Below are 113,407 nucleotides of genomic sequence, written 5' to 3'. Positions count from 1 at the left end.
TCGCGCATAGCCAATCATTTTCATCAAGAGCTGTCGGCCCAGACCCAGGCCTTTCAGATCGGAACGTACCAGTACGGCGAATTCGGCGTCGGTGTTGTCCGGATCTGACAGGGCGCGCGTCACGCCGATGATCTCTTCGCCATGGCGTACCGCTACGAAAGCCATTTCTCGATCGTAGTCGATTTGGGTCATGTTAGCCAAATCGTCGTGGCTAAACTCGTTGATCTCACTAAAGTAGCGGTAATAGAGATCTTCTTTGGTGACGCGGTCGATAAAGTGCTTCAGCGCCGGTTCATCCTCCGGCAGGATCGGGCGGAACAGGCATTGAGAACCGTCTTTTAATTCAATGGTTTCTTCCAGCTCATGGGGATAAGGGCGGATCGCCAGGCGCGCCTGTGGATCGCCACTGAAAGGCGTTAACTGCATGGAAACGTCCAGCAGGGTAAATTCGCTACCGGAGGCTAATACCGGATGAATATCGAGGCGTGAGATCTCTGGGCAGTCAAGGATCAGGTTGGAAACCTGCACCAACAGGCGGCTTAAGCCGGGGATATCAAGCGGCCGCAGCGCACTGCGCCCACGGATTTTGCCTCCTTTCACCGCCTGCAACACCAGATAACGCGCCAGCGCCATATTCAGCGGCGGCAGGGCAACGGCGACCTGGTTTTCCTTACGCCATTCGATGCCGCCTTCGCCGAGCATTATCAGCGGGCCGAAGGTGGCATCCTGTTCAACGGCAATCCGCAGCTCTTGTGCCCCGGCACGGTTGGCCATGCTTTGCACTAACAGACCGTGGATGCGCGCCTGCGGGTAAGTACGCTTCACCCGATCGAGGATCGCTTCCGCCGCACGCTGCACCTCGGTGGCAGTACGTAAATAAAGCATGACCCCCTGAACTTCGGATTTATGCGAGATATCCGGAGAGCGCAGCTTGAGCGCTACCGGGTAGCCAATCTGTTCGGCAATGTGCACCGCTTCGGCGCTGTCACTGGCAATCCAGGTTGGCAGGGTGCTGAGGCCGTAAGCCTGCAAAATCGGTTGGACTTCATGGGTATCCAACTGGCTAGCCCCTTCGCCCAACGCTTGATGAATTAACTGGTGCGCGGCAGCGGTATTGGCCGTAAGCCCAATCGGTAGCGCCGGGGTTTCCTTCAGTTGCTTCTGGTTACGGCGGTATTCCACCATATGCATAAACGCGGTGACCGCGCCTTCTGGCGTACGATAGGTTGGGATCCCGGCCTCGGTAAACAGGCGGCGGGCCTCCTGAGAGGAGTATTCGCCACACCAGTTGGTTAACAGCGTAATGCGTTTCCCACGTGGGTGCTGGCGGATGGCCTCGATCAGCCGTTCGGCGGTCTCAGTGCCCGGAGAGGCGGCGCTAGGGGCATGGATCAGCAGCAGGGCGTCATAGTCGTGGCTGTCGAGCAGCGGTTGCAGAGCGGCCAGATAGCGCTTGGGGGTTGCATCATCACGCAGATCGATAGGATTTCCTGGCCGGATAAACTCCGGTAGGGCAGTGCTCAGCTTCTCCTGAGTCTCATCCGTCAACGTTGCCAGCTTACCGTTGCGGGAGAGTAATTGGTCCAGCGCCATGGCTGCGGGGGCCGCGCCGTTGCTGATAATCATTAGCCGCTCACCGCGTAGCGGGTGCATATGGCTCAAGGTTTCCACGGCGGAAAACAGCTCGTGAGTATCCTGTACACGTAGCAAACCGGCGCGTTGGATGGCCGCATCGTAGGCGGCGTCCAATCCCTGCTGGCTGTTGAGCAGTAGCTGCGCCTGTTGGCTACGGCCACTTTTGATCACCAGGATCGGCTTATTGCGTGAGGCACTGCGGGAGGCGGAAAGGAAACGCCGCGCGTCGTTGATGTTTTCCAGATACAGCAGAATGGCGCTGGTTTTGCTGTCGCGGGCCAGGAAGTCGAGCAGATCGTCGACGTCGATATCCAGGCTATCCCCTAACGCGATGAAGTAGGAGAAGCCAACCTCCCGTTGTTGCGCCCAGTCCAGAATGGTGTTCGCCACGGCGGCAGACTGGGAGATAAACGCCAGCTTGCCTTTCTGAATGGGGACCGGCGAAAAGCTGGCGTTGATACCTTGCCAAGGCGCCAGCAAGCCCAGGCTGTTTGGCCCCAGCAGGCGCATTGAGTAACGTTGTGCGGTGGCCTTCAGCTCGGCGAATTGTTCCACGGGGCAGGAAAGTACGATAGCGGTTTTGCAGCCGCGCTCACCCAGGGCTTCGATCAGTGCCAGGTTACGCTGGGCATTGGTACACAGCACGGCCAGATCGGGGGTCAGCGGCAGGCTGGCTACGTCGGGATAGGCCATCACGCCGCAGACAGCCTTGTAGCGAGGCGTGACCGGCAGTATCGGGCCGGTAAAACCGCCAGCCAGCAGATTGCGCATCATCAGGTAGCCAGCCCGGCCGGGCTGTTGCGAAGCGCCGAGCACGGCAATTGATTTGGGACGTAATAGCGCTTCTAACCCTCTCTGGCTCATGTGCGGCTCCTGCTCCTGATCGGTTTGCCTGAAAGAGGCAAATTATCGTCTGATTCTAGGCGCTTTGTGGCAGATTTGCTGTGACCGGTGCCTCTGGGCGGTGAGGTTTCCCGGCCAGATACTGTTCACGGAAGTAATTGAAATGTTGGCTCAGCCCGGTCGCGGCCTGTTCATCGCCTGCCTGTTGGAGCAGGGCGGCAGCGACTTCTGCCGTACAGTGCTGTTCGGGGCGGCTGGCAACACGTAGCAAATAGTCCGATGAGGCCAACACGTTCAGTGAAAAGACCGGGAACTGATTCAGATAGGGGCTTTTACGGAACATCTTGCGCGCTTCCGACCAGGTACCGTCGAGCATGATAAATAAAGGCGGCTTGCCACCGGTGGGCACGCTGCTAACCACCGGGCGGTCCGCATCGGCATAAGAGGCCGGGAATACCACGTAGGGTTGACGAGTAGGATCGTTGATGGCTGCTAACAGGCCCGGATCGACTTCGGTACGCGACCAGGTAAACGCCAGGGTATCAGGCAGGATATCGGCGATCAGGCGTCCGGTGTTGCTGGGTTTCAACGGTTCTGCGCCGAACATGATCAGGCAAAAGCGGCTGTTGGCCTGCTGCGGTTTGATGGTGGCACACAGGCAGTTTTGCTGCGGTAGCAAACAACCCTGACAGCGCACGGCGCGGCTACCTCTGGCCAGAAATGGGCGGGTGGCGCGGTCTAAACGGTCTTGGCGCAGACGAAGTACGGCGTTGTCAGTCATAACGATCCTGAAAAACCGCCATTGTAGCGCAGAAAAAAGCCCGGCGGGAGAGGCGCACGGGCTATCTAGGCGATGTTATGCCGACACAACTGGCGGCATAGTAAGCGCTTTTGCGTTAAACTAGCTCGTTAAGCCAGTTATCGAACGGCGCTTTCGGCAACGCGCCGTTGAGCATATCGACCATCTTGCCTTCACGGAACACCATGATGGTAGGGATGCTGCGAATGCGGAAGCGGGCGCTCAACTCGGGTTCGGCTTCGGTGTTGACCTTCACGAAACGCACCTTGCCAGCACGCTCTTGTGCCACGTCTTCAAAGATCGGCGCGAAGCTGCGGCACGGGCCACACCACGGGGCCCAGAAATCGACCACGATCGGCAAGTCGTCTTGCAGGAGCTGGTCCAACGTGGCGGCGGTGGCGTTAATCACTTCACCGTCGAACAATTCATGGCCGCAGCGGCCACATTTAGCGCCGTCCGCCAGACGTTCTTCCGGCACGCGGTTGGTGGCATTACAAGCTGCACAAACTGTATTCATGGTTACCTCTGGGGCTGACGCAGCATGTTAGCCGCGTATATGTATCCTTAATGTTGCTTATTATCGGTAAAAGCGTGGCATTCGACCAAGTGATTTGTTCGATGAATTTGATAGATGCTAGCTTTTAGCGCAAGTTGGTGGCTTAGCGCACCAACATCAGGTAATCTTCGCGCCCTGCGCGTTGGTGGAGAAGACAATGAACGATTCATTTAGTGGCAAGAACGGTAAGGTTAAAGTGATGTTCGTCCGTAGTGACGACGATAGCGGCGACAACCGTAACAAGAATAAACGACCTGACGGCAAAGGCCGCCCGGCTGACAATGCACGCTCTGGCCGTGCCGGTCAGGATAAGGCGCGCGGTGGTGACCGTCGGGGTACCGATCCCCGTCGCAGCAGCAGTGAAAGCGATCGTCCTCGCCGTCCGGCGCGCACCGAAGACAGCGGTGGTTATGAATCACCGTGGAAAACCGTGTCCCGTGCTCCGCAAGAAGAACCGGCGTTCGATCATGGTGGCATCAGTGGCAAAAGCTTTATCGATCCTGAGCAGCTGCGCCGCCAACGTGCGGAAGAAACCCGTGTTTACGGTGAAAACGCCTGTAAAGCCCTGTTCGCCAGCCGTCCAGATGCCATCGTCCGTGCCTGGTTTGTGCAATCCGTCACCCCACGTTTCCGTGAGGCACTGCGTTGGATGGCGGCTAACCGCAAGGCTTACCATGTGGTGGATGAAGAGGAACTGGCCAAAGCGTCCGGTACCGAACATCACGGCGGCGTGTGCTTCCTGATTAAAAAGCGTCAAGGTCTGGATGCGCAGGCTTACCTGCAGAATGCACCGGCCAAAGATTGCGTGCTGGCACTGGAAGAAGTGGGCAACCCACACAACCTGGGTGCGATCGTTCGTTCTTGTGCACACTTTGGCGTGAACGGCGTATTGCTACAGGATCCAGCGGTGCTGGAATCTGGCGCAGCAGTGCGTACGGCTGAAGGCGGGGCGGAACACATCAAGGCAATCAATGCCGATGACTTCCTGTCCGTGCTGGATACGTTTCGCAAAGCGGGTTACACCATCGTCACCACCTCCAGCCATAAAGGCACGCCGTTGGCGCAGGCTAAACTGCCAACCAAGATGGTGCTGGTGTTGGGCCAGGAACGTGATGGCCTGAGTGACAGCGCTTGGCAACAGGGTGATATGAGCGTGTCTATCGGCGGGACTGGCAAAGTAGAAAGCCTGAACGTCTCGGTAGCGACCGGTATTCTGTTGGCCGATTGGTGGCGTCAGAACCAGGCGTAATTAGTTACGCGGCATAAAAGCCCATTCGATTGCAGACAAAGCCCTGGCCGTAAGGTCAGGGCTTTGATCTATTTGAATCGGAACAAACAACGGGCTGATTACTCTTCTGTTCAAAAAAATCTCTCCTCATTCGCATTCATCTATACATATGCTAGCCATATCCTTATACTGTACAACATACGTACAGAAAATCGCCGTGCTATCGGCTTCTCTGTATAGGGTCTACATGTACAAGTAACTTCAGAAAGGGTCACTATGAGAATTGTATCGGTGTTTAAAAACGGCAATAACCGTGCTATCCGTTTGCCCCGTGATATGGACTTTGACGGCGTCAGTGAGCTGGAAATTATCCGTGAAGGCGACAGCATCATTTTACGCCCTATTCGCCCCACTTGGGGGTCGTTCCTGCAAGAGGAAAAAGCCGACGCGGACTTTATGATGGAACGCGAGGGGATTGTCAGCGACGAGGGACGTTTTGAACTATGAATAAAACCTACATGCTGGACACCAATATCTGCTCTTTTATCATGCGCGAACAGCCAGAGGCCGTGATCAGACGGTTAGAGCAGACGGTGCTGCGTAATCACCGCATCGTGGTGTCGGCTATTACTTATGCCGAGATGCGTTTCGGGGCGATTGGCAAAAAGGCCTCACCGCGCCATGTCCGATTGGTTGATGCCTTTTGCAGCCGCCTTGATGCGGTGCTGGCTTGGGATCGGGCTGCGGTTGACGCGACAACAAACATTAAGGCTGCGCTTGCTGCGGCTGGCACGCCTATCGGTCCCAATGACACAGCCATCGCTGGCCATGCCATTGCAGCTGGTGCGATTCTGGTGACCAATAACACGCGAGAGTTTGAGCGGGTAACAGGTCTGATACTGGAAGATTGGGCAAAATAACAACGAGAGGGATCGGAATAAAATGAGTGCATTTAAGCTCGAAACCTTGTGATAGTCAGCTTTGTGCCATAAGCTGACGTACCTCAAATCACAATAAGCTAATTAACGCGGAGCAGGTCAAAATGAGCCTGCATGTCTACAATCTGGACAAATGACAAAAAAAGTGATGTCATAGGGTAAGAGTAAATCTTTAAATTATATATTTTTTTGAGTGCGAGCTAATAATAACAAAGGAAGATAGTTTGAATATTTACATTGACGAGTCAGTACATGAGAAATTCGGATTCATGATCATGGGTTATGTGATTTGCAAAAATAACCCCCAAACTGACGTTGGCAACATACTTTCAAAATACTCGATAGATGAGCATCATTCATGTGCAAGGATGGACGAGTCTCCTGTCCGAAGGGAATTGCGAAGTGATTTTATTTCATATTTAAATACATATTGTCAATGGGGGTGTTTTATTATGCCAAGTGAACTTCGTCATAAGTCACATGACGACATCTCTTTTTTATTAAGTATATTGGTAGCTAACCTCCACACAAATAGCTGTAGCTTTTACTTCGATGAAGGAATCATAAATTCCACTGAGGCTCGCAATTTTTGCTCAGAAAAAGTAAGTATCTCAATATGCTCATCCCAAAAAAATCATGGAATACAACTTGCTGATTTAGTTGCATCTTTTTGCGGCATTCGATTTAGGGAAGCAATTAGTGGAAAAGCTAAAATTTTAACATACGGTTCCGATTGTGGATATGAACCCCCAATAGAAGCCCCTTTAGGGTTTGAACTTTTTACAACTCTACGTCTGTCTATGCTAAGAGAACATGAACCTCAAGGGGATGAAATGCCTGAGTTTGCGACTTTTAGAACTATTAATAAAGGCCTGATTTTGTCGAGGAATTTATCATCTAACTTAAATGAGCTGGCCATGGAAACATTTGGTGAGGTATATTTAGGTTGTGTACATTAACTCAGTAATAAAAAACTAAAAAATAGCAAGAGCTACGAAGGTATACTTTCAGCTACAGCGGGTTCATCAATAACTTCAACGGGGGCATTTCGCAATTAGAACAACTTTGTTGGATAAATCAGATTCTGTAGCAACGTTCCTGCGATGAGATCTGCTCTCATACAACACGCACGCTGTAATTTCCGCTTCGGACAATGGCCTCAGTTACCAGACCACATAGTTTCGCAGAGTCAGTGACCACCTCAGAGCCTTGACTTTGTAGCATCGCCGTGACCTGCTTCCGTCTCTCACTCTTAGCCGACAGTCAGATTTAGCCGTTAAACCGTCAGGTCAAGTTGCGGCTAATACAGCCTATGTTTTTACGGTAGTTGGGACTCTGGCAACGCTGCTATGGCTTTTATAAACCGAGTAACATTTATCCAATTTTATGGGGCAGTCCATCGTTGAACCGCCCCATATTACAGAAGATCCGCAAGAGACTTAGCCATCCCCACTGGAGTCCATGGGAATAACTAGGTCAGTGGGCTCCGCCCCCGCCACCCCCGGAACTGAACGGTGGTTTGGCGAACCAGACCAGCGCCAGCAAGATCAGGAACACCCCCGCCGAAAGCCAGAATATCTCGTTGGCCGAGATGATCAGCCCCTGCGCGGTGATCTCGTTGGCGATATACGCCGAAGCCTGCTGCTTGCTCATGCCGAGCTGCTCCAGCTTGCTGTACATCTCCTGCGACTGCGGGTTAAACGGATTCACAAACTCGCTCAGTTGCGAGTGATGCATCGCCTCCCGGCTGGTCCACAGCGTAGTGGTGATCGAGGTGCCGATAGAGCCCGCCAAGGTACGGGTAAAGTTCGACAGGCTCGATGCTGCCGCTATGCGATCCGGCGGCAACCCAGACAGGGTAATGGTCGTCAGCGGCATAAAGAAGCAGGCAATCGCAAAGCCCTGGAAGAACTGCGGCCAGGCGGAGGCGCCAAAATCCATCCCCGGCTCAAACGTGTAGGCGCGCCAGTAGAAGCACACGGCATACATGATGAAGCTGAAGGTGACCAAACGGCGCATATCCAGCCGATGACCGAAGCGGCCGATAATCGGTGACAAGATCACCGGCAGCAGCCCGATCGGCGCAGACGCCAAGCCGGCCCAGGTGGCGGTGTAGCCATATACCTCCTGTAGCAACTGTGGCAACAGCACGATCGCCCCGAAATACAGCATGTAGGCCAGGCTGATACACAGACAGCCGATGGTAAAGTTGCGCGATTTGAACAGCGACAAATCCACCACCGGGTGATCGTCTGTGAGCTCCCATACCACCAGGAACACCAACGCCACCACGGCCACGACGGTCAGGACAATGATCTCGGTCGAGTTGAACCAGTCCAGCTCCTTGCCCTGATCGAGCATGATCTGCAGCGCACCGATGCCAACCACCAGCAGTACCAGCCCGACGGTATCGATCGGTTTGATCTCGGTTTTGGTTTCCCTGCCTTTCAACGTCGACATCGCGACCAGGATCACAAACAGCCCAATCGGAATGTTGATGAAGAAGATCCAGCCCCAGTGATAGTTATCGCTGATATAGCCGCCCAGGATCGGCCCGAAAATCGGCGCGACGATCACGGTCATTGACCATAGCGCCAGGGCCATCGAACGCTTGGCGGGGGGATAGTTATTCAGCAACAAGCTCTGCGACAACGGGATCAGCGGCCCGGCGACGATGCCCTGGATCACGCGGAAGAAGATCAGCATGCCCAGACTGTTAGAGATACCGCACAGCCAGGAGGCCAGGGCGAACAGCGCCGTGGACCACAGGAACAGGCGAACTTCACCCACGCGTTTCGCCAACCAGCCGGTGATCGGAATGGAGATGGCGTTGGCCACCCCAAACGAGGTGATCACCCAGGTGCCCTGCGAGTTGGAAGACCCGAGGTTACCCGAGATGGTCGGTATCGCCACGTTGGCAATGGTGGAGTCCAGCACCTGCATAAAGGTCGCCATGGCGAGCGCGACCGTCATCCAGGCGAGCTGGGCACCTTCAAGCGGTTTCTGTGCCAAGGTAGCCTCCCGCTCGCTTAACCGGCGTTTGCATGGATCACATCGGCGATCATCTGATTTACCGGCGCCAGATCCAGCGTCAGCGCGTTGGTTTCAAACAGCGGTTTTTGGCGTACCGTATCGGAGAGCACCAGGCCGTCCAGATTGGCGGTGTCGACTTTGACCAGCGTAGAAAGACCGATACGCAGAGGATGCTCAGCAACCTGTTGCGCATCCAGTTCGATACGCACGGGTAAACGCTGTACCACTTTGATCCAGTTGCCGGTCGCGTTCTGTGCAGGCAACAGTGAGAACGCGCTGCCGGTACCCATATCGATACCCACGACCTTGCCTTTGAACACCACGTCGCTGCCGTACAGGTCACTTACCACGGTAGCCTCTTGGCCGATACGCATATTGGCGATCTGCGTTTCTTTAAAGTTGGCGTCCACCCAGACATGGTCCGGTGCCACTATGGCCATCAGAGGCGTTCCAGGGGAGATCTGTGCCCCCACCTGAACGCTACGGCGTGAAACGAAGCCGGTGATTGGGCTGACGATGCGGGTACGCTGCAGCGCCATCCAGGCGTCGCGCATCTGTGCGGCGGCTTGCAGCACGGCGGGCTGTTTATCCAGCGGGGTATTCAGCACCATCGCCTGATTGGCATTATATTGCTGCACTGCGACTTCCAGTGCCGCTTTGGCATTGTCTACCGCGTCACGCGCATGTTGCAGCTCTTCGCGGCCAATGGCATCGGCGTTGCCCAGCACGATACGACGCTTGAGATCGTTTTCTACCTTGCTCAGCTCGGATTTGCGCAGCGCAATGTTAGCCTGATACTGCTTACCGTTGATCACCAACTGATGCGTTTGGCGCACGCTGTTGGCCAGCGCGGTTTTGGCCCGTTCAAACGCCTGTTCGGCGTCGGTAGGATCCAGCGTTAACAGCACATCGCCTTTGCGGACAAAGTCGGTGTTATCAAAGGTCACGCTGTTCACGCTACCGGAGACCTGTGCCATGATCTGCACCTGATTACCGGCCACGTAGGCATCGTCGGTTTCTTGGTGATGACGCAGCACCAGGAACCAATAAACTAAATAGGCCACCCCAATAATCACAAAAATAAACGTCAACAGCAGCAGCCAGAATTTACGCTGCCGTTTTTTGCCAGCCGGTTGCTGCGGGGTTTGAGTTTCCGCACTTGCACTCATGGTATTCTCCACGCTCTAAAATTATGCTTTAGGTTCCGCTGCCGCCGGGGCCTGGTAGCCACCCCCCAACGCGCGTACCAATGCTATCTTCGCCTGCATCAAGTTGCTGCTGGCATTCAGTTGTGCCTGTTGCTGCTGTAATAGCTGCGTCTGGCTGGTCAACAGTTCATCACGCCCAATAATTCCTGCCTGGTATTTGGCGCTGGCGACCCGGTACACATCCTGCATGGATTGGGAGGCAGAGGTTGCCTGCAGCAGCTGCTTGCTACTGCTCTGTTGAATGGTGATGGCGTCGGCCGTTTCCTGTAACGCATTGACGAGCGTTTGGTTATAGGAACCCACAGCCTGATCGTAGAGTGCAGACTCTTCACCCAGCTTGCTGCGTAGCGCACCGGCATGGAAGATTGGCAGGGAAATGGCTGGAACCACGCCCCACGCCTGGCTGGCGGCCTCAAACAGATTCGGGCTGGTGCCGCCGACGTTGGTGGTGGTCAAGCCAGCAAAGGCCGAGATCGACAGGCTAGGGTAAAACTCTTTGCGTGCCGCACTGACCCGTTGGTTATAGGACTCTACCAGTTGGCGCTGTGCCACGATGTCCGGGCGTTTACCCAGTAACTCTGCGGTGAGTTCGCCTTTGGGGGCTAACTGTTCTTCGCTTGGCATGGCCACCGGATGCAGAGACTGCATCGCATTCGGGCCAAGACCGGCCAGGGCGGCCAACTGGTGTTTGAGTTGTTCAATCTGTGACTGCAGCTGGATGATCTGCTGCTTGGCACTGTCTGCTTGTGCCTGGGTCTGTTGCGGGATTTCCACGCCGTAGATCCCGGCTTTATATTGCTTTTGGCGCAGGTCTGCCAGGCGTTGATTGTTATCCACCTCTTGTTGCAGCACATTCTCCAGCGCGTAATTCGCCTGTAACTGGTAATAGGCTGAAGCTACCGAACTGGTCAGCGTCAGAGCGGCCTGCGCTTGCTCGGCACGAGCGGCATCGATCTGCGCTTTTGCCGCATTGACCTGATTGCGATATTTGCCCCACCAGTCAAACTCATAGGCCAGATTCAGGCCCAGGGAGTTAGAGGACTCATACACCGGGTTGGGCGGATAGCCAAAGCCCAGGTTGGTGTTTTGCGCCACACGCTGACGGTTGATGCTGGCATTCAGATCCAGGTTGGGGCCGTTGGCGGCACTGGCTTCACCTGCCACGCTTTGGGCTTCACGCACGCGAGCGCCCGCCTGTTGCAGCGAAGGCGAGTTTTGCAGCGTCTGGGTCATCAGGCTATCAAGCTGGGGATCGTTAAGCGTGCGCCACCATTGCGGGCTGATGGCAAGCGAGCTGACTTTCGGCTGGGCAAGCTGCAGCTGTTGCGGATCCATCATCTTGGATTGCGGGGCAATATTATCGGTAGATGCGCACCCCGCCAGCAACAGAACGGCGAACAGCGGGGTGAATCTCCAGTTTAACGGGGATCGCATAAAATGATTACCTGAACAGGAATTATTGGGATAACTGTTCTGAAACTTCCATCTGATCCAAACGGGTCAACAATTTGCGCGTCAGCGTTTCAAGCTGCTGCTGCTCCTCGTCGTTCAGCGTAGACCACAGAAAGTGCAGACATTTATGCTGCGGTGGCAGCAATTGTTCGAGAAACGCTTCCCCAGCCTGGGTCATATGCAGATGCAGGCAGCGGCGATCGTGATCGCTTTCCCGGCGCTCAATCCAACCGCGTTTCTCTAGTTCATCGGCAATGCGGGTGGCATTGGTGCGTGACGAACCCAGGGCCGAGCTTAGCTCAGAAGGCTGAATACTGTGGTTTTCCTGCGCATCCAGCGTAATGAGAGCCATAAACAAGGTTTCGTTGATTCCCTGTGCTTTCAGCATTTTATTGCGATTTTCCAACAGCTTGCCTTGCATATGCATGCACAGGCGGGTCAGCAGGATTTCCTGGTATGGGAAGTCTTTCTGACGTTTGGCGCGGAAATTCAGCATTTGCTCTATGGGGGTAAACGAGCTTTCCATAATTTAGTGCCTCATTAATTTCGTTCGGTATAGTAACGATAGTGATTAATAATGTAAATCTTCAGCCAGGGGAATAATTTAGCAATTCGTGTCATTTGTAAGTTGTTTGTAAATGCTTAACGCCACAGACTCTAAGGTCTTGTGATTGAAGGCACAAATTCTGCCGTTCCGCAGGCTGAGATAGGTAAGGTTTGTTTAAGTCACTGGGCGGGGCACTACGGCATCCTGCGGAGGGGATAGAAAGAAAACTTACCTGAGTAAGGTCGTTCATGGTGGTCCGGGGCGCAGGGTGCATAGGTCGCCAATAATTTACCGCGACAATATTACCAGAGTGTAAGTAATTTTCACACCCTGCGGCCTAATAAATTTCCTGGGTTATTATTTTCTTGCTAACTAGATAGTGGCCGGACCCTGCGGGTCATAGCGCTTGCCACGCCACCAGGTCAGCAGATTCAGCACGCACAATACGCCACCAATCGCCGCTACGCCGTTCCAACCAGCATGTTGATAAGCGGCGGCGGAAAGTACTGAACCCACGGCACCCCCGATAAAATAGCTGGTCATGTAACCGGCGGTCAGGCGATTACGCGCCTCCGGCATGATGCGATAAATCACGCTTTGGTTGGTGACATGCACCCCCTGTACCGCCAGATCCAGCACCAGAATGCCGATAATCAGCGCCCAGAGAGAGTACGGGGCCAACGCAATCGGGATCCAGGACAGCAGCAACAGCACCAATCCGACGCTGGTGGTTAGCCCTGCTTTGCCCTTATCGGCCAGATGACCGGCACGTGAGGCTGCCAAGGCGCCAGCAGCACCCACTAGACCAAATAGCCCAATTACGCCTTCGGAATAGTTGAACGGTGGGGAAGCCAGCAGGAAAGCCATTGAGGTCCATAGCACGCTGAAGTTGGCGAACGACAAAGCGCCAATGATCGCGCGGGTACGCAGCAACGGGGTGAAGCAGAACAGGGAAAAAATGGATTTCAGCAACTGCGGGTAGTTCAGGCCGGAATGCAGCTTATAGCGTGGCAAGGCGCGCCACAGCAGCACGGCCATCAGGATCATCAACACGCTGGCCACCCAGTAGATGGTACGCCAGCCGCCGAGGGCCGCTAAAGCACCGGCGACGGTACGTGCCAGCAGAATGCCGAGCAGCAGGCCGCTCATGATCACACCGACGGTTTTACCGCGTTTTGCCGGGTGCGCCAAGGTGGCGGCGAGTGGCACTAAAAGCTGGGCCACGACGGAGAACAAGCCGGTAAGGGCCGTTCCGAGGATCATCATCGATAGGGTGCTGGAGGATGCGGTGATCAGCATGCCCCCGGCGGCTAACAGCGTCATAAAGACGATCAGCCCGCGGCGCTCAAACATATCGCCCAACGGCACCAGAAACAGCAGGCCAACCGCATAGCCTAGCTGGGCAGCGGTGACGATAAATCCGGCCTGGTTAACCGAGAGATTAAAGTTTTGTGCGATGGTTTCCAGCAGCGGCTGGGCGTAGTAGTTGCTGGCAACCGCCAGGCCGGTGGCCATCGCGATTAACAGCGTCAGTGCAGGGCTAAGCCCCGGGTGTTCGGTTGGTTGGTTCATAGGTCTTCAATAATGGAAATCTGTGATCGAAGTATCAGGCAGAATAGAATGTTAAACCAATGTATAATTTTCATCTGATCCATCTCATTTCGCGATAGATAGCATGAATCTAAAACAGATCCGTTATGCCCTGGCGGTGGCCGAGGAGCAGAGCTTTACCCGTGCTGCACAGCGCTGCCATACGGTGCAGTCTGCCCTGAGTCATCAGGTCGCCAAGCTGGAAGAAGAACTCGGTTGTACGCTGTTTGAGCGCACTTCGCGTCGCGTTGAGCTGACCACCGCTGGCCGGGCTTTCATTCAACCGGCGCAGCGGTTGTTGGCCGCCAAGCAGACGTTGGTAGAGGAAGTGGTGGCGGCCGCTGGTACGGTATCCGGTACGCTGACGATTGGCACTATTTCAACCATCAACGCGATTGACCTCACCGAAAGGCTGGGGGAATTCCACCGTCATCATCCGGCGGTGAATATCCGGCTGTACGTTGGCATTAGCGAGGTGTTGCTGGAAGATATTCGCCAGCAGAAGACCGATGTGGCATTTGTTGGCATCTGGCCGGGCGATAAAGACATGCTGCCAGAGTCGCATCGCCAGTTGACCGATGAGCCGCTGGTGGCGTTGGTGGCCGCAGAACATGCTCTGGCGGGGTATCAACGTATCAATCTGCAAACGCTATCAGAAGTGCCGCTGGTGGATTTCTATAGCGGAACCGGGGCACGGCGGCAGACCGACCGGGCCTTCCAGGCGGCAGGGATCAAACGCCATGTGAGCTTTGAGATCGACCATATCGAATGGTTGGAGAATCTGGTACGGCGAGGTTTGGCGGCGGGAATAGTGCCAATTTCCACCGCCCAGCGTTTGAGTTCGCTGGTGGCTATTCCGATCGTCGATGGTCCACGTCGTCAGGTGTATTGCGTGTGGAACTCACCTCTGTCGAAGACGGCCGAACGATTTTTACAGTTTACCGAGATGATGTTGCCGGAATGAGGGCGCAGCGTCTATGCCGCGCCCATGGGGCTATTATGACTTGGCGGCTTCAGCGGCGGTTTTCACCCAGCCGTCAAACGTGGCTTGGTGAGCCTTGATCCAGCCATTGACATGGTTTTGGATATCAGCCTCGGAGGACTGGCCTGCATGCATCCGCAGGTTCTGCGCGTTGACGTCGGCAATCGGCAGTTTCATGATGGCAAACAGCTTGGCGGCGGCAGGGTTGGCCTGCGCCCACTGCTTATTGGCGGCAATATGCATGTTGTTGACCGGGAAGCCATAGTTGGCCCCGTTCGGCAGCTTGGTATCGACATCTTTCAGCTCGCCCGGCAGGGAAGAGAACGGCACCTGTAGCCAGACAACGTCACGCCCTGGCACCATCACATCGCTGACCCAGTACGGCGTCCAGGTGTAATACAGCACCGGCTTGCCTTCTTTGAAGCGGGTGATGGTATCGGAGATCATGGCGGCGTAGTTGCCCTGATTATGCTCCACGGTTTTGCCCAAGCCATAGGCATCGATATGGTGATTAATCACCGTTTCACAGCCCCAGCCCGGGGTACAGCCGGTCAAGTCGGCCTTGCCGTCACCGTTGGTATCAAACAGCTTGGCAATTTTCGGATCTTTTAGTTGCTCAACGTTGGTAATGTGATACTTCTCGGCGGTTTTTTTGTCGATCAGGTAGCCCTGAGCGGCACCGCTGACGTAAGCCCCTTCACGATAGAATTTTTTATCGCCCCCGGCGGCCTGATACTGATCGGCGTGTAACTGATCCCAGTTCACCGCCAGAAAAGTGGCATCCCCAGCGGCGATGGAAGTGTAGGCCACGTTGTAGTCCACCTCACGCGGCTCTTTCACGTCATAACCGAGTTTTTCCAATGCCTTGCTGACCAGCAGCGTTTGGAAGGTCTCCTCGGAGATGGTGCTCTGTATCGGTTGTACCGAAATACCTTTTCCTGGCAAATCAGCAGCGGAAGCAACCTGTGAACCAAGCAGTGTGGTAAGGGCTATTGCCCAGATCCCTGTAGTGCGCATAGTTTTTCCTCTGTTATTGATGTTGTTTGGAGATAGCCCGCCAGGGCAGTAAGCCGCTGGCGGGTAGAACGATCAGGCTTTTTTGATAAACGGGCGAGCGATCAACCCGATTGGGCCGTGGGTATACCAGCGGCCTAGCCCTTTACTGCGGCGATCGCGCCCCAGCGACTGGGTGAGACGATCGAGAATAATGGCAAGAATAACGATACCGACGCCACCTACGGCGGCCAGCCCCATATCCAGGCGGCCGATGCCACGCAGCACCATCTGGCCCAGACCGCCTACGGCGATCATCGAGGCGATAACCACCATCGACAGCGCCAGCATCAGCGTTTGGTTAACCCCGGCCATGATGGTTGGCATGGCCAGCGGCAGCTGCACTTTAAACAGCAGCTGGCGCGGGCTGGATCCGAAGGATTCGGCGGCTTCGATCAGATCTTCCGGCACCTGTTTGATGCCCAGGATCGTCAGACGTACGATGGGCGGCAGGGCGAAGATGATCGTGACGACCACCCCCGGCACGTTACCGATACCGAACAGCATGACGATCGGCACCAGATAGACGAAGGCTGGTGTGGTCTGCATGGCATCAAGCAGTGGCCGGATCACCTTGGCGGCATGTTTGCTGCGGGCCAGCCATATGCCCAACGGCAGGCCGATCAGGATGCAGAAGAACAGGGCAGTGAGCACCAGCGCCAGCGTGACCATTGCCTGTGACCAGGCCCCGATAGCGCCGATGGCGACCAATGAAAGCAGCGTGGCGGCCCCCATGCCGAGGCTGGATATCTGCCAGGCGATCAGCGAGAACAGCAAAATGGCGACTGGAGCAGGCATACCCAGCAAAAACTGCTGGAAACCGCTGAGGATGAAATCTACCGGCACGCGAATGCCCTGGAACAGCGGACGGAAGTGCAACACCAGCCAATCAATGGCGTGGGTGACCCAGCTGTCAAACGGCACCCAAGCCTTGTGGAACGGATCCAGCAGGCTAAAGTGCTCGGGCTCCACTGGGGCGCTGTTAAGCCAGTCAGCGCCCGATGCGGCCTGATTAGCGGCATCGTGGGGTACGCTGTCTGCCGGTGCGCCGGTTGACCAGGGATCGCTGCTGGTAGCAGCCTGAGTTGCCGGGGCGTCGTTAGGGGATGTGGCAGCTGTTGCCCATGGATCCTGATAATCACTCATTCGTAGGGCCCTCTTTATCTAAAGCCTGCAGCAGCATGCCTTTGGAAATGATACCGATATAGTTGTTGTCTTCCCCGACCACCGGCACGGCGCAAGGAGCCTGTGCGACCAGTGAGATCAGTTCGCTCAGCGGCATATCCGCCGGAACGGGCAGTGGGGCATCCAGCAAGGCGTCGTCCAGCGTTTGATTGGCCGCCAGCGCCTGCTTGAGAGAGTCTATCGATACCACGCCGATAAATTTCTGGCCGCGTTCAAGCACGTAGCCATAGTCACGGTCTTCATCACGCAGGATCTGCAACGCAGAGCGCGGACCAAAACCGGGGGTCTTACGGATCAGGGTCACCGGGCGACGTTTGGCGATATCTTTGGCACTGAAAACGTGGCTGATATCGACGCCGCGGAAGAAGGTGCGCACATAATCGTTGGCCGGATTATTTAATATTTCATCCGGGGTCCCCACCTGGATCACTTCGCCGCCTTGCATAATGGCAATGCGATCGCCAATACGCATCGCTTCATCCAGATCGTGGGAAATAAAGACGATGGTGCGCTGATGTTTCGCCTGTAATTTGACGAGCTCATCCTGCATCTCGGCACGAATTAATGGGTCCAGCGCAGAGAAGGCTTCATCCATTAACAATATATCCGGATCGTTAGCCATGGCGCGGGCTAAGCCGACACGCTGGCGCATACCACCGGACAGTTCATCGGGATAGGCATTGGCATAATTTTCCAGCCCAACCTGACGCAAAGCGTCCAGCGCTTTTTCCTGGCGTTCCTGTAAAGGAATACCCGCTAATTCCATGCCGAAGGCGGTATTATTTAATACGTTCATATGCGGCATTAAAGCGAATGACTGGAACACCATGCTGATCTTATTACGCCGCACGGTGCGTAGCGCAGCATCGGATATTTTGGATATATCCTCGCCGTCAATCAGCACCTCACCGCGGGTGGGTTCTATCAGACGATTGAGAAGGCGTACCAGGGTGGATTTACCGGAACCGGAAAGCCCCATGATGACAAATATCTCGCCTTCTTCAATGGCCAGAGAGGCGTTCTTGACGCCCAGTGATAACCCCGTTTTTTCCAGCAGCTGGTCTTTCGTCAAACCTTTGTCTATCAGCTTAAATGCGCGTTCCGGGTGCTCACCAAATATCTTATATAAATTTTTAACTTCTAGTTTAATTGCCATGCAATTCGCTGTTTCCTTTGGTTTATTATCAAACGCTAAAATTGTCCTAATAGAAAATAAGAGTGCCCTATACCCTAACACACTGACATTCTGAGACAACCCTCAATGTTCATATCGCAGGATTTTTCTGGTGATACCCGGTTTGATGATTGGGTATAATTACCCGGTTTTTACGCGGTTATTTAACCGTAATGAGCAATGGGTAATGGCAGGATATATTGGTGACTATGGCAACTATTGGCAGGGAATATTGGCAGTGTCAAACGGGTAATTAATGCACGCATGGTAAAGTTCTGCGTGCATTGAGGAACGGCAGGAAAATCAGCAGATTTACCACCGTGGATCAGAGCGTGGGTTCTTCGCTGCTGGTGGGAATAACGACCAGTTCCACTTGCTGCTGCTGTAACACCGATCCCATTGCTGAGGGGGGAGGTAGGTCGGTAAATAACGCGGTCGCCTGTCGGGTATTGCCGATTTCTACTGCCGCCGAAGCATGGAACTTGGTGTGGTCCGCAGCCAGCAGAATATGACGTGAGTGTGCCATCATCGCTTTCACCACGCTGGACTCATTCACGTCAAATTCCAACAGATCGCCGTTGGCTTCGATTGCCCCTACGCTGGTGATCAGATAGTCGGCGCGAAAGCCTTCCACAAAGCTTACGGCGCTGGGACCGATGATACCGCCGTTATTGGGGCGCAGCGTACCGCCCGGCACCATCACTTCGAACTCGGTGTTTTTATACAGGATATGTGCCACCCGCAGGCTGTTGGTAATGATGCGTAGGTGGCTGTGGTTCATCAGCGCCCGGGCAACATGCTCAACGGTGGTGCCGATGGTGATAAAAATGGTGGAACGATCGGGAATATAATCGGCAATGGCCTCCGCAATGGCTATCTTCTCTTGCGTGTAAGAGAGTTCCCGTTGCTCAAAGGCCGTGTTGACCACACTAGAGGCACGGCCTGCCCCGCCATGATGGCGGCTAATCAGCCCCTGCTCGCTCAGTTTGCGGATATCGCGCCTGACCGTCTGCGTAGACACTTCCAGCAATTGCGCCAGCTCGTCGATGTTCATATAGCCGCGCTTGGCGATCAACTGGATCAGCTGATCGTGGCGTGGGTTGCCGGTAAGTTCAGTCAGACTCATGCTCCACTCCCTTAATATTGTCATCGGCCAACCATATTATACAAAACTGGCCAGGAAAGAGTCAGTTTGATCACAATTGGGGATGCCCGCGCGCCCGCCAGGACGGGTACACTTCAATGCGGCAACTGCATTGGCGTAACGCACCGCCTGAGCTATATCGGGTTGTGAACCCAGGGCTACCGCCAGCGCACCGTGGAAAACGTCTCCAGCTCCCGTGGTATCCACCACCTCAACCGGAAAGCCTGGCTGATGTTTCAGTTGAGCGTTTTCCAACCAGAAACAGCCATGTTTACCCTGAGTGACATAAACTTGTCCGTTTTTGTCATTTTTTGCTGCACGCAATCCCTGCTCGATATCCGTTTTTCCTGCCATCCGCAGCAAACCCGGCTCGGAGAAGGCGGCATGGTCGGCCAAAGCAACCAGCGGGCGGATATCCTGCGGTGTGACATCGGCGTCCAACAGGGTAGTGACACCTGCGCGCCGGGCCAAGGTGAAGGCAGTCAGCGCGCCCTGATGCCAACGCACGTCCGCCAACACCACATCGTAATGGCTAAAGTCGATGTTATGCAGCCATTCGGCATCCTCGGGTAAGTCTGGGCTGGGATGGTTGATGATCATGCGTTCTCCCTGGGCATCCACCAGCACAGCCGATTGTGATGAGCGCGCCTGTGGGCAACGGCGGGCATGTCTGACATTGACGCCATAGCTGCCTAACTCGGCCAACAGGGTTTGCCCGGTGGCATCGTCCCCGACCCGGCCAATGAAATCTACCTCTGCGCCCAATCTGGCTGCGGCTACCGCAGCCGTTGCCGCTGGGCCTCCGCCAATTTCGCGGTAGTCGTTGGCAACATATTTCCCCCCGCCTTCAGGCAGTTTCTCTACGTAATACAGGCGGTCTTGCACTGCAATGCCTACGCATGCGATTCGAGTCATGGTCTGGATCCCTGGATGTTGAACTGTGTAAGCGAACGGTTTTCAGCAAAAAGTGGCTACCGATCACGCTGCCACCATTTTAATTCACTCAAATGTTAAAAGAGTGACGGCTGTCAATTTTTTGACCATAAATTACAAATACGATCAAAAACAGACAAAAACGGTCTGGTTTGTGGCCGATGAGATGACACAGACATGACACAGGTAACCAACAGGAGAGAACCATGGCACAGATCGCATTTATCGGGCTAGGGCAAATGGGCGCGCCGATGGCCAGCAACCTGATTAAGCAGGGGCACCGGCTGAACGTTTTTGATATCAGCCCGGCGGCGGTCAGCACCTTGGTTGCTCAGGGGGCCAAGGCGGCAACCAGCCCGGCGCAGGCGGTACAGGACGCGGAGTTCGTCATCACCATGTTGCCTAACGGCGAACTGGTACGTGAGGTGCTATTTGGTGCCGAGGGGGTGTGCTGCACCTTATCGCCTGCGGCATTGGTGATGGATATGTCCACCATCCACCCAATGCAAACGGATCGGCTGATTGCCCAGATGCAGGCTCGGGGTTTTAGCCTGATGGATGCCCCGGTCGGGCGGACTTCAGACCATGCTCAGGCTGGCACGTTGCTGATCCTGGCCGGTGGGACTGCCGAGCAGGTGGAGCGTGCGACGCCAGTGCTGATGGCGATGGGCTCGGAGCTGATCAACGCCGGTGGGCCGGGCATGGGGATCCGCGTGAAGCTGATCAACAACTACATGAGCATCGCGCTCAACGCGCTGTCTGCCGAAGCTGCGGTGCTGTGCGAGGCGCTGGGGCTGTCGTTTGACGTTGCGCTGCAAGTGATGAGCGGCACTCCGGCAGGCAAGGGGCATTTCACCACCACCTGGCCAAACAAGGTGCTGAAGGGCGATCTCAGCCCGGCGTTCATGATCGATCTGGCGCACAAGGATCTGGGCATAGCGCTGGATGTGGCCAATCAGTTGCACGTCGCCATGCCGATGGGGGCAGCCTCACGCGAGGTTTACAGCCAGGCGCGGGCCAGCGGGCGTGGGCGTCAGGATTGGAGTGCCATTTTGGAACAGGTTCGGGCTGCTTCGGGCAGAGCGGATCACGCGTAACACTTAACGTAATTGCGGTTGCTATGCAGCGCGCAGAGGGGAGAAGAAATGCCTTATTTATCTGGTAACACCATGATCCAACATGCATGGGAAAACGGCTATGCCATCGGCGCGTTCAGCGCACACAACGCCGAAACCATTCGCGCCATTTTGCTGGCAGCCGAACAGGAGCAGGCCCCGATCATGATCCAGGTGGGGCAGAAAGTGATTAGCGTGATGGGTCTGGAGCCCATGAAGGCGATGATCGATGCGTTTATGCACGATATCACGGTGCCGGTGTGCATCCACCTGGATCACAGCCGCAGCTTCGAACAGACCATGCAGGCGGTGCAGGCCGGGTTCCAGTCGGTGATGTTTGACGGCTCTCACCTGTCATTTGACGAAAACGTGCGGATCACGCGTGCCGTGGCGGATGTGGCCCACGCGCTGAACATTGGGGTCGAAGGTGAGATCGGCAAGATCGGCGGCACCGAGGATGATATTTCGGTCGACGAAAAAGACGCCCTGATCACCAGCAGTGACGAAGCGCTGCAGTTTGCTCAATCGACCACGGTGGATTATCTGGCAGTGTCCATCGGCACCGCTCACGGCCTGTACAAACAGGAGCCCAAGCTGGCGTTCGAACGCCTGCAAGAGATCCGCGAGATCGTCAAAAAACCGATTGTGCTGCACGGTGGCTCTGGCGTACCAGACGATCAGATCAGCAAGGCGGTTTCACTGGGCGTTGCCAAGGTGAACGTGGACACCGAACTGCGGCAGGCCTTCACCCAGGGCATGGCTGAAGTGCTCGACAAGGATCCGCACGAGTTTGTCTTGGCGGTGTCGCTCGGGCATGGCCGTGATGTGATGCAGGCCAAGGTCGCTGAAAAAATCAGGCTGTTTGGCAGCCAGGGTAAAGCCGCTCAGTTTTAAGCATCCGTTGCGCGGCAAACTGCCGCGCTCACCATAGGGCACAGATTATGACAACCATTCAACGCCAGCATTTTGGCGAACATCAAGGGCAGGCCGTTTCCCTTTTCACGCTGACCAATGCCAACGGGATGCGGCTGTGTGTGACCGATTACGGCTGCATCATTACTCAGCTTTGGGTGCCGGATCGCCATGGGCAAGCGGAAGATGTCGTGATGGGGTTCGACAATTTGGCGGCTTATCAGGCCGGGCATCCGTTCTTCGGCGCGATTGCCGGGCGCTGTGCCAACCGTATTGCTGGTGGCCGTTTCAGCATCGACGGTCAGGAATCTATTCTGGCCACCAACGAGCTTCCTACCGGACAACACCTGCACGGCGGACGTCGGGGTTTTGACAAATATGTCTGGCAGGCACAGGAAGACGGCGACGGCATTATTTTCAGCCGTACCTCTATCGATGGTGAGGAAGGCTATCCGGGCAATCTGCAGGTTAGCCACCGCATCGGCCTGACGAAAGACAACGTGATGACGCTGAGCTTTGAGGCACAGACCGATAAGCCGACGCTGGTCAACCTGGTTAATCACAGCCACTACAACCTGCGCGGGCATCAGCACCTGATCCACGATCAGCAGCTCAAGATCGACGCCGACTTTATGACGCCGGTAGATGAAACCACCATGCTGCCCACCGGTGAAATCCGCCGTGTTGCCGGGACGGCATTTGATTTCCGCAACGCCCGTCGTCTTGGGGACGCCATGCTGCACCGCCCGGCGCAGGATTTTGATATGAACTACGTGCTTAAACCTGGCGATGGTGCTTTGCATCCCGCCGCCAGCCTGATTTGTCCGCAGACCGGGCGAGTGATGGAAGTACACACCTCGCTGCCGGGCGTGCAGTTTTATAACGCCTTCAAGCTTTCCAACAAGATCTGGAATGGCAAGGCTGGCCATCGCTATCAGGCGTTTTCCGGCATCTGCCTTGAAACCCAGGCGTTCCCAGACAGCATTCACCACGCCCATTTTGGCAACGTGGTGCTGCGCCCAGGGGAAAACTATTACAGCCAGACTGAACACCGCTTCAGCACCGTGGCATAGATTTATTCGTTTACTGGAAGCAATGTGATGAAAAATAAAGCAAAAGTGGGCGTGTTGGCGCTTGGCCGCGCGACCTTCGATGTGCCCTACGCGCAAGAGATGCTGGCGCAAGCCTGGCAGACGCTGAGCGGGATGGATATCGAGCTGGTGGGGGAACCGGTATTACAGTTTGATGCCGAATCGGCTCTGCAAATACTGCCCGCACTCAAACAGGCCGATCTCGATCTGCTACTGATCCTGCAAGTGACCTTTACCGATGCCTCCCTCACCACCGAAGTGGTGCGTGATTTCCCGGTGCCCACGGCGATGTGGTCATTCCCGGAAGCCCGTACCGGTGGCCGTTTGCGTCTGAACTCTTTCTGCGGGGTGAATCTGGCTTGCCATGCCCTGAGCCGTGAAGCCATCAACGTGCAAACGCTGCACGGCCTGCCGGACGACAGCCGGGTGATTAACGAATTACAGCAGTTGGCGCAGGCCGCGGCGATCGTTAAGCGCTTCAAACAGGCCAAGGTGATGGTGATTGGTGAACACCCGCTGGGTTTTGACGCCTGCAACTACAACCAACAACAACTGACGCAGCACTTTGGCGTTGAGGTGACTCGCCAGCCGGTGCTGGAATTTATTGAAGAGGTGAAGGCGCTGCCGGACAGCGTGGCCGATGCGCCTTATGCGCGCCGTGCCAAGGATTTCCCTAACCTGGCAGAGATGGATCAAACGGCCACCCGCAAAACGCTCAAGGTTTACTCTGCCCTGCGTGAAAAAGCGCAGCGTGCAGGTTACACCGGCATTGCCGTGCGCTGTTGGCCGGATTTCTTTACCGATTACGGCTGCGCTGCCTGCGGGGCGTTGGCGTTGATGAACGAAGATAAAGTGCCGTGTGGCTGTGAAGCCGACATGTTTGGCGTGCTCTCTTCGCTGATGGCGCAGTGGGCCTCTGGCAATGCGGCGTTCAATACCGACCTGGTGGATATTGATCCGCAGGATAACAGCGTGGTGTTCTGGCACTGCGGGCAGGCACCGATCGAAATGGCCGATCGCGATGGCCCGGTGCAGGCCACCATCCACTCCAACCGCAAGCTTCCTCTGCTGTCTGAGTTTGCTCTCAAACCGGGGCGCATCACGCTATGCCGCATCACTCAGGGTGAGGGCAAGCTGCGCCTGATGCTGGCCGGTGGCGAAATGATCAAGGCTCCGCTGGCGTTTTCCGGCACAGCCGGGACGGCGCGCCTGGATGTGGATGCAGACACTTACCGCCAGCGCCTGATTGCGGCGGGTATGGAGCACCACACCTCGCTGGTTTACGGCGAGCACCGCCCGCTGCTGCGCAAAGTGGCCGGTCTGCTTGGTTTGGACGTGATTGAACTGACCTGAGCGGGCGACCAACGCTTGGAACAATACGGCATTTAACCTTTTGGAGAATGGATCATGGTTTCTCAGCAAGGCTTGGAACTTACGCAACACGCAGGTGGATTTACGTTGACCTTTCAGCAGCGTGTGCTGATACAACACACGGCTGCGGCTCCGTGCCTGTGGATTGGGCGCGGCAAGGCGGATATCGAGATGTTCCGCGGCAACTTCAGCATCAAAGACCAGCTCAGTGAAAAACTGGCGCTGACCGAAACCCAGATTGTCCCGCAGGGCAAAGGCTGGCTGATCCGCTTTAGCCGGGGCGATGTGGCCCAGTGCACGCTGGCAATCACTACCGATGCGCAAGGGCGGTTGGAAATGCAGCTGCGCAACAGCGACGAGCAGAACAACCGAATGTGGTTGCGCCTGGCTGCCCAGCAGCAAGATCACGTTTATGGCTGCGGCGAACAGTTTTCCTATTTCGACCTGCGCGGCAAACCTTTCCCGTTATGGACCAGCGAGCAGGGGGTTGGGCGTAACAAGCAGACCTACGTTACCTGGCAGGCAGACTGCCAGGAAAACGCCGGTGGTGATTACTACTGGACCTTCTTCCCGCAGCCGACGTTTGTCAGCAGCCAGAAATATTACTGCCACGTAGAAAACAGCTGCTACATGAACTTCGATTTTTCTGCCCCAGAGTTCCATGAACTGGCGATCTGGCAGGATCAGGCGGTGTTGCGCTTTGACTGCGCCGACAGCTACATCAGCCTGTTGGAAAAGCTGACCGCGTTGCTTGGCCGCCAGCCGGAACTGCCGGACTGGGTGTATGACGGCGTCATCCTGGGCATTCAGGGCGGCACCGAGGTCTGCCAACAGAAGCTGGACGTGATGCGCGAGCACGGTGTCAAGGTTAGCGGGATCTGGGCGCAGGACTGGGAAGGACGGCGGATCACCTCTTTTGGCAAACGCCTGATGTGGAACTGGCGCTGGGACAGCGAGCTGTACCCGGAACTGGATAAGCGCATCCCGCAGTGGAAGAAGGAGGGGGTACATTTTCTGGGGTACATCAACCCTTACGTGGCCATCGAGAAAGAGCTGTATGCCGAGGCGGCAGAAAAAGGCTATCTGACCAAGGATTACGACGGCAAAGACTACCAGGTCGAATTTGGCGAGTTCTATGCTGGCGTAGTCGATCTCACCAAGCCTGAAGCTTATGACTGGTACAAGAACGTCATCAAAAAGAACCTGATCGAGTTTGGCCTCGACGGCTGGATGGCGGACTTTGGCGAATATCTGCCGACCGATACCGTTTTGCATAACGGCATCGATGCGGAAATCATGCATAACGCCTGGCCGGCGCTGTGGGCCAAGTGCAACTACGACGCGCTGGAAGAATGCGGCAAGCTGGGCGAGATCCTGTTCTTTATGCGCGCGGGCTACACCGGCAGCCAGAAGTATTCGGTGATGATGTGGGCGGGCGATCAGAACGTGGACTGGAGCCTGGACGACGGCCTGGCTTCGGTGATCCCGGCGGCACTGTCGCTGGCGATGACCGGCCACGGTCTGCACCACAGCGATATCGGCGGTTACACCACGCTGTTTGAGATGAAACGCAGTAAAGAACTGCTGATGCGCTGGTGCGAGTTCTGCGCTTTCACGCCGATGATGCGTACCCATGAAGGTAACCGCCCAGATGATAACTGGCAGTTCGATCATGATGTGGAAACCATCCGCCAGTTTGCCCGCATGAGCCAGGTCTTCACCTCCCTCAAGCCGTACATCAAGCAGGCGGTGGCGCTCAATGCGCAGTCCGGCTTACCGGTGATGCGCCCGCTGTTCCTGCATTATGAAGACGATGCTCACACCTACAGCCTGAAATACCAATACCTGTTTGGCCGCGATCTGCTGGTGGCCCCGGTGCATGAAGAAGGGCGCACCGACTGGACGCTCTACTTGCCGCAGGATAGCTGGATCAACCTGTGGACCGGTGAGCGGCATAGCGGAGGGGCAGAGGTGACGATAGCAGCCCCAATGGGCCAACCGCCGGTATTCTATCGGGCGGATAGCGAGTGGGCGGAGTTGTTTGCCTCGTTACGCACGCTGTAATCACCAACTGTCAGCCGCCCGTTGCCCAACCGGCAAGGGCGGCTATCTCTGGGAATAGGTGTTTTCCAAGGAGAATCACCATGAGTGAAGCTAACCAGGATCCGGTGAAGCTGATATTGCCCCTGCGCGAGAAATTCGCCTATGGCATGGGCGATGTCGGTTCCAACCTGCTGTTGTGTGTCGGCACGCTGTATCTGCTGAAATTCTATACCGACGTGTTGGGGATCCCCGCCGCGTGGGGCGGGCTGATCTTTCTCATCTCGCGTTTTTTTACCGCCTTTACCGACATGGGCACCGGGCTGATGCTCGATTCCCGGCGCAATATTGGCCCCAAAGGCAAGTTCCGGCCATTTATTCTTTATGCCTCAATGCCGGTGGCGTTACTGGTGGTGGCCAACTTTATCGGCGTGGGCGCCTCGTTTGATGTCACGATTAAAACGGTGATCGCCACACTGATCTTTATGGCGTTCGGGCTGTTCTTCAGCATGATGAACTGTTCCTACGGCGCGATGGTGCCAGCGATGACTAAAAACCCGCAGGAACGTGCGCAACTGGCCGCCTGGCGGCAGGGTGGGGCGACGGTGGGTCTGTTGCTGTGTACCGTGGCGTTTGTGCCGATCCTGTCGCTGTTTGATGGGCGCCCACAGGTGGGTTATCTGGTAGGGGCGGCGATCTTCGCCTTTGTCGGTATGCTGTGCATGTGGTGGTGCTATTCCGGTGTCAAAGAGCGTTATGTCGAGATCCCGAAACCGGGCGCACCCAAGCCGGGTCTGTTGCAGTCCTTCAAGGCCATCGCCGGTAACAAACCGCTGTTTGTGCTGTGCGTGGCCAACCTATGCACGCTGGCGGGCTTCAACATCAAGCTGGCGATCCAGATCTACTACACCCAATACGTCCTCAACGATATCACCCTGCTGTCCTATATGGGTTTCTTCAGCATGGGCTGCATCCTGCTTGGGGTACTGCTGGTTCCGACGGTGGTGAAACGCTTTGGCAAGAAAAACGTCTATCTGGGTGGCCTGTCGCTGTGGATCCTGGGCGATGCCATGAACTATATGTGGGGCAATACCTCCACGCTGTTTGTGTTGTTCTCCTGCCTGGCGTTCTTCGGTACGGCCTTCGTCAACAGCCTCAACTGGGCGCTGGTGTCGGACACCGTGGAATACGGTGAGTGGAAAACCGGCGTGCGTTCGGAAGGCACGGTTTATACCGGCTTTACCTTCTTTCGCAAGGTTTCCCAAGGGCTGGCAGGCTTCTTCCCTGGCGTGATGCTGGCCTATATCGGCTATGTTCCCAACGTGGCGCAGGGGCCTGGCACGCTGGAAGGCTTACGGCAGCTGATCTTCCTCTATCCCTGTGGCCTGGCCGTGCTGACCGCATTGACCATGGGGCTGTTCTATCACCTGACGGAGAAGAACTACCTCAAGATCGTCGGTGAGCTGGAAGAGCGCAAGCGGGTACCAAGCCCGGCGCTATAAGCAGCCAGGTGTTAATCGGGGCGAATGTATTCGCCCTTGTAACAAGAAAGACGCAGGGTGTAAGACAATAATAAGGATCTGCCAGATGGCCAACTCTTTATCCTACCAAGATCCCGTTACGCTGCGGTTGCCGCTGCGCGAAAAGTTCGCCTACGGCATGGGGGACTTCGGTTCCAACCTGATGCTGTGTATCGGTACCCTGTATTTGCTGAAGTTCTATACCGATATTCTGGGATTACCCGCCATCTACGGCGGCGTGATCTTCTTGATCGCCAAATTCTTCACCGCCTTCACCGATATGCTGACCGGCGTGCTGCTGGATTCCCGGCGTAATATCGGTGCCAAGGGCAAGTTCAGGCCGTTTATCTTCTATGCCTCGCTGCCAGTAGCCTTGCTGGCCGTGGCCAACTTCCTCAATAGCGGGTTCAGCCTGAATACCAAAACCGTCCTGGCCACCGTACTGTTTATGCTGTTCGGCTTGTTCTACAGCCTGATGAACTGCTCCTATGGGGCGATGGTGCCAGCCATCACCAAAAACCCGCAGGAGCGTGCGCACCTTGCCGCTTGGCGGCAGGGAGGTGCAACGCTGGGGCTGCTGTTATGCACCGTGGGCTTTGTCCCGATCCAGATGTTGTTCACTTCACGCCCGGAGATAGGCTATCTGGTTGCCGCAGTGGTGTTTGCGACCTGTGGTGTGTTTTGCATGTGGTGGTGCCATGCCGGGGTCAAAGAGCGCTATGTTGATGTGGTACCGGCGCATCATAAACCTGGCATCTTCAAATCCTTCCGCGCCATTTTCCAGAACCCGCCGTTGCTGGTGCTGTGCATCGCCAACCTGTGTACGCTGGCAGCGTTTAATATCAAGTTGGCGATCCAGGTCTATTACACCCAATACGTATTGCACGATATCCATTTGCTGTCCTATATGGGCTTTTTCAGCATGGGCTGCATTTTGATTGGCGTGCTGATGGTGCCAGCGGCAGTGAAGCGTTTTGGTAAAAAGCGGGTCTACCTGGGTGGCCTGTTGCTGTGGTGCCTGGGAGATCTGTGTAACTACGCCTGGGGCGACAGCTCGCTCTCTTTCGTAGCGTTCTCCTGCATGGCCTTCTTCGGCACGGCCTTCGTCAACAGCCTGAACTGGGCGCTGGTGCCCGATACCGTTGATTACGGCGAATGGAAAACCGGCATCCGCGCGGAAGGCTCGGTGTATACCGGCTATACCTTTTCACGCAAGATCTCCGCCGCGCTAGCCGGATTGTTACCGGGCATTATGCTGACGCAGATCGGCTACATACCGAATGTTGAGCAGTCTGCCTCGGTGCTGAAAGGCCTGCGCGAGTTAATCTTTATTTATCCCTGCGTATTGGCGATGGTTGCCGCCGTCATGATGGGGTTTTTCTATAAGTTGAATGAGCAGCTATTTATGCAAATCATCACCGAGATTAATCACAAAAAAGGAAACCGCGACCAACAGGCCGAGCCTCATCCGGCAATCAATACGGCAATAATCAAAGAAGTCTAAGCCACAGCATTACCAATAATAACGCACAGCTGTCATGCCTAACGGCATGACGGCGGGATTTCTGCATGCTTTTATCAGGAACAATGTCACAAGGAAATTTAACCATGTCTACTTTCTGGGGTTCTAGCAGCAATAAAACCAAGACGATACTGCTGGTGGCGGCGTTGTTTGCCTCAGCCAGCGCTCAGGCCGGACGCGCCTATCTGGAAACTCGTGAGGCTTATAATACCGCCTCGGAATTAAACGAAATCATCCTGCGCGGCGGCTATAATTTTGATGGTGGAGCCGGTGTGATGGCCACCAACGCCTATAACATTGGCAAGTTTGATCAGCTTAAGCACAGCTATAACGAGCTGGAGGGTTGGTATCCATTGTTCCGGCCAACGGATAAATGGACGGTGTCTCCCGGCGGGCTGGTCAACTCGAGTAGTGCGGGTTCTGGCGGTGCTATCTATCTGGACAACAACTATAAATTCCTGCCGTTTTTCAACCTGACCGTGCGTTATCGCTATAACCATAATAATTATGATTCCATCGACTTTAACGGCAACCCGGCGCGTAATGATACCCATGAAATTGCAAACTACTGGAACTTCAAGCTCAGCGATGAGTTAAATTATACCTTCGAGCCACATTACTTTATCCGGGTTAACGATTTCCACAGTAAGAATGGCAAGAGTCACCATTGGGAGATCACCAATAAGTTCAGCTATAAAATCGATACCCATTGGATGCCCTATCTGGAGCTGCAATGGTTGGACCGCTGGAACGATTATAATAAGGAGCAGTATCGTATCCGCGTAGGGTTGCGGTATACCTTTTAAGCCACACCAATAAAAAACCCGGCCAAGTCTTGGCCGGGTAAAAAGAGCTGAATGTAACATTGATGCCGATATCGAAGGGGATATCTGTGAATCAGCATAACCCCGCAATATGACAGGCAGATGTCAGCCTAAGCCTTGCGGTATAGACGACGAGGATGACCGATATTGCCGTAGAGCATTTCAACGTGCACAAACTGGGTTGCTACGCAGTATTCCAGATAGCGGCGTGCGGTGGTTTTGCTAATGCCGGCGTGTGCCACCACGTCTTCCACCGCGTGGGCTACCTCTGGCTGCTCGATGAACAACGCCTGCACCAACTCCAGGGTGATGGTTTCAATCCCTTTGGCGCTGGGTTCGTTGGAAAACTGCTTGGACTGCAGGTTATATAGCGCATCAACGTTGCTCTGGTCGATGACCTTGAAGGTGCGTTGGGTCTGCACAAACTGCATAAAGCGTTCCAGCGAATTGCGCAGCCGCTTATAGGATACCGGTTTGATGATGTAGTCGAAGGCCCCGTTGCGGATCGCCTGGCTACAGGTATTCATATCGCTGGCGGCGGTGATAAAAATCACCGAGCAGCCGGGCTTTTTCACCGCGGCTTCTTCCATTAGCGCAATCCCCTGGCCGTCCGGCAGAAAGTTGTCCAGCAGGATCAACCGGGGCTGGTGAGCATTCACTTTTGCTCTGGCTTCCGCCAGGGTCGCGGCATAGGCCACCACCCGCAGGTTGAAATGTTTCTCAAGAAATTCGGCGTGTAGCGTAGCCAGTTGCGGCTCGTCTTCCACGATCAGAACGTCCAGTGTCTCAGGTTGCATAGGTCGGATCCGGGTGCTTAAGCTTTGGGGATAAACAGCGAGAAAATGGCGCCGTGCGGATCGTTGTCCGACACTTCGATGCTGCCATGTGCCTGAGCGACGTGGCTGGCCACCAGGTGCAGGCCGATACCGTGGTCGCCCTTATCTTTGGTTGTTACGCCTTGTTCAAACAGCGTATCACGAACCTGCGGTGCAATCCCGGTGCCGCGATCGGCCACTTCGATCACCAGCTCGTTGCTGCTGTCATTGATATAGAGTTCTACCGCTTCGTGCGGCGCTGCGCAACGCAGCGTAGCATCGAACGCATTATCCAGCAGGTTGCCAATAATCGACATCAGCTCGGTTTCATTCAGCACGGCGGGGATTTGGCGCAGCTGGCAGGCGGGGTCGAAGCGGAGTTCAATGCCTTTTTCCCGTGCGCTGGAGTATTTGCCCAACAGCAGGCCACACAACGCGGCGGAGCTAAAGCGCTGGGAAATGAAATCGAGGATCTCCTGCGCACCTTCCGACTGGGCCTCCACATAGCGGACGGCTTCGTCATAACGTTGCATATGCAGCAAGCCAGCGAGCGTGGCCGTCCAGTTCAGCTGTTCGTGGCGCATGATGCGCAGGTTGTCAGCATAGCGTTTTACCTGGCTAAGCTGGCTGCTGAGGGTGTTGATGTCGTTCTTGTCGCGAAAGCTGATCACCCAACCCTGTAGCTCATCTTCCTGCATGATCCGCACCCGGCTGGCAATGACTCGCACATGGTTGAAACGGCACACCTCGTCATGGGTGTCGTGCCCCAGCTGCGTAGCGGCAAAGAAATCGGGCTGCGACTGGATGATCTCACCGATATGCTGGCCCAACAGATTATTGGCCGGTTGGCGCAGGTCCAGCAGTTCACGCGCGGCGTGGTTAATGGTGATGATGCGCAGTTGCGGATCTATGGCGATCACCCCTTCATAGATAGCTTCCAGCAGGGCTTTTTGCTGGCGCACCAGCAGCGCGATCTCTTTCGGCTCTAATGAAAACATCTGGCGTTTCAGGTTTTTCGATAATAGCCAGGAAAAGATAAACAGTGCCATCAATAGCAAAACGATCGAGGCCACGATCTGGGTCAGCGTATGGGCATTTAAACTGTCGATATGGGATTTAAGATACCCGACGGAAACAATACCGATCACCCGGTTATTGTCATCCACAATCGGTGCCTTGCTGCGTAATGAAATACCGATCCCCCCATTGCGGATCGAGATAATGCTTTTGCCTTCCAGCACTTCTTTATTATCGCCCCCCACCATGGGGGTGCCCAAACGGTCGGCGTGTTCGGAATGGTAAAGGTGAATGGTATGGCTATCGCCGATCACAATATAGCTGGCATCGCTGCTGGCGCGGATTTTTTTCATCAGTGTAGCGATATATTGCGTGTCGTTATTTTCAACTGCGGTGACCAGGGAGGGGATCAGCGCAATCTCACGTGCCTGCACTTGGGCACGGGCACCCAGATCCCGGTGCAACTGCGCATCCAGTTTGTAGTAAGTGTAAACACCGATCAGCGTCAGCAACACGCAGGAAAAGGCGACCAGGCACAGGAACAGCTTGATATGAAAAGAGAGTTTGATGTGCATGGTTTGCCGCGAGTCCTGGTGTCCGTTTGGGTGACTACCCTATCATGAGTCGCCCTTGAAGTAATATTGCCCAAGATCAAGTTGTGAGCATCGGCACGGCTTTATTGTAAGGAGGAATGAAAACAAACCTATTATTAAACCCATTAACTCCACAGGTTATTTTACATAAATCGTATTAACACCATAGAAACCATAATCCCCATTAAAAACCCTTGTTTATTTTGAACAAAATCACAGCGGTGACTCCAAGCGTTTCTCTATGATGGCCGAACAAACAATAAGAGGCCAGATTATGAGCACAACCGATGATTCCTACCTCGTTACCAAAGATAAAACTGCCGATATTCCGCTGCGCGAAAAGTGGTGGCATATTCTGGATAATTACAAAATAGGAATTATACCGCTGCCCTTCTTCGTGCTTGCAGGAGTGCTGATCCTGCTCGATTGCCTGGCAGGGAAATTACCCAGCGATATCGTGGTGATGGTGGCGACGCTGGCGTTCTTCGGCTTTGCCTGCGGTGAGTTTGGCAAGCGTCTGCCGCTGGTGGGGAAAATGGGGGCTGCCGCCATCTGCGCCACCTTTATACCTTCCGCACTGGTGCACTATGGTTTGCTGCCGGACGTGGTGGTTGAATCCACCACCAAATTCTACAAGTCGACCAATATTCTTTATCTCTACATCTGCTGCATCATCGTCGGCAGCATTATGAGCATGAACCGCCAGGTGCTGATCCAGGGCTTCCTGCGTATCTTTGTGCCGATGTTGTGCGGTGAGGTTGCCGGTATGCTGGTCGGGATGGCGGTGGGTATGGCGTTGGGCCTGGATCCGTTCCAGATCTTCTTCTTCCTGATCCTGCCGATCATGGCCGGTGGCGTGGGGGAAGGGGCGATCCCATTGTCGATGGGCTATGCCGCCATTTTGCATATGGAGCAGGGCGTAGCCTTGGGGCGTATCCTGCCGATCGTGATGTTGGGCAGCCTGACGGCGATCGTGATTGCTGGCCTGCTGAACCAAGTGGGGAAACGCTATCCGCACCTTACCGGCGAAGGCAGCCTGATGCCGAGCAAGCAGGGTGATAGCGAGGTCGCGGCAACCGAGAAACTGAGCGGTAACGTGGATGTTGCCACTATCGCCTGTGGCGCGCTGCTGGCTATCCTGCTGTATATGGTGGGCATGTTGTTACACCGGCTGATCGGCTTGCCGGCCCCGGTAGGAATGCTGTTTGCCGCGGTGGCGGTGAAGCTGGCACACGGCGTTTCGCCACGTATTCAGCAAGGATCGCAGGTGGTGTATAAATTCTTCCGCACCGCCGTGACCTATCCGATCCTGTTTGCCGTAGGGGTTGCTATTACGCCGTGGCAAGAGCTGGTCGATGCCTTCACCGTACAGAACCTGATTGTGATCGTGGCCACGGTAAGCACGCTGGTGGCCACCGGTTTCCTGGTTGGCAAGAAGATTGGTATGCATCCGATCGACGTGGCCATTGTTTCCTGCTGCCAGAGTGGACAAGGCGGAACCGGTGACGTTGCGATACTGACGGCGGGCAACCGGATGTCACTGATGCCCTTCGCCCAAATCGCAACGCGCATCGGCGGAGCGATTAACGTCTCGCTGGCGCTGCTGGTGCTGTCGCATTTCTATTGATGACCCCTCACCCCAACCCTCTCCCACAGGGAGAGGGAGCTGAAAGCCCCTGCTCTGTTGGGAGATAGGCGAAAATCTCAGCGAAGGTGAGTCAACTAAAGTCCATGATCGATCACCGTACCTCACCCCAACCCTTTCCCACAGGGAGATAGGCGAATATCTCAGCGAAGGTGGGTCGACTAATGTACATGATAGGTCCTGGTACTTTCATACCGATCTTGAGGAGTTAATCTGTAATTTGTTGATGTATAAGTAGAACATAGTAGTTGAAATGTGGCTCGTTCAGTCCCCTCTCCCTGTGGGCTGAGGTATCCCCAGAAAAAAATGAAAGGCACGATGAAGTGTGATCTACTGGTTGCGCTAACAAAACAGAAGAGACCTCATCGTGCCTTTACAAACAGTTTGCCAGAAATTTTTCTCCGCGTCTTTACGTGGTATCCATTCCTTTCGTATTAAGGGACTTACAGATATGGCCGCTGCACTCTGCAACGGCGCTGACCTGACGCTAACCAGCATCGGCCGCATGCTTCCAGGTAAGGCCCACGTCAAAAATAAAATCAAGCGAGCCGATCGAACCCTCGGTAATACCGCTCTTCATCGCGACCTGCCTCGCATCCAGCAACTGCTTACCGGTGCTATCACATCATTGATGCCGTTCTGCGTTATTGCTGTCGACTGGACTGGATGGCACGACAAAAACTGGCACTTGTTGCGAGCCAGCTTGATCTGTAATGGCCGTTCACTGCCGCTGATGAGCGAAGTCGTGCCTGCCAAACTGGCACAAAACAGTCAGGTACAGTGCGCCTTCCTTGACCGCCTGCACGCGGCCATTCCCGCTGGAAAGTCCGTCACGATAATCACGGATGCAGGCTTCAGAACTGACTGGTTCAGGCATATAAGCCAACTGGGTTGGTTTTTTACGGGCAGGGTCAAAGGTGTTATCTGCTTCCGTCCTGAAGGAAGCAAACACTGGATGAAAGTCAGTGAACTTCAGGCAGAAGCCAGCCCCCGGAAAGTCGGCAATGGTGTGCTTGCGCGTAAACCCAAACTCCCTTGCGGTGGCAGCCTTTATCTGCAAAAGCGTCCATCGGCAGGGCGGCATGGAAAAGGGACTGAGTCAAAAACAGAAAAAGAACATAGAAAAAGCGCGCAGGAACCGTGGCTACTGTTCAGCAACGTGGAAGGTCTGGAGCCCGCTCAGATAATGACACTCTATAGCCGTCGGATGCAGATAGAGCAAAACTTCCGCGATGAAAAGAGTCACCGCTTCGGGTATGGGATGAGGTATGGGCGGAGTCAGGGTAAAGGACGCCTGGAGGTGCTGAGTGTAGTGGCGGCCATGGCGAGCCTGGTGATGTGGCTGACGGGGTATATGGCAGAAAAGAAACAACTCCATCGCCATTATCAGGCCAATACGGTGAAAGACAGGAGAGTCCTGTCATATCTGAGGCTTGCCTGGGAGATATTACGAGACCGCCCCATAATAGTGAGAAGGATAAAAATAGTTAATGCGCTGAAAATATTAGGAAAGGAGTACAGTAATATGGTCATGGGATGTTGACCATATTACTGGGGATCACTCAGCCCTGTGGGAGAGATACCGTCTTGTCGGCTATCCGGCAAGCGGTATTTCCGCATTAAATGTCTTTCCTGATTTCACCACACCATAGGCCAGTTGCAGCAACTTTCGCATCGCCGCACACACTCTTTCTTTGCCCGACTTCCCACGCAACTTTAGCCTTTCTGTTAAGTCTTTAACCACAACATTGTATTGGCCTGCCACTACCGCGGGCATGTATAACGCACTTCGCAGCTCACCGTGCCCCACTTTCGATAACCGGCTTTTCCCTTTAAACATCCCCGACTCACATCGCTGTGGATTCAGTCCTGCGTACGCTACCAGGGCCTTGCTGCTGGTGAACCGACGCAGGTTTCCTGCGAAGGCCAGCAGGCTGGAGCTCAGCATCTCTCCCACTCCAGGGATACTTTTTAGCAACTCGCTGTCCCGTTTCAGGTCAGGGTTATCATCGATGTGCTGACTGATTTTCTTTTTCGTTTCTCGTATCAGTTCATCCAACGTGGCGATGTGCTCATTGAGTGAAGGGACGATGACTGCTTCGGCCACCTCCAGGCGATTTTCTTCCATCTGACGCATCTCTTCCAGGTTCTTAAGATGCCTGACCAACGCGGTCAACTGGCGCTCGCTCAACGGGGCTGGGAACCACGGGGCAGGCTGATGCAGTGCGCAGTAGCGGGCTATCATCGCTGCATCGCTTTTGTCCGTTTTGTTCCGGGCCAGTTCTGTATTGCCGAAGGAATGGATACACGCCGGGTTCATCAGACTGACGTGGTAGTTGTTGTCTGCCAGATAAGTGGCCAGTTCCGTGCTGTAGCTCCCGGTGGCTTCCATACAGACATGACAGTCGCCAAAGCGGCTCAACCAGGCTGCGAACTCGCGGCATCCAGAAGGGGTATTGGCAAACTTTTTGGTTTTATACTTCTGATTGTCCAGCAGTACGGCGACATCAAATTTGTGTTTAGCGATATCAACGCCGACAGGGGTTCTACGCATTATGGCACTCCATAACCATGTCTGAAATTTATCGCCGGACCATCCTTATATGTAGGTGCTCATAGGCACAGGATACCGTTCGGTCTACAAGGCGACAGGGAAATAGACAGCCGGGGCACAATCTCTCCCACGGGCTCATAGGCACTAGGGTTAGGGGGAGCTCACCGGCTATCTCCCGATGATCAGTCGGGGATCTTCTCCGCTAAGGCGGAGAAGATCAAGACATAAGGGTTAGGGTTAGGGTGAGGGGGCTAGCGGTGAGGTTAAGTGACTCTTGCTGATGAAAAAACAACCATAGCTATTGAGTATTCAAGAGTGGTGTAGCACAATTGAGCTACATTTTTTGTCATCGCCGAGGTTTGACCATGTCAACCACCACCATCCGCCTGCCTGAAGAACTTAAAGCTCGCGTCGCGGCCGCAGCAGACAAGGTTGGCGTGAGTTCTCACAGTTTTATTCTGCAGGCTATTACGGAAAAAACTCAGCGGGAAGAGTTACGTCGCGATTTCGAGGAACAGGCGGAACAGCGTTATGCCAACATTATCGCCACGGGTGAGACCATTTCCTGGGACGATATGCGCGGTTATCTGGAAAGCTATGTAGCCGGAAATAGCACGGCCACCCAGCCTGTAGCGAAAAAACTGGGGGGGCGATGACCAAAATCGAGTTGGCGCCAGAGGTCAGGGATGATATCGAGCGTATTCTCGACCATTTGGCGCATTATGAGGTAGCCGATACCGGGCAGCGAATTCAGGAGATTATCCAGGCGATTACGGTACTGGAACATAATCCGTTGATTGGCAGGCCACTTGGCTCAGGAACGCGTGAGTTGATTATTGGCCAGCAAACGCGAGGATATTTGGCGCTTTATAAGTACGTGCCCGATATTGATACGGTATTTGTTCTGGCCATCCGTAGCCAGAAGGAACTGGGTTATTAATTGTTGAGGTTTTAGCTAGAGGCGCAGCATCCTGTTCCCTATCAGGCTCAGAATTCCCAGTCCTCATCTTCGGTATTCACCGCTTTGCCCATCACATAGGAAGAGCCGGAGCCGGAGAAGAAATCGTGGTTCTCATCGGCGTTGGGTGACAGCGCCGACAGGATTGCCGGGTCTACTTGTGCCATTGCCGGTGGGAACAACGCCTCGTAGCCCAGATTCATCAGCGCCTTGTTGGCGTTATAGTGCAGGAAGGTTTTGACTTCTTCCGTCCAGCCCACCCCGTCGTAGAGCTCTTCGGTATAACGCACCTCGTTGTCGTAGAGATCCTGCAGCAAATCGAAGGCAAAGTTCTTCACCTGCTGGCGGCGGGCCGGGCTGGCCTGCTCCAGGCCTTTCTGAAACTTGTAGCCAATATAGTAGCCATGCACCGCTTCATCGCGAATGATCAGGCGGATCAGATCGGCGGTGTTGGTCAACTTGGCCCGGCTCGACCAGTACATGGGTAGGTAAAAGCCGGAATAGAACAGGAACGACTCCAGAAACACGCTGGCGACCTTTTTCAACAGCGGATCGTCGCTGCGATAGTGCGTCAGAATGATGCTGGCCTTTTTCTGTAGCGTGGCGTTTTCCTCGCTCCAACGGTAAGCCTCGTCAACATCCCGGGTTTGGCACAGGGTGGAGAATATCGAACTGTAGGAACGGGCGTGTACCGCCTCCATAAAGCTGATGTTGGAATACACCGCCTCCTCGTGCGGGGTAATAGAATCGGCGATCAGCGCCGGTGCGCCAACGGTATTCTGGATGGTATCCAGCAGCGTCAGCCCGGTAAATACGCGGATGGTGAGCTGTTGTTCCTTGGCGGTCAGCGTAGCCCAGGATGGAATATCGTTCGACAACGGCACCTTTTCCGGTAGCCAGAAGTTGCTGGTCAGCCGGTTCCACACCTCCAGATCCTTGTCGTCATGAATCTTGTTCCAGTTGATGGCCTGCACTCGTTGCATTGTCATAATCTTCCTCACAGCGCGCAGGACACGCAGCCCTGCACCTCGGTGCCTTCCAACGCCATCTGGCGCAGACGGATGTAATAAATGGTCTTGATGCCTTTACGCCAGGCGTAGATTTGCGCGCGGTTAATGTCGCGGGTAGTGGCGGTATCGCGGAAGAACAGCGTCAGCGACAGCCCCTGATCCACATGCTGCGTGGCGGCGGCGTAGGTATCGATAATCTTTTCCGGGCCAATTTCGTAGGCGTCCTGGTAATACTCCAGGTTGTCGTTGGTCATGTAGGGGGCTGGGTAATAGACCCGGCCAATCTTGCCCTCCTTGCGGATCTCGATGCGTGAGACGATCGGATGGATGCTGGAGGTTGAGTTATTGATGTAGGAGATGGAGCCGGTAGGCGGCACCGCCTGCAGGTTCTGGTTATACAGCCCGTGCATCATCACCGCAGCGCGCAGTGCCAACCATTCCTCACGCCCAGGTATGGCGATATTGGCGTTGGCAAACAGTTCGCGTACCCGCGCGGTTTTTGGCTGCCACTCCTGCTCGATGTATTTGCTGAAATACTCCCCGCTGGCGTAGGTGGAGTTCTCGAAACCGGCAAAACTGCTGCCGCGTCCTATTGCCAGCCGGTTGGAGGCGAGCAGGGCGTGGTAGGTCACGGTGTAGAAGTAGATATTGGTGAAGTCGATGCCTTCGTCCGAACCGTAGAAGATGCGTTCGCGCGCCAGATAGCCGTGCAGGTTCATCTGGCCCAGGCCGATGGCATGTGTTGCCTGATTCCCGGCGGCGATAGACGGCACCGAGCCGATATCGCTCATATCCGCTACCGCCGTCAGCCCGTAGATCGCGGTTTCCACCGCCTTACCGAAGTCTGGCGCATCCATGACTTTGGCAATGTTCAGCGAACCCAGGTTGCAGGAGATATCTTTGCCGATCTCGGCATAGCTCAGGTCCTGATGGTACCGGCTGGCGCTGTTAACCTGCAGGATCTCCGAGCACAGGTTGCTCATATTGATGCGCCCGGCGATCGGATTGCTGCGGTTGACCGTATCTTCAAACATCATGTACGGATAGCCGGATTCGAACTGGATCTCCGCCAGCAGTTGGAAAAATTCACGGGCGTTGATGCGGGATTTGCGGATGCGTTTGTCATCCACCATCTCACGGTATTTTTCGCTGACGCTGATCTCAGACAGCGGTACGCCGTACACCTGTTGCACATCATAGGGAGAGAACAGGTACATCTCTTCGTTATTTTTTGCCAGCTCGAAGGTGATATCCGGGATCACCACCCCCAGCGACAGGGTTTTGATGCGGATTTTTTCGTCGGCATTTTCCCGCTTGGTATCCAGGAAACGCAGAATGTCTGGGTGATGGGCGTGCAGATACACAGCCCCAGCGCCTTGACGTGCTCCCAGTTGATTGGCGTAAGAGAAGGCATCCTCCAGCATTTTCATTATCGGGATCACCCCGGAGGACTGGTTCTCAATGCGCTTGATTGGCGCACCAACCTCGCGGATATTGCTCAGCAGAAAGGCCACACCGCCGCCGCGTTTGGAGAGTTGCAGCGCCGAATTCACCGCGCGGCCAATCGACTCCATATTGTCTTCAATACGCAGCAGGAAGCAGGAAACCAGCTCGCCGCGCTGCTGTTTGCCGCAGTTGAGGAAAGTGGGGGTTGCGGGTTGGAAGCGCCCGGAGATGATCTCTTCCACCAGATCCTGCGCCAGAGCGGTATCACCCGCCGCCAGCCGTAACGCAACCATGCACACCCGGTCTTCATAGCGTTCCAGATAGCGCTGGCCATCGAAGGTTTTCAGCGTATAGCTGGTGTAATATTTGAAGGCGCCGAGGAAGGTCTCGAAGCGGAATTTCCTGGCATAGGCCTGTTGGAACAGCTGCTTGATAAAGGCGAACTCATACTGCTCCAGCACCGCTGCTTCGTAATATCCCTCATCCACCAGATAGCGCAATTTCTCCGCCAGATTGTGGAAGAACACGGTGTTTTGGTTCACGTGCTGCAAAAAGTATTGCCTGGCGGCCAGCCGATCCTTATCGAACTGGATGCGCCCTTCGGCGTCATAAAGGTTGAGCATCGCGTTGAGCGAATGGTAATCCAGCGTGGCGCTGGCGGACCTGGTCAGTTCTGTCGTTGCCAAAATGCGGTGACTCCCTGTTGAACGATTGCGACGTCTTGTGTGGTGCCGAGTAGCTCAAATCGATAAAGCACCGGTACCTGGCATTTTTTGGCGATGATGTCACCGGCGATGCCATACGCGGCGCCGAAATTGGTGTTACCTGCGGCAATCACACCGCGCAGGTAACCGCGATTCTGCGGATCATTGAGAAAACGGATCACCTGGATCGGTACGGCACCGACGCTGCTGCCGCCGCCGTAACTGGGCACGATCAGGATATAAGGGTGCTCCATCAGTACTTTTTTACTGCCCGCGATCGGGATGCGTATCGCGGGCAGTGCCAGCTTCTCAACGAATCTGTGGGTGTTCTCCGAACTGCTGGAGAAGTAGACCAGCGGATCCATGGCACACCTCAGGAGGTTAGGGCGTTGGCTAACGCGCCGATCTTGTCCGGGCGGAAACCAGACCAGTGATCGTCACCGGCGATAATCACCGGAACCTGTTGATAGCCCAGTGATTTAACGTGGTTCATCGCCTGCTGATCCTGAGTCAGATCGACCACGCGATAGTCGATCCCTTGTCTATCCAGGGCACGGTAGGTGGCATTGCACTGGACACAATCTGGTTTGGTGTAAATAATAATACTCATGATTCGCATTTACCTTTTGTATTGAAGGAAAGGCGGATAAGTCAGAAAGTTGAGCATGATAGGGCGTTTCTGACGGCGTCACCAACCCAAGCGTTTCCCCCTGCGTTGATGAATGAATACTATATGTGGATATTTATATTATCAACATCACCATATGTGGTGTTTTTCGGTTTTTGGTGCGCAGGCCGCGCCGAGGCTGGAAAAGCGGTGGGGAAATATTTTTTGCGATGAGGATCGAGCAGGCCGGGTTGCCCCGGCCAGCAAAATTACTGCCGCATGCTGACTGCCAGGCGGTTAAAGGCGTTCATAATGCTGATGGCAAAGGTCAGATCGCTGATTTCGGCATCGCTGAAATGGGCTTTCAGGGCGTCAAAGGCACTGTCCGGTGCGCCGGTTGCCGCAATCAGGGTGACCGCTTCGGCCCATTCCAACGCGGCACGTTCTGCCTCGCTGAATTCATGGCTGACGCGCCAGCCCGCCAACGTATCCAGCTTGGCGTGGCTCGCTCCCCCTGCACGCAGCGCTTTGCCGTGCATATCCAGGCAAAAAGCGCAGCCGTTGATCTGCGAAACGCGCATAAACATCAGCTCAATGATCGCTTTATCCAGCGGGCCTTTCTCTAGCCCGCCCAATGCGCTCACCATGGCTTTATAAGGGGCCGGTGACAGTTCGGCGTACTGCAAACGTTGCTTGATCATGTTCAAACCTCGGATTAATGACGTAACCAATGTATGGCGCTACTTTAGCCGCGATATGGTCTATGCTATAGAGCCATAAAATGATTATTTAACCAGGCCATGACACGCCCTATTTTTGCTGCCCTACGGCTGGATCCCCAACTGGCCGAGCCCCTATACCGACAGATCTATCTGCGGATCAAAGACGCGATCGTGCAGGGAACCCTGGTGGCTAACAGCCGTTTACCTTCGGTACGCGGCTTGGCAAGCGATTTGGGGATAGCACGTGCGACGGTTGAGAATGCCTATGCTGCGCTGGTGGCTGAAGGTTTTCTGCAAAGCCGGGGCCAGGCGGGAACCTATGTTTCCTCCCAGTTGCTGAAAATGCCTGAGCGCCCCAAGCTGTCAGCGGTACCCCCCTTGGCGACTCCGGCGCCCTCCGCATTTCAGTCTCATCCCGCCGGGCCGACTCAACCCTTCCAGCTTGGCCTGCCCGCGCTGGATGCCTTCCCACGGGCGGTATGGCAGCGCATCGTTGCCCGGCAACTGCGTGGCACCACGATAGCCTCACTGGCACACCCACCACCTAATGGCCTGCCGGAACTGCGCGAGGCAATCGTGCATTACCTGCACCTTTCCCGTGGCATCGTCTGTCGGCCGGAACAGGTATTTATCTGTGCGGGTTATCAGGCTTTGCTAGAGCTGGTGATCAACGCGTTGTTGAAACCGGGAGAGGCGGTCTGGCTGGAGGACCCTGGTTATCCGGTTACCCAGCCGCTGTTTAGCGCCGCCGGCATGCAAATTGTCCCAGTGCCGGTTGATGAGAAAGGGATGGATATTGACGCCGGTATTGCCACCCGGCCAGACGCCCGCATGGCGGTGCTGACGCCGACTCACCAAAGCCCACTGGGCGTTACCCTCAGCCTGGCCAGGCGTATGGCGCTGCTGGATTGGGCAACCCGTCACTCGGCATGGATCATCGAAGACGATTACGACAGCGAATGCCGCTACTACGGCAAACCTTTGCCGCCGTTAAAAAGCCTCGATCGTCAGGGGCGGGTGCTGTACGCCGGGACCTTCAGCAAAACCCTGTTTCCGGCGTTACGCATGGCCTATCTGGTGGTGCCCGCAGAGCAGACGGCGGCTTTTGAGCGCTGTAGCCAGCTGCGAGGCTGCGGTTGCCCACCGTTACTGCAAGCCGGAGTGGCCGATTTTATCAACGGCGGGCATTTTTACCGCCATCTGAAGCGCATGCGGTTGCTGTATCGCCAGCGGCGCGCATGGTTGGCGCAGGCCCTGACACAGCGGCTTGCAGACTATTTGACGGTGGCACCGCAGGCCGGGGGCATCCAGATGTTGGCGCATTTGCAAGCTGGGCTCAATGACAGTGAGCTGGCAAAGAGAGCCTGGCAACAGGGATTGTCGATACAGGCATTGTCGGATTGGCAGATGTCTTCGCCTGCCGATAATGGTCTATTGATGGGCTTTGGCAACTTCACCAGCTATAGCGAAGCGGAGCGCGCGGTGGACCGGCTGGCGGCGATTATCGAGGGCGGAAAATAAAGCGGCCCACGGAAAACCGTGGGCCAGACGCACATCTGTTTTTATGGTTAAAACCAGCTACATGGGTTAACGCCGTGCAAGCAAGACGCCGAGGACGATACCAACAGCGGCACCGATGCCTACGCCCTGCCAAGGTTTTTCTCGTACATAGCTATCGGCATTGCCGGCTACGTCGCGAGCATGTTGTGTCAGGCTGCTGGAACCGCTGAAGCGTGCACGGGCATCGCGTAATATCCCTTTTGCCTTACTGTGCAGTTCATGCAGTTCTTCTTTGGTCTTGCTGCTGGAGTCACGTAATACTTCATCCAGCGTATCGGCCAGCAGGTTCACGTCCTGATCGATGTCTCGTTCTACTTTCTCTGTCTTGTTAAACATTCGACTCTCCGTTACGACACATGTCCTTTAAGTGTAGACCATTTTGAGAAGTGTGCTGGCGATCACGAAAATTAATGGCTATCCCCGCGAAAAACGAAGCTTTTTTCGGGGCTTATCCCCGCCTAAGGGCCTGGCGACAAGCTCTGTACATTTGGTTACTCAGCGAAACCAATCACTCACGGAAACGGCGAATTGATTCCTCTATTATCTCCTCAACGGCCCAACCGGGCTTACCGAAAAACACAATCTGAGGATTTAAAGATGAAAAAAGTATTAGCGCTGATCGTTGCTGCCACCATGGGCCTGTCTTCTGTTGCTTTCGCTGCTGATACTGCGGCTGCACCGGCACCTACTGCGGCTCCTACTACTGCGGCTCCTGCGGCTGAGAAAGCTCCAGCTAAAGCGACTCACCACAAGAAAGAACACAAGAAAGCCACCAAAAAAGCACCAGAGCAGAAAGCTCAGGCCGCTAAAAAGCACAGCAAAAAAGCGCCAGTAGCTCAGAAGGCTCAGGCTGCCAAAAAGCATCACAAAGCCGCCACCAAACCCGCTCAAAAAGCTCAGGCCGCTAAAAAACACCACAAAGCTGCCGCGACCAAAGCTCCAGTAGCTCAGAAAGCTCAGGCTGCTAAAAAGCACCAAAAAGCCGCAGCCAAACCCGCTCAGAAAGCCCAGGCTGCTAAAAAACACCACAAATCAAGCAAGAAAGCCGCAGCTCCTGCAGCTAAATAAGTGAAGATAGCGGAGCCGTCAAAGGTTCCGCCTCCTCTGCTGAATACTCTGACACCCGGTTTTCCGGGTGTCTTCTTTTGAGGTGAGGTCATCATGATGAACCGCTACCTGTTTGAAGTGATCTTCAGTGCCGTCACGCTATGTGGTCTGGTGGTTGCCTGGCAATTGTTCCTGGCCAGCAGCTTCCTGTAATTATTGCCCGATAGGCGTTTCGTGCAGGTGCAGCCAGCGTAGCCCGTCTGCGCTTTGGGTAAAGACCACGGTAGAATAACGCAAGGTCGCAGGTTGGCCTGGCAGCGTTTGCTTCTCGCGATAGTTGACTACGGCCCCCGTTGGCCATTCTGCGACCATCTTCATTTCTTCGATCGCAATCTCCAGCCCCGGCTTTGCAGCCCGATGCGCCTGGAAAAATCCCTCCAGTTCGTTGGACCCCAGCTTGCTGCCGTTTAGGGCAATCATGCAAAAATCTGCCTGAAACCGCGCCAAGAGCGGTTGCCGTTCTCCAGCCCCTTTTCCCAGCCAGTCGGCGATAGCCACATGGGCGTCAATCACTTCGGTAAAATAACGATTCATCAGGATCCCTGTTCAGCGTTGAGATGGCGCACGATGGCGCGGTTGGTAATACGCAGGCACAGCAGCATCGGGAACAGCGTACTGGCTGCGGCGAGATAAAAACAGTAACGATAGGCCATGAGCGCCTCCATATGGCCGAGCAACAGATTGAGCAACAGGCTGAGCAGGGTAACGCCAAAGCAAAAGCTCAACTGGCGGTTGATATTCCATAGGGCGCTGGCATCGGCCAACTGGGTGTCGGCAATGGTGAGAAAGGCGCAGCTTTGTGCCGTGCTGCTACATAGGCTGCCACCCAGCCCCATCAAGGCAAACGCGAAGATTTGCCAGCCATGCTGCCCGGCATCTCCGATCTGCGATAAGGCCAGCATCCCCAGGCCTTGCAAAGCGCAACCGGCAATAAACAGCGGGCGCGGGCCGCAACGGTTGAAAACCTTGCCGGTCAGGGTGATAGCAGCGAAAGAGGCCAGTGACCAGGGAACCATCAGCCCGCCCACCTGAGTGGCCGACATACCCAGCTGGTTTTGCAGGTACAGCATCGCCACCAGGCTGACGCCGATGAACAGACCAGGGATGCACTGGTAGACGATCATGGCGATACGCAATTGTGGGTCCCGCACCAACCGCAGGTTCAGCAGCGGGTGTGGATGGCGCAGGCTGTGCCGCAGGTAGTAAGCAAACACCAAGAGCCCAGCGAACAGCAAGCTAGCGCCTTGCAACAGCAAATGGGGGTCGCTCAGACGGGTCAGGCCAAGCAGGATCAAGGTAAGTGCCAGGCAGGCGCTAATCAGCCCGGTGACGTCCAGCCGCTTAACCTCGCTGGCCGCAGGCTCGTTACGCAGCCACAGAACGGCCAACAGCAAAGCCAGTGCCGCCAGCGGCAGGTTGCTGTAAAACACCCAACGCCAGTCAAGATGATCGACAATCAGGCCACCCAATGCCGGGGAGAGCGCCGGAGCCAGCAGCCCCACCAGCATGATGGCGGCAGAAAGCCCGGCACGTTCATGGCTGCGAAACAGCTGATAGGTGAGCGTTTGGCCAATCGGGATCAGCAACCCTCCGCCCATACCTTGTATCACCCGCCAGCCGATCAGTGCTTCGATCGAGCCAGCGCGGCCTGCCGCCGTGGTTGCCAGCATAAACAGCACCAACGACAGCAGAAAGACCTGCCGCCCGCCAATGCGTTGCGCTAGCCAGGCGCTGAGCGGGATCACCAGCGTCAGGCCAAGCAGGTAACCGTTGCTGATCCAGGCCAGTTGGCTGATGTTGGCCTGCAAAGCGTGTCCGATCGCCGGGTAGGCGACGTTGGCGATAAACATGTTGATCAGATCGACAAAGAATCCGAGCAGATAGACGATTGCCACTTTAGTGCGATAAGCCATGAAGCCTCCGGTTGAAGGCGTGCAGTGTAGCGGGCGGGAAAGGGCTGATAAATCGGCGCTGGGCGATTACACTGTCAAAAATATTTTGACAGTGGGTGGGTGAAAGATGCTCAATTTAGCCAGATTAGCGATGTTTGCGGCGGTGGTCGACACCGGCAGTTTTACCGCTGCGGCGGAGGCACTGGGGCAAACCAAGGCGGTGGTCAGCTTTAACATCAAGCAGTTGGAAAGCGAGCTAGGCGTTTCATTGCTGGTGCGCAGTACGCGGCGGCTGTCACTGACCGATGCTGGCGAGCGTTTTTATCCACGTTGCCAACGGCTATTACAAGATGCGGAGTACCTGCTCGACGATGTGCGTCGCGATCATCACGGCTTGAGTGGCATTCTGCGCATCACAAGCACGCCGGAATATGGTGCGCAGGTTGTGGTTCCGGCCTTGGCCGCCTTCGCGCAGTTGCATCCGCGCTTACGCATTCAGCACGTTTCTTCTTCCTATCACGCGGATCTGATTTCCGAGCGGTTTGACGTGGCTATCCGTCTGGGTCAGTTGGCGGACTCCAACCATCATGCGGCGCTGATCGATAACTTCGCTATCTTGCCGGCAGCGTCTCCGGCTTATCTTGCACGGTGGCCGATCGCATCATTGCCTCAACTGGCTCAGGCTGCCTGGCTGGCCCACAGCCGCCTCCCTTCGCCGCTGAGTTGGCAAGTGCTCACCCCTGAACGTCAGGCGGTGTTGTTCAGGGTGGAAGATGACGCCAGGCTGATGGCCGATAGCGCCACCGCGTTGCTGACTTTCGCGTTACAAGGTGCGGGGGTGGCCCTGCTGCCAGAATGGTTGGTACGGCCCGTTATTGCCAACGGGCAGTTATGCCACCTGCTGCCAGATCATCAGTTCCCGGTACAGAGCATTTATGCACTCTATCCCAACACGCGCCATGTGCCTGAGAAGGTCCGAGCGTTTATCGATTTCCTGCGGGCGCGGATAGCCACGGCTGAATAAAAGCCAGCACGGCAGCGATGGTTTGCTGGTGGGCGCGTTCACGCTCGGTGGGGGACGATCCACAGATAAAGGCTTCCCCTTCCTCCGCTAATATCTCTGGGGCGGCTGGGGTACAAAGCTGTAAGAAATCGAAGTGATTGCTGCCCGGCAAGACGACGGCCTTGATTGGCTGCTGCCCGCTGTGCGTTGCCAGTGACTCAGCTCCCAGACTTTCCGGATCGCTGCCCGGCATAAAGCGTTGTGCGGCGATGACCAGCAGCGGCGCGCTGATTTTGCGCAGGCTGGCCGGTTGCAGATAGGGCACCATGCCTGGGTCCAGGGCGATGGCGAAGCGGATGCGGGCATCGGTGTAATTAGCGTCAAACTGGGTGGTAGAGATGCTGTTTTTGTTAACACCGGCATAAAACAGGCAGTTAGGCGAGCGAGGTTGGCGCTGGCAACCGGCGATAAAATCCTTTAACGCGACTTGGCCGCCAATTGCAGATATCGCGCTGTAACCCCCTTTGGAATGCCCTGCCACACCAATGGCCTGTGCGTTGATCCGCGGCTGCCATGTGCCATCCTTGAGCATGGCGTCGATCAGCGCCGAGATATCGCGCGTTTGTTGCCACAGTTCGAGCGATTTTGCCGGGATGGAATCACCGCTGGTACTGCCCGGATGATTGGCTGCAACCACGATCATTCCTTGTTCCACCAACGCCTTCGCCAGCCAGGCTTGGCTGCTATTGTTGCCACCGCTGCCGTGGCTGATGATCACCAAGGGAAAATGCCCGGTTGCCGGTGGGGCGTCTGGCAGAGCAGGGATGCCTGCAAATACCGGCCTGCCGCCAACCTGTTGCGGCTGGCCTTGGGCATGAGTGGGATAATAGATACGGCTAACCAATGGGCGATCGCCGTTATAAAACGTTTGCAGGCGGCTGGCAACCTGCCAGGGCGCGGCGGTGGCGACACTGCTAAACAGCAGGCACAAGATCCATAACTTTTTCATGATGACTCCTTCAAGGGGAAAACCAGACCATCGCATTCGCGTTATCCTGGCGCGACCTCGATCGCGATCCAGGTCGTTAAGCGATTGTTTTAGCTGATTATGGTCTCTACACTGGGGCGTTCCCGAATAACCACAGAGGTAACATGCCGCTTATCCCGCTGTCTTTTCTCTTCAGCCTGTTGTGCCTGGCGTTGATCGTGCGCCTTGGTTGGCCACGGCCACACCGTTGGCTGCTACAGCTGTTGCTGTTGATCTGCGCCTGGCAAAGCCTGCTGGTGGGGATCCGTTTTGGCTATCAGCAACCTTGGGTCGCTATTTTACAACCGCTGGGGGCCGCTCTGATCCCGCCTTTGTGTTATCTGGTGCTGATGCTACAAGCCCGTGGGCCGATGGGCTGGCGCATTTTTGGGCATCTGACGTTCCCGCTATTGGTGCTATTGGCGCAGTGGCGCGTCTTGGCGGCGCTGGATGGGCTGATCGTTATTGGCTATCTCGGTTATGGCGCGGCTATTTTGCTGTACCTGCGGCGCGGTGAGAATGCCTTGCAGCAGGTGGCGCTGGCGGACAGTTGGCTGAGCTATCGCTTATGGTGCGGATTGGGCGGCCTGCTGATCGTCTGCGGCCTGACCGAGTTGGCGATCACCCTGGATTATTCGCTATTAGCCGGGAGGCATGCTGGCGCACTGGCGGCTTTTGGCAATGTGATGATGGTCTTGGGAGTCGGACTGGTGCTTGGCCGTGAGCGCCAACAGCAGGAACCCGAAGAACAGCCCTTGCCACCAGTGAAAACCGAGGCGCTAACAGAGGATGATGAGCACTGCTTTGAACTGATCAACCAGCGGCTCCGCCAGGACGATCTCTATCTGGAACCGGCACTGAACCTAGCCCGGCTAGCACGCAAGGTGGGCATACCGGCACGTAAGGTCTCCCAGGCGATTAACCAGCAAGCGGGGATGAACGTATCCCAATACGTGAATCAATTACGCATTCAGCAAGCGGCGCAGTGGTTGAGCAGCAGCGATCGCCCGGTGACCGAGATTATGCTGGAGGCCGGTTTCAGCACCAAATCCAACTTTAACCGTGAGTTTCTGCGGGTTCAGGGGATGAGCCCCAGCGAATGGCGTAGACAGCAGGCGGGGGGCCAATAGCTGCAGATTATTCCTAAACCAGAATGAGTACGGATAAATTAATTGTTTCATCTCCTGATTACGGTAAGGTCGCAAAGCTACCCAGAACTGAGAGGAGAAATAGATGTATTTACGGCCGGATGAAGTGGCTAAGGTGTTAGAGAGTACCGGTTTTGAGCGTGATTATGTCACCGATCAGACCTACGGTTTTCGCAAGGGCGAGCACTACGTGTATGTGAATCGGGAAGCGCGAATGGGCAGAATGGCGTTGGTGATCCACCCGGCATTGAAAGAGAAGAGCCTCCATTTTGCCACGCCCACCTCGTTGATGCGTAACAGCGAGCAGTATCTTGAGTTTCCCCTGGATTTAAGCGGTGATACGCCCAACACGCGTTACGGCATTCCTCACGGTTTCAGCTCCCGCGATGCGCTCTCGCGCTATCTCTACAGCATGTTCCTTTAAACTCTCCCCCGTAAGCGGGGGAAAGCTTCACCAGTTGCCCAGTGCTTCCCGGTTATAGCGTTCGTTGTAGGCTCGGCGGAACTGCGCCAGTTCAAACGCATCCAGATCCAGTTCGGCAAAGTAAAACAGCGCCGCCTCGGTGTGTTCGGCATGCAGTTCCGGCGACAGCTCGGCACGCAGCAGCGTTTCCCGCCACAGGCCAATCTGCTCATCGTCCGCCTGCTTGATAAACGTCAGGTAGATAAACAGCATATAGGCGGCCTGATGAATCTCTTCGGTATAACCGTTGTTCAACATGCGGATAAAGCTTTGGCTGTGGCGGCTGCCCATTTCCTGCAGCATGGACTCCACCAGCATCGGTTTTACTTTCAGCAAATGCGCCAGTGAATCTATCGCCTTGCGGGTGTCGGAGGTCAGGACACGATAGCCAATAATGAAAACTACGATCAGGGCGGCGATGATGATCCACGTCATGTATGATTTTTACCGTCTTGGTGCGCAGCATCCGCGCCCGAAATTGTCAGTGTTGCTCGCCGCTGAAATTGTCTGCGGCCCGTTGTTTATTATGGACATGGCGATTAAAGGTGGCGGCATCTTGTGCCAGCGCATCCAAATGGGCACCCAGCATCTTGATCTGCTTGACCAGGGCATGCTGTTCCGGCACCGAACTGGCGGTGCTTAGTTTGTTGACCAACTGTTCATTCTGCATGCGCAGCGCGATTTCACGCCGTTGCGCTTCGGCCAGCTGTTGTTGCAAAGCCTGGTAGCTTTGTTGCCATTCACGGTGCTGCTGTTCGAAGCTGGCTTGTAACTCATTCATTGCATTCTGAAACTGGATTTCCAGCTCGCGCATATTCATGGGTTGGATCCTTTGCGGCACTCAATAATGGCCTGCAGTATAACGAAAACCGCTCACAACCTCACCCGTTGCCGTCAATTCCTTGCTTGCAACCCTGGCAAGGCGTCTTACAATCAAGCCATTCCCACTAAAAGCAATAGTCCGCCGGTGGGTGAAATCTCCCGAGAGTGATGTGAAATGAGCAACGAAGAGAACGATTTTTTTGCCCAGGCGATGGCCGATGTGAGGCCGTTATCCGCGGGGCAATCCACGCTGTACCTCAAGGCGCAGGATCCCGTCGATAAACGTGCTCGTCGGGAAGCTCAGGCGTTACAGTTGGAGAACTTCCTCAGCACCGGCTTTCTGGACATTATTCCCTGCGATACCCCGCTGGAATATAAGGGCGAAGGTATTCAGCAAGGGGTGCTAGACAAGCTGCGTCACGGCCACTATCCAACACAGGTCAGCCTCAACCTGTTGCGTCAGCCGGTCGAGAACTGCCGCCAGGCGCTGTTCCGCTTTATCATCCAGGCGGAGAAAGACAGCCTGCGTTCGTTGCTGATTGTGCATGGCCGTGGGCGCACAGATCAAAGCCATCCGAATATCATCCGCAGCTACCTGGCCAAATGGCTGGGGCAGTTTGAGCAAGTGCAGGCGTTTTGCCGGGCACTGCCACGTGACGGTGGGGAGGGGGCGTGCTACGTCACCTTGCGTAAGTCTGCTGCTGCCAAGGCGGATAACTTCGAACGCCATGCCAAACATAGCCGCTAAGGTGTGAGCATGGCGGCGCAGGAGAGCGCCGCCATAGGGGAGAGCTAGCGTTTAAACCACTTATAATCCAGAGAGTAACGGCCAGCACCGGTGACGGCAAGCAGCAGCAGACCGGCGATAATACTGATGTTTTTAAAGAAGTTGATTTCGTTGCCGATCATTTCTGCCCCGCTAAAACGCCAGAACGGGTGGCCGATAAAGGCGGTACCCAGCACATAAAGCGCATAAATGATGGCTATCGGCCGGGTGAAGGCCCCCAGCACGATGAAGATACCGAAAATGAACTCCACCACCACGGCGACAACCGCGGCCAGGTAAGGCATTGGCGTACCGTAGCCCTCCATTGCCGTGACCGTGGCACCAAAGTTGGTCAGCTTCATCCAACCGAAAATCAGAAACAGGATCATCAGCAAAATTCTGGCCAACAGAATGGTGCCGTCTTTTACACTTTCGCTCATTGTGAACCCCTTAACCACTACCCAAAATAGGTTGCTGTACCTGGTAAATACTAGATCAACTTCACATTTTATCTAGGGAGATGGCGTGAGAGAGTTCACGGAATATCAGCAGACGCCGAAGTCGTCGTCTTCGTGATAGGGGTTCACTTCGTTGGCCTGCACCTCGGTGCGTTGCTCTACCCCCAGTTCGACCCAACTGCATATCAGCGCCTCTCCATCCTCTTCGATAACGGTCATTTTTGGCCCACCGGTTTTACGCTGCACAAAATCACCCACGCTAAATGACATATCGTTTCTCCAGATCTGTTAGGGGGAAAACTGAGTATAGGAGACCGGAGGGATCCCTCTATAAACATTCCTCAACTGCCACCTTACGCAGGGGGGGGCCTGCGTAGATGCCCGATGAATTGCCGTTTGTGCCTGAATTGGTTAAGTATTATGCTGGCAGCAGGAAAATCACGCTATTTAGGGTACATCATGACAATTGAAATTCGCCCGGCGGTGAAAGCCGATGCCAAGCTAATTCTGGATATGATCATCGAGCTGGCCGTGTACGAAAAGGCTCGTGATGAGGTGCGAACCAACCAGGCAGAGATCGAGGAAAGCCTGTTTGGCCCCAACGCCTGCGCAGAGGCGCTGATTTGCAGTGTCAACGGCGAGCCAGCAGGCTATGCGGTGTTCTTTATGAGCTATTCGACCTGGCTGGGTAAGAACGGCATCTATCTGGAAGATTTGTATATCACGCCCAAGTTCCGTGGGGCGGGAACGGGCAAAGCCTTGCTGCGCCATATCGCTCAGCTTGCCTGCGAACGCCGTTGCGGACGCCTGGAATGGAGCGTACTGGACTGGAATCAGCCAGCGATTGATTTCTATCTCGGCATTGGTGCGGCTCCGCAAGATGAATGGGTGCGCTATCGCATGGAAGGCAAGGTACTCGAGCAGTTTGCCATGTCTTGATCTGCGCCCGTTTCGGGGGAGGCATCTCCTCCGAAGGTTGAGATTGAATGCTTTTTTCCACCGCTGGCGCTATCCTCCCGTCATAGTGCTGCACCAATACCTTCGTTTTCTGCTCGGTTTTCCCCCTGCTTTGTCCTGTGAGGTTTCCTACAACACCCATCGATGGGCGGCTTTACCTCGTCTGGTTACACTAGAGCCAATAAAAATAAGGAGGTCTTATGCGGGACATTCAACAGGTTTTGGGGCGCTGGGGCGTGTGGGCACGGGAAAGTTCTTCTCTGGGATATTCGCATATCGCCGCCGGTTTTAAAGGGTTGCTGCCGGGCAGTAGCAAACAGCAGGCCTCTTGCTGTGACGAGGACGGCTTGGTGGTCGATCGCGCCGTTGCTCACCTCCAGGCCCTACGTCAGCCGGAGGAGTTGGAACTGATCTTGCGTTACTACGTTTACGGGCAATCGAAGTCCGCCATTGCTCGCGGCTGGAAATGTTCGGAAGGCCGGGTAAGGCAACAGATGCAGGTGGCAGAAAGTTTTATCGAGGGTTGTCTGGTCAGCCAGAATATTCGTTTGGAAATGGATAGATAAACGATGACCGATAATAAAAAATAAAGACTTTTTAAATTGAAGTAATTACTACCCCGCAATGCGGGGTGGTTTTGTTATTTTAAATTAATGGCGAAAAATAATTTAATAAAAATCTATTCGCTACGAGTTTTATCTAGTAAGTTGATAGCGTGGTTATTGCGTTTCGCAGTTGGTAAAAATATTTTTTAAAATAAACTTCTCGCTACGAATTATATCAGCTAGAGTGCTATTACTGGTTTAACCCAAGGTGATGCACTCTTATCAATAGGGTTCAATCAGGAGGCGCCATGAGCACCTTGCGTATCAATGATTTATTTGAGTCCAGGTTAACGGCCTGGGCTGAAGAGAAAAATATTAAATACACCTTGGCAAACGTGACGTTTACGGCGGATGACGATCTTCATCTGGAACCGTTTATTGCTCCGGAGCCTGCGGTGGCGTTAGGTATTTCCCAGGAGGTGCAGACCTACAGCGGGAATTATCAGGTTAATATTGTGATGAAGAAAGGGACGGGCGCGAAAACTGGCTATCAACTGGCGGAAGAGATAATTTCATTATTCCCCAGGGGATTGGTGCTGGCGGACGATGCTTTTAACTGTTATGTCAACGCTGGTGGCAATATCCTGCCAGCGATTGCCAAAGATGAATTATATACCCTGCCGGTGGCTATCGGTTATTGGGCCGGGTATTAATGCCACAATAGTGTAGTCAACATCGCTGGGGGGAAACTCTCCAGCAAGTAAACCAAGCATACCGCCATCCGGCGGTTTTTTTATATCTGAAATTGGAGAATTACCATGGGTTTTGCATTACCAAATGGCGCCACCGTATTTGCTGGCGCGCCAACAGCACCAGGCGTAGTCACTACCGCAGTCAGCAATGCTAACGGCGCCGTATTTACCGTGGCCACCGGCCACACTCTGAAAGTGGGTGACATCGTAATGGTACGCTCCGGTTGGGGCCTGATCGACAGCCTGGTGGCCAAAATCACTGCCCAAGTGGATACCAGTATCACCATCGGTGCCATCAATACTACCGACGTGAGTTTCTTCCCGGCCGGTGGCGGCAAAGGCTCCTTGCAGAAGATCGCCAACTGGACGCAAATTCCTCAGATCACCGAGGTAGCGCAGTCTGGCGGCGATCAGCAATACGTGCAGGTGCAGTTCCTGGAAGACGATCGTCAGCGTAACCTGGCCACCTTTAAAGCGGCCAAAACGCAGACCTTTACCTTTGCGCACGATGCTTCTCAGCCGATCTACAGCCTGCTGCAGGATGCCGATCGCAATGGCGTCACGCTGGCGTTCTACATGCACGTGCCAAAAGCCAAGGAGTTGCGCTACTGGTCTGCGGTACCGGCTTTTGATCCGCAACCGACCACCGCGGTTAACCAGGTTGAAACCGTACAGGTGGCGCTGGCGGTGCAGTCTTGCGATATGACGTTCTACAAAGTGACTGCTTAAACAGTCCATCAGCGAGCCCGATATTTTTCGGGCTCGATTTTTTTGCCGAATTATTCAACGATAGAGAGATAATCATGACCGAATTTAACCTGACACCGAATCCAACCTTTAAAGTCGACGTCAGCATTCCTCGCGCAGGTGACAGTGATGGGGTATTGACGTTTACTTTCAAACACAAAAAGCGCAGTGAATTGGAAAAACTGGAGAAAGCGCTTCGTGAGGCCAGCGAAGAACAGTTGAGCTCTGGCAACTATAGCAATCTACCGATGGCCGACTTCTTACGTGAGATCTGCGCCAATTGGACTTTACCCGATGAGTTGAATCAGGAAAGTCTAATCACTTTGCTGGACAACTATCCACGTGCTTTTGATGCTATCGCTACGGCTTATACCAAAGAGCTGATGGCGGTACGAGAAAAAAACTAATCGCGCTTGCTGAAGCCTTCTATTCGCCGGAAACGCCCCGTGAAGAATTGGCCGCATTTGGTCTATCTCCCGATGACTATGAAACAACCGTTCTCGATGTTTGGCCGGATATGCAGCCTGCATTCCAACTTTTTCAGGCGATGGCAACCCAATGGCGTACCGGTATGGGAGGTATTACGGGGTTAGATTACAATTGCCTTCCCTGGTTAATGCGGGTTTATGCCGTGGAGGATGAAGCAAGCGTGTTAAATGACATCCGAATTATGGAAACCGCAGCGCTTAAGGTGATCCACCAAAAATAATCGTCTGCGATGATGCCAGCCTTGAGCTGGCTTTATTGTTATAGCCAGGAGTAAGGCATGGCAGATATTACAACTATGACGCTGCGTGTTAATGCCAGTGATTTGCAGCGGGCTAATAGAGATCTAGTTGATTTGCAGAGCAACATTTCTGTGGCAACGGGACGATTCGAAATATTGAATCGTACTTTACGCAGCGGAATGCAGGAGATCAGCCGTTATAGCAATATTGGTAGACAACTGTCTCAGCTAGGAGAGAGTACCAATGCTTTTATAATTGACCTGAGAAGAAGCACTGCAGCAATAGAAGAATACCGGCAAGCGCTGGAAGGGATGCAGGGACAAGCTTCGAATACAGCTTCCATTTCTGGCTCTACCTCTGGAGATTTTGGTTGGAAAGAGGCTTTGGACCAAGGTTCACAGCTAGTAGATACCTATGATCAGGTGCAGAAAATACTTGCTCCATTAGGAAGGATGGGACCTCTGATTGCTGTAGCTGTGGGCACTACAGCATTACTGGGTACTGCATATTACCAAGGTGCCAAAGAGGCCGAAGAATTTAACAGGCAGTTAATCCTAACCGGTAATTATGCAGGGAAGAGCTCGGAGCAATTACAGGATTTGGCGCGTAAATATGCTGATTTGGGTGGCGGTATGGATACCGCCTCTGAAACCATAGCAAAAATAGTTGGAACCGGTGCATTCTCCGGTGAGCAAATTGACGGGGTAACAAAAGGAGTCTTGGCGCTACAACAAGCTACCGGTCAGACCGCAGAGCAGGCTATCAATGCGTATAAGAAAATATTTACCGATCCAATAACCAGTGCTTATGAATTAAATAAAGCCTATAATTATTTGTCTGTCGCTGAATTTGAACATATTCTTCAGTTGGAAGAACAAGGGAAGGTTGCAGAAGCTAGCGACTTAATTGCACAAAAGACAGCAATTACTTTCGAAGAGCGAGCAAATAAATTAGTAGAAAATTTAGGGTATATAGATAAAGCTGTTCTTATAGCTAAGTCTAGCTGGAGCTCATTATGGAATATGATGAAGGGAATTGGTCGGGATGACACCCTTTCAGAACAACTTGAAGCCGCTAATAAGAATGTTATTAATGTAAAAAATAATTTAGAAAAGTATCGGGATATTGATGCGAAATCGAGTCCAGACTATGGTACTGATTCTCGACCAATCGTAGATAAAAAGAAGATAATTTCAGATGCTGAAGGTAAAGTTTGGCTTCTGGAACAAGTTGTTAATTTAATTAACGATTCTTCTGCATCTACTTCGGCAGGGAATGTTGAACAGAAGTCAGCCATAGAGAAGTTAAAAAAAGAGCATGATGCCAGGGCTGCGCTTCGAAATAAACCGTCAGTAACAGTATATCCAAACACTCATAAAAATATAGCCCAGAATAAAGTAGTGCAGACTCCTACAGTTGGAGTTGTAGCTCCAACTGTTCCAGATACACAAGAACTACTTAAGCAATCTTCATCTGACTATATAAAAAACATGAGTAAGCGACAGAGGGGTTTAGTTTATAGCGCAGGTAAAAGTAATCGAATTGCCCAGCGTGAGGCAAGTGTTACTCAGTTTAATGATGAATGGATTCAAAAAGGAGGAAAGACGTCAGGTGAGGATTATGAGGGCCAATTAAAAGCTCTCACAGACTACCATGCGGCTGAGGACAAAATTCGTGGTAGTTGGCTTGATGGAGCACAAAAAGGTTGGAACGAATATCTGGACTCTGCGACCAATGTATATGATTCAATGGCCAATATCGGCCAAGCGACCTTTAGCGGTTTATCAGACATGCTTACCAGCATGGTGACCACTGGCAAAGCCAACTTCCAAGAGTTTACCGCCTCAATCCTGAAAATGATTATCCAGGTGATTAACCAACTGCTAGTAGCTTTTGTCATCCAAAAAGCAATGGGTTGGATTAATCCATCGGCTGCAGCAACAGGACATTCCAGTGGTGGTTATACCGGCGACGGCGGTAAATACGATCAGGCGGGCGTGGTACACCGTGGCGAGTTCGTGATGACCAAAGAAGCCACCCAGCGGATCGGCGTGGGCAATCTCTACGCCATGATGCGCGGCTATGCGGAGGGTGGCCTGGTGGGCGGCAACAAAGCCCCGATGTACGGCCTGGCGGCAGAGCAGGGTGGTGGCATAACGGTCAACAGCACCGTAGTAATGAACAATGACGGCTCCGCGAATGCGGCCAATAGCTCCTCTGCCGGTGACGGCATGGGCAAGCTGGTGCAGGGCATCGTTAATCAGGCGATCACCGAACGTTTGGGCAAAGAGCTTAAGCCGGGCGGCCTGATCTGGAATGCCTCAGCGGCCCGCTGAATCTTCTTATCAATCATCAATAGTAACAACCGCAGTCTGGCATCAGGCCTGACTAATTGCTCCTCATCTCCCCCTCACCCCAACCCTCTCCCACAGGGAGAGGGAGCTGCTCCGGAGCTGTATTCAGGTGCAGCAATTAATCTGCAACAGAGTGATAGGGAGGATGAGTGCTGTAGCCAATTGGTGGCACATACAGTTCCCTCTCCCTTGTTCAGGCTGTAACGGGAGTATGAACGCATTAGCCAAGATGTGGCACATACAGTTCCCTCTACCTTGTTCAGGCTGTAACGGGAGGATGAACGCATTAGTCAAGATGTGGCACGTACAGTTCCCTCTCCCTTGTTCAGGCTGTAACGGGAGGATGAACGCATTAGTCAAGATGTGGCACGTACTGTCCCCTCTCCCTGTGGGAGAGGGTTAGGGTGAGGGGTAATTCTAGCCCTGTGACTGACGGTTATTACTGCTCGGAGTCTTTATGCTTATCGATACCTTTCAATGGCAAACCCAGGCCTCGCCTAGCGGTAACTTTGTCCATAACGTCAGAAGTGCGCAGTTCGGCGACGGCTATAAACAGGTTAGCAGCAATGGGCTGAACCAGGCGGTGCAGCAGTGGCAGTTGGCCTATACTGGCCATCCGGCCGTGACCCAGTCGATGCTGGCCTTTTTAAATCAACACGTGCTCGTCGCCTTTTTCTGGACGCCGCCCAACGGCAAGAAAGCGCTATTTCGCGTCAAATCGGATTCAATTTCCGTCACACCGCTTGCGCGCAATGTGGAGGCGTTGAGTTTTGCCTTTGAACAAGCCTTCGGCGTATAGGTGCAATCATGTCATTTAACAGTCAAGTGCAAAAGCTGGCGCCTGGGGAACTGATCCAACTGATTGAAATTGATGGCACCGCCTTTGGCGCGGCCATCATGCGCTTTCATGCGCACAATATTCCCCACACTCAAGCCGAGATCGCGGCGGCGGGCAACGATGCCCAGCGGCTGAAACCAAAATCGATCTGGTGGCAGGGAAACGAGTATGAAGCCTATCCCTACGAGATCACCGGCTTGGCAGCAACCAGTGATGGTTCACAACCAACGCCCAGGCTTAGCGTCGCCAACCTCAGCAATCTGGTGTCTTCGCTGTGTCTAACCTTCAACGACATGGTGCAGGCGAAAGTGCGGGTACACGACACCTTTGCCAAATACCTGGATGCGGTCAACTTCCCCGAGGGTAACGCGCTTGCCGATGCTTCGCAGGAGCGAGTGCAGGTTTTCTACATTGACAGCAAAAGCACCGAAACCAACAGCGTGGTGGAGTTCCAGCTCTGCACACCGTTCGATCTGCAAGGCCAGCAACTGCCCTCGCGGCAAATTCACGGGCTTTGCACCTGGTGCATCCGGGGTTGGTACCGCAGCGGCAGAGGTTGCGATTACAGCGGCGGCGCCTGTTTTGATAAGGACGATGAACCGATCGACGATCCGGCGTTAGACGTTTGTGGTGGCCGGGTGTCCTCCTGCAAAAAACGCTTTGGTGATGCGCAACCCCTGGCCTTTGGCGGGTTCCCAGGTTCCAACCTGTTGGGGAGGTAATGATGCAGGCTGAAATCATGCAGGCCATCTGTGAGCATGCCGCAGCGGAGTATCCCAATGAGTCCTGCGGTTTTGTGGTGCAGAACGGGCGTAAGGCGCGTTATCTGCCGTGCCGCAATGTGGCGGAAAACGCGTTGGATAACTTTGTCATCTCCCCTCAGGAATACGCGCAGGCGGAGGATCAAGGCGAGATCATTCGCATCATCCACAGCCACCCAGATGTGCCCGTGTTGATCCCTTCGGAGATGGATCGCCTGCAGTGCGATCACTCGGGCATTGTCTGGGGCATCGTCTCGTGGCCGGAAGGGGATTACACCGAGGTTGTGCCACGCGGTGAGCGTCCGTTGGTTGGGCGCAGTTGGCTGTTGGGGCATGCCGACTGCTGGTCATTGATCCGGGATTACTATCGCCAGGAACACGGCATCGCGCTGAATGATTACTCGGTGGAGCATGAATGGTGGGTCGACGGCAAAACCCGCCTGTATGACGATCACTGGTACGCCGAAGGGTTCCGAGAATTTCAGGGGCCGATGCGCGCGGGCGACATGATCATGATGCAGGTTTCAGCCCCGGTGACCAACCACGCGGGTATCTATCTGGGGGACGGCATGATGCTGCATCACCTGTTCGGTCAGCTTAGCCAGCGCTATCCCTACAGCGGATATTTTCAGGAGCGGACGGTACGCGTAGTCCGCCGAAAGGAGCTTCTATGATGCAAACAACAAGACTGATCCGGTTGGGGGGCCAACTGGGCAAAAAGTTCGGTAAAACCCATCGGCTGGTGGTGGCGGATACGCGCGAAGCGCTGCGGGCGCTGTGTATCACCTTGCCCGGATTTGAGAGCTTTATGATGAATGCCCATAAGGACGGCGTGCAGTTTGCCTTCTTCAATGGCTCGCAGAATATCGGCCTGGCCGAGTTTGCTACCTCCAAAGGCAACGCCGATATCCGCATTATGCCGGTGATTGCGGGGAGTAAAAGCGCCGGAGGGTTTCAGATTATCTTGGGAGTGGCGGCGCTGGTAGGGGCATTCTTTACCGCAGGCGGAACGATAGGCTTATATAGTGCAGCGTTGGCTGCCTCTGGCGCCGCTGCTACATTCACCACTATGGCCGTTACCGCCTTAACAATGATGGGGACTTCAATGGTGTTGGGAGGTGTCATGCAACTGATGACGCCACAGCCGAACTTCGGCATGTCCTCTTCCCAATCGGTAGAAAACAAACCTTCCTATGCCTTCGGTTCACCGGTCAACACCACGGCGCAGGGCTACCCAGTGCCGGTGCTGTACGGCGAGCGGGAAATCGGTGGCGCGGTGATTTCCGCCGGTATTTACGCCGAAAATCAGCAATAACGCCCCTTTAGGGCATTTTTCTTTAGGTCGCACTCGCGGCCTTTTTTTATGGGCGTGATATGACAAAGACACTTATTCATGGGCGCAAGGGCGGTGGTGGATCGGCGCATACGCCGGTTGAAGCTCCCGATGATTTGCAGTCCAACGCTAAAATCAAAATCCTGCTGGCGCTGTCTGAAGGGGAAATTGCCGGTGAGTTAGACGGCACCCGCATCCTGCTCGACGGCACCCCGGTGCATAACCCCGATGGCAGCGAAAACTTTACCGGCCTGAAGTGGGAGGTGCGTAACGGCACCCAGACTCAGGATTATATCCAGGGAATGCCGGACGTAGAGTCTGAAACGCCGGTCAACGTCAAGCTGACCACTACTAACGTCTGGACCAAAACCTTCACCCGAACCGATATCGACGCGCTGCGCATACGCATGGGCTTCCCGGCGCTGTTCCAGCAGGAAGATAACGGCGATATGAACGGTTCGCAGGTGGAATATCTGATTGAGCTTTCCACCGACGGCGGAGCCTATCAAACCGTGGTCACCGGCACGCTAAAGGGCAAAACCACCAGCCTGTACGAGCGCGATCACCGGATTAATCTACCTAAGGCAACCACCAGCTGGACGCTGCGCATCAAGCGCATCACACCGGACTCCACTAGCAGCAAGTTGGTAAACACTACCCAGATCCAGACCTACACCGAGATCGTGGACGCCAAGTTCCGCTATCCCAACACCGCCTTGCTGTTTATCGAATTCGATGCCCAGCAGTTCAGCTCAGTGCCGAAAATTACGCTCAAGCCAAAGGGCAAAATCATTCGCGTGCCGGCCAACTATGATCCGCTGGCGCGGACCTACAGCGGCAATTGGGATGGCAGCTTTAAATGGGCCTGGAGCAACAACCCGGCTTGGGTGTTTTACGATATCGCGCTGGACAAGAATTACGGCTTAGGCAACCGGGTGACCGCCGCCGAGATCGACAAATGGGGGCTGTACAGCATCGCGCAGTATTGCGATGAGCTGATTGATGATGGTCTGGGGGGCGGGGGCAAAGAACCGCGTTTCCTGTGCGACGTGTATATCCAGTCGCAGCAGGATGCCTACACCGTATTGCGTGATATCGCCGCCATCTTCCGCGGCATTACCTACTGGGGCAACGACCAGCTGTTTGCCTATGCGGATATGCCGCGCGATGTGGATTTCGTCTATTCACGGGCCAACGTCATTGGCGGTGAATTTGCCTATGCGTCGGGTTCTTACAAGAATCGCTATACTTCGGCGCTGGTGAAATGGGGCGATCCGGCCAACCATTATGCCGACGCGGTGGAAGCGGCTTACGATAACGAACTGGTGAAGCGCTACGGCGTTAACCAGACTGAAATCACCGCCATTGGCTGCACGCGGCGCACCGAGGCTCACCGCCGTGGGCGCTGGGCGATCCTGAGTAACGCCAAAGATCGTACCGTCAGCTTTACCGTCGGGTTGGACGGCAATATCCCGCTGCCAGCTCGGATCATCGGCATTGCGGATGCCATGCTGGCAGGCAAGACCAACGGCGGGCGCATCCATTCCGCGCAGGATCGCGTGGTGGTGCTGGACCGTGAAGTGGAGTTTGGCAAAGGCGATCGCCTGATCGTCAATCTGCCGGACGGCACGGCACAAACTCGCACTATCGCCAGTATCGCGGCAGACAAGCTTACGGTGACGCTGACCGCTCCGTTCCGCCAGCAACCAGAGCCTGAAGCGGTCTGGAGTATCGATTCCGACAACCTGGCGATCCAGCAGTTCCGCGTGGTGTCGGTCCAGTCCAACGATGATGGCACCTTCGCCATTAACGCCGTTGAGCACGATCCGGATAAATACGCCTTTATCGATAACGGCATCCGCCTGGATGCGCCGCCAATCACCGTGACGCCACCAGGAGCAATGCCTGCTCCGGCGAATATCGCCATCTCGCGCTACGACTACGTCAGCCAGGGGATTAACGTTGCCTCAATGCGGGTGCACTGGCGGGCTGTCGCAGGCGCGGTGACCTATGAAGCGCAGTGGCGCAAAGATAATGGCAACTGGGTAAATGTGGGGGCGACGCCTTCACTCGGGTTTGATGTTAACGGTATTTATGCCGGTAACTATGACGTACGGGTGCGTGCGGTGAATGCGGTGGGCGTTTCCTCGCAGTGGGGTCATGCCGAGCCGAGCTATCTGGCAGGAAAAGCGGGTGCGCCGCCCAAGATTGTTTCGCTGACGGCAACCCAGGATGTGGTGTTTGGCATCCAGCTTGCCTGGGGCTTTGGCCACAACTCTGCAGATGGCCTGAAAACCACCCTGATGGTAGCCAGCCGGGCGGATTTCGCCGACGAACGCTTATTGGCCGATGTGCCTTATCCGCAGCATCGCTATGACATGCAGGGTTTGCGTGCCGGGCAGGTGCTGTATTTCCGTGCGGCCTTTACCGACAAAACCGGCAACCAGTCCGACTGGAGCGAGTTTGTGCGCGGGATGGCTTCGGACAGTGCGGACGTGGTGCTGGCGCAAATTGCGCAAAGCATTACCGAGACCGAACTGGGCAAAGATCTGTTGGAGAAGATCAACAGCCTGCCTTCGGATCAGAACGTCCAGGATCTGGCCGAGAAGATCGCCCAGGCGCAGGCCGATATCGAGGAGAACAGGGATGCTCTGCAAGGGGATGTCGATACCCTGCAAGCGGCGCTGAACAAGGTTAACGCCGAGCTGGCGGGCCGGAATGCCGATCTGAGCAATGCTGTCGACGTGCTGCAACAGGATTTGACGCAGTTGGGCAAAGCCGCCATCGAAAACAGCCTGACCATCGAGCATAACCGCCAAAAACTCTCCCAGGCCCAGGAGGTTCTGAATAGCGATATCAAGGACGCACGCGGGGAAATTGACAGCACCCGCGCCAGCTTGGCGCGAGCAGATGCCGAACTGCAAGCCAAGGTCGATGCCCTTACCGGTGGCACCAACGCGGCAATGGCTCAGGTTGCTTCGCAGATCACTCAATTGCAGGATGATGATCAGCAACTGGCCAGTAAACTTGACGTGGTGATTGCCAAGGCCGAAGGGAACGCCGCACAAATCGCGCAGGAGCAAGCGGCGCGTGTGGATGCCGATGGGGCGTTAGCCAAGGATATCAGCTCGGTGAAAGCCACGGCGGATAATCAGCAGGGTTTGATTATCAAGCTGGAGCAGGCGCAGGCCGATGCCGATTCTGCTTTGGCTAAGGTGGAATCCAATGTTTCTGCCAACGCCAAGGCAATCGGCAGCAACAAGACGGAGCAGGACAAGGTTAACTCGCAGGTTACGCAGAAAACCGAAGCGCTGGCCGATCAGCAGAAAACGCAGGGCCAGCAGCTCAGCGGGCTGACTTCCGAGTTTAGCGAAAACCGTGCTGACGTAACCCAACAGCTAAAAACGCTGGCGGCGACAGACTCGGCTCAGGCCCAGCAGATTTCCGGCCTGGAAGCCAGCACGGGCAGTAACACTGCGGCTATCCAGGCAGAGGCGAAATCCCGTGCCGATGCCGACGGTGCGCTGAGCCAACGGGTTGACGTGATCCAGGCTACCGGCCAGGAAAACACGGCGGCCATCACCCGCCTTGGCATCGCGCAAACCGAAGCCGAAAGCAGCACGGCCAGCCTGCAACAGGCATTGGAGGCCACGGCCAAGGCGAATATCGAACAGGCGCTTAAGCAGGATAACGATGTTCAACGTCTGGACGAGAGCAGCGCCCGGTTAACCACGGCGCAAACCGTTTTCGCCGATCGGCAGCAGGCGCAGGCCCAGCAGATCACGCAGCTGGACGCGAACTTTGGCGACGTGTCTGCGCAGTTACAGCAGGAGATCACCACCAGGGCCAGCGAGACCGGCGCGTTGTCGCAACGCTTTGACCATCTGAGCGCAGATGTCGGCAGTAATCAGGCCGAGGTGGATCAGCGTTTGCAGGCGCTGGTGGATAGCGGCAGTGCTCAAGCGTCGTTAATTACCGGCCTTGAGGCGGCCAGTGGCGAAAATAAAGCGGCGATCGCCGCTGAATCGCAAGCGCGAACCACGGCGGATGAAGCGTTATCTCGACAATTGAGTTCGCTGGATTCCACCGTTGGGCAAAACACGGCGGCCATCAACGCTCGGCTGCAGACGTTGGCCAATCAAGACTCGGCCATGGCGGAGCAGATTGGTTCATTAACGGCGACCTCCGGCGAAAACAGCGCGGCGATCGGTGAGCTGAAGCAGGCACAAAGCGACTCGGCTGGTTCGCAGGCTTCACTTAGCAGCTCGCTTGAAGCCATTGCCAAGGCGGATATCGAGCAGTCGTTAAAGCAGGCGGAAGACGTTATCAGTAATGACGTGGTCACCGCATCGATCAAGACCCAGCAGAACGTAATGGCGGACGATCAGCACGCCCAGGCGCAGCAGATCACCGAATTACGGGCAAGCTTTGGTGATGTTGATGCGCGCTTGATGACGGAGCAGACGGTACGTGCGGAAGCAGACAAGGCGTTATCCCAGCAGGTGACAGCGCTGGCAGGCACCGTGGGGGACAACAATGCCCAACTCAATCAGCAGCTGCAGGTGCTGGTGGATACGGACAGCGCCCAGGCCAAGCTGATTAACGACCTGACCAGCCGAACAGGGGCGAATGAGGCTTCGGTGACCGCCCTGAGCCAAACGCTAACCGATAGCAATAGCGCGACGGCTCAGCAAATTGGCGCTTTGCAATCCGCTACTGGTGACAATACTTCGGCGATTACTTCGCTGTCGAAAACCGTGACCGATAACCAATCGGCAACGGCTAGAGAGTTTGGATCGTTGAATTCTGCTGTGGGTAGCAATACCTCTGCAATCAGTTCGCTGTCAGAGACTGTTACCGATAACCAGTTGGCGACGGCTAAGCAGCTTGGGTCGCTGAATGCTGCGGTAGGTGAGAATAAATCTGCGCTGATAGCGGAGTCTGAGGCTCGGGCAGATGCGAACGGTGCGCTTAGTTCCCGTATCGATAACGTGAAAGCGAGTGCAGATCAAAGTACGGCGGCGATCCAACAGGTGAGCCAAGCTCAGGCCACGTTGGATGGCAAGGTATCAGCAACTTGGTCAGTAAAAGTTGAAACCAGCAAGAAGGGTGAAAGTACCGTTGCCGGTTTGGCATTGGGGGTTGATGATGCCGGTAACCGGCAATTCCTGGTGCGGGCCGATCGATTTGCCTTGGTAACCAAAGATGAAGGCAATGTGTCTGTTCCCTTCGCCGTGCAAAATGGCCAGACGTTTATTAACTCGGCGTTTATTGCTGATGGGACGATTACTAATGCCAAGATAGGAAATTATATCCAGTCAAATAACTACGACTGGAATAAAAGAACTGGTTGGGCTATTGATAAAAGTGGTAATGCTGTTTTTAATAACGTTACTGCTAGAGGCCATATTGAGGCGACTTCAGGAACGCTTGAAAATGTCACTATAAAAGGCACTGCGATAATTGAACGGGTAGTAGCAAGTTCCATTGAGGGAGATATAGCAAAAATAATCCCGGTTAGCGCTGGTGGCTCTGTAGTGATAATGCCTCAGCCATTTTCCCGAACAGTTTTTATACCCATGATTACGGTATCAGCTTATACGACGGAGTATGAGACGGGCGGTAGTAACAATAACCATACTGTTTATAGTTACGGTTCCGCTACAGCATCCGTTTTGGTCAATGGTTCTATTGGGAAAACGATATCGGTAAAGGCAAGCTATAATATGCGGTTAGCAACGGACAGTGACTCTTATTCTTTCTCTTTGCTGGCAAATAATAGTGTAACCATTCAATATGTTGCATCTGCTGATAATGGCAATTATTTAAAAGCTATCGCTGTGTTTGCAGTGAAATCATAAATAAACCCTGGATGTTACTAAGGTAACTTAATTTAAAGTCATGATCCGCCATGTGCGGTTATTTTATTTGGAGTAATAATATATGTGGTACAAAACAGGCACGATCAATTTAATTTCTAATAACGCCACCGTAACGGGTACAGGCACTGCGTGGGCCGATGCCAAGTTTGGCGTAATGCCAGGCATGATTTTATTGGCCCCGGACAATAAGCTGTATGAAGTTAAACAGGTTAATAGCAATACCTCGCTGACTCTTAACAGCAATTATGCAGGCTCAACGGCGAGCGGGCAGAGCTATGCGATTATCACCACTTATGAAGGTGATATCAGCCAGTTCTCCGCTCGCTTTGCCGCGATGCTCACCTTTTTCCAGGGCAGCCGCAATGATACGGTGAGCTGGTTTACTGGCTCCGGTGATATGACTTTCACTAAGGATGATGGTACAAAATTGACTGTGCCGACGTTGGCTAAGATCCAGGCAGATTCAGTATCCAGAACATTGACCGAAGATCAGAAAGTTGCCAGTACGATCTTACTTTCAAAACCAACCAGATTGTCATCTATCGCGACAACCGGGTTTACCCCATCAACGCAGGGAGCATGGGTTAGTTGGGGTCGTGTTGGTGCGGGTGATACAGAAGGTTATAATGGTGCAACCGATTTTATTAACAACAGGGGGAACGGGGTTGGTGGGTGGAACTTCTGGAATAGTAATGGAACAACTACAAATTTGTCAGCAAAAATAAGCCCTAATGGATATATAACTGCTGTTGGTGGTTTCATATCAACAGGTGATCAAGTTATGCAAGCCGGCGTGACGACACCTAATTTGTTGATAAGATTAAAAGATGTCTCAGGTGTAGAGAAAGGAGCTATTTATGCTCAGACAGATACTGGAGCCATGAATATCCGCTGGAATGGTACTACAAATACAGCGTCTTTCCGTCCTGATGGTTTCGTATCTTTGTCTAATGGACTGGTCTTAGGTAATGCATTTACAACTATAGATAAAGTTCCAGATCTAGGAGCACTTCCATTTGTGTTTCGTGGAGGCGATCGTGCTGATTTGGTTCACCCTAATAATGCCAATATCGCAACGTCAAATGGTTTCTCTGTTGTATCTACTGCGACAACAGGCTTGGTTTCAAACGTGACTTATGGTACCCCTGTATTTTCGGTAAACGCTCGAACTGGGACGGCTCAAGTACTCAATGACTTCACAATCGCAGGTAAAACAGCATTAAAGGTCGGGGATTATGGTATTGGTAAAGATTTTTTGCCTCTTGTCCCTGATGTTACATTGGCCTCTGATTATAGGGTTAATGGAGCATGGTACGTTACAAATACATATACAAGAGATGCGTTTGGGAATGTGCCTAATCATATGTTTAATATTTCAGGTCATGTAAACAAATCATATTGTGCTCAACTATCAATTCAGAGGGATAATGATAAAATAGCATTTCGTGGAATTAAAAATAATGCTGTAGGGTCATGGAATGAACTTGTTGTCAACAATACAGAGGCTCAAATAGTCCCTCCATTATTATCATCTGGCACTAACGGAAACAGATATTGCAAAATTGCAGAGCAATCAATAACGACAGTTTCAGCTAGAGGTATGCATTTTATGATTACCGGAGGGCGGAGCTATGCAGCTGCCAATCCTGGTCTTGATATAATGCATATCTATTTCAGTGCGAGGAACTCAACAACATCAGCATTGGCATCTACAGGTCTTCAAGTATTGAGAACTGGTCTCACATCAGGTGGTAACATTAGTGCTGGAGCTGTATATAATCCTACGACAGCGATGTGGGAATTATGGATTTCTGGAGCGGGTTATAATTCGCCGAGTATTTCATTAATTGGCAACGTTGTTTCAGGAACCCAAGGCTTAATACCTATTGAGACCAGTACCTGGACTGCGACTATGCCTAGCGGTTTCATGGCTGTAACAGAAAAGCGTGTTTGGACCGATTTCAACAGTACTGTTGATGCCAACGGGTTCTTAAAAGTGGCATCCCCGATTGTTAGACTACAGGGTAACGGTTTCTGCACCCTTAACGATGAATCACAAGGTGTAACCACAGAGCGCATAGATTTAGGTGTATACGAGGTCAAAGGCTCATTAGGTTTTGCTGAGGAAGGCTGGAACATCGAAGTCCCACAAGACGTCAACGGTAACCGCCTATGCTTCGTCGCCACCGAAGCGGCCGAAGACGGCACGATCACGGTCAAGGTCAGCAAACGTCGCTTTGATATTGATACCGCAGCAATCGTTGCCGGGGAGCCGATGGATATTCCTGAAGGGCGCTGGATCGATCTGCGCTTGGAAATGCCGCCGGTTGAGGAAGTTCAGAGCGAGCCAGAACCTGAAAGCCACGAAGGCGAAATGGTAAGTGAGTAAGTTGTATCGACAGTGAAACGGTGTTGTCCTGAAGTTGCCCAGAACCGTTCGCTGTGAATAAGCCTGGAAAGTATTGGGGGGAGGCAGCCTCCCCAATATTGGATGTTTTAACGATATTTAATAAAGCGAATAGCCATTACGCAGCAGGTTTTTGTACCGCCAGGATAAAGATCATCGGGCGTTCTTTTTCTTCATCCAGTGCCGGGTTGTCGGCGATTTGCTGAGCCGAAGGACCCCACTCGTTCAAGTAACGAACGGTAAACCCTTGCTGAACCAGCAAATTGATATAGGTGCCCAGCATACGGTGCTGTTTGATCACTCCTTCCGCCAGCCAGTTGGAAATACGCTGTCCTTCTTGCTGATAGCCATTGATTGGCCAGGATTTTTGCCCTGCCTCATCCACTAACCAGCCCTGATGCTTTGGCGCAGTATAAATCGGGTGCTCGGCGGTAAAAATAAACTCCCCACCATTCACCAATGCCTGATAAACGGTAGCGAACAGCTTGCCGAGGTCTTCAATATAGTGCAGCGTTAGCGAGCTATAGACCAAATCAAAGCTGGCTGCTGGGAGCTGTAACGCCTCCAGATCCTGCTGACGGTATTCAATCGCCGGATCTTTGGTCATCTCTTTTGCCTTGCCCAACATCTTCTCTGAAAGATCCATTCCCAGTACCTGGGCTGCGCCTTGCTCACGAGCGCTGCGGCAGAACCAACCGTAACCACAGCCAAGATCGACCACCTTTTTGCCCTGCAAATCGGGCAGAATGCTGCGGATGGTTGACCATTCCGGCGCGCCATCTAAACCCTGTACCGAACGGCTGAGCTGTGCATAGCCGTCGAAGAAGGTTTGATTGTCATAGATATTTTGCGACATAACGTCTCCTGTATTAAATAAACCGCATAACAGCGCGGCGCATTAATGGTATTCGTTCAGCAACTGACTGCCAACAAAAATAGGGCATAATGTAGCGACCACAGAATAAATCAGGAGCTTGGGTGAATATTATTTCGGTGCGTCAGGAGCCAGCCTATCGCGATGTGGCTATCGATTATTTCCAGCGTCAGTGGGCATCGCCAGAGACCATGATGCTGTATCAAGACTCGATAACCCGTTGTATCGATGCGGTAAACCCGCTGCCGCAGTGGTATTTGTTGCTGGATGGGGAAACCGTTGTGGGTTGCGCGGGTTTGATTACCAATGACTTTATCAGCCGTATGGAGCTGTATCCGTGGCTATGTGCATTGTACGTCGATGAGCAGTATCGCGGGCAGGGATGCGGCGCATTGTTGGTCAACCACGTAGCCAAGGCCGCAGGCGAACTGGGATTTCCCCGTTTGCATCTGTGTACCGACCATGTGGGTTATTACGAGAAATTGGGGTTCAGCTTTGATGGGCTTGGTTATCACCCGTGGGGTGAGTCGTCACGGGTCTATTCGTTGGATCTTGCTTAACCTTGATGTTGGGGGCGCAGCGGCGCCCCTAAGGTTGGGCATCTCGCTATTTGGGTTGGTTCCAAGGCATTTTGGCCAACAGCGTCGCCATCCCGCAAAATCCGCTGATACCGGCAAATAGCAATCCAGCACCGACAAAGCCGGACAACAGGAAGAACAGGGGAGAGATTACATACCCCAAGATTGTCCCAGCCAGAATAAGGGAGCCAGCAGCAATCTGCACCTGTCGCATGAGGGGAAGTGGCTGGTTGTTACCCTTGATGACAGCCAATCCCTGTTGCTTCCAGCCGTTGATACCGCCTTCAAGCAGATAAACCTTGGCAGGCGTTGCGGCCCCTGCCAATAGCGCTGCGTTTTCTGCCGTACGGCGGCCAGACTGACAGTGAAAAATCACCACATCCTGTTCACTAACGGCCTGCGGTTTGCCACCTTTCTCAATATCAGTCAGCGACAGCAAGCTGGCTTGGGCAATATGCTCGTGGGCATACTCATCCTTTCCGCGAATATCCAGCAACCGTGCTCCCTGCATGATTAATTTTTGCGCTTGCTGGGCAGTTATCGTTTCTATGTTCATGGTGTCCTCAGGGGCAATAGATGGCTTTTAGCGTGCTGATGACCTGCTGCACGGCGTTATTTTTAATTGAGTAGTTGATGCGCTGCCGATCGCGGGTGCTTTCAATCAGCCCTTCCTCGCGCATCTTGGCCAGATGCTGTGAGGTCGCTGATGGACTAAGCCCGGTAGCTAGCGCCAGCTCACCGGCACTGGTGCCTGGCGTGTCCACCAACATACAAAGGATCAACAGGCGGCGGGGGTTGCTCATGGCTTTGAGCAACGTCGCGGCGGCATTGGCGCTGGCAAGCAGCGAGGCGTTTTCGTCAGTCATTAGTTGTTTTAGTATTTGCTAAATTTAGTAAATGCTAAAGTAATTGACGGGAAAATGCACGTGTTTTTTCAAGCGTCAGACAAAGGCCAAACTTGGGTTCATTCACAACGATATATACCGGCTATAGGGAGCGGCGCGTGAGGCCTTCGTAAATCAGCTTAATGGCGAAAGCCCCAATCACCACACCGATCGCTCGGCTGGCTACCCGTTGCATGCTGACATAGGTGCGCCGTACTGCTGGCAAGGAAAATGCCTGGCTGAGAAAAACGCGCCAGATAACCGAACTGAGCACTATTCCCAGCCAGGCACTCAGTTTGGCCCAGGTGGGCGTATTGGCGCTCAGGGTTACGGAGAAGATGCTGATGAAAAACAGCACCGTCTGCGGATTAGAGAGGTCGGTGATCAGGCCACGGTGGAAGAAGACATACCAAGGCGCACTGAGCGGTTGTTGCAGCGCAGGGGAGTGTGGCGGTGCCTGCTTATTGATACTCTTATAGGCAAACCATAGAAGATATAACCCACCGATGACCTTGATGAACGAGAAGACCCCCTCGCATTGGGTGATCAACGTTGCCATGCCAAACAGGCCCAGCCCGGAATAAAGGGCGTCACCCAGCGCTACGCCAAGCCCGGTGAGCATGCCTGCTCGGCTGCCGGAAGCCAGGCTGGTTTGCACCACGACGAACAGGTTGGCGCCAGGATTGAAAAACGTTAACACAAACAGGCCGATCGTCAGGGTGATTGCATTTAGTGGATCCATCTCGGCTATCATCGGAAACTAGATATATCATTTTTATATCCTGCTGAATGATTTTTGGCGGCACTTGTCCACCAGGGTTGATAGACTGGGTAAGAAGTTTGATTATTTACTTTGCGTCTTAAACTATTGTCTATTCCATTGCGGAATAAAATCGATTACAAAGCCGCTTGCTGCTCAACGTCAAAGGTAATACTGTTAAAGCGCGCCATATTGGTTGCCGTATACAGCACGGTATGCTGGATATTACGGTGCCCCAGGTAATCCTGGATCAGTCGCGTATCTTTCCCCTTATCTGCCAGGGAGTAGCCACAGGCATGGCGCAACATATGTGGGTGGGCCTTAACGTTTAGCTTGGCGGCAATGCCGTACTTCTTAATCAATTCATAGAATTGCTGGCGGGAGAGTGGGTTGCCATGTTGGGACAAAAATAACCAAGGCGTGTCGTTATTGAGCCAGCCTTGACGCTTTTCCAACCATAAGGCCAGGGCTTCCAGTTCACATTTCTGTAAAGGGTGTGTGGTGGATAACCCACTTTTCAGGCGGGAGATATAAATATACTCATCCTGAATATCAGACAGCTTAAGGTGACATAATTCACTGGCCCTTAAACCATGAAAATAACACATCATAATCAAGCAGCGATCGCGATGATAATTCAGCCCCTGAGGCACGGCATTAATCATGGCTTCTACTTCACTTGCCAGCAGGTATTTTCTCTGTGTCATTTGTTTATTCCCAGTAAGGTATTCTGAATGCCTCGTTAAGGCGTGAGACAGAATCTACAGAGAAATCTTAGATGAGGATACGCACGATTCATAAAATCCACTTTTACGAATCAATAAAGTTCATTTAAAACAATGAGCTATAAGTCAGATGATGATTATTCTGGTAGAACCAGGATTTTACTGCTGTTGGTTAGGGGATAACGTTGGCGATTGGGGGAGGGGAGGAACAGCCTGGGTCGAACGTAAGGTCGCCCCAGGTTGATCTATGCGTGTCACAGCGGAGCCAGGCCCTGGAAGATCTTGCCGAAGATCAGCACCGAGCGTGCATTCAGGTGGTTCAGCCCCAGCTTTTTCAACGCACTCAGCTTGTGCGAGAAGATCGTCTTCACCGAGAGGTTCAGCTCCCGTGAAATCCGGTGCGGTGTCTTCCCACCGGCCAGCGACCCCATGATGCTGATTTCCCGTGCCGTCAGGAACGACAGGTCTTTGAGGTGGGCGCAGCCCGCCCCGACACACAACGGCAGGTTGGCCAGCGGCATCTTCTTCGACAGCACCCCCTGCGACCATTGAGTGATGTTGTTCAGCGTCCGGGCGGAGGCGTTATCCATTATCAGCAGCGCCCGGGCTCCCTGACGGCGTGCCCAGACCAGCAGCAGGGTCAGCATTTCCGTCTGTTCCACTGCCAGCAGCAGCGTATCGTCGCTGGTCAACGTAGGGAGAACCCCGGTGTCGTCTGCCTCATCGAGGGGGATAAGGGTGATAGGTCGGTTCAGGCCATGGAAAATGGCTTCGACGCCCAGGGAAAAATAGTAATCATCGGTAGCCAGATAAATCATGGACACATCCTGTGTGAGATTAGTGTGTAGTCACTGTCAACCCCGTGACGGTGGGGATAAATCCAGTCCTGACGGCGGGGGGCTACGGCACGCAGGGCGGGGACTGTCTGACAAACTGCTGTCCGTTATCCAGGCCGCAGGTCTGTTCATCGAGGTTTTTCACCCGGGCAAACAGAGCGATTTCATTGTCGACCTGCAGCTTGTACATCAGGTGCCGTTTATGGGTGCTGATCGTTTTCACACTGCGGTGCAGATGCGCGGCAATCTGCGTCACGCTGTATCCGGCATGCAGCAGCGCGAACACCTGCAGCTCCCCCCCGGTCAGCCGGGCCAGTGCGGGTACTGGCGGCGACTGCGGCAGCAGCCGCGGGCTGATGAGCGGTGTGCCCGCCAGTATCTGGCGCAACTGCGGGCCCAGTTCGGCCTGCGGCGTTTGCAAGGCCAGCGCAGAGAGCGCGGGTTGCCGGGATAGTGCGAGCCACTGCGGGTGTGACAGTTCCTCGGTGATGACCACCAACGGACTGTTGCCGAGAATACTCTGCAGCCACACCAGCCAGTCGGCGCCGTAGGCCACGCTATGTTCATCATCGCTCAGGTCGCTCACCACCAGGTCGGCGGTCGTCAGGCCGGGCTGACGGCCCAGGTCACTGAAGGAGTCAACGCTCTGAAAGCGAAAGTCCGGCAACTGCTCGCTGAGCAGGCACAGCAGTCCCTGACGAACCAGCGGGCAGGCGTGCATCAGGATCCCCTGTTTGCTGGTGGTTGGTGCGCGGGTATCCGGGGTCATAACCGGACCTCGTCGGCCATCAACTGGCCGCCCAGTACCTGCAGTTCGCCACGGCTGACCATGTTGAGCTTGCCGAGCAACGCCTGCTTGTGGGCGCTGATGGTGCGGATGTCCTTGCGCATCAACTGGGCCACCCGGGTGACGCTCTTGCCGGTCAACAGGGCCTGGGCAACCCGGCACTCCTGATGGGTCAGCCGAACGGGGTGAAAGACCGGGCGATGGGGCAGCAGGTAATGGGCCAGATCTGCTGCGTCCAGCGGCCCGCGGAACAGCGTGTTGACGCCGAAGGCCTGCAGCAAATCCTCCAGGTGGGGCAGGTCCTTGCGCAGGTAGGCGGCGATGTGTGCTTGCTTCGAGCTGCGCAGGATGAGGGACAGTTGCTGCAACAGGGGCAGCACCTCGGAACGGTGGCCGACGGCGCTGAGCAGTATTGCGTCCACCTGATGGCGTTGGGCGGTTTCAGCCAGCCGGTCGGTGTCGTGCAGACGTATCAGCGAGACGCGGTGGCCCAGCTGGGTGCGCAGCATTTGCTGGATCCCCAACCAGGGAATGTCGTAGGGCTCCAGCACCAGCAGGGTGCGCACAGGTACGCCGGTATTCTCCATTAGAAAAGACATGCTTCCCTCTCTTTGTGGTGTAGGTTGCCCACCGAGGCAGGCCCCCTGATGATTACTGGTAGGTGAAGTTCACCAGGACGCTGCTGGACACCTGTCCGGCCTGGGCACCGCCGGTGGGCGTATACAGGCGGGCCGCCAGTGGGAAGGTGGCGGTGCCGGTCAGCGTGTCGACGGTGACGTCCATGGTGCTGCCGGTGGAGAGCACGGCCGTGTGGTCGCTATCCTTAGCCATCTGCACCGCCATGTTGGGGGCCGCAGTGGCCACCGGTTCGGTGTTGGCAAACAGTGTGGCATCGGTGCCGTTCGGGGTGCCGGTATAGGTGGCCTTGACCGTGGTGGTACCGGCCGGGCAGTTGGTCAGGTTGAGGGTAAAACTCTTCCAGGTTCCGGCATCATTGGCGAACTGGAAGCGGGTTCTGCCCAGGGTGCCGAGGTCGATCGTCTGTCCTGCCGCCAGCACCGGGCTGACGGTACAGGAAGAGGCGATGACTTTGCCGGTGATGTTGACATCAGTGGCCTGCGCCTTCGTGCCCGGCAGGACAGCGAGGGCGGACAGCAACATGTTGAGCATAAAGACACGTTTAAACATGAGTGGCTCTCCTGCCAGGGGTTAACGCAATCAGTTGTAGGTGAAGTTCATCAGCACCACGGTAGTGATGTTGCCGACGGTGCCGCCGCCTGGGGTGCTGTACGGACGGGCCTGAAGGTCGAAGGTGGCGTTGCGGCTGGCGTCGACGTTGACGGTCATGGTGCTGTTCTTGCCCTTGTCGGCGACGGTGCCGGAGCGGTTCTGCACCTGGACGGCGACGTTGGTGGCATAACCGGTGCCGGTGGTGTTGGCGTACTTGTTGGCATCGGCACCGTCGGCGGTACCGTCAAAGGTGGCCTTGACGGAGGTGGTGCCCGCCGGGCAGTTGCTCAGGGTGACGTCAAAGGTCTTCCAGGTGCCGTAGGAGTTGGCCGGGTTCAGGGTGGCGGCGGTCACATCGGGCATGGTAACTGTGTAAGCACCGCTGTTGTCGACGGTACAGGCAGCAGCAATAACTTTGCCGGTAATGGTTACGGTAACCGGTGCTGCACTTGCCATCATGCTGACGAATAAAGTGGCGCTAGCAATAGCGATTGAAATTCCATTTTTTTTGATAAACATAGTTATCTCCTGATACGTTTTAGGGGGAATTAAATCAGTTGTAATACGCTGTTATTGTTACCGCCGTACTAAATGTTCCCAAGGCTGGGGTACTATTTTGCCAAACCATTTCGGCAAGGTAAGGAACAGAGGCACTATTGACGATGGTTAAATCTGCAAGATCTTCAACGTCCGAATATTGGATATAATTGCCGGTGGTCAGGTTTTTTATTTTTACGCCAACGCCGGCAAGCACATTGAGCGTATTGGCATCCAGTCGGTTGGTTGGCGAACCGTATGATGCGGTTAGCTTAAATGGATCGTTACAACTCTTGGTAATGTTAACGGTAAAGTTACTACTTGCGGCTACCGTATTGGCTGAAGCCGACGTTGCGGCTACCGTGCCAAAATCTATCGAACTCGGCGAAACAGAAATAGCGGCCTCACAGGCGGTAAAACGGATCCCTTGCATATTCGTGGTCGAATAGCGATAGTTTGAGTTGGGGGTGATGTTTAATCCGCCAACGCCGTCCAGTTGAAAGACTGCCAAGGTGTTTGGCCCAGAATAATTACTGCCACTGGGTGTTCCATATTTATTAATATAGATATAGTAGCTAATGGTAAAGGTCGTTGACGTGATTGGTTTACACACCGCCTCGGTGTTGAAGCATTCAGGGACTCTGACGCCTGGTACAGCCAATTTTGAGGCGCTGAAAATATTGGGTACGTCAGTGCCATTAAAATTCATGCCAACGCGAATGCCTGCGCCTAAAGAGGCTGATGCAGGGTTAAAATAAGCATACGGAGATTCCGTTGTACCACCGAAATCCTTCCAGCACGTTATAGTCATCGTTCTGTTTTCTGAACGCCATATCAGTGTGCCATTCGGTGCGGTAATGGGTACAGCTACGCTCCCTATGTTCTCAACGAATGAAAATGACTGGTCGCTCGCATTCACGCACTTGAGTGCATAGGCATTCTCCATCGTTAATACCGATAGACAAAGCAAGAGTAACATCCGCAGCATTATTGACCAGCTTCGCTTTTTGTTAATTGAAAATAAAACATTCATTTTCATACCTTTAAATAATGTACTGTTGTCAAAAGGGCTAACTATTTAGCGGCTACCGGCATTGTCCGTTTATAGCAGCTATACCCTGGACACCGTTTGGTAGACTGTAATCCACGCGGCACTGTTCATCCGCGCCGTTGCCCCATTGCACCTTCAGTTGCCCACTCTGCGCCAGCCCGGTCAGGTATACCTGACCCGCGTCCCCGACGATAAAGCCTTCGGCGTCCTTGCTGTTCCCCGCCGACACGATGGCCCCGAACGGGACCGGCTTGCCGCCCTGATAGATCAGCGTCATCAACACCCGGTTGCCCACGCTGGTCTGGTAACGGGCTCTGACGACGGCACCGCGCGTTGGAATAACCGTCTGGGTGGTAATCGCCACGTCGGTGTTGTCGGCGAAGGTCTCGGTGTTCAGCGTTACGTCATTTTTACGGTATGGGCTGGCATACGGCACCACCGCATAGCCGCGGAAGTCGGTTTTCACCCCGGTCTGCCCCTGAACGCTGACGCTCTTCGCGTCCGGTGCGGCCACCAGTACCAAGGTTTCACCCAACGGTTGACCCAGGGTCACACCGTTCTCGTGGGCCAGAATGCCCCCCTGCACGCCGTAGTTCACGCGCTGGCTGTTCTTGTCATACGAATACCCCCCGTTGAGCTCCCCGTAGGTTGCCCGCCAGTCGGCATTGGCACTGCCACTGTTGCCCTGGCCTTTCGTGCCGTAACCTTGCTGTACGCTCCAGCTCAGGTTGTTGTCGTCCAGTACCGTGCCACCTACGCTCACGCTGTTGGTGGTGTTGCCGTTCTTGCTGCTGTTGGCCATGTAGTTGACGTAGGTCGGGTGCTTACCCCCGAACAGCCGGTTCAACGGTATGCTCAGGCTGAGGGCAAACTGCTGGTCCTTGTCGTAGATACGCCCGCGGTTGCCGCCGCCAATGCTGCTATCGCCCATGCTGTTTCCGTAGGCCGCCTGCGAGTTGCGGTTGTAGGTGTAGCTCAGTCCGTAGCTGATGCCGTTCCACGAGTTGTTGTAACTGGCACTGTACGATTCCATGCGCCGCTCGGTATCCCAGTAATCCTCCCGTGCCGCCGTCAGCCCCAGGTTGCCGCCGCCCTGCCACAGGTCCTGTGACAAGGTCAGCTCCGCCCGGTTGCGTCGGCGCTCCTGCATCGGCGTATTGTTGCCGCTGGTGTAGGTGTCCAGCACCTCCTGCATGCCCCAGTAGCCACTGGTCGCATAGCGGTAACCCGCCACTGAGAAGTTGGTGCCGGTCTGCACGAAGTTCTTGCTGTAGCGCACGCGCCATGACTGGCCGCTCTCTTTCTCCTGGTCTTTCTGCTTCGACCAGGCCTGGGTCACGTCGACGGACATCGCCCCGAAGTCCCCCAGGTTCTTGCCGACCCCGGCCACCAGCGACTGGTACTTGCTGCTGAACTGGCCGCCGCCGTAAATCGTGAAGCCCGCTGGCAGGCCGTAAATCACCGTACCTTCGCTCAGCGGAGTCTTGTCCACGCTGTTGTCGTAGGAGCGGTAGACCCCGGTAGTGGCCGAGTATTTCAGCCGTCCTTCACGCTGCAACACCGGCAGGGAGGCAAACGGAATGACCAGTTGCTGTTCGCTGCCGTCGGATTCCTTGATGGTGACGTTCAGGTCACCGGAGCCACCGGACGGGTACATGTCGGTGATTTCAAAGCTGCCCGGCGACACGTAGGTCTGGTAAATCACGTAGCCGTTCTGGCGGATAGTCACCTGCGCGTTGCTGCGGGCGATCCCGCGCACCACTGGCGCATAGCCGCGCAGGCTTTCCGGCACCATCTCGTCGTCGGAGGCCAGCTGGGCCCCGCGGAACGGAATGCTGTCAAACACGTCGGCCGCGGTGGTGGTATCCCCGGCGGTAAACTGACTCTTCAGTGCGATGATGTCGCGCTGGGCGTAGGTATAGACCGTGTCCCACTTGTCGATGGTCTGCCCATCCTGGCCGCTGCTGCTGGAGCGGTTCCAGGTGGTGTAGTTGCGCAGCCGCCAGGGCCCGATATTCACGCCGGGACGCAGGTTGACGTACTGGCTGTTGCTGTCATCGCCACGCCCGTTTTTGGCGTAGTTGTTGGCCCCGGTGACGCTGTAGTTGAGCAGCACCGCCGGAATCCCCTCATCCCACAGCTTCGGGTCGACCCAGCCGCGGGCGGCGTTGTTCACGGACGACTGCGGGAAACTCAGTAACAACTGCTGGCGGGCAAAGCGAAAATCGCTGCTGGCCTGGGGAATGGCCGCCAGGTTGGCGCAGGCGCTGCCCGGTGCACCGAGTTCCGGGAACTTTTTGGTCAGCAGGCCCCAACTGGTGAGGTCGTCGACCGGGATGCAGGGCTGCAGGGTCTCGTTGCCCTTGGCGTCCTTGCCCTGGCGGAACTCGACGTTGCGGGTTTCCATTTTTTCATTGTTGAGGAACACGTCCACCCGGTAGGTGCCGGGCATCTGGCCGCCCTTGTCCTCAAAGGAGGTCAGGTCGACGGCCTTTTGACCGGGGTTGCCGAGTTCAAGCAGGGCGGGGTTGAAGTAGTCCCGCGCTTGGGCTGTCATCATTGTCCCGGTCATCAGCGCCATCTGGGCTGCTACAAAGCAGGCCACCTGGCTCAGGCGCACTCGGGGTTTATTATTATTCATTCTTCACTACTCCTTGCGTGCGGGAGAATTGCGCCCTCCCGCTCCTGAATGTCCATGCTCCGCATCAACATGCTGTTAGTGCCCCGGGGTGTGCTCTGCGCCGGTACCGCCGTAGTCACTGATGAGTTTCCAACTGACCGGGCCACTGACGCCGGCCGGGAGAGTAAAGGTGGCCTGGCCCATCGGCAGTACGTAGGTGATGTCCTTGAGTTCACGGCCACCCACCTTGATTTGCTGGAAGTTCATGACGAACGGCGTCGGGTTGGTGACGGTCAGCTGGGCTCCGCTCTGTGACCAGGTCAGCTTGCTGGTCACCTCTTCCGGCGTGCCCTTGATGCCCTGCGGGCGGTAAAGCAGCTTGATGCGGGTCTTGACGGCAATCTGCAGGGTGTTGGCCCCTTCCTTCTTGCTACCTGCCGGGATGGACTTGATATTCAGCCAGTAGAGCGACTCGCGGTCTTCAGGCAGGCTGCCGCCGGTGCGCACGATACGCAGCAGGTTCTGCTGGTTACCGTCGAGGCGAAACAACGGAGGCGTGATAATAAAGGGGGCTTTCTCAGCGCCACCGTTTTGGGTCTCCGCCCAGGACTGGATGAGATAGGGGTTGATGTCAGTGTTGGTGACGCTCAGTGAAGCCTCCTTCTTGCCGCCGTTGTAAATCAGGCGGGTGCCGCCGACGGTAACGCCGCCGATTTCGGCCGCCTGCGCCAGCGCGCCGGTCAGCAAGAGAGGCAGGCAAAGGGTTTTTAACCAGGTGTTCATAACAATTCAAAGCTCCGAAAAAAGATGGGCCGACCGAAGCCGGCCCGTGGGGATGCCTTCCCAACCAGGACGTGGTGGGAGGGACAGCCGATTAGTTGTAAATGATGGTGAAGTTGCTGGTTGAGTTAGCCGGGCCAGCGGTCACGCTTGCTGCTGTGGAGTAGTAACGTGCCACGAAGTCCAGGTTGTTGGCACCCGGGACCAGCGCATAGGATGAAGACGCGGTGTACAATGGCACAACAACGTTGGCTTTATCCGTCAACTGGATCCCCACGTTGGTGGCCACGCCAGCTTCCTGCGTCAGAGCCAGGATGCTGCCTTCGTTGGCGTCTGCGGTGCCATCAAACTTCACTTTTGCCGAGGTCATGGTGGCCGGGCAGTTGGTCAGCGCGATGGTGAACTTGGTCGGTGCTGCAGTAGACCCGATGGTGGTGAACGCTTTGCTGGATACGGTGCCCAGCGTTACGGTCAGCGGGTTACTCATGTCGTTTACCACGGTGCAGGCGTCGTCAGTGATGGCGCCAACAAAGTTGATTTTGCCGTCAGCCGCGAAAGCAGAAGCAGACAGAACACCGGCGGTCATCAGAGCAGCAACAAGCAGATTCTTTTTCATGTAAAACTTCCTTTTGGGTCGAGATGCGCGCATCTCATTAATAATTATGCGTTTCTACGCATGTTTTCCTTGGTTGTTCGGGTTACGAAGTGAGCAGATAACTGTTCATTTTGTTCCAATTTGACCAGTTTGGTGGTTACCACTGGTTTTCCATCGGATGAGGGGTTTTCCTGGAGTTTTTACGGTGTTTTTGCGTTTCTGAGTGGTTTTTTATTCCGATAATTTGTTTAACAAACTCGACATGCGATTTTTTTTATTGTTAAAAGATTTGCTAAGTTCTGTTGGAATAAAAAGAAGGATTTTTAGGAGTTAAAAATAATCTATTGAATTTGTTGAGTTAAATGAATGGAAACAGCGAAGAATGTAGGGTTATTGACAAGAAAATTATTACTCTTTAGTATCGTGGTCAGTTTGGAACAATATGTCCATAGAATCACAAATTATTACATTCCTTCCGAGTGGTTTTCCTACTAGTTATTGATTACCAGGCACGCAGAAAGCGTTGGGCGTTGGTCGCGGTATAAAGCACGGTGTGTTGAATATTACGGTGCCCCAGATAATCCTGGATCAACCGCGTATCCATACCTCTATCTGCCAGAGCGAAACCACAGGCGTGGCGTAACATGTGGGGGTGTGCATCCACTTCTAATCCTGCACGGCGGCTGCAATCACGCAATATGTCATAAATTCGCTGGCGTGAAAGCCGGTTGCCTTTTTGCGATAAAAACAACCACTCACTGGCGGCATATTTATGCCGAGAGCGTACGTTCATCCAGCCGATAAGCGCCTTAAGTTCAACTTCATACAGAGGATGGATAGTAGAAAGGCCGTTCTTTAAACGGTGGACATATATGCGGTTATTGGGGAGGTCGATATCCGACAGGCGCCAGCTGTTGATCTCGCTGACCCGACACCCGTGGATAAAGCACATCCAGATTAAACAGTAATCTCTCTCCGGGTCAGAGCCTTGTTTGGTGGCCTCCAGCAGGCGTTCCACTTCAGATAGGGTAAGATATTTGCGATTTGTCATTGTGACCTCTCAATTAGTCATAGTATGCATATAGCCATATCCTTATTAATGAAAAACATACATTGTTATCGGCAGGTTCCATTCCGTAGTTTTTGAGTATAAACAATAAACTGGAAGTAATACAGTCAATATCAAATATAGAACGTTGAGACACTCGATATAACCCCTTGGAGCTCGGGGTTATACCACTAGTGTTCTTCGATCTAATGATGTTGATGAAATTATCCTAGCTCAGATAAAAAGTTGATTATTTTTTGTAGCAAAGGATTGTTCTTTTCTGAACGATGAATGTGCGTATAGTAACCAACGGTATGTTTAATGGGGAAATCATGCTCCACCACGCGTAAACCGAACCTTTCACACACCCAAGGTGCCAATGCGGAGGGTATCATTGTAACCAGCTCTCTTTTTGCCGTTTGCAGCAGGATAGTAATAATGGATGATGAGCGGAAGTTGCGGAATAATAGATCTTCATCATTATGCTGAATACCGGGTATTTCCTTACCCAGTTTTTCTTCCGAATAGATAAAGCCTAATAGTGACTCTTGACGAAATTGTTCTAACGTCACCGATTGTTTGATGCGGGGATGATCTTTCGCGCAAACCATCGTCATCCCCCCATAGAAAATGGGATAACAGAGCAACGATCGGTCGTTCGACAATGCCGTGCCGATATCGAGATCGATCTGCTTTCTGCGCAGGCGTTCTATTCGCACTGTGGGATCCTGAGAAACTGCAAGGACATCCCAACCCGCCCCATTACAAAATTCCGGGGCGTCCAAAAATTTGTCCACCAGAAACAAGTCCAACAGCGGGACAGTGGCAATACGTAGTTTTTGCACACGGCTTGGCAACAAGGCATCAGCCTGGAGTTTCTCTGCTTCGTCAAACAGATTGAGCGCTGGCTGATAAAATTTGTATAGCTCCAGTGCTAAAGCTGTCGGCATCATGCCATTGCCTTGCCTGAAAAACAGCGTGTTATTATGGTGCTTGCGTAGTTTATTTAGCGCGATACTGACCGCGGAGATGCTGGTTTTAAGGTTCATTGCGGCGGCAGAAACTGAACCTGCGTCGATCACCTCGCAAAGAATACGGGCAAGGTTGAGGTCTAGTTTTGTCTGCACGGTGACTTTCCCAAAGGTAAATATTATCATTACAGTATAGCTGATTGTTTTGAAAGTGCTTTTTACTCTTTTAGTTAATTTTTTTAGAACGGGTGAGATATTAATTGTTAGCATAACACTTACCGATAATTAAGTTTACTTAAGGTGGCTAGATATCCAGATGGTAAATAAAAATATTCCTCCACTGGTTTTCAAACATGTTTCTACCTGATAAAAAAGAAGACCTGTTTCCAGTGAAGGGATTCGACGATGACGTTTCAAGAGAAGAAAGAACGGGCATTAGCGTTGATGGCAGAGAAAAAAATGTGGCGTAGCAATTATGCGCCACCGCTCCTGCGCCTGTTGTGGAAGTTAGGCGTCCAGATCCCTCCGCCGCCGTTTATGCCGTTCTGGCAGAATGTGCTGTGCTTCGGTGGCTTTTTTGGTTCTGCATGGGGTCTGTTCATGTGGTTTACGATTTGGAAAAGCCAATGCTACAGCGTATTGGTGGCGCTGCAGACAAGCTTGCTGGCTGGGGTATTGTTTGGCTTCTTAATGGCGTTATTTCACTATTGGCGAAAACGGGTAAACAAGCTGCCGGACTGGGGCAGTCTTTAATTGGTGAGTGGGGGCAAAAGTCATTCACCTGGGCCCCCAGCAAGCTGTGCTGTCAGCCTTTCGGCAATAAAGCACCAATCAGTGAGGTAAACACGCCCCCAGTGGTAAAGGCATGCGCTGTTTTGTATTCCTCACCCTTAATGTCTTTAAATCTGGCAAGGGCCGCTTGCGGGGAGGTGGCTTGCAACTCTTCAAATTGCTTGGCATAGCCTTTATCTAACAGGTGCTTTTGATTATCTGCGAAATCAGGTACAGAGTTATCCAGTACCACAATCTGCTCGCCCTTCACGAAAAAACTGTAAATCACCATAGTATCTTCCTTAAGTTAGTGTCACGACGATCCCAGGATCGGATGAGTGTTGTGTGGTCTATTTTCGCATAGGGCGACAAATCACAACCATTGCTATTGCGCTGCAAAATGGGAAAAATGCCAGGTGTAGCCAAGGGAAAATGGCTTCATAGGAAGGAATCAATGCGGCGTCAAGCTGATTGCCAAGCAAGAAATTTCCCGCCAGTACCGCACACCCTCCGGCTGAGGCAAGCGCACCATAGTGTGCGCCCAACGTCGATTCGTTAGCAAACCATGGGATCAAGTCTTTCACTGAAGGCACCAGCAGCATTTGCCCCAGGGTCAATAACGTCACAAAACTGGCCGCAGGTAAAAGCCGGTATCCGTTTTCTGGCGGAGGGGTAGAAGCAAACAGCGCGACGCTAAGAAATGAGACGGAAATAAGCAGAAAACCCACGGGCAGGATGCGCGCAGCCCCGATGTGACGAGCAAAGCGTGCAAGCGGTAACTGTAGGGCAATAATCAGCAGCGATGCCAGCATAAACAACGGGCCAAGATCTTTTTCGCTGCCGCCGGCACGTTGGATCTCCACCGGCAGCGCAAAATATAACTGGTTATAACTTAACAGCCACGAGCTATAGGCGATAATAAAAGCGACAAACCGTGGTTTACGGAATGTCGTCCACCACGGAAGGATGTTTAGTGTCTGTTTTCTGACATTCGTAGCTGGAAGGCAGAAAAACAACACCACCAGTGCTATCACGAAGATACCCGCCCCCGCCAGTGCAACCTGACGAAAACCCAACCCTGTCAATAATGCTCCTGCCACCGGCCCCAGTACAGCCCCCAGCTCTCCGCAAACCGCAAACAACGCAAACCATTCCGCCCGGCTGCGTTTCCCCTGCAATTCGCTTTGCGTTCCAGCCTTTGCCAGTAACGCTTCGATTGATGGAGAGAACAGGGCACCGCCGATGCCTGTAAGACAGGCACCAATGATAATCGGAGATAGTGACTCGCCAAGAGCCAGTAGCAGGTAGCCTGCCACACGGATCATGCAGCCGCAGAGGATAATGATACGTGCGCCGTAGCGATCGGATAATGCGCCGCCAACAATAAACATGCCTTGCTGAGAAAACGTTCGCAAACCTAATATCAACCCGATGAGTCCGCCGGACAGCATCATGTCGTCGCGTAAAAACACGGCCAGAAACGGCACAACGGCGTAAAAGCCAATATTAAAAACAAACTGGCTGCCCAGTAATACAGGCGGCCAGACCTGAGTCACTGACCGCATAATTGGCAAAGGCATGCTAATAACCCGGTATTAAGCGATGTAGTGGATATGTTTTTTTCCGTGGAAGGGCGAAATTTCAATCTTGGTCTCTACTTTGAATACATCCCAAAGCAGAGACTCTGTGAGGATCTCCTGCGGGCTACCAGCGGCGACGATCTGCCCTTGTTGCATTACAATCAACGAGTCGCAGAACATGGAGGCGTGGTTGAGATCGTGAATAGCCACAATGCTGGTCACTGGCAGTTCGCTGACGAGTTTCATCAACTGTATCTGATGACGGATATCCAGATGGTTGGTCGGTTCATCCAGGAGGATCTCCGTCGGCGATTGTGCAAGAGCTCGTGCAATGTGAACACGCTGGCGTTCGCCACCCGATAAACTCTGCCACCCCTGTTCACTCTTGCCGAGCATATCCACGCGCTGGAGCGCGGCGGTGACAGTATCGTCATCCTGCGCGGTCCAATTGGAAAATGGAGAGTGATGGGGAATTCGCCCCAGTTTGACCACGTCGACAACGCGCATATTGGCCTCGGTCATGCCGTGCTGTTCCACAAAGGCCACCCGACGCGCCAACTGCTTTTTGGTTATCTGAGCGATATTTTGCCCGTCCAGCGTGACGGTACCTGAGTGGGGGCGCCGTAATCCAGCGAGGATCCGCAGCAGTGATGACTTTCCGCAGCCATTAGGGCCTAGTAATCCGACGGTTTCACCACTCGAAACGCTCAGCGAGACGTTGTTGACGATGATTTTTTTACCCACACTCCAGGTAATATTTTCAGCGGCGATACTCATCACTTATTCCTTGAGCGGTAGATGATAACGGCAAAGAACGGCACGCCAACCAGCGCGGTGACCACGCCGACCGGAAGACTTTGCGGGGCTATCAGTAAGCGCGAAGCTATATCGGCCAGCACCATCAAGATGGCACCTGCCAATGCGCAAGTGATAAGTAACCTGCGGTGCAATGGCCCAAAAAAGAAGCGCATGACATGCGGAACGACCAAGCCCACAAAGCCAATGGAACCAGCCATGCTGACGATGGTTGCTGTGATCAGCGCAGTGATGGTGAACAGGAGCAGGCGGACCCAGGGCACGGCGATGCCCAGCGAGGCGGCTGCATCATCGCCAAAAGTAAAAGCATCCAACGCTCGAGAATAGTAAAGGCACACTGCAAGCCCTACCAACACGACTACCAGCACCAGTTGAAATTCTGGCCATCTGACGCCGCTGAAACTGCCCAACAACCAGAACATCACGTCACGCGCCTGCTGCGCGCTAGCGGATGTGCTGATGGTGTAAGCGGTAATCGCGTTGAAGAGCTGGGACGCAGCAACGCCCGCCAGAATGGTGCGCTCATTGCCTCCACGTGCGCCATTGGTCAAAAAGGCGACAAAGGCAAAGGCGGCAAATGCCCCCGCAAATGCCCCGGCGGAGAGCGACACGGCGCCGGTGCCGATGCCCAATACAACCACTGACACCGCGCCGGTTGAAGCGCCTGCAGAAACGCCAAGCACGTAAGGCTCTGCCAGCGCATTTTTCAGCAGACTTTGCAGCACCGCACCGCATATGGCCAACCCGGCACCGCAGCAAGCCGCAACAAGCGCACGGCTCAGGCGAAAGTCCCAAATCACACTTTCGTAAATGCGGCTAAGGGGCACTTCTGTCAGCCCGAGTTTATTGCTTATGGCATAGAACACGCTTCGCAGCGGGATAGAAAGCTCACCCACGCTAACGCCAATCGCGATCACCAGCACTAGCAACACCGCTGAAAAAACAGTCGACGCGGCTAGCAGAAACGTCTGTTTCATCGGTTGCGCCACTGCTGTCATTTATCTAGCCCAAGATTTCTGAGCTGTTCGCCAACTTGTTCTGCACCATAGAGGGTACGAATCGTTGGGTTCATTGCCTGGCCGTCCATCACGACGATGTGGCCTTTTTTCACCGCATCTAATTGACTAACAGCAGGATCGGTTTTGAGAAATTTAATCTTTTCTTCTGCGTTATCGAGCGCCCAGCGATTTCGGTCAAGGCTTGAAACCACTATCACATTGGGGTTGGCGGCAATGATGCTTTCCCAACCGACGGTTGGCCACTCAGTCTCTGAGGTGATGGCGTTATGGCCGCCTAACAGATTAGCGATAAAACCGGAGGCGCTGTTCTTGCCGCCGACATAGGCGTCAGAGGAGGGGGAAGAGCTAGAGAACCAGAAGACAAACGAAAGATCCTGGTTGTTTTTTCCGAACTCCCGGCGAAGGTTTGCTTCGCGTTGTTTAAAATCGGCAATTAACGCCTGGCCGCGATCTTCGACGTTGAAGATTTTGGCAAAGTCTGCAATCTCTTGATAAAGGAAGGTCGTGTCCCACAGTTTTTGGCGGCTACCGTACATATCGCCAATGTCTTTTTTGGTTGCACACATACCAGGAGACATGTAGCTATTCACGCCAACGGTGGCGAGATCTTCGCGCTTGGCGACTTTACTTTCTGGGCCGAGCAGTAAAGGCAGTTGTGCGGGAACAAAATCAGGGTTTTGCGCAAGAATGGATTCCAACGTTGGTATTTCTACCGTCAGCGTTTTGATTTTCTCATTCTGTTCAGCCAGTTGCGGCAGCACTTTAGTCGGCCAAAACGCACTGGCGACTATCTTGTCCTGCAATCCCAATAGCAGCAGAATCTCGACGGTATTTTGTCCCAGTGCGACGACGCGCTCGGGGGCTTTGGTAAACGTCTCTTTATAGCCACAATTCTCAATGGTTAGAGGATACGTGGTTGCCAAAGCAGAGCTGGCCGAGGCGAGCACCATTCCTAACGCACAGATGACCTTTTTCATTTATCACTACTCTTAGCGGGATGAGTTTTGACTGCGGAAACGCAATGATAATGAAAATTATTTATTATGCGATAAAAATTTACTGCTTAACCCATGGAAAACCACGCATTAAATACCTATCAAGACTAGGGATTATGCGGAGAAAAAAACGTCAAGTAGGTGATGACGCAGTGGGTAACTGTTTAACCTGATTTTGGCTCAGCATCAGCCCAAGGTTGTTAAGAGGTGATGTTGGTATCCTTAGCAAATGAAAACAATATTAACTCACTGATTTTATTTTAAATAATTGAATTTAAAACACAAAAAAGCCCGCAATGTGAATTGCGGGCTTTTTCGTTACTGTCGCCGGGTCTATCTGGTATCACTGGCGACCTATTTGGTGGAGCTGGGGGGATTTGAACCCCCGTCCGAAATTACTACACCGTCGGCACTACATGCTTAGTCCAATCTTTACATTCGCCGGTCAGCTGCGGATGGACACGCCACTAACAAACTAGCCTGATTAGATTTAGCACTTCAGCCCCAGGCAGGACTTCCATGCGATCTCTTTTGGGTTTGACCTCTCTTTATCCCCGTCTTAAGAGCGGAAGCTAGGGAGAGAGGGCTCTAAGCAGGGTATTAAGCTGCTAGTGCGTAGTTTTCGTCGTTTGCGACTATTTTTTTGCGGCTTTTTACGAGGCAAACCGCCCCTCGGCATGCTCCTAGGGCTTCGCAAATCCCGTCGAATCCAGAATCAGCCCCAAGTACTTTGTGCAGTATAACAGAAGATTACCCTGTTAAGCCAGCGGCTTAACGATTGGCATGCTTCATGATACGGGCTTTCGCCGTCTGCCACTCACGATCTTTGATGTCATCGCGCTTATCGTGTTCTTTCTTACCTTTGGCTACGCCAATCTTCACCTTGCTCCAGGCATTTTTCCAATACATGGAGAGGGCGACGACGGTATAACCATCGCGGGTAACGCGGCCGATCAGTGAGTCTAGCTCACGTTTTTTCAGCAGGAGTTTACGGGAACGTGTTGGATCGCATACCACATGAGTTGAAGCGACGTTCAGCGGCGAAATGGTGGCGCCAAACAGATAGGCTTCACCGTCGCGGAACATCACATAACTGTCGCTGATGTTAGCTTTGCCAGCACGCAGTGATTTTACTTCCCAACCTTGCAGGGCCAAACCCGCCTCGATCTCCTCTTCGATGGAGTATTCGAAACGTGCTCGCTTGTTTTGTGCAATGGTCGCGGAACCGGGTTTGTATGCTTTTTTCTTTGTCATAGTGCGCTCATTATACTGGATGACGCAGCGAAAGAAATCCTTTCCCACTCAGCACCTGCGCAATTTCTCGCATTTTGGATCCGTGCCGCGCGTAGCAGATTTTTTGTTTGGCGCCAGATAAATGGTATTATCTGTACGTTTTTTGCCTCTCAGGAAATGATATGCCCCAGATCAGTCGATCTGCATTAGTGCCATTCAGCGCTGAGCAGATGTATCAGTTGGTTAACGATGTTCATTCTTACCCCGATTTTCTGCCAGGATGCACCGGCAGCCGGGTGATTGCCGCTTCCCCAAATGAAATGACCGCCGCGGTAGAGGTGGCAAAAGCCGGCATCAGCAAAACCTTTACCACGCGCAATACGCTGCTGGATAACCAAAGCATCAATATGCAGCTGGTCGATGGCCCGTTCCGCAAGCTGATGGGCGGCTGGCAGTTCACGGCTTTAAGCCCCGAGGCGTGCAAGGTAGAGCTGCATCTGGATTTTGAGTTCACCAACAAACTGATCGAGCTGGCCTTCGGTAAAGTGTTTAAAGAACTGGCCGGTAGCATGGTGCAAGCGTTCACTCAGCGCGCCAAAGAGGTCTACAGTGTCTGAGATACGCGTTGAGGTGGTCTATGCGTTGCCAGAACGCCAGTATGTGCGCCAGGTTAAGTTGGCAGCAGGCAGCAGCGTTGAGCAGGCCATCCTGGCTTCTGGGCTGTTAGATCTACGGAGCGATATCGATTTGGCCAGCAACAAGGTGGGTATTTACAGCCGACCGGCCAAGCTGAGCGATGTGCTCAATGATGGCGACAGGGTAGAGATTTACCGGCCATTGATTGCCGATCCGAAAGAACTGCGCCGTCAGCGGGCGGAAAAGGCAAAAAAATAAGGCGCTGAATGCGCCTTATCTTCATCAGAACGTTGTCTTCCGAGTTGCAGCCTGCGACTGTCATGAAGGATTTCACTCTTCCCCCATGGGCCGGATGACAGCTCCGGCTCGGCTTACTCGGTCAGTGCCGGTTTATTCTGCAGATCCGTCAACACGCCAGCGCTGTCGAACGTCAACGTCAGCGTTTGCTGCGTGATCTTCTCATGGCCTGGCTCTTGGCGGAACACGTAGAACCACGTCTGGGTACCAAACGGATCCTGCATCATTGGCGTGCCCAATGTGTAAGCAACCTGTTGTTGCGTCATTCCCTTGTGGATTTTTGCCACGTCGGTTGGTGTCAGGTAGTTACCCTGGTTGATATCAGGCCGGTAAACCACCTTCTCAAAAGTAGAACAGCCTGCGGTCAGCATCACAAGAACCACAGCGGCAGCTGTCAGTATTTTACAGCGCATAATAATCACATTCCTTTAGGGCATAGGATGCCGATGATAATAGACCTTGCAGCAGTTGGGAACCTTTACAGGGCCTCATTATGACCTCAGGAAAGTAAAAAAGTTATGCGGCCAGCAATTCTTTTGCGTTTGCCAGCGTATTTTTAGTGACTTCACTGCCGCCGAGCAGGCGCGCCAGCTCTTGCAGACGGGCACGTTTGTCCAAGGGGGACATCTGGGTTTCAGTTTCCGTGCCGTCGGTTTGCTTACTGACAAATAAATGCTGATGACCGCAACCGGCGACCTGTGGCAGGTGGGTCACGCACATAACCTGGGTTGATTCACCCAACTGACGCAGCAGGCGGCCAACAATGGCGGCCGTTGGGCCACTGATGCCTACGTCTACCTCATCGAAGATCAGCGCCGGGGTTTCCATTTTACGGGCGGTAATGACCTGGATGGCTAACGCGATGCGGGAAAGCTCACCGCCGGAGGCCACTTTTGCCAACGGCTGCAGCGGTTGCCCCGGGTTGGTGGAGACGCAGAACTCAACGCGGCTGGCCCCCTCGCTGCTCAGGTATTCCGGTTCAAAGCGGACGTCGATATTAAATTTGCCGTGCGGCATCGAGAGCGCATTCATGCTTTCGGTGATCAGGGTAGTTAACTCGGCTGCATAGTGCTGCCGCTTCTGGTGCAACTGCTCAGCCAGCGCCAGCGCCTGTTGATGATGCAGGTTGACCGCTTCGCTCAGGTGTTGCTGATCGCTGGCCTGTTGGGAAAGCAGCTGTTGCTCATCCAGCAGTTGTTGATGCAGGCCGGGTAATTCTTCCGGTGAAACATGGTGCTTTCGTGCCAGGCTGATTTGGCGCGACAGGCGCTGTTCCAGCTCATGCAGGCGGTTGGGATCGAGATCCATGCGGTCTGCGTAATGGCGCAGTTCATCGCTGGCTTCGCTGATTTGGATCGAGGCTTCTTCCAGCATGTCCAGCAGGCCGCTTAGCTTCTCATCCATACCGATCAGGTCCATCAGCAGGTGCTTGGTGGTGTAGAGCTGGCTGAGCATGTTGTGTTGTTCGTCATCGGCCAGCAGTTGCAGGGCCTGCTGGCTGAGGGTCAGCAACTGGCCGCTGTTGGCCAGACGCTTGTATTCGCTGTCGATCTGCTCAAATTCACCGGCCTGTGGGGCGAATTCGTTCAGTTCTTTCAACTGGTATTGCAGCAGTTGCTTGCGGGCATCGCGCTCGAGAGATTGCTGCTGATGGTGCGCCAGTTCGCGGCAGCTTTGATGCCATTGGTGGTAAGCCTGGTGCATGGCGGCCTGCAAGGCCGGCTCGCCAGCATAGGCATCCAGCAACTGTTTTTGGTGTTCGGGTTTTAGCAGCAATTGGTGAGCATGCTGGCCGTGGATCTGGATCAGGCGCTGACCAAGCTCCCGTAATTGGGAAAGGGGAACGGCGGTGCCGTTGATAAAGCCACGGGAGCGGCCATCTGTCCCGATCACGCGGCGCAGCAGGCACTCGTTGCTGTCATCCAGCTGGTTTTGTTCCAGCCATTCGCGGGCGGATGGGGTATCTGCCAGTGAGAAGCGGGCACAGATATCGGCACGGGAGGCCCCCAGACGTACCACGTTGCCGTCGGCGCGATTGCCGAGGCACAGGCCTAACGCATCAATAGCAATCGACTTACCGGCACCGGTCTCACCGGTGATTGCCGTCATACCCGCTTGAAAGTCGATCTCCAACTCACGAACGATAGCAAAATTGCTGATGGTTAATTGCGCCAACATAGGGACCTTCCTGTGTATAAACACATAACTGTGATTTCATACAGTATAAACTGGTTTTATATACAGTAAAGCCATTGGCGCCATTTTTAGAATAATTTTTTTGACCAGCCCAATTTGGTGCTCAACGTATTGAAATAGCTGTAGTCCTTGGGGTGGATCAGGTTTAAGTGGAAGTCGCTGCGGCGGATCAGTACCTCTTCGCCTTCCTGGATGGGCAGGGCGATCTGGCTGTCGCAGCTGATTTCCAGATCGCTGCCGATATGGGAAAACTTCAGGCGAATGGTGCTGTCACCGTTGATCACCAGCGGCCGGGCGGAAAGCGTGTGCGGGAACATCGGCACCAGCGCGATGGCTTCCAGTGATGGAGTCAGAATGGGCCCGCCAGCGGAAAGCGAGTAGGCGGTAGAACCGGTTGGCGTGGCGATGATCAGGCCATCGGAACGCTGCGAGAAGGCGAAGCGATCGTCAATATAGACTTCGAACTCGATCATGTGCGCCACCTTGCCAGGGTGTAACACCACTTCGTTAATCGCGGTGCTGACGCGGCATTGCTGGTGCTCTTTATGGACGATGGTTTCCAGCAGGAAGCGCTTCTCGTCGATATATTCCCCTTCCAGCACGTCCGCCAACTGCTGGAGTGCGTTGTCCGGGTCGAGATCGGTCAGGAAGCCGAGATTGCCACGGTTTACCCCAATCACCTTGATGTCATAACGCGCCAATACGCGCGCTGCGCCCAGCATGTTACCGTCACCACCCACCACGACGGCAAGATCGGCCCGTTGACCAATCTCCGCCAGGCTGCCGGTATCTACGTCTTTCATACCCAAATCGTGGGCAATCTGGCGTTCAAGGATCACCTTGTAGCCACGGGCAACCAACCATTCGAACAGCATTTCATGAGTAGCCAATGCGGAAGGGTGACGCGGGTGCCCAACAATGCCAATAGATGCAAATTTTTTCTTCATCGCTGCCATTTTCCTCACCAGGGACGGTTTATGCCCCACATTGTGACCGGTTGACTTGAAACCCCGGTTTTGATCCCCATAATAAGCCAAGTTGCGAGATTAATGCTAAAACGCGGAGATATTCATGAGTAGTAAAGAACAGAAGACGCCAAACGAGCAAGCCTCGGAAGAAATGGAACAGCAAGCACAGCACGAGGAAGCCATGGCGGCAGGCGCCGATCTGCGCGATGATCGCATTGCCGAGTTGGAAGCCCAACTGGCTGAAGCTCAGCAACGCGAGCGTGATAGTGTGCTGCGTGCCAAGGCCGAAATGGAAAACGTTCGTCGCCGTAGCGAGCAGGATGTCGAGAAGGCCCACAAATTCGCGCTGGAAAAATTCTCCGGTGATTTGCTGCCGGTGATCGACAACCTGGAGCGTGCGCTGGAGCTGGCGGACAAGAACAACCCTGAACTGGTCGCGATGATCGAAGGGATTGAGCTGACGCTGAAGTCACTGCTGGACGCGGTACGCAAGTACGGCATCGAAGTGGTAGGCGAGCTCAACGTGCCATTCAACCCAGACGTTCACCAGGCGATGAGCCTGATGGAATCAGCCGACCATCAGCCGAACCATGTGATGATGGTGATGCAGAAAGGCTATACGCTGAATGGCCGCCTGCTGCGCCCTGCGATGGTTGCGGTATCCAAAGCCAAGTCTTAATAAGACCTGCTGAGGATAAAGGCACCTTCGTGGTGCCTTTTTTGTGGCTGGATCATTCCTGCGGCAGGTGCGGCACCCAGTCAATCGGTGCCAGGCCTTGTTGTTCCAGTAACTGATTGGTTTGCGAAAAGTGGTGGCAACCCAGGAAACCGCGATGGGCAGAAAGCGGGGAGGGGTGCGGCGCTTTCAACACATGATGGCGCTGGCGGTCGATAAAGCTCCCTTTCTTTTGTGCGTGTGACCCCCACAGCAGGAACACGACACCCTCGCGATTTTCGTTTAGCGCGGCAATAACCTTGTCGGTAAAGGTTTCCCAGCCCAGATTGGCGTGAGAATGCGCGCGGCCACCTTCAACGGTTAATACGGTATTGAGCAGCAGTACGCCTTGCTCGGCCCAGCTTTGCAGGCAGCCGTGTGTCGGGCGTTCAAAGCCGGGGATATCCGTCACCAGCTCTTTGTACATATTGACCAGTGAAGGCGGCGCAGGGATGCCTGGGCGCACGGAAAACGACAGGCCATGGGCCTGGTTCGGGCCGTGATAGGGATCTTGCCCCAGGATCACCACTTTGACGTCTGCCAACTCGGTAAAGCGGAAAGCATTAAACACGTCTTTCTGCGGTGGATAAATGGTCTTACCAGCCTGGCGTTCATTAGCTACAAAGGCGAGTGTATCGAGAAAGTAGGGCTGCTCTTTCTCTTTGCCGATGACGTCGTGCCAGGTGAGGGAGGTAGACATAAGCACTCTCCTTTGTTTTTGTTAGCAATTCATGGTGCATAGCTTACCGTTAACCCCCGCTCGGCGAAACCCGCTTTTTCCATGGGTATGGTGAGCGAGATATACAAATATTTTTGAAAATTTACAAAAATAATTTTAACGAGCAAAAAGGTAAAATTGATATAAAACATAAATTTGCCTCTGCTGCTCATTCGGTTACCCCGTAAAAATTGATTTTAGTCAAAGAATTGACCCGGTTTGACTGGTATACAGAACAACAAGACAACATTGGTTTTACCAAATGGCCGGAAACCACAACCGAGTTTTCGGCGACGTAGAAATTTTTCGCCCTATTACGGAGGCAACAAAATGATTACTGGTATTCAAATCACTAAAGCGAACAATCAAGCACTGGTGAACTCTTTCTGGCTGCTGGATGAAGAGAAATCAGAAGCGCGCTGTGTCTGTGCCAAAGCGGATTACGCGGAAGATCAGATCGTGCCTGTTAGCGAACTGGGCCAGATCGAGTACCGCGAAGTGCCGATGGAAATGCAACCTACCGTGCGCGTAGAAGGTGGTCAGCACCTGAACGTGAACGTGCTGCGCCGTGAAACGCTGGAAGATGCCGTTAAGAACCCAGAAAAATATCCGCAGCTGACCATTCGTGTTTCTGGTTACGCGGTGCGTTTCAACTCACTGACGCCAGAACAGCAACGTGACGTTATCGCACGTACCTTTACCGAAAGCCTGTAATTCTCGGCTAGGTAGACAAAAGGGAGCTTCGGCTCCCTTTTTTAATGCCTTCACGGCAGAAAATAGATTTTGATCACATTAGCTGCAAAAAATAATCATTCCCATTACAGAACTCGTAGGACTCGCCGATAGCTAAATCAGTTCCATTTGGGGCTGTCTATGGATAAGGAGTCTTTATGAGTTTGCCTTTGAGTTTCATCTCGACGATGACGCCCATCACCGAGGTATCTGCTGCGGCACTCCCGGCTCAAGACGCAATAAAACCAGTCCACACCGACGAGCCACAGGTGACAAAAGTTGCTGTGTCGCTCCCCTCTGAAAATAGTCGTAATGCACAAAATCTGTTGGATTCACTGACTCGCGATCTTTCTGCTGCGGTACCTTTGGCCCCAAGGCTGGAGATGTCTCGTGGGCAAGAGTCTCAGCAGGGGGATTACTCTTTGGCGCTATTGGCCAAGGATGTCTACAACCTTACGGGGCAGGGGGCGGAGGGTTTTTCGCGCATGAGTGATAACGATTTGCTGGGTGTTGGCATTGACCCCGCAAGTTTATTGGATACAGCCTCGGGGTTACAGGCGGGTATTTATTCGAATAAGCAGCACTATGTGCTGGCCTTCGCCGGTACTAATGACATGCGCGATTGGCTGAGTAATGTGCGTCAGGCTACGGGGTACGACGATGTGCAGTACAATCATGCTGTGGCAATTGCCAAGAATGCCAAAGCGGCGTTTGGTGACGGGTTAGTGATCACCGGTCATTCGTTGGGGGGAGGGTTGGCAGCAACGGCGGCGCTGGCAACGGGTTCTCTGGCGGTAACATTCAACGCCGCTGGGGTTTCCGATCATACTCTCAACCGTTTCGGTATTAATCCCGCTGCGGCAAAGCAAGATGCAGAATCTGGCGGGATCCGTCGTTACAGTGAACAATACGATATGTTGACGGGGACGCAGGAGTCGACGTCACTGCTTCCCGATGCTATCGGGCATAAAATAACCATTGCCAACAATGAGACTCTGAGCGGCACTGATGCTTGGCGGCCAAGCAAATATTTCGATCGCAGCATGACGGCACATGGCATCGATAAAGTAATCAGTTCAATGGCGGAACAGAAGCCATGGGAGATCAAGGCGAATGCCTAAAAGGTGGTGCAGAGGCTGCTGGATAGCGGCTCTCGTTTTGCCCCTGTTTGGGATCGCTGGGTTATTGATGGTAGCCAAGGAGCACTATATGGAACAGCAAACTTCGCCATTTGCGGGTACCGATATCCTGTCTTTATCACAGGCGGTGGCTGAAGATGACGTTTGGCAAATTAGCCAGCAAGCAACGGCTGTACGGCAACATGTGCGGGGAAATTTGCAGATCACACTGTTGCAGTGGGCGATTCTGCAGCAGAGGCCAGGCAGTGTACAGGCGTTGATACAGGCGGGAGCAGATATTGGGCAGCCTGGTATGGAGGGCAACGGGGCATTGCATACGGCGGCGATGGTTAAGGATGCGCAATATTTACGCTTGCTATTGCAACAGGCTCCCCAGGTTAATATGCGTAATCTGGTCACTGGGGCTACGCCATTAGCCGCCGCTGTGCTGGCGGGGCGGGAGGAGCAGGTGCGTATGCTGTTGAATGCCGGGGCTGATAGTACCTTGAGTGACAGAGTAGGGGATACGCCCTTGCACCTGGCCGCAAAAATCAACGCACCACAGTTGGCGCTGCTGCTGTTACAAACGGGGGCTGACGCAAAGGCACTAAATCAGCAAGGGAGAACGTTCCAGTATTACTTTGCCCAGACGCCAATGCATTTGCAGAATAGAGAGTTGCGTGAGCAGTACCGTCAATTGGAGATCTGGCTCAAAAGTCAGCAATTGGCTGGGCACTATACTCAGCCTTGAAAATAAAAAAACCGCCTTCAAAGTGATGGCGGTTTTTTGATGGCAGAGAGATTATTCTGCGTCTGGTTTGGCTTTTGGCTTGCGGCGCTTACCGACGTTTTTCGCGTCGCGATGGCGTACCTTCACCTTGGCCTTCTCTTTGTTCTTCAGCTTGTCTTCGATGCGCTTGGCCAGCACCTTCTTCGAAGGTTTACCGTTGCTCTTCTCGCTAGGCACCTTGGTGGATGGACGCAGTTCGTCGATCACGCGGGCTTTCAGTGGCTCATTGAGGTAACGCCCCACTTTGCCCAGCAGCAGATGGTCGTGCGCTTCTACCAGCGAAATGGCGGTGCCTTTACGCCCGGCACGGCCAGTACGGCCAATGCGGTGCAGATAGGTATCGGCGGTGCGCGGCATATCGAAGTTGAACACGTGGGTGATATCCAGGATATCCAGCCCGCGTGCTGCAACGTCGGTAGCGACCAGCACGTTGACGCGGCCATCCATCATGCGTTTTACCGCTTCGTTACGCTTGGCCTGCACCATTTCCCCTTCGAGATAGCAGGTGTTGATGCCCGCTTCACGCAGCCAGGCGGCCAGCTCATGCACGCGCTCACGCTTACGTACAAAGATCACTGATTTCTGCACGTCCGGCTGTTGCAACAGATGCACCAGCAGGGCGGTTTTATGCTTCACGTCATCGGCGCGGTAATACCATTGCAGGATCTTTTTACGTTCGCGGCGGGACGGATCGGCTTCAACCTCAACCGGATCTTTCAGGATACGCTCGGCAAACTCGCGGATCGCTTCGCCTTCCAACGTTGCGGAGAACAGCAACGTCTGGGTACGCCAGCGGGTTTCGGCCGAGATGGTCTCGATGTCTTGCGCAAAGCCCATATCGAGCATGCGGTCGGCTTCGTCCAGGATCAGTGTTTCTACCGCACGGCAGTCAAAGTTTTCTTCTTTGATGTATTGCAGCAGGCGGCCGGTGGTAGCAACCACCACGTCCTGGTTTTCGCTAAAGACTTCGGCGTGGTTCATATACGCCACGCCGCCGGTGATGGTGGCGATATCCAGCGAGGTATGCGCAGCCAATTCACGAGCCTGATCGGCCACCTGCATTGCCAGCTCACGCGTCGGGGTGAGGATCAGTACGCGCGGTGGGCCAGACTTCTTGCGTGGGAAATCCAGCAGATGTTGCAGAACCGGCAACAAGAATGCGGCGGTTTTGCCTGTGCCGGTCGGTGCCGAACCTAATACGTCGCGCCCGTCCATGGCTGGCGGGATCGCCTCTGCCTGGATAGCGGTGGGGCGATCGTAGCCTTTATCACGCAAAGCGAGGATCAGGCGCTCATCGAGTTCGAGTTCGGAAAAATTGGTTGCTGTCATTATCTACCTCTACTTGGGGCGCCGATTATAGACGGGATGGCCGCAGGGTTCACCCTTTTTAACTTTTACCCTAAATCAGTTTGCCTTATGCTACGCCAGTTTTGTCTGCTGGTGGCCATTGTGAGTAATCAAAATAAAACAAAATCGACCCCGCGCCGCGGCGGTTTTACCTTTAAACAGTTCTTTGTCGGCCACGATCGTTGTGCGATGAAGGTAGGTACCGATGCGGTTATGCTCGGTGCCTGGGCTAGCGTGGATAACGTGCAGCGGGTGCTGGATATTGGCTGCGGCAGTGGGCTGATCGCCCTGATGTTGGCGCAGCGCACGGCTGGCGAGGCCACCATCGATGCGGTTGAGCTGGATAACGCCGCCGCCTTGCAGGCGCGTGATAACGTGTTTGAGTCACCTTGGCCGCAGAAGATCCAGGTGCACAGCCAGGATATCCATCATTTTGCCCAGCAGCATGCCCATTGTTACGATCTGATCGTCAGCAACCCACCGTATTTTGAGCCTTCTGTTGCCTGCCGCGATCAGGCCCGTACCAACGCCCGCTATACGGAAACGCTGACTCACGACGCTTTGCTGGATAGCGCTGAAAGGTTGATAACTGCGGAGGGCCATTTCTGCGTGGTGCTGCCTTACGAGATTGGTGAAGCTTTTGAAGTGAATGCCCACCAACGTGGCTGGCACACCGCACGACGGCTGAACATCAGCGACCGGGCCGATACGCCAAAGCACCGCTTGATGCTGGCATTAGCGCGCAAACCGGTGGCAAAAGAAGAGGCGGAGTTGGCAATAAAACTGGCGGATGGCAGCTACACCACCGATTTCCGCCAGTTGATTACCGATTTCTATCTGAACTACTGAAGCCTCAGGGTTGCAGAATGGTGGGTTTTGGCTCCGGCAACATGTCCGGGTAATCCAGCGTGTAATGCAGCCCACGGCTTTCCTTGCGCTCCATCGCGCTGCGCACAATCAGTTCCGCCACCTGCACCAGATTACGTAGCTCCAGCAGATTGTTGGAGATGCGGAAGTTGGCGTAATACTCATCGATCTCCTGCTGCAACGTATTGATGCGGCGTAGTGCTCGCTCCAGGCGTTTGGTGGTGCGCACGATCCCGACGTAGTCCCACATAAACAGCCGCAGTTCGTGCCAGTTGTGCTGGATCACTACGCGTTCATCCGAATCATCCACCCGGCTTTCATCCCACTGCGGCAACTGTTTGGCCAGCTTGATGGCAGGCAGGCGCGTCAGAATATCTTCGGCGGCGGACCAACCATAAACCAGGCATTCCAACAGCGAGTTGGATGCCATGCGGTTGGCTCCGTGCAGGCCGGTGTAGCTCACTTCACCAATCGCATACAGGCCGTCCAGGTCGGTACGGCCATGCTGATCGACCATCACGCCGCCGCAGGTGTAATGCGCCGCAGGGACGATCGGGATCGGCTGTTGCGTCAGGTCAAAGCCCAGCGTCATCAGCTTTTCGTGGATCATCGGGAAGTGCTGGGTGATAAATTCCGCCGGTTTGTGGCTGATATCCAGGTACATGCAGTCTGCACCCAGGCGTTTCATCTCATGGTCAATCGCACGAGCGACGATATCACGTGGAGCCAGCTCACCACGCGGATCAAAGTCTGGCATAAAGCGGCTGCCGTCTGGGCGTTTCAGATGGGCACCTTCACCGCGCAGCGCTTCGGTCAGCAGGAAGTTACGTGCCTGCGGGTGGAACAGGCAGGTTGGGTGAAACTGGTTGAATTCCAGATTGGCGACACGACAGCCAGCGCGCCAGGCCATGGCGATACCATCGCCCGAAGAGATGTCCGGGTTGGTGGTATATTGATAAACCTTGGCCGCTCCGCCGGTGGCTAACACCACCGTTTTGGCACGGTAGGTTTCCACCTGCTCCCGCTCACGGTTCCAGACGTAAGCGCCCACTACGCGCTTGGTGCCCGGCAAGCCGATCTTGTTGGAGGTGATCAGGTCGACGGCATTGCGGCGCTCCATCACGCAAATATTGGGGTGAGCACTTGCTTTCGCTACCAGGGTAGTCTCTACTTCTTTGCCGGTGGCGTCGGCGGCGTGCAGGATGCGCCGATGGCTGTGTCCGCCTTCCCGCGTCAGGTGATAGCGTTCTTCACCTTGGGAGTTGGTTTCGGTGTCGAACAGCACACCCTGATCGATCAGCCACTGTACGCAGTGGCGCGCATTGCTGGCAATAAACTCGACGGCGTCTTTGTCACACAGGCCGGCTCCGGCGATCAGCGTGTCATCAACGTGCGAGGCGATGCTGTCCGTTTCATCAAACACCGCGGCGATCCCGCCTTGGGCATAAAAGGTGGCGCCTTCATTGAGCGGACCTTTGCTGAGTACAGTAACCTTGCAATGTTGCGCCAGGCGCAACGCCAGGGAGAGGCCAGCAGCACCGCTACCGACGATCAATACATCGCTAACATGTTCAGATGATGGTTGCATAACGTATGATGTGTGCAGAAGAAGAGTGAAATTCATGTTAGCCTACTTGTCCGGGCAAAAGCCACGGACAAGGTGACATCAACAAAAAAACAATGGCGGTATGGAACTTAGCGTTCCGTATGAACTCCAAGCGAGTGCTTGCTCAGGAAAATAATGTATGGCTGGCGGTACAATTTCACGCGTGGAGATAGATTTGGGGAGAATTTACCTCGGATGAGCGAGCAGTTAACGGATCAGGTTCTGGTTGAGCGGGTCCAAAAGGGCGATCAGAAATCGTTTAACTTACTGGTAATTCGTTACCAGCATAAAGTGGCGAGTCTCGTTTCGCGCTACGTACCACAGGGCGACGTGCCGGATGTGGTGCAGGAGTCGTTTATTAAAGCTTATCGCGCACTGGAGTCGTTCCGTGGCGATAGCGCCTTTTACACCTGGTTGTATCGAATTGCTGTCAATACAGCAAAAAATTATCTGGTTGCTCAGGGCCGGCGCCCACCATCAAGCGATGTGGATGCCAATGATGCCGAAAATTACGAAAGTGCGGGTGCACTGAAAGAAATTTCGAACCCTGAGAACTTAATGTTGTCAGAAGAACTGAGACAGATAGTTTTCCGTACCATTGAGTCACTCCCAGAGGATCTTCGCATGGCGATTACCCTGCGGGAGTTGGATGGTCTAAGCTACGAAGAGATAGCCGCCATCATGGATTGCCCGGTCGGAACCGTACGTTCACGTATTTTCCGTGCTCGGGAGGCTATCGATAATAAAGTTCAACCGCTGATCCAACGTTAGCGATAGCGGACACTGGAAGGGTACTTAGGCATGCAGAAAGAAAAGCTTTCCGCTCTGATGGATGGTGAAATGCTCGACAATGAGCTGCTGAGTTCATTGAGTAAAGATCGGGCGCTTCAACAAAGCTGGCAGAGCTATCACCTAATCCGTGACACGTTACGGGGTGATATCGGGCAAGTCATGCATTTCGATATCGCAGACCGTGTTGCTGCCGCATTGGAAAAAGAGCCCGCTCGTCTGGTTCCTTCGGCAATTCCCGAATCTCAACCGCAACCTCACACCTGGGGTAAACTGCCGTTCTGGCACAAGGTTCGTCCTTGGGCTAGTCAGCTCACTCAAGTCGGCGTCGCCGCTTGTGTTTCTCTGGCAGTGATCGTGGGTGTGCAACAGTACAATCAGCCAACGGCCCAATCAGGCGCGGCTGAAGCACCAGCGTTCAATACGTTGCCAATCATGGGGCAAGCTTCCCCGGTCAGCCTGGGCGTCCCGGCAGACAGTTTCTCAACCGGCAGCGGTCAACAGCAGCAGGTGCAGGAACAGCGTAAGCGTATCAATGCCATGCTGCAGGATTATGAGCTGCAACGCCGTTTGCACTCCGATCAGCTGCAACTTGAACAAAGCAGGCCACAGCAGGCCGCCGTTCAGGTTCCTGGAACTCAGTCTTTAGGAATGCAACAGCAGTAATGAAGCAAATCTGGTTCTCCGTTTGTCTTTTAACGGGCAGCCTGCTCAATTCAAATATCGCCTCGGCGCAGGAACCTGCGTCCGGGGCGTTATTGCAACAAATGAGCAGTGCCAGCCGTTCACTCAACTATGAACTCGCCTATATCAGCATCAGCAAGCAGGGGATAGAGTCGCTACGCTATCGCCATGCGGTGATCGATAAGCAGCCCCTTGGGCAGTTGCTGCATATGGACGGCCCTCGTCGGGAAGTGCTGCAACGTGGCGGTGGGATCAGCTATTTTGAGCCTGGTCTGGAACCGTTCACGCTGTCTGGCGATCACATCGTCGACGCCTTGCCCGCCATCGTGTTTGCCGATTTTGACTATCTGGCGAAATACTACGACTTCATCTCCGTTGGCCGTACCCGCATTTCCGACCGGCCTTGTGACGTTTACCGCGTCGTGGCTCGTGACGGCTCCCGTTACAGCTATGTGGTCTGGATGGATATGGAGACCAAGCTGCCGCTACGGGTCGATTTACTCGATCGTGATGGCGAAACGCTGGAACAGTATCGGGTCATCTCGGTCGTGGTGGGCGATCAGGTGAAAAACGTCATGCAACCTTTGCTCAAGGCCAATCTGCCACCGCTGTTGACCTTACCTGCGGCTGAAGACGTTAAGCTGGCCTGGAATGCCGGTTGGTTGCCCGCGGGCGTTAACGAGGTGGCGCGTAATCGCCGCAAGTTACCGAATGTGGCGGTGCCGGTTGAATCGCGGCTTTATAGCGATGGCTTGTTCAGCTTCTCGGTTAACGTCAGCCCTTCGGGCAGCAATACCAGCCAACAGTTTTATCGTCAGGGCCGCCGCACCATCCAAACCGAAATTCGTAATGGCAATGAAATTACCGTGGTTGGGGAATTACCTCCTTCAACGGCGAAACGCATTGCCGACAGCATTACTTTCAAGGTAGCGCCGCAATGATGAAAGAGTGGGCCACGGTGATCTCGTGGCAACAGGGTGTGGCACAGCTGCGTTGTGAGCCTAAAGCCGGCTGTGGCAGCTGTACCGCACGTTCTGGCTGCGGTGCTCGCGCGTTCGACGAACTGGTGCCTGAAAGTGAACATCACCTGCAGGTGGCAATCGCCCAGCCTCTGGAACCCGGCCAGCGCGTCGAAGTCGGTATCGCCGAAGGCAGCCTGTTGCGCTCGGCGATGCTGGTCTATCTGACCCCGTTATTAGGCATGATGCTAGGCGGTGGCCTGCTGCAATGGTGGTTGGGCAGTGACGCTGCGGCGGCACTCGGTGGGATTTTAGGGGGCGGCCTCGCTTTCCTGATCGCACGCGCATTGGCAAAACGCCTCGGCGAACAGGCCAATTATCAACCCGTGGTGCTACAAATCGGTTTGCCGCCCGGTGCCTTGCGGTTGAATACTGAAACCGAATCCCCGATTTAATACGGCGGCCGCGTCATCGCCGGGTTGTTATAGGCGGGGATGCGGTTGTTGATCATATGCTCCATCAGCGCAATAAACAGATCGGCGCTGAACAGCGAGTCATAACCCAGCGAAAACAGCTCATTACCTTGTAGATCCAGCAAACGAAGGGTGCCTCGCTGCAGATTGCTTTCCAGCCGGTGGATCTTTTCGATCTGAACCTGCGCCTGGGCGATACTCAGCGTCGTAGCGCTAAGCCGTAATGTTTGAGTCGGCTTCTCTTGCCACGAACCAAGCCAGCCCCTACCGCTAATGAGATAGCCGAAGGTCAATATTTCCCCCTGATAAAGCGAATTTAATGCCAGCGGGCCGCGTTGCTGGATCTGTTGCTGGATCAGGGTTTCAATCAGCTGCCGGGAGTGAGAGATATTGCTCTTGATGCTGTACCAGAACCCCGCCTCCGAGGTGCGAAACGCCATATTGTCGTTCAGCCCGCCAAGCAGCCTGCTACCGCGAGAATGGTAGATATCGGCAATCTTTTCAAACGCAATAAACCGTTCTTTATGACTGTGGTGATCCAGCACGCGCACGCCGTGCTCATACAGACGATAGGTAAGCATTGGCCGCAGATAATGGCGCAATGCCAACAAAGTCGTGCCTAACAGAATGGTTGCCGCGCCGGCTTGCAGTAAGGCCAGAACGTGAGGATCTTCCATGTTGCTCAATAACGGCATTAATAACAGCGCCGCACCGAGTGTGAACAGCAGAGTTACCGCTGCCAAAATGCCCCAGTTGACCTTGGAAAAATCGTGCCGGCTCAGCATTTGCCCTTTATCGATCATGATAAACCTTCCAATCAATGTTCAGAGGAGATGCTGGTGAACTCTGGTGGGCTTGCCGATGTCGTAGTGCCCTGAAGTCTGTTTTTATCCAAAGTTCTTGCCACTTGTAACCGAGGGGCAAAGGAGCGTATATCAGGTTTATCCTAAAGCGGTTGCGTTGTGATTTAACTGTAAGTTATTGATAAAAATATTATTTATTAAAAAATTAAGATTGGGTTTATTGCGTAATCGCGTAATATGTATTACCACCGGGTAAATAGTGTCTGGCCAAGAGGATTGGCGCAATTAACCCACAATTTTTATCAGGCCTTCGCCGCGTTAATATCTGCTTTCATCAACTGCGGCGCGTTGTAACACTAAACTACGTATAATCGAATAGCTTCCCGACACCGATTGCTAGGTTTTCAGTGTTGTGGCATGTAGAATGCTGCGATTCAGGCGAAAAATAGCCGACCCATTCACCGTCGCTTTATGTCCATGCGGGTTCCATAGGCGAGTAATTCAGAAATACCAAGGCAGAAAAACTAATTAAATGAAACACATAAGAAATTTTTCTATCATTGCCCATATTGACCACGGTAAGTCGACGCTGTCTGACCGTATTATCCAAATCTGCGGCGGCCTGACCGAACGTGAAATGGCCGCACAGGTACTGGATTCTATGGATCTGGAACGTGAGCGTGGTATTACCATCAAAGCGCAGAGCGTAACGCTCGACTATAAAGCCAATGATGGGCAGGTTTACCACCTCAACTTTATCGACACCCCTGGGCACGTTGACTTCTCCTATGAGGTTTCCCGCTCACTGGCCGCCTGTGAAGGCGCATTGCTGGTGGTGGATGCCGGGCAGGGCGTAGAAGCCCAGACCTTGGCCAACTGCTATACCGCACTGGACATGGATCTTGAAGTGGTGCCGGTGTTGAACAAGATCGACCTGCCTGCCGCCGATCCGGATCGCGCCGCACAGGAAATCGAAGATATCGTGGGCATTGATGCGACTGACGCGGTGCGCTGCTCGGCAAAAACCGGCGTTGGCGTGCCTGAAGTGCTGGAGCGTCTGGTGCGTGATATCCCGCCACCAGAAGGTGATGCGGATGCTCCGCTGCAGGCGCTGATCATCGATTCCTGGTTTGATAACTACCTTGGCGTTGTCTCCCTGATCCGCGTGAAAAACGGCACCCTGCGCAAGGGCGATAAAGTTAAGGTCATGAGCACCGGCCAAACTTATAACGCCGACCGCCTGGGGATCTTCACCCCGAAACGTGTCGATCGCGACGTGCTGAACTGTGGCGAAGTGGGCTGGTTGGTCTGCGCCATTAAAGATATCCTCGGCGCGCCAGTGGGCGATACCTTGACGCTGGCTCGCCAGCCGGCAGATAAAATGCTGCCAGGCTTCAAAAAAGTGAAGCCACAGGTGTATGCCGGCCTGTTCCCGATCAGTTCCGACGATTATGAAGCCTTCCGCGATGCGCTGGGCAAGCTGAGCCTGAACGATGCCTCCCTGTTCTATGAACCAGAAAGCTCTACCGCGTTGGGCTTTGGTTTCCGCTGTGGCTTCCTGGGTCTGCTGCACATGGAGATCATTCAGGAGCGTCTGGAGCGTGAATACGATCTGGAGCTGATCACTACGGCACCTACGGTAGTGTATGAAGTCGAAACCACCGGCAATGAAACCATCTACGTCGACAGCCCTTCCAAGCTGCCGCCGTTGAATAACATCGCTGAACTGCGTGAGCCGATTGCAGAGTGTCACATGCTGATGCCGCAGGAATATCTGGGCAACGTGATCACGCTGTGTATCGAGAAGCGTGGCGTACAGACCAACATGGTTTACCACGGTAACCAGGTGGCGCTGACCTACGAAATTCCAATGGCCGAAGTGGTGCTAGACTTCTTTGACCGTTTGAAATCTACCTCGCGCGGTTACGCCTCGCTGGACTATAACTTCAAACGTTTCCAGGCCTCGGACATGGTGCGCGTTGACGTGTTGATCAACAACGAACGCGTAGATGCGCTGGCGCTGATCACTCACCGTGATAACGCACAGTATCGTGGCCGTGAACTGGTCGAGAAAATGAAAGAGCTGATCCCACGCCAGCAATTTGATATTGCTATCCAGGCGGCGATCGGCACGCATATCATCGCTCGTTCTACGGTGAAACAGCTGCGTAAAAACGTGTTGGCCAAGTGCTACGGCGGCGACGTCAGCCGTAAGAAGAAGCTGCTGCAGAAGCAGAAAGACGGTAAAAAACGCATGAAGCAGGTGGGTAACGTTGAGTTGCCGCAGGAAGCGTTCCTGGCCATTCTGCACGTGGGTAAAGACAGTAAGTAAGAGCGAAAGCTCGCGTAACTAGGGAGTTTGCATGGCGAATATGTTTGCCTTGATCCTGGCGATTGCCACTTTGGTGACCGGGATCATCTGGTGCTTTGAGCGCTTTAAATGGGCGCCGGCACGCCGGGCGAAAATCGCGGCGGTCAATGCACAGGCGGCCGGTACGGTCGACGAAGCGGCCTTGGCGAAAGTGGCAAGGCAGCCGGGCTGGGTTGAAACCGGGGCTTCGGTGTTCCCGGTATTGCTGTTGGTGTTTGTGGTGCGTTCGTTTATTTACGAACCGTTCCAGATCCCTTCAGGCTCAATGATGCCGACGCTGTTGATTGGTGATTTCATTCTGGTGGAAAAATTTGCCTACGGCGTAAAGGATCCGATCACCCAGACTACGCTAATTGAAACCGGTCATCCCAAGCGCGGTGATATTGCGGTATTTAAATATCCACGCGACACCAAACTGGATTATATCAAGCGCGTGATTGGCGTACCTGGCGATCGCGTGACCTATGATCCGGTGAATAAGCGCGTGACGGTGCAAGAGTCCTGTAATAGTGGCCAGGCGTGTGATACCGCATTGGCGGTCACCTACAGCGATATGCAACCGAGCGATTTTGTGCAGATGTTTACCCGCAGCGGCATGGGCGAAACCAGCAACGGTTTCTTCCAGATCCCTCTGACGGATAATGTGCCACAGGGCGGTATTCGCCTTGGTGAGCGCAAGGAAACTCTGGGCAACGTAACTCACCGTATTCTGACTGTGCCCGGCGCACAAGATCAGGTCGGCGCTTACTATCAGCAGCCAGGCCAACAGTTGGGCGAGTGGGTAGTACCGGCCGGCCATTACTTCATGATGGGCGATAACCGCGATAATAGTGCAGACAGCCGTTATTGGGGATTCGTGCCTGAGAAGAATCTGGTAGGTAAAGCCACGGCGATCTGGATGAGTTTTGAAAAGCAGGAAGGTGAATGGCCAACGGGCGTCAGATTGAGCCGTATCGGTGGTATTCACTAATAGCGTTTTACAAACTGCAGCCAATTAGGCTGCAGTTTGACAGGCAATGGGTCTATATAAACGCAGCAATATATTTCCACTCGTTGTAGAATAGCCCCTCGAGCGATAAAAGTTGGCCCCTTTTGGGCGCCACTGCAAACGAAACAGCTTTGGATTGGCTTTTGGCAAAGCAGGCCTGTTCCGTATGCTGCAAGTTTTTGACGCATTCTTGATCTATTGGTAACTCATGAACCCCATCGTAATAAACAGGCTGCAGCGGAAGCTGGGCTACACTTTTCAACAGCAGGAGCTCTTACTGCAAGCGTTAACTCACCGTAGCGCCAGCAGTAAACACAATGAACGTCTCGAGTTTCTGGGTGATTCGATCCTTAGTTTTGTCATCGCCAATGCGCTCTACCAGCGTTTTCCTCGCGTAGACGAAGGAGACATGAGCCGCATGCGTGCCACGCTGGTGCGGGGCAATACGTTGGCGGAGATGGCGCGCGAATTCGACCTGGGCGAATGTTTGCGTCTTGGGCCGGGCGAGCTGAAAAGTGGTGGATTCCGCCGCGAGTCGATCCTGGCGGATACGGTGGAGGCACTGATTGGCGGTGTGTTCCTGGATAGCGATATTCAAAACGTCGAGCGCCTGATTTTGGACTGGTATCGTAGCCGGTTGGACGAAATCAGCCCCGGTGATAAGCAGAAAGACCCGAAAACTCGTTTGCAGGAGTTTTTACAAGGTCGTCATCTGCCATTGCCAACATATCTGGTGGTGCAGGTTCGCGGTGAGGCGCACGATCAGGAGTTTACTATCCACTGTCAGGTGAGTGGTTTGAGCGAGCCCGTCGTGGGTACCGGTTCAAGCCGCCGTAAAGCCGAGCAGGCGGCAGCGGAACAAGCGCTGAAAAAGCTGGAGCTTGAATGAGCGAAGAAAAACAATACTGCGGTTTTATTGCGATCGTAGGTCGTCCCAACGTGGGCAAATCCACGTTGCTGAACCAACTGCTGGGGCAAAAAGTCTCCATCACCTCGCGTAAACCACAGACGACCCGTCACCGCATTATGGGTATCGATACCGATGGCGCTTATCAGGCCATTTACGTCGACACCCCGGGTCTGCATATCGAAGAAAAGCGTGCCATCAACCGTTTGATGAACCGCGCGGCCAGCAGCTCAATCGGCGACGTCGAGCTGGTGATCTTCGTCGTGGAAGGCACCAACTGGACTGCCGATGATGAAATGGTGGTCAACAAACTGCGCGGCCTGAAAAGCCCGGTTCTGCTGGCGATCAACAAGGTCGACAACGTTACCGACAAATCCAAGCTGTTGCCGCACATTGCGTTCCTCAGCCAGCAGATGAACTTCCTGGATGTGGTACCGATCTCTGCCGAAAAAGGCATGAACGTGGACACTATCGCGGCTATCGCACGCAAAGTGTTGCCGGAAGCGGAACACCACTTCCCGGACGATTACATCACTGACCGTTCCCAGCGCTTTATGGCGTCGGAAATCATCCGTGAAAAGCTGATGCGTTTCCTGGGTGAGGAACTGCCTTACTCGGTGACGGTCGAGATCGAACAGTTTGTACCGAATGAGCGCGGTGGTTACGACGTGCACGGTCTGATCCTGGTTGAGCGTGAAGGCCAGAAGAAGATGGTGATCGGCAACAAAGGTTCGAAGATCAAGACCATCGGTATTGAAGCCCGTCAGGACATGGAACAGATGTTTGAAGCCAAAGTGCATCTGGAGCTGTGGGTGAAAGTGAAATCGGGCTGGGCGGACGACGAACGTGCGCTGCGTAGCCTGGGCTATACCGACGACCTGAAGTAATACCGCCTATGGATGGCTGGGAGCGCGCTTTCGTCCTGCATGGGCGGCCCTTTAGTGAAACCAGCCTGATGCTGGACCTGTTCACGGAAGGTCATGGGCGGGTGCGCTTGCTGGCGAAAGGCGCACGCAGTCGCCGTTCCAATCTGAAGGGTTGCTTGCAACCCTTTACTCCTCTGTTAGTACGCTGGGGCGGTCGTGGCGAAGTTAAAACGCTGCGCGGTGCCGAAGCGGTCTCCCTCGGTTTACCCCTCAGCGGCATGATGCTTTACAGCGGTCTTTACGTGAATGAACTGTTGTCACGGGTGCTGGAGCAGGAAGGCAACTATTCGGTGTTGTTCTTCGATTATCTGCAATGCTTACAGGCCCTGGCAGCGGAAGACAGCTCCCCTGAGCATGCCCTGCGGCAGTTCGAATTGGCGCTGTTAGGGCACTTGGGTTACGGGCTGGATTTCCTCCATTGTGCTGGCAGCGGTGAGCCGGTGGATGATGGCATGACCTATCGCTATCGGGAAGAAAAAGGCTTTATCGCCAGCCTGGTGGTGGATCATTACAGCTTTACCGGCCGTGAACTCCGCGCCCTGGATGAACGCCAATTCCCCGATGCAGAAACCCTGCGTGCAGCCAAGCGCTTTACCCGCATGGCGCTAAAACCCTATCTCGGCGGTAAGCCGCTCAAGAGCCGTGAACTGTTTCGCCAGTTCGTGCGCAAACAACCCGATACCCCCGTCGACGAAGCCTAAGCGGTTTCTGCTTTTGCCGTTTTGCCCACCCGTGTAAACTGCTGCTACTGAAAATGACTTAGTAGAGGGTTGTCATGGCTGATTTACTGCTGGGCGTCAATATCGATCATATTGCCACGTTACGTAACGCGCGTGGCACCAATTACCCGGATCCGGTGCAGGCGGCATTTATTGCCGAGCAGGCGGGGGCCGATGGCATCACCGTTCACCTGCGTGAAGATCGCCGTCATATCACCGACCGCGACGTGCGTATCCTGCGCCAAACCATCCAGACCCGTATGAACCTGGAAATGGCCGTCACCGATGAAATGCTGGATATCGCCATTGAGCTGAAACCTCAATTTTGTTGTCTGGTGCCGGAAAAGCGTCAGGAAGTGACCACCGAAGGCGGGCTGGACGTGGCCGGGCAGCAGGACAAAATGGCCGTGGCGGTTGAACGCCTGGCGCAGGCTGGCATTTTGGTTTCGTTGTTTATCGATGCCGATCACCGTCAGATCGACGCGGCGGTAGCCGTAGGTGCACCTTATATCGAGATCCATACCGGTGCCTATGCCGAAGCGCAGGGCGATCTGGCCGTGCAAGCCGAGCTCAAGCGTATTGCCAAAGCGGCTACCTACGCGGCCAGCAAAGGCCTGAAGGTGAATGCGGGACACGGTTTGACCTATCATAACGTGCAGCCGATCGCCGCGCTGCCAGAGATGCATGAGCTGAATATCGGCCATGCCATTATTGGCCAGGCGGTGATGAGCGGTTTACCGGCGGCGGTGGCTGACATGAAGCTGCTGATGCGGGAAGCGCGTCGCTAATGGC

General features: G+C 54.1%; 114 protein-coding genes and 1 other RNA gene (2 of these 115 running past the window's edge). 56 read left to right on the top strand and 59 right to left on the bottom strand.

Annotated features, from left to right (window positions below; genetic code table 11):
• The 3 genes from KGP26_RS21915 to trxC form a co-directional block, all read right to left on the bottom strand.
• On the bottom strand, positions 1-2,499 hold the 5' portion of the coding sequence (locus KGP26_RS21915) for a bifunctional acetate--CoA ligase family protein/GNAT family N-acetyltransferase (RefSeq protein ID WP_223664616.1). It extends 153 nt beyond the left edge of the window; 2,499 of the gene's 2,652 nt are visible here — the first part of the coding sequence; it begins with the start codon at positions 2,497-2,499; its stop codon lies off the left edge, out of view.
• A 55-nt stretch (positions 2,500-2,554) separates the two neighbouring features.
• Positions 2,555-3,259 carry a tRNA-uridine aminocarboxypropyltransferase gene (locus KGP26_RS21910; RefSeq protein ID WP_021807596.1) on the bottom strand — a complete coding sequence of 235 codons (705 nt, stop codon included), beginning with the start codon at positions 3,257-3,259 and terminating at the stop codon, positions 2,555-2,557.
• 115 nt (positions 3,260-3,374) lie between these two features.
• Positions 3,375-3,794, bottom strand: a complete 420-nt coding sequence (gene trxC, locus KGP26_RS21905) for a thioredoxin TrxC (RefSeq protein ID WP_094981235.1) — start codon at positions 3,792-3,794, stop codon at positions 3,375-3,377.
• Between the two features lie 196 nt (positions 3,795-3,990).
• Between trxC and KGP26_RS21900 the strand changes: the two genes are divergently transcribed.
• From KGP26_RS21900 to KGP26_RS21885, 4 genes are all read left to right on the top strand, one after another.
• The gene (locus KGP26_RS21900; protein ID WP_024484850.1) at positions 3,991-5,082 is read left to right on the top strand and encodes a tRNA/rRNA methyltransferase; all 1,092 of its coding nucleotides are present in this window, start codon (positions 3,991-3,993) and stop codon (positions 5,080-5,082) included.
• Positions 5,083-5,337: 255 nt separating this feature from the next.
• Positions 5,338-5,568, top strand: coding sequence for a type II toxin-antitoxin system VapB family antitoxin (gene vapB, locus KGP26_RS21895; protein WP_059201615.1), 231 nt, complete (start codon positions 5,338-5,340; stop codon positions 5,566-5,568).
• A complete protein-coding gene (locus KGP26_RS21890; RefSeq protein WP_059201614.1) occupies positions 5,565-5,981 on the top strand; it encodes a PIN domain-containing protein in 417 nt (138 codons plus the stop codon). The genes vapB and KGP26_RS21890 overlap by 4 nt, the downstream gene beginning before the upstream one ends.
• A gap of 242 nt (positions 5,982-6,223) precedes the next feature.
• Positions 6,224-6,958: a DUF3800 domain-containing protein gene (locus KGP26_RS21885; protein ID WP_218518979.1), complete on the top strand. Its 735-nt coding sequence runs from the start codon at positions 6,224-6,226 to the stop codon at positions 6,956-6,958.
• A 517-nt stretch (positions 6,959-7,475) separates the two neighbouring features.
• Here the strand turns inward: KGP26_RS21885 and emrB are convergent.
• The 5 genes from emrB to KGP26_RS21860 form a co-directional block, all read right to left on the bottom strand.
• On the bottom strand, positions 7,476-8,972 hold the full coding sequence (gene emrB / locus KGP26_RS21880; protein WP_235050830.1) for a multidrug efflux MFS transporter permease subunit EmrB: 1,497 nt from the start codon (positions 8,970-8,972) through the stop codon (positions 7,476-7,478).
• A 56-nt stretch (positions 8,973-9,028) separates the two neighbouring features.
• Positions 9,029-10,201 carry a multidrug efflux MFS transporter periplasmic adaptor subunit EmrA gene (emrA, locus tag KGP26_RS21875; protein WP_223664615.1) on the bottom strand — a complete coding sequence of 391 codons (1,173 nt, stop codon included), beginning with the start codon at positions 10,199-10,201 and terminating at the stop codon, positions 9,029-9,031.
• 21 nt (positions 10,202-10,222) lie between these two features.
• Complete coding sequence (locus tag KGP26_RS21870; RefSeq protein WP_209530162.1) at positions 10,223-11,674, bottom strand: efflux transporter outer membrane subunit; 1,452 nt, start codon at positions 11,672-11,674, stop codon at positions 10,223-10,225.
• A 22-nt stretch (positions 11,675-11,696) separates the two neighbouring features.
• Positions 11,697-12,218 carry a transcriptional repressor MprA gene (gene mprA / locus KGP26_RS21865; RefSeq protein WP_021807601.1) on the bottom strand — a complete coding sequence of 174 codons (522 nt, stop codon included), beginning with the start codon at positions 12,216-12,218 and terminating at the stop codon, positions 11,697-11,699.
• Positions 12,219-12,611: 393 nt separating this feature from the next.
• Positions 12,612-13,811 (bottom strand): MFS transporter, encoded by a 1,200-nt coding sequence (locus tag KGP26_RS21860; RefSeq protein WP_223664614.1) that lies wholly within the window; start codon positions 13,809-13,811, stop codon positions 12,612-12,614.
• 103 nt (positions 13,812-13,914) lie between these two features.
• Between KGP26_RS21860 and KGP26_RS21855 the strand changes: the two genes are divergently transcribed.
• Positions 13,915-14,793, top strand: coding sequence for a LysR family transcriptional regulator (locus tag KGP26_RS21855; RefSeq protein ID WP_094981231.1), 879 nt, complete (start codon positions 13,915-13,917; stop codon positions 14,791-14,793).
• Between the two features lie 33 nt (positions 14,794-14,826).
• Here KGP26_RS21855 and proX read toward each other — a convergent pair whose 3' ends face one another.
• The 5 genes from proX to KGP26_RS21830 form a co-directional block, all read right to left on the bottom strand.
• Positions 14,827-15,828: a glycine betaine/L-proline ABC transporter substrate-binding protein ProX gene (proX, locus tag KGP26_RS21850; protein WP_021807604.1), complete on the bottom strand. Its 1,002-nt coding sequence runs from the start codon at positions 15,826-15,828 to the stop codon at positions 14,827-14,829.
• Between the two features lie 72 nt (positions 15,829-15,900).
• Complete coding sequence (gene proW / locus KGP26_RS21845) at positions 15,901-17,010, bottom strand: glycine betaine/L-proline ABC transporter permease ProW (protein ID WP_021807605.1); 1,110 nt, start codon at positions 17,008-17,010, stop codon at positions 15,901-15,903.
• Positions 17,003-18,205: a glycine betaine/L-proline ABC transporter ATP-binding protein ProV gene (gene proV, locus KGP26_RS21840; RefSeq protein WP_021807606.1), complete on the bottom strand. Its 1,203-nt coding sequence runs from the start codon at positions 18,203-18,205 to the stop codon at positions 17,003-17,005. The genes proW and proV overlap by 8 nt, the downstream gene beginning before the upstream one ends.
• 343 nt (positions 18,206-18,548) lie before the next feature.
• Positions 18,549-19,349, bottom strand: coding sequence for a DeoR/GlpR family DNA-binding transcription regulator (locus tag KGP26_RS21835; RefSeq protein ID WP_024530699.1), 801 nt, complete (start codon positions 19,347-19,349; stop codon positions 18,549-18,551).
• A 36-nt stretch (positions 19,350-19,385) separates the two neighbouring features.
• Positions 19,386-20,282: a sugar kinase gene (locus KGP26_RS21830; protein WP_223664613.1), complete on the bottom strand. Its 897-nt coding sequence runs from the start codon at positions 20,280-20,282 to the stop codon at positions 19,386-19,388.
• A 224-nt stretch (positions 20,283-20,506) separates the two neighbouring features.
• Here KGP26_RS21830 and yihU point away from each other — a divergent pair, with 224 nt between their 5' ends.
• The 8 genes from yihU to ompL all read left to right on the top strand — a co-directional run bounded on the left by yihU (position 20,507) and on the right by ompL (position 30,677).
• Positions 20,507-21,397 (top strand): sulfolactaldehyde 3-reductase, encoded by an 891-nt coding sequence (gene yihU, locus KGP26_RS21825; protein ID WP_218518982.1) that lies wholly within the window; start codon positions 20,507-20,509, stop codon positions 21,395-21,397.
• A 48-nt stretch (positions 21,398-21,445) separates the two neighbouring features.
• On the top strand, positions 21,446-22,309 hold the full coding sequence (locus tag KGP26_RS21820) for a class II fructose-bisphosphate aldolase (protein WP_223664612.1): 864 nt from the start codon (positions 21,446-21,448) through the stop codon (positions 22,307-22,309).
• A gap of 47 nt (positions 22,310-22,356) precedes the next feature.
• On the top strand, positions 22,357-23,400 hold the full coding sequence (locus tag KGP26_RS21815; RefSeq protein ID WP_218518983.1) for an aldose epimerase family protein: 1,044 nt from the start codon (positions 22,357-22,359) through the stop codon (positions 23,398-23,400).
• A 27-nt stretch (positions 23,401-23,427) separates the two neighbouring features.
• A complete protein-coding gene (locus KGP26_RS21810; RefSeq protein ID WP_094981226.1) occupies positions 23,428-24,771 on the top strand; it encodes an L-fucose/L-arabinose isomerase family protein in 1,344 nt (447 codons plus the stop codon).
• Between the two features lie 54 nt (positions 24,772-24,825).
• Positions 24,826-26,853 (top strand): alpha-glucosidase, encoded by a 2,028-nt coding sequence (locus KGP26_RS21805; protein WP_094981225.1) that lies wholly within the window; start codon positions 24,826-24,828, stop codon positions 26,851-26,853.
• 80 nt (positions 26,854-26,933) lie between these two features.
• Entirely contained in the window at positions 26,934-28,331 is a 1,398-nt protein-coding gene (locus tag KGP26_RS21800) for an MFS transporter (protein ID WP_223664611.1), read from the top strand.
• 85 nt (positions 28,332-28,416) lie between these two features.
• Positions 28,417-29,853 carry an MFS transporter gene (locus tag KGP26_RS21795; protein WP_021807616.1) on the top strand — a complete coding sequence of 479 codons (1,437 nt, stop codon included), beginning with the start codon at positions 28,417-28,419 and terminating at the stop codon, positions 29,851-29,853.
• A gap of 104 nt (positions 29,854-29,957) precedes the next feature.
• The gene (gene ompL, locus KGP26_RS21790) at positions 29,958-30,677 is read left to right on the top strand and encodes a porin OmpL (protein ID WP_094981222.1); all 720 of its coding nucleotides are present in this window, start codon (positions 29,958-29,960) and stop codon (positions 30,675-30,677) included.
• Positions 30,678-30,805: 128 nt separating this feature from the next.
• Here ompL and KGP26_RS21785 read toward each other — a convergent pair whose 3' ends face one another.
• Positions 30,806-31,492 (bottom strand): response regulator, encoded by a 687-nt coding sequence (locus KGP26_RS21785; RefSeq protein WP_223664610.1) that lies wholly within the window; start codon positions 31,490-31,492, stop codon positions 30,806-30,808.
• 17 nt (positions 31,493-31,509) lie between these two features.
• Positions 31,510-33,102 carry a sensor histidine kinase gene (locus KGP26_RS21780; protein ID WP_218518985.1) on the bottom strand — a complete coding sequence of 531 codons (1,593 nt, stop codon included), beginning with the start codon at positions 33,100-33,102 and terminating at the stop codon, positions 31,510-31,512.
• Positions 33,103-33,394: 292 nt separating this feature from the next.
• Between KGP26_RS21780 and KGP26_RS21775 the strand changes: the two genes are divergently transcribed.
• Together KGP26_RS21775 and KGP26_RS21770 are read left to right on the top strand one after the other, a co-directional pair.
• Complete coding sequence (locus KGP26_RS21775; protein ID WP_223664609.1) at positions 33,395-34,747, top strand: 2-hydroxycarboxylate transporter family protein; 1,353 nt, start codon at positions 33,395-33,397, stop codon at positions 34,745-34,747.
• Between the two features lie 469 nt (positions 34,748-35,216).
• Positions 35,217-36,308 carry an IS4 family transposase gene (locus tag KGP26_RS21770; protein ID WP_223664561.1) on the top strand — a complete coding sequence of 364 codons (1,092 nt, stop codon included), beginning with the start codon at positions 35,217-35,219 and terminating at the stop codon, positions 36,306-36,308.
• Between the two features lie 51 nt (positions 36,309-36,359).
• On the opposite strand, the gene KGP26_RS21765 is transcribed toward KGP26_RS21770, so the two are convergent.
• Positions 36,360-37,319, bottom strand: coding sequence for an IS110 family transposase (locus tag KGP26_RS21765; RefSeq protein ID WP_059199085.1), 960 nt, complete (start codon positions 37,317-37,319; stop codon positions 36,360-36,362).
• Between the two features lie 365 nt (positions 37,320-37,684).
• Here KGP26_RS21765 and KGP26_RS21760 point away from each other — a divergent pair, with 365 nt between their 5' ends.
• Positions 37,685-37,975, top strand: a complete 291-nt coding sequence (locus tag KGP26_RS21760; RefSeq protein WP_021807621.1) for a CopG family ribbon-helix-helix protein — start codon at positions 37,685-37,687, stop codon at positions 37,973-37,975.
• Entirely contained in the window at positions 37,972-38,259 is a 288-nt protein-coding gene (locus KGP26_RS21755) for a type II toxin-antitoxin system RelE/ParE family toxin (protein WP_021807622.1), read from the top strand. The genes KGP26_RS21760 and KGP26_RS21755 overlap by 4 nt, the downstream gene beginning before the upstream one ends.
• A gap of 47 nt (positions 38,260-38,306) precedes the next feature.
• On the opposite strand, the gene nrdF is transcribed toward KGP26_RS21755, so the two are convergent.
• The 5 genes from nrdF to KGP26_RS21730 form a co-directional block, all read right to left on the bottom strand.
• On the bottom strand, positions 38,307-39,266 hold the full coding sequence (nrdF, locus tag KGP26_RS21750) for a class 1b ribonucleoside-diphosphate reductase subunit beta (protein ID WP_223664608.1): 960 nt from the start codon (positions 39,264-39,266) through the stop codon (positions 38,307-38,309).
• Positions 39,267-39,274: 8 nt separating this feature from the next.
• Positions 39,275-41,419: a class 1b ribonucleoside-diphosphate reductase subunit alpha gene (gene nrdE, locus KGP26_RS21745; RefSeq protein WP_209555294.1), complete on the bottom strand. Its 2,145-nt coding sequence runs from the start codon at positions 41,417-41,419 to the stop codon at positions 39,275-39,277.
• On the bottom strand, positions 41,401-41,802 hold the full coding sequence (nrdI, locus tag KGP26_RS21740) for a class Ib ribonucleoside-diphosphate reductase assembly flavoprotein NrdI (protein WP_021807625.1): 402 nt from the start codon (positions 41,800-41,802) through the stop codon (positions 41,401-41,403). The genes nrdE and nrdI overlap by 19 nt, the downstream gene beginning before the upstream one ends.
• An 8-nt stretch (positions 41,803-41,810) precedes the next feature.
• Positions 41,811-42,047: a glutaredoxin-like protein NrdH gene (gene nrdH, locus KGP26_RS21735; protein ID WP_021807626.1), complete on the bottom strand. Its 237-nt coding sequence runs from the start codon at positions 42,045-42,047 to the stop codon at positions 41,811-41,813.
• 266 nt (positions 42,048-42,313) lie between these two features.
• Positions 42,314-42,745 (bottom strand): carboxymuconolactone decarboxylase family protein, encoded by a 432-nt coding sequence (locus KGP26_RS21730; RefSeq protein ID WP_024484824.1) that lies wholly within the window; start codon positions 42,743-42,745, stop codon positions 42,314-42,316.
• Positions 42,746-42,844: 99 nt separating this feature from the next.
• Between KGP26_RS21730 and KGP26_RS21725 the strand changes: the two genes are divergently transcribed.
• On the top strand, positions 42,845-44,287 hold the full coding sequence (locus tag KGP26_RS21725; RefSeq protein WP_223664607.1) for a PLP-dependent aminotransferase family protein: 1,443 nt from the start codon (positions 42,845-42,847) through the stop codon (positions 44,285-44,287).
• A gap of 66 nt (positions 44,288-44,353) precedes the next feature.
• On the opposite strand, the gene KGP26_RS21720 is transcribed toward KGP26_RS21725, so the two are convergent.
• On the bottom strand, positions 44,354-44,662 hold the full coding sequence (locus KGP26_RS21720) for a YqjD family protein (protein WP_021807630.1): 309 nt from the start codon (positions 44,660-44,662) through the stop codon (positions 44,354-44,356).
• 261 nt (positions 44,663-44,923) lie between these two features.
• Here KGP26_RS21720 and asr point away from each other — a divergent pair, with 261 nt between their 5' ends.
• On the top strand, positions 44,924-45,394 hold the full coding sequence (gene asr, locus KGP26_RS21715) for an acid resistance repetitive basic protein Asr (protein WP_021807631.1): 471 nt from the start codon (positions 44,924-44,926) through the stop codon (positions 45,392-45,394).
• A gap of 192 nt (positions 45,395-45,586) precedes the next feature.
• Here the strand turns inward: asr and KGP26_RS21710 are convergent, their stop codons facing one another.
• Both KGP26_RS21710 and KGP26_RS21705 read right to left on the bottom strand, forming a co-directional pair.
• Complete coding sequence (locus KGP26_RS21710; RefSeq protein WP_223664606.1) at positions 45,587-45,967, bottom strand: DUF4440 domain-containing protein; 381 nt, start codon at positions 45,965-45,967, stop codon at positions 45,587-45,589.
• A complete protein-coding gene (locus tag KGP26_RS21705; protein ID WP_223664605.1) occupies positions 45,967-47,346 on the bottom strand; it encodes an MFS transporter in 1,380 nt (459 codons plus the stop codon). Before KGP26_RS21705 ends, KGP26_RS21710 begins: the two co-directional genes overlap by 1 nt.
• 106 nt (positions 47,347-47,452) lie before the next feature.
• Here KGP26_RS21705 and KGP26_RS21700 point away from each other — a divergent pair, with 106 nt between their 5' ends.
• Positions 47,453-48,349, top strand: coding sequence for a LysR family transcriptional regulator (locus KGP26_RS21700; RefSeq protein ID WP_223664604.1), 897 nt, complete (start codon positions 47,453-47,455; stop codon positions 48,347-48,349).
• Here the strand turns inward: KGP26_RS21700 and KGP26_RS21695 are convergent.
• The gene (locus KGP26_RS21695) at positions 48,309-49,337 is read right to left on the bottom strand and encodes a dienelactone hydrolase (protein WP_223664603.1); all 1,029 of its coding nucleotides are present in this window, start codon (positions 49,335-49,337) and stop codon (positions 48,309-48,311) included. The two genes, KGP26_RS21700 and KGP26_RS21695, sit on opposite strands and share 41 nt — an antisense overlap.
• A 143-nt stretch (positions 49,338-49,480) precedes the next feature.
• Here KGP26_RS21695 and KGP26_RS21690 point away from each other — a divergent pair, with 143 nt between their 5' ends.
• Together KGP26_RS21690 and KGP26_RS21685 are read left to right on the top strand one after the other, a co-directional pair.
• Positions 49,481-50,485: an AraC family transcriptional regulator gene (locus KGP26_RS21690; RefSeq protein WP_223664602.1), complete on the top strand. Its 1,005-nt coding sequence runs from the start codon at positions 49,481-49,483 to the stop codon at positions 50,483-50,485.
• Positions 50,486-50,588: 103 nt separating this feature from the next.
• Positions 50,589-50,927, top strand: a complete 339-nt coding sequence (locus tag KGP26_RS21685; protein ID WP_021178947.1) for a DUF2002 family protein — start codon at positions 50,589-50,591, stop codon at positions 50,925-50,927.
• A 27-nt stretch (positions 50,928-50,954) separates the two neighbouring features.
• Here KGP26_RS21685 and KGP26_RS21680 read toward each other — a convergent pair whose 3' ends face one another.
• Together KGP26_RS21680 and KGP26_RS21675 are read right to left on the bottom strand one after the other, a co-directional pair.
• Positions 50,955-51,401: a DUF1198 family protein gene (locus KGP26_RS21680; RefSeq protein WP_223664601.1), complete on the bottom strand. Its 447-nt coding sequence runs from the start codon at positions 51,399-51,401 to the stop codon at positions 50,955-50,957.
• 46 nt (positions 51,402-51,447) lie between these two features.
• Positions 51,448-51,786, bottom strand: coding sequence for an MbeD/MobD family mobilization/exclusion protein (locus tag KGP26_RS21675; protein WP_021178945.1), 339 nt, complete (start codon positions 51,784-51,786; stop codon positions 51,448-51,450).
• A gap of 177 nt (positions 51,787-51,963) precedes the next feature.
• Here KGP26_RS21675 and smrA point away from each other — a divergent pair, with 177 nt between their 5' ends.
• Positions 51,964-52,536, top strand: a complete 573-nt coding sequence (smrA, locus tag KGP26_RS21670) for a DNA endonuclease SmrA (protein ID WP_223664600.1) — start codon at positions 51,964-51,966, stop codon at positions 52,534-52,536.
• A 44-nt stretch (positions 52,537-52,580) separates the two neighbouring features.
• On the opposite strand, the gene KGP26_RS21665 is transcribed toward smrA, so the two are convergent.
• Positions 52,581-52,994, bottom strand: coding sequence for a DoxX family protein (locus KGP26_RS21665; RefSeq protein ID WP_021178944.1), 414 nt, complete (start codon positions 52,992-52,994; stop codon positions 52,581-52,583).
• Between the two features lie 105 nt (positions 52,995-53,099).
• A complete protein-coding gene (locus KGP26_RS21660) occupies positions 53,100-53,282 on the bottom strand; it encodes a YodC family protein (protein ID WP_021178943.1) in 183 nt (60 codons plus the stop codon).
• Positions 53,283-53,471: 189 nt separating this feature from the next.
• On the opposite strand from KGP26_RS21660, the gene KGP26_RS21655 reads away from it, so the two are divergent.
• From KGP26_RS21655 to KGP26_RS21595, 13 genes are all read left to right on the top strand, one after another.
• Positions 53,472-53,951 (top strand): GNAT family N-acetyltransferase, encoded by a 480-nt coding sequence (locus KGP26_RS21655; protein WP_223664599.1) that lies wholly within the window; start codon positions 53,472-53,474, stop codon positions 53,949-53,951.
• A gap of 218 nt (positions 53,952-54,169) precedes the next feature.
• Positions 54,170-54,535 carry an antiterminator Q family protein gene (locus KGP26_RS21650; RefSeq protein WP_021807641.1) on the top strand — a complete coding sequence of 122 codons (366 nt, stop codon included), beginning with the start codon at positions 54,170-54,172 and terminating at the stop codon, positions 54,533-54,535.
• Between the two features lie 287 nt (positions 54,536-54,822).
• A complete protein-coding gene (locus KGP26_RS21645) occupies positions 54,823-55,227 on the top strand; it encodes a phage tail terminator-like protein (protein WP_223498259.1) in 405 nt (134 codons plus the stop codon).
• A 105-nt stretch (positions 55,228-55,332) separates the two neighbouring features.
• Positions 55,333-55,995, top strand: a complete 663-nt coding sequence (locus KGP26_RS21640; RefSeq protein WP_059201585.1) for a phage tail protein — start codon at positions 55,333-55,335, stop codon at positions 55,993-55,995.
• Positions 55,996-56,069: 74 nt separating this feature from the next.
• The gene (locus tag KGP26_RS21635) at positions 56,070-56,420 is read left to right on the top strand and encodes a phage tail assembly chaperone (RefSeq protein ID WP_071683970.1); all 351 of its coding nucleotides are present in this window, start codon (positions 56,070-56,072) and stop codon (positions 56,418-56,420) included.
• 47 nt (positions 56,421-56,467) lie between these two features.
• Entirely contained in the window at positions 56,468-56,722 is a 255-nt protein-coding gene (locus KGP26_RS21630) for a DUF1799 domain-containing protein (protein WP_037435565.1), read from the top strand.
• Between the two features lie 57 nt (positions 56,723-56,779).
• Positions 56,780-59,077: a phage tail tape measure protein gene (locus KGP26_RS21625; RefSeq protein WP_223664598.1), complete on the top strand. Its 2,298-nt coding sequence runs from the start codon at positions 56,780-56,782 to the stop codon at positions 59,075-59,077.
• A gap of 475 nt (positions 59,078-59,552) precedes the next feature.
• Positions 59,553-59,894, top strand: coding sequence for a phage tail protein (locus KGP26_RS21620; RefSeq protein WP_024486957.1), 342 nt, complete (start codon positions 59,553-59,555; stop codon positions 59,892-59,894).
• Between the two features lie 8 nt (positions 59,895-59,902).
• On the top strand, positions 59,903-60,655 hold the full coding sequence (locus tag KGP26_RS21615) for a phage minor tail protein L (protein WP_094982627.1): 753 nt from the start codon (positions 59,903-59,905) through the stop codon (positions 60,653-60,655).
• 2 nt (positions 60,656-60,657) lie between these two features.
• The gene (locus KGP26_RS21610; RefSeq protein ID WP_059201582.1) at positions 60,658-61,368 is read left to right on the top strand and encodes a C40 family peptidase; all 711 of its coding nucleotides are present in this window, start codon (positions 60,658-60,660) and stop codon (positions 61,366-61,368) included.
• A complete protein-coding gene (locus KGP26_RS21605; RefSeq protein ID WP_371824953.1) occupies positions 61,368-62,009 on the top strand; it encodes a tail assembly protein in 642 nt (213 codons plus the stop codon). The genes KGP26_RS21610 and KGP26_RS21605 overlap by 1 nt, the downstream gene beginning before the upstream one ends.
• Positions 62,010-62,068: 59 nt before the next feature.
• Positions 62,069-67,888 (top strand): DUF1983 domain-containing protein, encoded by a 5,820-nt coding sequence (locus KGP26_RS21600; RefSeq protein WP_223664597.1) that lies wholly within the window; start codon positions 62,069-62,071, stop codon positions 67,886-67,888.
• Between the two features lie 82 nt (positions 67,889-67,970).
• Entirely contained in the window at positions 67,971-70,298 is a 2,328-nt protein-coding gene (locus tag KGP26_RS21595) for a hypothetical protein (RefSeq protein ID WP_223664596.1), read from the top strand.
• Between the two features lie 136 nt (positions 70,299-70,434).
• Here the strand turns inward: KGP26_RS21595 and KGP26_RS21590 are convergent, their stop codons facing one another.
• On the bottom strand, positions 70,435-71,172 hold the full coding sequence (locus KGP26_RS21590; RefSeq protein ID WP_223664595.1) for a bifunctional 2-polyprenyl-6-hydroxyphenol methylase/3-demethylubiquinol 3-O-methyltransferase UbiG: 738 nt from the start codon (positions 71,170-71,172) through the stop codon (positions 70,435-70,437).
• Between the two features lie 122 nt (positions 71,173-71,294).
• Between KGP26_RS21590 and KGP26_RS21585 the strand changes: the two genes are divergently transcribed.
• Positions 71,295-71,750: a GNAT family N-acetyltransferase gene (locus KGP26_RS21585; RefSeq protein ID WP_223664594.1), complete on the top strand. Its 456-nt coding sequence runs from the start codon at positions 71,295-71,297 to the stop codon at positions 71,748-71,750.
• A 46-nt stretch (positions 71,751-71,796) separates the two neighbouring features.
• On the opposite strand, the gene KGP26_RS21580 is transcribed toward KGP26_RS21585, so the two are convergent.
• The 15 genes from KGP26_RS21580 to KGP26_RS21510 form a co-directional block, all read right to left on the bottom strand.
• Positions 71,797-72,324, bottom strand: coding sequence for a rhodanese family protein (locus KGP26_RS21580; protein ID WP_179249281.1), 528 nt, complete (start codon positions 72,322-72,324; stop codon positions 71,797-71,799).
• Between the two features lie 7 nt (positions 72,325-72,331).
• Positions 72,332-72,634: a helix-turn-helix transcriptional regulator gene (locus KGP26_RS21575; RefSeq protein WP_223664593.1), complete on the bottom strand. Its 303-nt coding sequence runs from the start codon at positions 72,632-72,634 to the stop codon at positions 72,332-72,334.
• A 121-nt stretch (positions 72,635-72,755) separates the two neighbouring features.
• Positions 72,756-73,394 carry a LysE family transporter gene (locus KGP26_RS21570; RefSeq protein ID WP_223664592.1) on the bottom strand — a complete coding sequence of 213 codons (639 nt, stop codon included), beginning with the start codon at positions 73,392-73,394 and terminating at the stop codon, positions 72,756-72,758.
• 155 nt (positions 73,395-73,549) lie between these two features.
• A complete protein-coding gene (locus tag KGP26_RS21565; RefSeq protein ID WP_218518999.1) occupies positions 73,550-74,119 on the bottom strand; it encodes a tyrosine-type DNA invertase in 570 nt (189 codons plus the stop codon).
• A gap of 272 nt (positions 74,120-74,391) precedes the next feature.
• A complete protein-coding gene (locus tag KGP26_RS21560) occupies positions 74,392-74,955 on the bottom strand; it encodes a helix-turn-helix transcriptional regulator (protein ID WP_223536296.1) in 564 nt (187 codons plus the stop codon).
• Positions 74,956-75,037: 82 nt separating this feature from the next.
• Positions 75,038-75,742 carry a response regulator transcription factor gene (locus tag KGP26_RS21555; protein ID WP_223536293.1) on the bottom strand — a complete coding sequence of 235 codons (705 nt, stop codon included), beginning with the start codon at positions 75,740-75,742 and terminating at the stop codon, positions 75,038-75,040.
• Entirely contained in the window at positions 75,739-76,359 is a 621-nt protein-coding gene (locus tag KGP26_RS21550) for a LuxR C-terminal-related transcriptional regulator (protein ID WP_223536290.1), read from the bottom strand. The genes KGP26_RS21555 and KGP26_RS21550 overlap by 4 nt, the downstream gene beginning before the upstream one ends.
• Before the next feature lie 52 nt (positions 76,360-76,411).
• A complete protein-coding gene (locus KGP26_RS21545; protein ID WP_223536288.1) occupies positions 76,412-76,948 on the bottom strand; it encodes a fimbrial protein in 537 nt (178 codons plus the stop codon).
• Positions 76,949-76,978: 30 nt separating this feature from the next.
• Complete coding sequence (locus KGP26_RS21540) at positions 76,979-77,509, bottom strand: fimbrial protein (RefSeq protein WP_223498247.1); 531 nt, start codon at positions 77,507-77,509, stop codon at positions 76,979-76,981.
• Positions 77,510-77,543: 34 nt separating this feature from the next.
• Positions 77,544-78,560 (bottom strand): fimbrial protein, encoded by a 1,017-nt coding sequence (locus KGP26_RS21535; protein WP_223664591.1) that lies wholly within the window; start codon positions 78,558-78,560, stop codon positions 77,544-77,546.
• Between the two features lie 52 nt (positions 78,561-78,612).
• Positions 78,613-81,219, bottom strand: coding sequence for a fimbria/pilus outer membrane usher protein (locus tag KGP26_RS21530; RefSeq protein WP_223664590.1), 2,607 nt, complete (start codon positions 81,217-81,219; stop codon positions 78,613-78,615).
• 75 nt (positions 81,220-81,294) lie between these two features.
• A complete protein-coding gene (locus KGP26_RS21525; RefSeq protein ID WP_223536283.1) occupies positions 81,295-81,981 on the bottom strand; it encodes a molecular chaperone in 687 nt (228 codons plus the stop codon).
• Positions 81,982-82,072: 91 nt separating this feature from the next.
• Positions 82,073-82,594 (bottom strand): fimbrial protein, encoded by a 522-nt coding sequence (locus KGP26_RS21520; RefSeq protein ID WP_218519007.1) that lies wholly within the window; start codon positions 82,592-82,594, stop codon positions 82,073-82,075.
• Positions 82,595-83,075: 481 nt separating this feature from the next.
• Positions 83,076-83,624 carry a tyrosine-type DNA invertase gene (locus tag KGP26_RS21515; protein ID WP_218519008.1) on the bottom strand — a complete coding sequence of 183 codons (549 nt, stop codon included), beginning with the start codon at positions 83,622-83,624 and terminating at the stop codon, positions 83,076-83,078.
• Positions 83,625-83,845: 221 nt separating this feature from the next.
• Complete coding sequence (locus KGP26_RS21510; RefSeq protein ID WP_218519009.1) at positions 83,846-84,862, bottom strand: LysR family transcriptional regulator; 1,017 nt, start codon at positions 84,860-84,862, stop codon at positions 83,846-83,848.
• 135 nt (positions 84,863-84,997) lie between these two features.
• Between KGP26_RS21510 and KGP26_RS21505 the strand changes: the two genes are divergently transcribed.
• Positions 84,998-85,345 carry a DUF6404 family protein gene (locus KGP26_RS21505; protein ID WP_218519010.1) on the top strand — a complete coding sequence of 116 codons (348 nt, stop codon included), beginning with the start codon at positions 84,998-85,000 and terminating at the stop codon, positions 85,343-85,345.
• Positions 85,346-85,397: 52 nt separating this feature from the next.
• On the opposite strand, the gene KGP26_RS21500 is transcribed toward KGP26_RS21505, so the two are convergent.
• From KGP26_RS21500 to smpB, 7 genes are all read right to left on the bottom strand, one after another.
• Positions 85,398-85,655, bottom strand: a complete 258-nt coding sequence (locus tag KGP26_RS21500; protein WP_209530198.1) for a hypothetical protein — start codon at positions 85,653-85,655, stop codon at positions 85,398-85,400.
• A 58-nt stretch (positions 85,656-85,713) separates the two neighbouring features.
• On the bottom strand, positions 85,714-86,943 hold the full coding sequence (locus KGP26_RS21495; protein WP_223664589.1) for an MFS transporter: 1,230 nt from the start codon (positions 86,941-86,943) through the stop codon (positions 85,714-85,716).
• Positions 86,944-86,958: 15 nt separating this feature from the next.
• Positions 86,959-87,720, bottom strand: a complete 762-nt coding sequence (locus tag KGP26_RS21490) for an ABC transporter ATP-binding protein (RefSeq protein WP_115160049.1) — start codon at positions 87,718-87,720, stop codon at positions 86,959-86,961.
• Complete coding sequence (locus tag KGP26_RS21485) at positions 87,720-88,736, bottom strand: iron ABC transporter permease (protein ID WP_223498240.1); 1,017 nt, start codon at positions 88,734-88,736, stop codon at positions 87,720-87,722. The genes KGP26_RS21490 and KGP26_RS21485 overlap by 1 nt, the downstream gene beginning before the upstream one ends.
• Before the next feature lie 17 nt (positions 88,737-88,753).
• A complete protein-coding gene (locus KGP26_RS21480) occupies positions 88,754-89,755 on the bottom strand; it encodes an ABC transporter substrate-binding protein (RefSeq protein ID WP_223664588.1) in 1,002 nt (333 codons plus the stop codon).
• Positions 89,756-90,132: 377 nt separating this feature from the next.
• Positions 90,133-90,496, bottom strand: a transfer-messenger RNA (tmRNA) gene (gene ssrA, locus KGP26_RS21475).
• Positions 90,497-90,544: 48 nt separating this feature from the next.
• On the bottom strand, positions 90,545-91,027 hold the full coding sequence (gene smpB, locus KGP26_RS21470; RefSeq protein WP_021178921.1) for an SsrA-binding protein SmpB: 483 nt from the start codon (positions 91,025-91,027) through the stop codon (positions 90,545-90,547).
• 161 nt (positions 91,028-91,188) lie between these two features.
• On the opposite strand from smpB, the gene KGP26_RS21465 reads away from it, so the two are divergent.
• Positions 91,189-91,623: a type II toxin-antitoxin system RatA family toxin gene (locus KGP26_RS21465; RefSeq protein ID WP_021178920.1), complete on the top strand. Its 435-nt coding sequence runs from the start codon at positions 91,189-91,191 to the stop codon at positions 91,621-91,623.
• Positions 91,616-91,900 carry an RnfH family protein gene (locus KGP26_RS21460; RefSeq protein ID WP_021807674.1) on the top strand — a complete coding sequence of 95 codons (285 nt, stop codon included), beginning with the start codon at positions 91,616-91,618 and terminating at the stop codon, positions 91,898-91,900. Before KGP26_RS21465 ends, KGP26_RS21460 begins: the two co-directional genes overlap by 8 nt.
• Before the next feature lie 113 nt (positions 91,901-92,013).
• On the opposite strand, the gene bamE is transcribed toward KGP26_RS21460, so the two are convergent.
• The 3 genes from bamE to nadK all read right to left on the bottom strand — a co-directional run bounded on the left by bamE (position 92,014) and on the right by nadK (position 95,082).
• Positions 92,014-92,352 (bottom strand): outer membrane protein assembly factor BamE, encoded by a 339-nt coding sequence (gene bamE / locus KGP26_RS21455; RefSeq protein ID WP_094982614.1) that lies wholly within the window; start codon positions 92,350-92,352, stop codon positions 92,014-92,016.
• A 103-nt stretch (positions 92,353-92,455) separates the two neighbouring features.
• On the bottom strand, positions 92,456-94,117 hold the full coding sequence (recN, locus tag KGP26_RS21450) for a DNA repair protein RecN (RefSeq protein ID WP_059201559.1): 1,662 nt from the start codon (positions 94,115-94,117) through the stop codon (positions 92,456-92,458).
• A gap of 86 nt (positions 94,118-94,203) precedes the next feature.
• A complete protein-coding gene (gene nadK, locus KGP26_RS21445; protein WP_021178916.1) occupies positions 94,204-95,082 on the bottom strand; it encodes an NAD(+) kinase in 879 nt (292 codons plus the stop codon).
• 124 nt (positions 95,083-95,206) lie between these two features.
• Between nadK and grpE the strand changes: the two genes are divergently transcribed.
• Positions 95,207-95,782: a nucleotide exchange factor GrpE gene (grpE, locus tag KGP26_RS21440; protein ID WP_021807677.1), complete on the top strand. Its 576-nt coding sequence runs from the start codon at positions 95,207-95,209 to the stop codon at positions 95,780-95,782.
• A gap of 52 nt (positions 95,783-95,834) precedes the next feature.
• Here the strand turns inward: grpE and ung are convergent, their stop codons facing one another.
• A complete protein-coding gene (gene ung, locus KGP26_RS21435) occupies positions 95,835-96,518 on the bottom strand; it encodes a uracil-DNA glycosylase (protein ID WP_021178914.1) in 684 nt (227 codons plus the stop codon).
• Positions 96,519-96,866: 348 nt separating this feature from the next.
• Here ung and grcA point away from each other — a divergent pair, with 348 nt between their 5' ends.
• The 3 genes from grcA to KGP26_RS21420 all read left to right on the top strand — a co-directional run bounded on the left by grcA (position 96,867) and on the right by KGP26_RS21420 (position 99,137).
• Positions 96,867-97,250: an autonomous glycyl radical cofactor GrcA gene (grcA, locus tag KGP26_RS21430; RefSeq protein ID WP_021178913.1), complete on the top strand. Its 384-nt coding sequence runs from the start codon at positions 96,867-96,869 to the stop codon at positions 97,248-97,250.
• Between the two features lie 176 nt (positions 97,251-97,426).
• Entirely contained in the window at positions 97,427-98,389 is a 963-nt protein-coding gene (locus tag KGP26_RS21425; protein ID WP_223500237.1) for a phospholipase, read from the top strand.
• Positions 98,382-99,137: an ankyrin repeat domain-containing protein gene (locus tag KGP26_RS21420; RefSeq protein WP_223664587.1), complete on the top strand. Its 756-nt coding sequence runs from the start codon at positions 98,382-98,384 to the stop codon at positions 99,135-99,137. The genes KGP26_RS21425 and KGP26_RS21420 overlap by 8 nt, the downstream gene beginning before the upstream one ends.
• Before the next feature lie 51 nt (positions 99,138-99,188).
• Here the strand turns inward: KGP26_RS21420 and srmB are convergent, their stop codons facing one another.
• Positions 99,189-100,505: an ATP-dependent RNA helicase SrmB gene (srmB, locus tag KGP26_RS21415; RefSeq protein WP_021178910.1), complete on the bottom strand. Its 1,317-nt coding sequence runs from the start codon at positions 100,503-100,505 to the stop codon at positions 99,189-99,191.
• Between the two features lie 87 nt (positions 100,506-100,592).
• On the opposite strand from srmB, the gene KGP26_RS21410 reads away from it, so the two are divergent.
• A complete protein-coding gene (locus KGP26_RS21410) occupies positions 100,593-101,372 on the top strand; it encodes a tRNA1(Val) (adenine(37)-N6)-methyltransferase (protein WP_209529354.1) in 780 nt (259 codons plus the stop codon).
• A gap of 4 nt (positions 101,373-101,376) precedes the next feature.
• On the opposite strand, the gene nadB is transcribed toward KGP26_RS21410, so the two are convergent.
• Positions 101,377-102,978, bottom strand: a complete 1,602-nt coding sequence (nadB, locus tag KGP26_RS21405) for an L-aspartate oxidase (protein WP_021807681.1) — start codon at positions 102,976-102,978, stop codon at positions 101,377-101,379.
• 213 nt (positions 102,979-103,191) lie between these two features.
• Between nadB and rpoE the strand changes: the two genes are divergently transcribed.
• From rpoE to rseC, 4 genes are read left to right on the top strand one after another with little or no spacing between them, the layout of a single operon-like run.
• Positions 103,192-103,767 carry an RNA polymerase sigma factor RpoE gene (gene rpoE / locus KGP26_RS21400; protein WP_012146382.1) on the top strand — a complete coding sequence of 192 codons (576 nt, stop codon included), beginning with the start codon at positions 103,192-103,194 and terminating at the stop codon, positions 103,765-103,767.
• Between the two features lie 30 nt (positions 103,768-103,797).
• Entirely contained in the window at positions 103,798-104,451 is a 654-nt protein-coding gene (rseA, locus tag KGP26_RS21395) for an anti-sigma-E factor RseA (RefSeq protein WP_065686636.1), read from the top strand.
• Entirely contained in the window at positions 104,451-105,410 is a 960-nt protein-coding gene (rseB, locus tag KGP26_RS21390; RefSeq protein WP_071683948.1) for a sigma-E factor regulatory protein RseB, read from the top strand. Before rseA ends, rseB begins: the two co-directional genes overlap by 1 nt.
• On the top strand, positions 105,407-105,883 hold the full coding sequence (gene rseC / locus KGP26_RS21385) for a SoxR-reducing system protein RseC (protein WP_021807684.1): 477 nt from the start codon (positions 105,407-105,409) through the stop codon (positions 105,881-105,883). The genes rseB and rseC overlap by 4 nt, the downstream gene beginning before the upstream one ends.
• Here rseC and KGP26_RS21380 read toward each other — a convergent pair.
• Complete coding sequence (locus KGP26_RS21380; RefSeq protein ID WP_166733181.1) at positions 105,880-106,704, bottom strand: hypothetical protein; 825 nt, start codon at positions 106,702-106,704, stop codon at positions 105,880-105,882. The two genes, rseC and KGP26_RS21380, sit on opposite strands and share 4 nt — an antisense overlap.
• A gap of 532 nt (positions 106,705-107,236) precedes the next feature.
• Here KGP26_RS21380 and lepA point away from each other — a divergent pair.
• From lepA to acpS, 7 genes are all read left to right on the top strand, one after another.
• Entirely contained in the window at positions 107,237-109,036 is a 1,800-nt protein-coding gene (lepA, locus tag KGP26_RS21375; protein WP_094982607.1) for a translation elongation factor 4, read from the top strand.
• A 31-nt stretch (positions 109,037-109,067) separates the two neighbouring features.
• Positions 109,068-110,045, top strand: a complete 978-nt coding sequence (gene lepB, locus KGP26_RS21370; RefSeq protein WP_021807687.1) for a signal peptidase I — start codon at positions 109,068-109,070, stop codon at positions 110,043-110,045.
• Between the two features lie 226 nt (positions 110,046-110,271).
• Entirely contained in the window at positions 110,272-110,952 is a 681-nt protein-coding gene (rnc, locus tag KGP26_RS21365) for a ribonuclease III (protein ID WP_021178901.1), read from the top strand.
• Positions 110,949-111,857, top strand: a complete 909-nt coding sequence (gene era, locus KGP26_RS21360; RefSeq protein WP_094982606.1) for a GTPase Era — start codon at positions 110,949-110,951, stop codon at positions 111,855-111,857. Before rnc ends, era begins: the two co-directional genes overlap by 4 nt.
• Positions 111,858-111,865: 8 nt before the next feature.
• Entirely contained in the window at positions 111,866-112,597 is a 732-nt protein-coding gene (gene recO / locus KGP26_RS21355) for a DNA repair protein RecO (RefSeq protein ID WP_021178899.1), read from the top strand.
• A gap of 74 nt (positions 112,598-112,671) precedes the next feature.
• Positions 112,672-113,403 carry a pyridoxine 5'-phosphate synthase gene (pdxJ, locus tag KGP26_RS21350; RefSeq protein ID WP_071683945.1) on the top strand — a complete coding sequence of 244 codons (732 nt, stop codon included), beginning with the start codon at positions 112,672-112,674 and terminating at the stop codon, positions 113,401-113,403.
• Positions 113,403-113,407 carry the beginning of a holo-ACP synthase gene (gene acpS, locus KGP26_RS21345; protein ID WP_059201551.1) on the top strand. The gene runs 376 nt beyond the window's last position, so only the first 5 of its 381 coding nucleotides appear in the window; it begins with the start codon at positions 113,403-113,405; its stop codon lies off the right edge, out of view. The genes pdxJ and acpS overlap by 1 nt, the downstream gene beginning before the upstream one ends.

The sequence above is a fragment of the Serratia sp. JSRIV002 genome, assembly GCF_019968725.1.
Taxonomy (GTDB): domain Bacteria; phylum Pseudomonadota; class Gammaproteobacteria; order Enterobacterales; family Enterobacteriaceae; genus Chania; species Chania fonticola_B.
Note: the sequence above shows the minus strand (reverse complement) of the source record. Positions and strands in the feature narration are given on the sequence as shown.

Bases quoted from the DNA above. Each gene is read 5' to 3' on its own strand.
- KGP26_RS21765 (WP_059199085.1), bottom strand. From the start codon at position 37,319: ATGCGTAGAACCCCTGTCGGCGTTGATATCGCTAAACACAAATTTGAT.
- emrB (WP_235050830.1), bottom strand. From the start codon at position 8,972: ATGACGGTCGCGCTCGCCATGGCGACCTTTATGCAGGTGCTGGACTCC.
- KGP26_RS21610 (WP_059201582.1), top strand. From the start codon at position 60,658: ATGCAGGCTGAAATCATGCAGGCCATCTGTGAGCATGCCGCAGCGGAG.
- ompL (WP_094981222.1), top strand. From the start codon at position 29,958: ATGTCTACTTTCTGGGGTTCTAGCAGCAATAAAACCAAGACGATACTG.
- KGP26_RS21755 (WP_021807622.1), top strand. From the start codon at position 37,972: ATGACCAAAATCGAGTTGGCGCCAGAGGTCAGGGATGATATCGAGCGT.
- KGP26_RS21800 (WP_223664611.1), top strand. From the start codon at position 26,934: ATGAGTGAAGCTAACCAGGATCCGGTGAAGCTGATATTGCCCCTGCGC.
- smrA (WP_223664600.1), top strand. From the start codon at position 51,964: ATGAGCAACGAAGAGAACGATTTTTTTGCCCAGGCGATGGCCGATGTG.
- KGP26_RS21580 (WP_179249281.1), bottom strand. From the start codon at position 72,324: ATGAACATAGAAACGATAACTGCCCAGCAAGCGCAAAAATTAATCATG.
- KGP26_RS21645 (WP_223498259.1), top strand. From the start codon at position 54,823: ATGAGCACCTTGCGTATCAATGATTTATTTGAGTCCAGGTTAACGGCC.
- KGP26_RS21560 (WP_223536296.1), bottom strand. From the start codon at position 74,955: ATGATTTATCTGGCTACCGATGATTACTATTTTTCCCTGGGCGTCGAA.
- grpE (WP_021807677.1), top strand. From the start codon at position 95,207: ATGAGTAGTAAAGAACAGAAGACGCCAAACGAGCAAGCCTCGGAAGAA.
- rseA (WP_065686636.1), top strand. From the start codon at position 103,798: ATGCAGAAAGAAAAGCTTTCCGCTCTGATGGATGGTGAAATGCTCGAC.
- smpB (WP_021178921.1), bottom strand. From the start codon at position 91,027: ATGACAAAGAAAAAAGCATACAAACCCGGTTCCGCGACCATTGCACAA.
- vapB (WP_059201615.1), top strand. From the start codon at position 5,338: ATGAGAATTGTATCGGTGTTTAAAAACGGCAATAACCGTGCTATCCGT.
- KGP26_RS21685 (WP_021178947.1), top strand. From the start codon at position 50,589: ATGTATTTACGGCCGGATGAAGTGGCTAAGGTGTTAGAGAGTACCGGT.
- KGP26_RS21660 (WP_021178943.1), bottom strand. From the start codon at position 53,282: ATGTCATTTAGCGTGGGTGATTTTGTGCAGCGTAAAACCGGTGGGCCA.
- bamE (WP_094982614.1), bottom strand. From the start codon at position 92,352: ATGCGCTGTAAAATACTGACAGCTGCCGCTGTGGTTCTTGTGATGCTG.
- proW (WP_021807605.1), bottom strand. From the start codon at position 17,010: ATGAGTGATTATCAGGATCCATGGGCAACAGCTGCCACATCCCCTAAC.
- KGP26_RS21680 (WP_223664601.1), bottom strand. From the start codon at position 51,401: ATGACGTGGATCATCATCGCCGCCCTGATCGTAGTTTTCATTATTGGC.
- KGP26_RS21690 (WP_223664602.1), top strand. From the start codon at position 49,481: ATGCCGCTTATCCCGCTGTCTTTTCTCTTCAGCCTGTTGTGCCTGGCG.
- KGP26_RS21870 (WP_209530162.1), bottom strand. From the start codon at position 11,674: ATGCGATCCCCGTTAAACTGGAGATTCACCCCGCTGTTCGCCGTTCTG.
- KGP26_RS21725 (WP_223664607.1), top strand. From the start codon at position 42,845: ATGACACGCCCTATTTTTGCTGCCCTACGGCTGGATCCCCAACTGGCC.
- yihU (WP_218518982.1), top strand. From the start codon at position 20,507: ATGGCACAGATCGCATTTATCGGGCTAGGGCAAATGGGCGCGCCGATG.
- nrdF (WP_223664608.1), bottom strand. From the start codon at position 39,266: ATGACAATGCAACGAGTGCAGGCCATCAACTGGAACAAGATTCATGAC.
- KGP26_RS21890 (WP_059201614.1), top strand. From the start codon at position 5,565: ATGAATAAAACCTACATGCTGGACACCAATATCTGCTCTTTTATCATG.
- KGP26_RS21605 (WP_371824953.1), top strand. From the start codon at position 61,368: ATGCAAACAACAAGACTGATCCGGTTGGGGGGCCAACTGGGCAAAAAG.
- KGP26_RS21550 (WP_223536290.1), bottom strand. From the start codon at position 76,359: ATGTCTTTTCTAATGGAGAATACCGGCGTACCTGTGCGCACCCTGCTG.
- rnc (WP_021178901.1), top strand. From the start codon at position 110,272: ATGAACCCCATCGTAATAAACAGGCTGCAGCGGAAGCTGGGCTACACT.
- KGP26_RS21830 (WP_223664613.1), bottom strand. From the start codon at position 20,282: ATGACTCGAATCGCATGCGTAGGCATTGCAGTGCAAGACCGCCTGTAT.
- KGP26_RS21510 (WP_218519009.1), bottom strand. From the start codon at position 84,862: ATGCTAACAATTAATATCTCACCCGTTCTAAAAAAATTAACTAAAAGA.
- rseB (WP_071683948.1), top strand. From the start codon at position 104,451: ATGAAGCAAATCTGGTTCTCCGTTTGTCTTTTAACGGGCAGCCTGCTC.
- lepB (WP_021807687.1), top strand. From the start codon at position 109,068: ATGGCGAATATGTTTGCCTTGATCCTGGCGATTGCCACTTTGGTGACC.
- KGP26_RS21815 (WP_218518983.1), top strand. From the start codon at position 22,357: ATGACAACCATTCAACGCCAGCATTTTGGCGAACATCAAGGGCAGGCC.
- KGP26_RS21490 (WP_115160049.1), bottom strand. From the start codon at position 87,720: ATGAGTATCGCCGCTGAAAATATTACCTGGAGTGTGGGTAAAAAAATC.
- KGP26_RS21785 (WP_223664610.1), bottom strand. From the start codon at position 31,492: ATGCAACCTGAGACACTGGACGTTCTGATCGTGGAAGACGAGCCGCAA.
- nrdH (WP_021807626.1), bottom strand. From the start codon at position 42,047: ATGAGTATTATTATTTACACCAAACCAGATTGTGTCCAGTGCAATGCC.
- mprA (WP_021807601.1), bottom strand. From the start codon at position 12,218: ATGGAAAGCTCGTTTACCCCCATAGAGCAAATGCTGAATTTCCGCGCC.
- proX (WP_021807604.1), bottom strand. From the start codon at position 15,828: ATGCGCACTACAGGGATCTGGGCAATAGCCCTTACCACACTGCTTGGT.
- KGP26_RS21570 (WP_223664592.1), bottom strand. From the start codon at position 73,394: ATGGATCCACTAAATGCAATCACCCTGACGATCGGCCTGTTTGTGTTA.
- KGP26_RS21705 (WP_223664605.1), bottom strand. From the start codon at position 47,346: ATGGCTTATCGCACTAAAGTGGCAATCGTCTATCTGCTCGGATTCTTT.
- KGP26_RS21760 (WP_021807621.1), top strand. From the start codon at position 37,685: ATGTCAACCACCACCATCCGCCTGCCTGAAGAACTTAAAGCTCGCGTC.
- srmB (WP_021178910.1), bottom strand. From the start codon at position 100,505: ATGACAGCAACCAATTTTTCCGAACTCGAACTCGATGAGCGCCTGATC.
- grcA (WP_021178913.1), top strand. From the start codon at position 96,867: ATGATTACTGGTATTCAAATCACTAAAGCGAACAATCAAGCACTGGTG.
- KGP26_RS21575 (WP_223664593.1), bottom strand. From the start codon at position 72,634: ATGACTGACGAAAACGCCTCGCTGCTTGCCAGCGCCAATGCCGCCGCG.
- KGP26_RS21780 (WP_218518985.1), bottom strand. From the start codon at position 33,102: ATGCACATCAAACTCTCTTTTCATATCAAGCTGTTCCTGTGCCTGGTC.
- KGP26_RS21500 (WP_209530198.1), bottom strand. From the start codon at position 85,655: ATGGTGATTTACAGTTTTTTCGTGAAGGGCGAGCAGATTGTGGTACTG.
- KGP26_RS21810 (WP_094981226.1), top strand. From the start codon at position 23,428: ATGAAAAATAAAGCAAAAGTGGGCGTGTTGGCGCTTGGCCGCGCGACC.
- recN (WP_059201559.1), bottom strand. From the start codon at position 94,117: ATGTTGGCGCAATTAACCATCAGCAATTTTGCTATCGTTCGTGAGTTG.
- KGP26_RS21910 (WP_021807596.1), bottom strand. From the start codon at position 3,259: ATGACTGACAACGCCGTACTTCGTCTGCGCCAAGACCGTTTAGACCGC.
- KGP26_RS21505 (WP_218519010.1), top strand. From the start codon at position 84,998: ATGACGTTTCAAGAGAAGAAAGAACGGGCATTAGCGTTGATGGCAGAG.
- KGP26_RS21655 (WP_223664599.1), top strand. From the start codon at position 53,472: ATGACAATTGAAATTCGCCCGGCGGTGAAAGCCGATGCCAAGCTAATT.
- KGP26_RS21695 (WP_223664603.1), bottom strand. From the start codon at position 49,337: ATGAAAAAGTTATGGATCTTGTGCCTGCTGTTTAGCAGTGTCGCCACC.
- KGP26_RS21805 (WP_094981225.1), top strand. From the start codon at position 24,826: ATGGTTTCTCAGCAAGGCTTGGAACTTACGCAACACGCAGGTGGATTT.
- KGP26_RS21635 (WP_071683970.1), top strand. From the start codon at position 56,070: ATGACCGAATTTAACCTGACACCGAATCCAACCTTTAAAGTCGACGTC.
- KGP26_RS21555 (WP_223536293.1), bottom strand. From the start codon at position 75,742: ATGACCCCGGATACCCGCGCACCAACCACCAGCAAACAGGGGATCCTG.
- KGP26_RS21720 (WP_021807630.1), bottom strand. From the start codon at position 44,662: ATGTTTAACAAGACAGAGAAAGTAGAACGAGACATCGATCAGGACGTG.
- KGP26_RS21380 (WP_166733181.1), bottom strand. From the start codon at position 106,704: ATGATCGATAAAGGGCAAATGCTGAGCCGGCACGATTTTTCCAAGGTC.
- nadK (WP_021178916.1), bottom strand. From the start codon at position 95,082: ATGAAGAAAAAATTTGCATCTATTGGCATTGTTGGGCACCCGCGTCAC.
- KGP26_RS21620 (WP_024486957.1), top strand. From the start codon at position 59,553: ATGCTTATCGATACCTTTCAATGGCAAACCCAGGCCTCGCCTAGCGGT.
- KGP26_RS21640 (WP_059201585.1), top strand. From the start codon at position 55,333: ATGGGTTTTGCATTACCAAATGGCGCCACCGTATTTGCTGGCGCGCCA.
- KGP26_RS21775 (WP_223664609.1), top strand. From the start codon at position 33,395: ATGAGCACAACCGATGATTCCTACCTCGTTACCAAAGATAAAACTGCC.
- KGP26_RS21855 (WP_094981231.1), top strand. From the start codon at position 13,915: ATGAATCTAAAACAGATCCGTTATGCCCTGGCGGTGGCCGAGGAGCAG.
- KGP26_RS21495 (WP_223664589.1), bottom strand. From the start codon at position 86,943: ATGCCTTTGCCAATTATGCGGTCAGTGACTCAGGTCTGGCCGCCTGTA.
- KGP26_RS21595 (WP_223664596.1), top strand. From the start codon at position 67,971: ATGTGGTACAAAACAGGCACGATCAATTTAATTTCTAATAACGCCACC.
- KGP26_RS21700 (WP_223664604.1), top strand. From the start codon at position 47,453: ATGCTCAATTTAGCCAGATTAGCGATGTTTGCGGCGGTGGTCGACACC.
- KGP26_RS21425 (WP_223500237.1), top strand. From the start codon at position 97,427: ATGAGTTTGCCTTTGAGTTTCATCTCGACGATGACGCCCATCACCGAG.
- era (WP_094982606.1), top strand. From the start codon at position 110,949: ATGAGCGAAGAAAAACAATACTGCGGTTTTATTGCGATCGTAGGTCGT.
- nrdI (WP_021807625.1), bottom strand. From the start codon at position 41,802: ATGGATCCGCTGGTCTACTTCTCCAGCAGTTCGGAGAACACCCACAGA.
- KGP26_RS21480 (WP_223664588.1), bottom strand. From the start codon at position 89,755: ATGAAAAAGGTCATCTGTGCGTTAGGAATGGTGCTCGCCTCGGCCAGC.
- KGP26_RS21465 (WP_021178920.1), top strand. From the start codon at position 91,189: ATGCCCCAGATCAGTCGATCTGCATTAGTGCCATTCAGCGCTGAGCAG.
- KGP26_RS21900 (WP_024484850.1), top strand. From the start codon at position 3,991: ATGAACGATTCATTTAGTGGCAAGAACGGTAAGGTTAAAGTGATGTTC.
- KGP26_RS21675 (WP_021178945.1), bottom strand. From the start codon at position 51,786: ATGAATATGCGCGAGCTGGAAATCCAGTTTCAGAATGCAATGAATGAG.
- KGP26_RS21835 (WP_024530699.1), bottom strand. From the start codon at position 19,349: ATGAGTCTGACTGAACTTACCGGCAACCCACGCCACGATCAGCTGATC.
- ung (WP_021178914.1), bottom strand. From the start codon at position 96,518: ATGTCTACCTCCCTCACCTGGCACGACGTCATCGGCAAAGAGAAAGAG.
- KGP26_RS21650 (WP_021807641.1), top strand. From the start codon at position 54,170: ATGCGGGACATTCAACAGGTTTTGGGGCGCTGGGGCGTGTGGGCACGG.
- lepA (WP_094982607.1), top strand. From the start codon at position 107,237: ATGAAACACATAAGAAATTTTTCTATCATTGCCCATATTGACCACGGT.
- KGP26_RS21625 (WP_223664598.1), top strand. From the start codon at position 56,780: ATGGCAGATATTACAACTATGACGCTGCGTGTTAATGCCAGTGATTTG.
- KGP26_RS21770 (WP_223664561.1), top strand. From the start codon at position 35,217: ATGGCCGCTGCACTCTGCAACGGCGCTGACCTGACGCTAACCAGCATC.
- trxC (WP_094981235.1), bottom strand. From the start codon at position 3,794: ATGAATACAGTTTGTGCAGCTTGTAATGCCACCAACCGCGTGCCGGAA.
- pdxJ (WP_071683945.1), top strand. From the start codon at position 112,672: ATGGCTGATTTACTGCTGGGCGTCAATATCGATCATATTGCCACGTTA.
- emrA (WP_223664615.1), bottom strand. From the start codon at position 10,201: ATGAGTGCAAGTGCGGAAACTCAAACCCCGCAGCAACCGGCTGGCAAA.
- KGP26_RS21525 (WP_223536283.1), bottom strand. From the start codon at position 81,981: ATGAACACCTGGTTAAAAACCCTTTGCCTGCCTCTCTTGCTGACCGGC.
- proV (WP_021807606.1), bottom strand. From the start codon at position 18,205: ATGGCAATTAAACTAGAAGTTAAAAATTTATATAAGATATTTGGTGAG.
- KGP26_RS21860 (WP_223664614.1), bottom strand. From the start codon at position 13,811: ATGAACCAACCAACCGAACACCCGGGGCTTAGCCCTGCACTGACGCTG.
- KGP26_RS21820 (WP_223664612.1), top strand. From the start codon at position 21,446: ATGCCTTATTTATCTGGTAACACCATGATCCAACATGCATGGGAAAAC.
- rseC (WP_021807684.1), top strand. From the start codon at position 105,407: ATGATGAAAGAGTGGGCCACGGTGATCTCGTGGCAACAGGGTGTGGCA.
- KGP26_RS21545 (WP_223536288.1), bottom strand. From the start codon at position 76,948: ATGTTTAAACGTGTCTTTATGCTCAACATGTTGCTGTCCGCCCTCGCT.
- KGP26_RS21485 (WP_223498240.1), bottom strand. From the start codon at position 88,736: ATGAAACAGACGTTTCTGCTAGCCGCGTCGACTGTTTTTTCAGCGGTG.
- KGP26_RS21410 (WP_209529354.1), top strand. From the start codon at position 100,593: ATGCTACGCCAGTTTTGTCTGCTGGTGGCCATTGTGAGTAATCAAAAT.
- KGP26_RS21730 (WP_024484824.1), bottom strand. From the start codon at position 42,745: ATGATCAAGCAACGTTTGCAGTACGCCGAACTGTCACCGGCCCCTTAT.
- KGP26_RS21590 (WP_223664595.1), bottom strand. From the start codon at position 71,172: ATGTCGCAAAATATCTATGACAATCAAACCTTCTTCGACGGCTATGCA.
- KGP26_RS21795 (WP_021807616.1), top strand. From the start codon at position 28,417: ATGGCCAACTCTTTATCCTACCAAGATCCCGTTACGCTGCGGTTGCCG.
- KGP26_RS21615 (WP_094982627.1), top strand. From the start codon at position 59,903: ATGTCATTTAACAGTCAAGTGCAAAAGCTGGCGCCTGGGGAACTGATC.
- asr (WP_021807631.1), top strand. From the start codon at position 44,924: ATGAAAAAAGTATTAGCGCTGATCGTTGCTGCCACCATGGGCCTGTCT.
- KGP26_RS21710 (WP_223664606.1), bottom strand. From the start codon at position 45,967: ATGAATCGTTATTTTACCGAAGTGATTGACGCCCATGTGGCTATCGCC.
- KGP26_RS21520 (WP_218519007.1), bottom strand. From the start codon at position 82,594: ATGAAAAAGAATCTGCTTGTTGCTGCTCTGATGACCGCCGGTGTTCTG.
- rpoE (WP_012146382.1), top strand. From the start codon at position 103,192: ATGAGCGAGCAGTTAACGGATCAGGTTCTGGTTGAGCGGGTCCAAAAG.
- KGP26_RS21540 (WP_223498247.1), bottom strand. From the start codon at position 77,509: ATGTTTATCAAAAAAAATGGAATTTCAATCGCTATTGCTAGCGCCACT.
- KGP26_RS21600 (WP_223664597.1), top strand. From the start codon at position 62,069: ATGACAAAGACACTTATTCATGGGCGCAAGGGCGGTGGTGGATCGGCG.
- KGP26_RS21515 (WP_218519008.1), bottom strand. From the start codon at position 83,624: ATGACAAATCGCAAATATCTTACCCTATCTGAAGTGGAACGCCTGCTG.
- nadB (WP_021807681.1), bottom strand. From the start codon at position 102,978: ATGCAACCATCATCTGAACATGTTAGCGATGTATTGATCGTCGGTAGC.
- KGP26_RS21535 (WP_223664591.1), bottom strand. From the start codon at position 78,560: ATGAATGTTTTATTTTCAATTAACAAAAAGCGAAGCTGGTCAATAATG.
- recO (WP_021178899.1), top strand. From the start codon at position 111,866: ATGGATGGCTGGGAGCGCGCTTTCGTCCTGCATGGGCGGCCCTTTAGT.
- KGP26_RS21665 (WP_021178944.1), bottom strand. From the start codon at position 52,994: ATGAGCGAAAGTGTAAAAGACGGCACCATTCTGTTGGCCAGAATTTTG.
- KGP26_RS21565 (WP_218518999.1), bottom strand. From the start codon at position 74,119: ATGACACAGAGAAAATACCTGCTGGCAAGTGAAGTAGAAGCCATGATT.
- KGP26_RS21530 (WP_223664590.1), bottom strand. From the start codon at position 81,219: ATGAATAATAATAAACCCCGAGTGCGCCTGAGCCAGGTGGCCTGCTTT.
- KGP26_RS21420 (WP_223664587.1), top strand. From the start codon at position 98,382: ATGCCTAAAAGGTGGTGCAGAGGCTGCTGGATAGCGGCTCTCGTTTTG.